Annotated in this window: 121 protein-coding genes, 3 tRNA genes and 1 riboswitch (2 of these 125 running past the window's edge); of the genes, 86 read left to right on the top strand and 38 right to left on the bottom strand. The window is 35.7% G+C overall.

The genetic code is table 11. The annotated features are described in order from the left end of the window. The 15 genes from G9C87_RS20560 to G9C87_RS20490 form a co-directional block, all read left to right on the top strand. Positions 1-132, top strand: partial view of a cation diffusion facilitator family transporter gene (locus G9C87_RS20560; protein ID WP_172284674.1) — the final stretch only. 765 nt of this gene lie to the left of the window's left edge; only the last 132 of its 897 coding nucleotides appear in the window; the start codon falls outside the window, past its left edge; it ends in the stop codon at positions 130-132. Positions 133-148: 16 nt separating this feature from the next. Continuing rightward, complete coding sequence (locus G9C87_RS20555; RefSeq protein ID WP_172284650.1) at positions 149-568, top strand: Fur family transcriptional regulator; 420 nt, start codon at positions 149-151, stop codon at positions 566-568. A gap of 44 nt (positions 569-612) precedes the next feature. Next, positions 613-2,571, top strand: coding sequence for a heavy metal translocating P-type ATPase (locus G9C87_RS20550; protein WP_172284649.1), 1,959 nt, complete (start codon positions 613-615; stop codon positions 2,569-2,571). 142 nt (positions 2,572-2,713) lie between these two features. Continuing rightward, entirely contained in the window at positions 2,714-3,073 is a 360-nt protein-coding gene (locus G9C87_RS20545; protein WP_172284647.1) for a hypothetical protein, read from the top strand. Between the two features lie 116 nt (positions 3,074-3,189). Next, a complete protein-coding gene (locus G9C87_RS20540; protein ID WP_172284645.1) occupies positions 3,190-3,465 on the top strand; it encodes a YHS domain-containing protein in 276 nt (91 codons plus the stop codon). Further along, complete coding sequence (locus tag G9C87_RS20535; protein ID WP_172284643.1) at positions 3,452-4,135, top strand: SCO family protein; 684 nt, start codon at positions 3,452-3,454, stop codon at positions 4,133-4,135. The genes G9C87_RS20540 and G9C87_RS20535 overlap by 14 nt, the downstream gene beginning before the upstream one ends. 109 nt (positions 4,136-4,244) lie before the next feature. Then, positions 4,245-4,919, top strand: coding sequence for a superoxide dismutase (locus G9C87_RS20530; protein WP_172284641.1), 675 nt, complete (start codon positions 4,245-4,247; stop codon positions 4,917-4,919). Between the two features lie 3 nt (positions 4,920-4,922). After that, complete coding sequence (locus G9C87_RS20525) at positions 4,923-5,291, top strand: hypothetical protein (RefSeq protein WP_172284639.1); 369 nt, start codon at positions 4,923-4,925, stop codon at positions 5,289-5,291. Between the two features lie 213 nt (positions 5,292-5,504). Then, positions 5,505-6,341 carry an MbnP family protein gene (locus G9C87_RS20520; protein ID WP_172284637.1) on the top strand — a complete coding sequence of 279 codons (837 nt, stop codon included), beginning with the start codon at positions 5,505-5,507 and terminating at the stop codon, positions 6,339-6,341. Continuing rightward, a complete protein-coding gene (locus tag G9C87_RS20515; RefSeq protein ID WP_410499611.1) occupies positions 6,331-7,380 on the top strand; it encodes a cytochrome-c peroxidase in 1,050 nt (349 codons plus the stop codon). The genes G9C87_RS20520 and G9C87_RS20515 overlap by 11 nt, the downstream gene beginning before the upstream one ends. Positions 7,381-7,393: 13 nt before the next feature. Beyond that, positions 7,394-8,347, top strand: a complete 954-nt coding sequence (locus tag G9C87_RS20510) for a transporter (RefSeq protein WP_172284633.1) — start codon at positions 7,394-7,396, stop codon at positions 8,345-8,347. 100 nt (positions 8,348-8,447) lie between these two features. After that, positions 8,448-8,632, top strand: a riboswitch (cobalamin riboswitch). A 111-nt stretch (positions 8,633-8,743) separates the two neighbouring features. Beyond that, positions 8,744-10,771: a TonB-dependent receptor plug domain-containing protein gene (locus tag G9C87_RS20505; protein WP_172284631.1), complete on the top strand. Its 2,028-nt coding sequence runs from the start codon at positions 8,744-8,746 to the stop codon at positions 10,769-10,771. After that, positions 10,768-11,904 (top strand): YncE family protein, encoded by a 1,137-nt coding sequence (locus G9C87_RS20500; protein WP_172284629.1) that lies wholly within the window; start codon positions 10,768-10,770, stop codon positions 11,902-11,904. The genes G9C87_RS20505 and G9C87_RS20500 overlap by 4 nt, the downstream gene beginning before the upstream one ends. 13 nt (positions 11,905-11,917) lie before the next feature. Beyond that, positions 11,918-13,111, top strand: coding sequence for a cell surface protein (locus G9C87_RS20495; protein WP_172284627.1), 1,194 nt, complete (start codon positions 11,918-11,920; stop codon positions 13,109-13,111). A gap of 25 nt (positions 13,112-13,136) precedes the next feature. Continuing rightward, positions 13,137-15,410, top strand: a complete 2,274-nt coding sequence (locus G9C87_RS20490) for a DUF5074 domain-containing protein (protein ID WP_172284625.1) — start codon at positions 13,137-13,139, stop codon at positions 15,408-15,410. A gap of 254 nt (positions 15,411-15,664) precedes the next feature. Here the strand turns inward: G9C87_RS20490 and G9C87_RS20485 are convergent, their stop codons facing one another. The 9 genes from G9C87_RS20485 to G9C87_RS20445 form a co-directional block, all read right to left on the bottom strand. Further along, positions 15,665-16,456 carry a T9SS type A sorting domain-containing protein gene (locus G9C87_RS20485; protein ID WP_172284623.1) on the bottom strand — a complete coding sequence of 264 codons (792 nt, stop codon included), beginning with the start codon at positions 16,454-16,456 and terminating at the stop codon, positions 15,665-15,667. 316 nt (positions 16,457-16,772) lie between these two features. After that, positions 16,773-17,981, bottom strand: a complete 1,209-nt coding sequence (locus G9C87_RS20480; RefSeq protein WP_172284621.1) for an MFS transporter — start codon at positions 17,979-17,981, stop codon at positions 16,773-16,775. A 65-nt stretch (positions 17,982-18,046) separates the two neighbouring features. After that, positions 18,047-18,706, bottom strand: a complete 660-nt coding sequence (locus G9C87_RS20475) for a FadR/GntR family transcriptional regulator (protein WP_172284619.1) — start codon at positions 18,704-18,706, stop codon at positions 18,047-18,049. A 145-nt stretch (positions 18,707-18,851) separates the two neighbouring features. Further along, a tRNA-Glu gene (locus G9C87_RS20470) sits at positions 18,852-18,923 on the bottom strand. 70 nt (positions 18,924-18,993) lie between these two features. After that, positions 18,994-19,065: transfer RNA gene (locus G9C87_RS20465), tRNA-Glu, on the bottom strand. An 11-nt stretch (positions 19,066-19,076) separates the two neighbouring features. Then, positions 19,077-19,331: a 30S ribosomal protein S20 gene (gene rpsT, locus G9C87_RS20460; protein WP_172284617.1), complete on the bottom strand. Its 255-nt coding sequence runs from the start codon at positions 19,329-19,331 to the stop codon at positions 19,077-19,079. Positions 19,332-19,398: 67 nt separating this feature from the next. Continuing rightward, on the bottom strand, positions 19,399-19,719 hold the full coding sequence (locus tag G9C87_RS20455; RefSeq protein WP_172284615.1) for a hypothetical protein: 321 nt from the start codon (positions 19,717-19,719) through the stop codon (positions 19,399-19,401). A gap of 11 nt (positions 19,720-19,730) precedes the next feature. After that, positions 19,731-19,805: transfer RNA gene (locus G9C87_RS20450), tRNA-Glu, on the bottom strand. A 58-nt stretch (positions 19,806-19,863) separates the two neighbouring features. Then, positions 19,864-21,156: an N-acetylmuramoyl-L-alanine amidase gene (locus G9C87_RS20445; protein ID WP_172284613.1), complete on the bottom strand. Its 1,293-nt coding sequence runs from the start codon at positions 21,154-21,156 to the stop codon at positions 19,864-19,866. A gap of 53 nt (positions 21,157-21,209) precedes the next feature. Between G9C87_RS20445 and G9C87_RS20440 the strand changes: the two genes are divergently transcribed. The 3 genes from G9C87_RS20440 to G9C87_RS20430 all read left to right on the top strand — a co-directional run bounded on the left by G9C87_RS20440 (position 21,210) and on the right by G9C87_RS20430 (position 24,774). Beyond that, on the top strand, positions 21,210-23,810 hold the full coding sequence (locus tag G9C87_RS20440) for a putative LPS assembly protein LptD (protein WP_172284611.1): 2,601 nt from the start codon (positions 21,210-21,212) through the stop codon (positions 23,808-23,810). 128 nt (positions 23,811-23,938) lie between these two features. After that, positions 23,939-24,319, top strand: a complete 381-nt coding sequence (locus G9C87_RS20435) for a RidA family protein (protein WP_045491236.1) — start codon at positions 23,939-23,941, stop codon at positions 24,317-24,319. Next, positions 24,319-24,774, top strand: a complete 456-nt coding sequence (locus G9C87_RS20430; RefSeq protein ID WP_172284609.1) for a hypothetical protein — start codon at positions 24,319-24,321, stop codon at positions 24,772-24,774. The genes G9C87_RS20435 and G9C87_RS20430 overlap by 1 nt, the downstream gene beginning before the upstream one ends. Positions 24,775-24,823: 49 nt before the next feature. On the opposite strand, the gene G9C87_RS20425 is transcribed toward G9C87_RS20430, so the two are convergent. After that, a complete protein-coding gene (locus G9C87_RS20425; RefSeq protein WP_172284607.1) occupies positions 24,824-26,353 on the bottom strand; it encodes a trypsin-like peptidase domain-containing protein in 1,530 nt (509 codons plus the stop codon). Positions 26,354-26,729: 376 nt separating this feature from the next. Between G9C87_RS20425 and G9C87_RS20420 the strand changes: the two genes are divergently transcribed. Both G9C87_RS20420 and G9C87_RS20415 read left to right on the top strand, forming a co-directional pair. Beyond that, complete coding sequence (locus G9C87_RS20420) at positions 26,730-28,100, top strand: rhodanese-related sulfurtransferase (RefSeq protein ID WP_172284605.1); 1,371 nt, start codon at positions 26,730-26,732, stop codon at positions 28,098-28,100. A 47-nt stretch (positions 28,101-28,147) separates the two neighbouring features. Further along, on the top strand, positions 28,148-28,693 hold the full coding sequence (locus tag G9C87_RS20415) for a 5-formyltetrahydrofolate cyclo-ligase (protein ID WP_262888852.1): 546 nt from the start codon (positions 28,148-28,150) through the stop codon (positions 28,691-28,693). Here the strand turns inward: G9C87_RS20415 and G9C87_RS20410 are convergent. Both G9C87_RS20410 and G9C87_RS20405 read right to left on the bottom strand, forming a co-directional pair. Beyond that, positions 28,642-29,226 (bottom strand): hypothetical protein, encoded by a 585-nt coding sequence (locus G9C87_RS20410; RefSeq protein ID WP_172284601.1) that lies wholly within the window; start codon positions 29,224-29,226, stop codon positions 28,642-28,644. The two genes, G9C87_RS20415 and G9C87_RS20410, sit on opposite strands and share 52 nt — an antisense overlap. Beyond that, the gene (locus G9C87_RS20405; RefSeq protein ID WP_172284599.1) at positions 29,210-30,391 is read right to left on the bottom strand and encodes a hypothetical protein; all 1,182 of its coding nucleotides are present in this window, start codon (positions 30,389-30,391) and stop codon (positions 29,210-29,212) included. Before G9C87_RS20405 ends, G9C87_RS20410 begins: the two co-directional genes overlap by 17 nt. Positions 30,392-30,574: 183 nt before the next feature. Between G9C87_RS20405 and G9C87_RS20400 the strand changes: the two genes are divergently transcribed. Next, positions 30,575-30,916, top strand: coding sequence for a hypothetical protein (locus tag G9C87_RS20400; RefSeq protein WP_172284597.1), 342 nt, complete (start codon positions 30,575-30,577; stop codon positions 30,914-30,916). 73 nt (positions 30,917-30,989) lie between these two features. On the opposite strand, the gene G9C87_RS20395 is transcribed toward G9C87_RS20400, so the two are convergent. The 3 genes from G9C87_RS20395 to rmuC all read right to left on the bottom strand — a co-directional run bounded on the left by G9C87_RS20395 (position 30,990) and on the right by rmuC (position 33,780). Further along, on the bottom strand, positions 30,990-31,757 hold the full coding sequence (locus G9C87_RS20395) for a TrmH family RNA methyltransferase (RefSeq protein ID WP_172284594.1): 768 nt from the start codon (positions 31,755-31,757) through the stop codon (positions 30,990-30,992). 93 nt (positions 31,758-31,850) lie between these two features. Further along, complete coding sequence (locus G9C87_RS20390; protein ID WP_172284592.1) at positions 31,851-32,270, bottom strand: hypothetical protein; 420 nt, start codon at positions 32,268-32,270, stop codon at positions 31,851-31,853. A gap of 7 nt (positions 32,271-32,277) precedes the next feature. Continuing rightward, positions 32,278-33,780, bottom strand: a complete 1,503-nt coding sequence (gene rmuC / locus G9C87_RS20385) for a DNA recombination protein RmuC (protein ID WP_410499603.1) — start codon at positions 33,778-33,780, stop codon at positions 32,278-32,280. A 201-nt stretch (positions 33,781-33,981) separates the two neighbouring features. Between rmuC and G9C87_RS20380 the strand changes: the two genes are divergently transcribed. From G9C87_RS20380 to G9C87_RS20360, 5 genes are all read left to right on the top strand, one after another. Further along, the gene (locus G9C87_RS20380) at positions 33,982-34,656 is read left to right on the top strand and encodes a response regulator transcription factor (RefSeq protein ID WP_172284590.1); all 675 of its coding nucleotides are present in this window, start codon (positions 33,982-33,984) and stop codon (positions 34,654-34,656) included. A 2-nt stretch (positions 34,657-34,658) separates the two neighbouring features. Then, entirely contained in the window at positions 34,659-36,023 is a 1,365-nt protein-coding gene (locus tag G9C87_RS20375) for a sensor histidine kinase (protein ID WP_172284588.1), read from the top strand. A 101-nt stretch (positions 36,024-36,124) separates the two neighbouring features. Continuing rightward, the gene (locus G9C87_RS20370; RefSeq protein WP_172284586.1) at positions 36,125-37,399 is read left to right on the top strand and encodes a TolC family protein; all 1,275 of its coding nucleotides are present in this window, start codon (positions 36,125-36,127) and stop codon (positions 37,397-37,399) included. Positions 37,400-37,407: 8 nt separating this feature from the next. Further along, positions 37,408-38,520, top strand: a complete 1,113-nt coding sequence (locus G9C87_RS20365) for an efflux RND transporter periplasmic adaptor subunit (protein ID WP_228457065.1) — start codon at positions 37,408-37,410, stop codon at positions 38,518-38,520. Further along, the gene (locus G9C87_RS20360) at positions 38,520-41,618 is read left to right on the top strand and encodes an efflux RND transporter permease subunit (protein ID WP_172284582.1); all 3,099 of its coding nucleotides are present in this window, start codon (positions 38,520-38,522) and stop codon (positions 41,616-41,618) included. The genes G9C87_RS20365 and G9C87_RS20360 overlap by 1 nt, the downstream gene beginning before the upstream one ends. Before the next feature lie 122 nt (positions 41,619-41,740). Here G9C87_RS20360 and G9C87_RS20355 read toward each other — a convergent pair whose 3' ends face one another. From G9C87_RS20355 to G9C87_RS20335, 5 genes are all read right to left on the bottom strand, one after another. Beyond that, entirely contained in the window at positions 41,741-41,977 is a 237-nt protein-coding gene (locus G9C87_RS20355) for a hypothetical protein (RefSeq protein WP_172284580.1), read from the bottom strand. A 129-nt stretch (positions 41,978-42,106) separates the two neighbouring features. Beyond that, positions 42,107-43,081 carry a DUF6624 domain-containing protein gene (locus tag G9C87_RS20350; protein ID WP_172284578.1) on the bottom strand — a complete coding sequence of 325 codons (975 nt, stop codon included), beginning with the start codon at positions 43,079-43,081 and terminating at the stop codon, positions 42,107-42,109. Positions 43,082-43,251: 170 nt separating this feature from the next. Continuing rightward, entirely contained in the window at positions 43,252-43,722 is a 471-nt protein-coding gene (locus tag G9C87_RS20345) for a YciI family protein (protein WP_172284576.1), read from the bottom strand. 51 nt (positions 43,723-43,773) lie between these two features. Continuing rightward, entirely contained in the window at positions 43,774-44,952 is a 1,179-nt protein-coding gene (gene pncB, locus G9C87_RS20340) for a nicotinate phosphoribosyltransferase (protein WP_172284574.1), read from the bottom strand. A gap of 91 nt (positions 44,953-45,043) precedes the next feature. Continuing rightward, positions 45,044-45,520 carry a Dps family protein gene (locus G9C87_RS20335; protein ID WP_172284572.1) on the bottom strand — a complete coding sequence of 159 codons (477 nt, stop codon included), beginning with the start codon at positions 45,518-45,520 and terminating at the stop codon, positions 45,044-45,046. Positions 45,521-45,622: 102 nt separating this feature from the next. Between G9C87_RS20335 and G9C87_RS20330 the strand changes: the two genes are divergently transcribed. The 8 genes from G9C87_RS20330 to G9C87_RS20295 all read left to right on the top strand — a co-directional run bounded on the left by G9C87_RS20330 (position 45,623) and on the right by G9C87_RS20295 (position 54,633). Beyond that, positions 45,623-47,218, top strand: a complete 1,596-nt coding sequence (locus G9C87_RS20330) for a hypothetical protein (protein ID WP_172284570.1) — start codon at positions 45,623-45,625, stop codon at positions 47,216-47,218. Between the two features lie 145 nt (positions 47,219-47,363). Beyond that, positions 47,364-48,311, top strand: a complete 948-nt coding sequence (locus tag G9C87_RS20325) for a sulfatase-like hydrolase/transferase (RefSeq protein ID WP_172284568.1) — start codon at positions 47,364-47,366, stop codon at positions 48,309-48,311. Positions 48,312-48,403: 92 nt separating this feature from the next. Further along, positions 48,404-48,817, top strand: a complete 414-nt coding sequence (gene rpsL, locus G9C87_RS20320; RefSeq protein ID WP_002983146.1) for a 30S ribosomal protein S12 — start codon at positions 48,404-48,406, stop codon at positions 48,815-48,817. Between the two features lie 22 nt (positions 48,818-48,839). Beyond that, positions 48,840-49,316 carry a 30S ribosomal protein S7 gene (gene rpsG / locus G9C87_RS20315; protein WP_172284566.1) on the top strand — a complete coding sequence of 159 codons (477 nt, stop codon included), beginning with the start codon at positions 48,840-48,842 and terminating at the stop codon, positions 49,314-49,316. A 6-nt stretch (positions 49,317-49,322) separates the two neighbouring features. Continuing rightward, positions 49,323-51,440 carry an elongation factor G gene (gene fusA, locus G9C87_RS20310; RefSeq protein WP_172284564.1) on the top strand — a complete coding sequence of 706 codons (2,118 nt, stop codon included), beginning with the start codon at positions 49,323-49,325 and terminating at the stop codon, positions 51,438-51,440. Between the two features lie 16 nt (positions 51,441-51,456). Next, entirely contained in the window at positions 51,457-51,762 is a 306-nt protein-coding gene (rpsJ, locus tag G9C87_RS20305) for a 30S ribosomal protein S10 (RefSeq protein WP_002661363.1), read from the top strand. A 301-nt stretch (positions 51,763-52,063) separates the two neighbouring features. Continuing rightward, positions 52,064-54,070, top strand: coding sequence for a TonB-dependent receptor domain-containing protein (locus G9C87_RS20300; RefSeq protein ID WP_228457064.1), 2,007 nt, complete (start codon positions 52,064-52,066; stop codon positions 54,068-54,070). Positions 54,071-54,141: 71 nt separating this feature from the next. Continuing rightward, a complete protein-coding gene (locus G9C87_RS20295; RefSeq protein ID WP_172284560.1) occupies positions 54,142-54,633 on the top strand; it encodes a low affinity iron permease family protein in 492 nt (163 codons plus the stop codon). A 37-nt stretch (positions 54,634-54,670) separates the two neighbouring features. Here G9C87_RS20295 and G9C87_RS20290 read toward each other — a convergent pair whose 3' ends face one another. The 7 genes from G9C87_RS20290 to G9C87_RS20260 form a co-directional block, all read right to left on the bottom strand. Next, positions 54,671-57,385: a hypothetical protein gene (locus tag G9C87_RS20290; protein WP_172284558.1), complete on the bottom strand. Its 2,715-nt coding sequence runs from the start codon at positions 57,383-57,385 to the stop codon at positions 54,671-54,673. Positions 57,386-57,431: 46 nt separating this feature from the next. After that, on the bottom strand, positions 57,432-58,433 hold the full coding sequence (locus G9C87_RS20285) for a hypothetical protein (protein WP_172284556.1): 1,002 nt from the start codon (positions 58,431-58,433) through the stop codon (positions 57,432-57,434). Beyond that, positions 58,433-58,846: a hypothetical protein gene (locus G9C87_RS20280; protein WP_172284554.1), complete on the bottom strand. Its 414-nt coding sequence runs from the start codon at positions 58,844-58,846 to the stop codon at positions 58,433-58,435. The genes G9C87_RS20285 and G9C87_RS20280 overlap by 1 nt, the downstream gene beginning before the upstream one ends. A gap of 144 nt (positions 58,847-58,990) precedes the next feature. Next, positions 58,991-59,791 carry a hypothetical protein gene (locus G9C87_RS20275; RefSeq protein ID WP_172284552.1) on the bottom strand — a complete coding sequence of 267 codons (801 nt, stop codon included), beginning with the start codon at positions 59,789-59,791 and terminating at the stop codon, positions 58,991-58,993. A gap of 18 nt (positions 59,792-59,809) precedes the next feature. Continuing rightward, positions 59,810-60,541, bottom strand: a complete 732-nt coding sequence (locus G9C87_RS20270) for an MIP/aquaporin family protein (RefSeq protein ID WP_172284550.1) — start codon at positions 60,539-60,541, stop codon at positions 59,810-59,812. Positions 60,542-60,564: 23 nt separating this feature from the next. After that, positions 60,565-62,061, bottom strand: a complete 1,497-nt coding sequence (glpK, locus tag G9C87_RS20265) for a glycerol kinase GlpK (protein ID WP_172284548.1) — start codon at positions 62,059-62,061, stop codon at positions 60,565-60,567. Between the two features lie 19 nt (positions 62,062-62,080). Continuing rightward, positions 62,081-63,670 (bottom strand): glycerol-3-phosphate dehydrogenase/oxidase, encoded by a 1,590-nt coding sequence (locus G9C87_RS20260; protein ID WP_172284546.1) that lies wholly within the window; start codon positions 63,668-63,670, stop codon positions 62,081-62,083. A gap of 114 nt (positions 63,671-63,784) precedes the next feature. Between G9C87_RS20260 and G9C87_RS20255 the strand changes: the two genes are divergently transcribed. The 29 genes from G9C87_RS20255 to rplQ all read left to right on the top strand — a co-directional run bounded on the left by G9C87_RS20255 (position 63,785) and on the right by rplQ (position 78,551). Continuing rightward, positions 63,785-64,549, top strand: a complete 765-nt coding sequence (locus tag G9C87_RS20255; protein WP_172284544.1) for a DeoR/GlpR family DNA-binding transcription regulator — start codon at positions 63,785-63,787, stop codon at positions 64,547-64,549. A 227-nt stretch (positions 64,550-64,776) separates the two neighbouring features. Then, positions 64,777-65,403 carry a 50S ribosomal protein L3 gene (gene rplC, locus G9C87_RS20250; protein ID WP_007839520.1) on the top strand — a complete coding sequence of 209 codons (627 nt, stop codon included), beginning with the start codon at positions 64,777-64,779 and terminating at the stop codon, positions 65,401-65,403. Next, positions 65,394-66,023 carry a 50S ribosomal protein L4 gene (rplD, locus tag G9C87_RS20245; RefSeq protein ID WP_172284542.1) on the top strand — a complete coding sequence of 210 codons (630 nt, stop codon included), beginning with the start codon at positions 65,394-65,396 and terminating at the stop codon, positions 66,021-66,023. The genes rplC and rplD overlap by 10 nt, the downstream gene beginning before the upstream one ends. A 3-nt stretch (positions 66,024-66,026) precedes the next feature. Next, a complete protein-coding gene (gene rplW / locus G9C87_RS20240) occupies positions 66,027-66,317 on the top strand; it encodes a 50S ribosomal protein L23 (protein ID WP_042720941.1) in 291 nt (96 codons plus the stop codon). Between the two features lie 22 nt (positions 66,318-66,339). Then, entirely contained in the window at positions 66,340-67,161 is an 822-nt protein-coding gene (gene rplB / locus G9C87_RS20235) for a 50S ribosomal protein L2 (RefSeq protein WP_172284540.1), read from the top strand. Between the two features lie 2 nt (positions 67,162-67,163). Continuing rightward, the gene (gene rpsS, locus G9C87_RS20230) at positions 67,164-67,442 is read left to right on the top strand and encodes a 30S ribosomal protein S19 (protein ID WP_002983209.1); all 279 of its coding nucleotides are present in this window, start codon (positions 67,164-67,166) and stop codon (positions 67,440-67,442) included. 2 nt (positions 67,443-67,444) lie between these two features. Continuing rightward, positions 67,445-67,843 carry a 50S ribosomal protein L22 gene (rplV, locus tag G9C87_RS20225; protein ID WP_172284538.1) on the top strand — a complete coding sequence of 133 codons (399 nt, stop codon included), beginning with the start codon at positions 67,445-67,447 and terminating at the stop codon, positions 67,841-67,843. Positions 67,844-67,850: 7 nt separating this feature from the next. Continuing rightward, positions 67,851-68,585 (top strand): 30S ribosomal protein S3, encoded by a 735-nt coding sequence (gene rpsC / locus G9C87_RS20220; RefSeq protein WP_172284536.1) that lies wholly within the window; start codon positions 67,851-67,853, stop codon positions 68,583-68,585. A 78-nt stretch (positions 68,586-68,663) separates the two neighbouring features. Continuing rightward, complete coding sequence (gene rplP / locus G9C87_RS20215) at positions 68,664-69,089, top strand: 50S ribosomal protein L16 (protein WP_172284535.1); 426 nt, start codon at positions 68,664-68,666, stop codon at positions 69,087-69,089. 12 nt (positions 69,090-69,101) lie between these two features. Beyond that, positions 69,102-69,290 carry a 50S ribosomal protein L29 gene (gene rpmC, locus G9C87_RS20210; RefSeq protein WP_172284533.1) on the top strand — a complete coding sequence of 63 codons (189 nt, stop codon included), beginning with the start codon at positions 69,102-69,104 and terminating at the stop codon, positions 69,288-69,290. A gap of 11 nt (positions 69,291-69,301) precedes the next feature. Beyond that, on the top strand, positions 69,302-69,559 hold the full coding sequence (gene rpsQ / locus G9C87_RS20205) for a 30S ribosomal protein S17 (RefSeq protein WP_052186088.1): 258 nt from the start codon (positions 69,302-69,304) through the stop codon (positions 69,557-69,559). Beyond that, on the top strand, positions 69,559-69,927 hold the full coding sequence (gene rplN / locus G9C87_RS20200) for a 50S ribosomal protein L14 (protein ID WP_007839504.1): 369 nt from the start codon (positions 69,559-69,561) through the stop codon (positions 69,925-69,927). The genes rpsQ and rplN overlap by 1 nt, the downstream gene beginning before the upstream one ends. Before the next feature lie 22 nt (positions 69,928-69,949). Beyond that, the gene (gene rplX / locus G9C87_RS20195; protein ID WP_172284531.1) at positions 69,950-70,276 is read left to right on the top strand and encodes a 50S ribosomal protein L24; all 327 of its coding nucleotides are present in this window, start codon (positions 69,950-69,952) and stop codon (positions 70,274-70,276) included. Between the two features lie 13 nt (positions 70,277-70,289). Beyond that, positions 70,290-70,841 (top strand): 50S ribosomal protein L5, encoded by a 552-nt coding sequence (gene rplE, locus G9C87_RS20190; RefSeq protein WP_039364081.1) that lies wholly within the window; start codon positions 70,290-70,292, stop codon positions 70,839-70,841. A gap of 3 nt (positions 70,842-70,844) precedes the next feature. Then, positions 70,845-71,114 (top strand): 30S ribosomal protein S14, encoded by a 270-nt coding sequence (gene rpsN, locus G9C87_RS20185; protein WP_007839501.1) that lies wholly within the window; start codon positions 70,845-70,847, stop codon positions 71,112-71,114. A 143-nt stretch (positions 71,115-71,257) separates the two neighbouring features. Beyond that, positions 71,258-71,656: a 30S ribosomal protein S8 gene (rpsH, locus tag G9C87_RS20180; RefSeq protein ID WP_172284529.1), complete on the top strand. Its 399-nt coding sequence runs from the start codon at positions 71,258-71,260 to the stop codon at positions 71,654-71,656. A gap of 17 nt (positions 71,657-71,673) precedes the next feature. Then, a complete protein-coding gene (gene rplF / locus G9C87_RS20175; RefSeq protein ID WP_172284527.1) occupies positions 71,674-72,219 on the top strand; it encodes a 50S ribosomal protein L6 in 546 nt (181 codons plus the stop codon). Between the two features lie 14 nt (positions 72,220-72,233). Next, entirely contained in the window at positions 72,234-72,587 is a 354-nt protein-coding gene (rplR, locus tag G9C87_RS20170; protein ID WP_172284525.1) for a 50S ribosomal protein L18, read from the top strand. 19 nt (positions 72,588-72,606) lie between these two features. After that, positions 72,607-73,128, top strand: coding sequence for a 30S ribosomal protein S5 (rpsE, locus tag G9C87_RS20165; protein ID WP_172284523.1), 522 nt, complete (start codon positions 72,607-72,609; stop codon positions 73,126-73,128). 10 nt (positions 73,129-73,138) lie between these two features. Beyond that, positions 73,139-73,315: a 50S ribosomal protein L30 gene (gene rpmD / locus G9C87_RS20160; protein ID WP_007839493.1), complete on the top strand. Its 177-nt coding sequence runs from the start codon at positions 73,139-73,141 to the stop codon at positions 73,313-73,315. Between the two features lie 18 nt (positions 73,316-73,333). Further along, positions 73,334-73,783: a 50S ribosomal protein L15 gene (gene rplO, locus G9C87_RS20155; protein ID WP_172284521.1), complete on the top strand. Its 450-nt coding sequence runs from the start codon at positions 73,334-73,336 to the stop codon at positions 73,781-73,783. A 9-nt stretch (positions 73,784-73,792) separates the two neighbouring features. Then, positions 73,793-75,172 (top strand): preprotein translocase subunit SecY, encoded by a 1,380-nt coding sequence (gene secY / locus G9C87_RS20150; protein WP_172284519.1) that lies wholly within the window; start codon positions 73,793-73,795, stop codon positions 75,170-75,172. A 3-nt stretch (positions 75,173-75,175) separates the two neighbouring features. Beyond that, positions 75,176-75,391, top strand: coding sequence for a translation initiation factor IF-1 (gene infA / locus G9C87_RS20145; RefSeq protein ID WP_034684855.1), 216 nt, complete (start codon positions 75,176-75,178; stop codon positions 75,389-75,391). A 63-nt stretch (positions 75,392-75,454) separates the two neighbouring features. Beyond that, positions 75,455-75,571 (top strand): 50S ribosomal protein L36, encoded by a 117-nt coding sequence (gene rpmJ, locus G9C87_RS20140; RefSeq protein ID WP_007839480.1) that lies wholly within the window; start codon positions 75,455-75,457, stop codon positions 75,569-75,571. Positions 75,572-75,580: 9 nt separating this feature from the next. Next, a complete protein-coding gene (gene rpsM, locus G9C87_RS20135) occupies positions 75,581-75,958 on the top strand; it encodes a 30S ribosomal protein S13 (protein ID WP_040993540.1) in 378 nt (125 codons plus the stop codon). A 12-nt stretch (positions 75,959-75,970) separates the two neighbouring features. Further along, positions 75,971-76,360, top strand: a complete 390-nt coding sequence (rpsK, locus tag G9C87_RS20130) for a 30S ribosomal protein S11 (RefSeq protein WP_089028777.1) — start codon at positions 75,971-75,973, stop codon at positions 76,358-76,360. A gap of 19 nt (positions 76,361-76,379) precedes the next feature. Continuing rightward, entirely contained in the window at positions 76,380-76,988 is a 609-nt protein-coding gene (rpsD, locus tag G9C87_RS20125; RefSeq protein ID WP_172284517.1) for a 30S ribosomal protein S4, read from the top strand. Between the two features lie 33 nt (positions 76,989-77,021). Further along, entirely contained in the window at positions 77,022-78,017 is a 996-nt protein-coding gene (locus tag G9C87_RS20120) for a DNA-directed RNA polymerase subunit alpha (protein WP_172284507.1), read from the top strand. 6 nt (positions 78,018-78,023) lie between these two features. Next, the gene (gene rplQ, locus G9C87_RS20115) at positions 78,024-78,551 is read left to right on the top strand and encodes a 50S ribosomal protein L17 (RefSeq protein WP_172284505.1); all 528 of its coding nucleotides are present in this window, start codon (positions 78,024-78,026) and stop codon (positions 78,549-78,551) included. A 55-nt stretch (positions 78,552-78,606) separates the two neighbouring features. On the opposite strand, the gene G9C87_RS20110 is transcribed toward rplQ, so the two are convergent. Then, positions 78,607-79,041, bottom strand: a complete 435-nt coding sequence (locus tag G9C87_RS20110) for a hypothetical protein (RefSeq protein WP_172284503.1) — start codon at positions 79,039-79,041, stop codon at positions 78,607-78,609. A gap of 68 nt (positions 79,042-79,109) precedes the next feature. On the opposite strand from G9C87_RS20110, the gene G9C87_RS20105 reads away from it, so the two are divergent. From G9C87_RS20105 to G9C87_RS20055, 11 genes are all read left to right on the top strand, one after another. Beyond that, the gene (locus G9C87_RS20105; RefSeq protein WP_172284501.1) at positions 79,110-80,975 is read left to right on the top strand and encodes a glycoside hydrolase family 35 protein; all 1,866 of its coding nucleotides are present in this window, start codon (positions 79,110-79,112) and stop codon (positions 80,973-80,975) included. 175 nt (positions 80,976-81,150) lie between these two features. Then, positions 81,151-81,783, top strand: a complete 633-nt coding sequence (locus tag G9C87_RS20100) for a response regulator (RefSeq protein ID WP_172284499.1) — start codon at positions 81,151-81,153, stop codon at positions 81,781-81,783. Positions 81,784-81,789: 6 nt separating this feature from the next. After that, positions 81,790-82,545, top strand: coding sequence for a hypothetical protein (locus tag G9C87_RS20095; RefSeq protein WP_172284497.1), 756 nt, complete (start codon positions 81,790-81,792; stop codon positions 82,543-82,545). Positions 82,546-83,184: 639 nt separating this feature from the next. Further along, positions 83,185-83,970: a sensor histidine kinase gene (locus G9C87_RS20090; RefSeq protein WP_172284495.1), complete on the top strand. Its 786-nt coding sequence runs from the start codon at positions 83,185-83,187 to the stop codon at positions 83,968-83,970. Between the two features lie 87 nt (positions 83,971-84,057). Continuing rightward, positions 84,058-84,384, top strand: a complete 327-nt coding sequence (locus tag G9C87_RS20085) for a hypothetical protein (RefSeq protein WP_172284493.1) — start codon at positions 84,058-84,060, stop codon at positions 84,382-84,384. 16 nt (positions 84,385-84,400) lie between these two features. Next, positions 84,401-84,604 (top strand): hypothetical protein, encoded by a 204-nt coding sequence (locus G9C87_RS20080; RefSeq protein WP_172284491.1) that lies wholly within the window; start codon positions 84,401-84,403, stop codon positions 84,602-84,604. Further along, on the top strand, positions 84,604-85,185 hold the full coding sequence (locus tag G9C87_RS20075; protein ID WP_172284490.1) for a hypothetical protein: 582 nt from the start codon (positions 84,604-84,606) through the stop codon (positions 85,183-85,185). The genes G9C87_RS20080 and G9C87_RS20075 overlap by 1 nt, the downstream gene beginning before the upstream one ends. A gap of 209 nt (positions 85,186-85,394) precedes the next feature. After that, complete coding sequence (gene eno, locus G9C87_RS20070) at positions 85,395-86,687, top strand: phosphopyruvate hydratase (protein WP_172284488.1); 1,293 nt, start codon at positions 85,395-85,397, stop codon at positions 86,685-86,687. An 83-nt stretch (positions 86,688-86,770) separates the two neighbouring features. Then, a complete protein-coding gene (locus tag G9C87_RS20065; RefSeq protein WP_172284486.1) occupies positions 86,771-88,057 on the top strand; it encodes a citrate synthase in 1,287 nt (428 codons plus the stop codon). A 169-nt stretch (positions 88,058-88,226) separates the two neighbouring features. Then, on the top strand, positions 88,227-89,288 hold the full coding sequence (locus G9C87_RS20060) for a helix-turn-helix domain-containing protein (RefSeq protein ID WP_172284476.1): 1,062 nt from the start codon (positions 88,227-88,229) through the stop codon (positions 89,286-89,288). Between the two features lie 80 nt (positions 89,289-89,368). After that, positions 89,369-91,732: a TonB-dependent receptor domain-containing protein gene (locus G9C87_RS20055; RefSeq protein ID WP_228457063.1), complete on the top strand. Its 2,364-nt coding sequence runs from the start codon at positions 89,369-89,371 to the stop codon at positions 91,730-91,732. Between the two features lie 37 nt (positions 91,733-91,769). On the opposite strand, the gene G9C87_RS20050 is transcribed toward G9C87_RS20055, so the two are convergent. Further along, positions 91,770-91,934: a hypothetical protein gene (locus G9C87_RS20050; RefSeq protein WP_172284474.1), complete on the bottom strand. Its 165-nt coding sequence runs from the start codon at positions 91,932-91,934 to the stop codon at positions 91,770-91,772. 271 nt (positions 91,935-92,205) lie between these two features. Here G9C87_RS20050 and G9C87_RS20045 point away from each other — a divergent pair, with 271 nt between their 5' ends. The 4 genes from G9C87_RS20045 to G9C87_RS20030 all read left to right on the top strand — a co-directional run bounded on the left by G9C87_RS20045 (position 92,206) and on the right by G9C87_RS20030 (position 96,506). Next, positions 92,206-93,120 (top strand): dimethylarginine dimethylaminohydrolase family protein, encoded by a 915-nt coding sequence (locus G9C87_RS20045; RefSeq protein WP_172284472.1) that lies wholly within the window; start codon positions 92,206-92,208, stop codon positions 93,118-93,120. A 75-nt stretch (positions 93,121-93,195) separates the two neighbouring features. Continuing rightward, a complete protein-coding gene (locus tag G9C87_RS20040; protein WP_172284470.1) occupies positions 93,196-93,603 on the top strand; it encodes a four helix bundle protein in 408 nt (135 codons plus the stop codon). 60 nt (positions 93,604-93,663) lie between these two features. Continuing rightward, positions 93,664-94,593, top strand: a complete 930-nt coding sequence (gene ctlX / locus G9C87_RS20035; RefSeq protein WP_172284468.1) for a citrulline utilization hydrolase CtlX — start codon at positions 93,664-93,666, stop codon at positions 94,591-94,593. A 158-nt stretch (positions 94,594-94,751) separates the two neighbouring features. Next, positions 94,752-96,506: a discoidin domain-containing protein gene (locus tag G9C87_RS20030; protein WP_172284466.1), complete on the top strand. Its 1,755-nt coding sequence runs from the start codon at positions 94,752-94,754 to the stop codon at positions 96,504-96,506. 30 nt (positions 96,507-96,536) lie between these two features. Here the strand turns inward: G9C87_RS20030 and G9C87_RS20025 are convergent, their stop codons facing one another. The 6 genes from G9C87_RS20025 to recJ form a co-directional block, all read right to left on the bottom strand. Continuing rightward, on the bottom strand, positions 96,537-97,247 hold the full coding sequence (locus tag G9C87_RS20025; protein WP_228457062.1) for an alpha/beta hydrolase: 711 nt from the start codon (positions 97,245-97,247) through the stop codon (positions 96,537-96,539). A gap of 215 nt (positions 97,248-97,462) precedes the next feature. Further along, positions 97,463-99,766 (bottom strand): TonB-dependent receptor domain-containing protein, encoded by a 2,304-nt coding sequence (locus G9C87_RS20020; protein WP_172284462.1) that lies wholly within the window; start codon positions 99,764-99,766, stop codon positions 97,463-97,465. Positions 99,767-99,834: 68 nt separating this feature from the next. Then, entirely contained in the window at positions 99,835-102,090 is a 2,256-nt protein-coding gene (locus G9C87_RS20015; protein ID WP_172284460.1) for an outer membrane beta-barrel family protein, read from the bottom strand. Positions 102,091-102,496: 406 nt separating this feature from the next. Then, positions 102,497-102,838 carry a DUF3817 domain-containing protein gene (locus tag G9C87_RS20010; protein ID WP_172284458.1) on the bottom strand — a complete coding sequence of 114 codons (342 nt, stop codon included), beginning with the start codon at positions 102,836-102,838 and terminating at the stop codon, positions 102,497-102,499. 88 nt (positions 102,839-102,926) lie between these two features. Further along, positions 102,927-103,511 (bottom strand): nicotinate (nicotinamide) nucleotide adenylyltransferase, encoded by a 585-nt coding sequence (gene nadD / locus G9C87_RS20005; protein ID WP_172284669.1) that lies wholly within the window; start codon positions 103,509-103,511, stop codon positions 102,927-102,929. A 57-nt stretch (positions 103,512-103,568) separates the two neighbouring features. Then, positions 103,569-105,281, bottom strand: coding sequence for a single-stranded-DNA-specific exonuclease RecJ (gene recJ / locus G9C87_RS20000; RefSeq protein WP_172284456.1), 1,713 nt, complete (start codon positions 105,279-105,281; stop codon positions 103,569-103,571). A gap of 261 nt (positions 105,282-105,542) precedes the next feature. On the opposite strand from recJ, the gene G9C87_RS19995 reads away from it, so the two are divergent. The 3 genes from G9C87_RS19995 to G9C87_RS19985 all read left to right on the top strand — a co-directional run bounded on the left by G9C87_RS19995 (position 105,543) and on the right by G9C87_RS19985 (position 108,020). Continuing rightward, entirely contained in the window at positions 105,543-106,253 is a 711-nt protein-coding gene (locus G9C87_RS19995; protein WP_172284454.1) for a ferritin-like domain-containing protein, read from the top strand. 27 nt (positions 106,254-106,280) lie between these two features. Further along, a complete protein-coding gene (locus G9C87_RS19990) occupies positions 106,281-107,099 on the top strand; it encodes a ferritin-like domain-containing protein (protein WP_172284452.1) in 819 nt (272 codons plus the stop codon). Between the two features lie 108 nt (positions 107,100-107,207). Further along, positions 107,208-108,020, top strand: coding sequence for a M48 family metallopeptidase (locus G9C87_RS19985; RefSeq protein WP_172284450.1), 813 nt, complete (start codon positions 107,208-107,210; stop codon positions 108,018-108,020). A 76-nt stretch (positions 108,021-108,096) separates the two neighbouring features. On the opposite strand, the gene G9C87_RS19980 is transcribed toward G9C87_RS19985, so the two are convergent. Then, on the bottom strand, positions 108,097-109,719 hold the full coding sequence (locus G9C87_RS19980; protein WP_172284448.1) for an ABC-F family ATP-binding cassette domain-containing protein: 1,623 nt from the start codon (positions 109,717-109,719) through the stop codon (positions 108,097-108,099). 119 nt (positions 109,720-109,838) lie between these two features. Between G9C87_RS19980 and smpB the strand changes: the two genes are divergently transcribed. The 5 genes from smpB to G9C87_RS19955 all read left to right on the top strand — a co-directional run bounded on the left by smpB (position 109,839) and on the right by G9C87_RS19955 (position 114,573). Continuing rightward, the gene (gene smpB, locus G9C87_RS19975; RefSeq protein ID WP_172284446.1) at positions 109,839-110,297 is read left to right on the top strand and encodes an SsrA-binding protein SmpB; all 459 of its coding nucleotides are present in this window, start codon (positions 109,839-109,841) and stop codon (positions 110,295-110,297) included. Positions 110,298-110,374: 77 nt separating this feature from the next. Continuing rightward, positions 110,375-111,883 (top strand): OmpA family protein, encoded by a 1,509-nt coding sequence (locus G9C87_RS19970; protein WP_172284436.1) that lies wholly within the window; start codon positions 110,375-110,377, stop codon positions 111,881-111,883. 95 nt (positions 111,884-111,978) lie between these two features. Continuing rightward, the gene (locus tag G9C87_RS19965; protein WP_172284435.1) at positions 111,979-112,719 is read left to right on the top strand and encodes a YebC/PmpR family DNA-binding transcriptional regulator; all 741 of its coding nucleotides are present in this window, start codon (positions 111,979-111,981) and stop codon (positions 112,717-112,719) included. A 58-nt stretch (positions 112,720-112,777) separates the two neighbouring features. Continuing rightward, positions 112,778-113,605, top strand: a complete 828-nt coding sequence (locus G9C87_RS19960; RefSeq protein ID WP_172284434.1) for a UDP-2,3-diacylglucosamine diphosphatase — start codon at positions 112,778-112,780, stop codon at positions 113,603-113,605. Further along, on the top strand, positions 113,602-114,573 hold the full coding sequence (locus G9C87_RS19955) for a glycosyltransferase family protein (protein WP_172284433.1): 972 nt from the start codon (positions 113,602-113,604) through the stop codon (positions 114,571-114,573). Before G9C87_RS19960 ends, G9C87_RS19955 begins: the two co-directional genes overlap by 4 nt. Here G9C87_RS19955 and G9C87_RS19950 read toward each other — a convergent pair. Together G9C87_RS19950 and G9C87_RS19945 are read right to left on the bottom strand one after the other, a co-directional pair. After that, positions 114,562-114,852, bottom strand: coding sequence for a GNAT family N-acetyltransferase (locus tag G9C87_RS19950; RefSeq protein ID WP_172284432.1), 291 nt, complete (start codon positions 114,850-114,852; stop codon positions 114,562-114,564). The genes G9C87_RS19955 and G9C87_RS19950 overlap by 12 nt on opposite strands. A gap of 92 nt (positions 114,853-114,944) precedes the next feature. Further along, positions 114,945-115,343: the 3' portion of an RDD family protein gene (locus tag G9C87_RS19945; protein ID WP_172284431.1), read on the bottom strand. Its footprint extends 351 nt past the window's final position; 399 of the gene's 750 nt are visible here — the last part of the coding sequence; its start codon lies beyond the right edge, outside the window; its stop codon occupies positions 114,945-114,947.

The raw sequence follows: 115,343 nt of genomic DNA, 5'->3' as shown, positions 1-115,343 counted from the left end.
AAAGATGATACAATTACTCAAAATCAGCTGCTGGAAAAACTGACCGAAGAAACAACATCCAGATTTACCATCAGCCATACTACTTTTCAGATTGAGGAAGAAAGTTATCAGGAAGATGTTACCCATTATTAATTAAAAAATATCAGAAATGAAAAAAGATATAGAAGATAAGCTTATAGACAAAAATACCAAACCAACAAGTATGCGTATCCTGGTATATGATTTTTTGAGCTCTCAGGAAGCTGCTTTGTCATTGTCTGAAATTGAAAGTCATTTTGATAATGCAGACCGAACAACTATATACAGGACCTTAAAAACTTTTGAAGAGAAAGGAATTGTTCACGGGATACAGGAAAATACAACTACCAAGTATAAGCTTTGCGATGATGATTGTGACGAGAAAACACATAAAGACTGGCATCTTCATTTTTACTGTAAAATTTGTAAGCAAACGACCTGTAAAGAAGATATTTCATTTCCAGATAACATCCAAACTAATTTCCGGATTGATGAAATAAGGCTTTTTGCTAAAGGGATTTGCGAAGATTGTCTGGAAAGTTTGCAATAGTATTGCACTTGTTTTAAAATTAATTTTGTTGAAAATTATAAGTTATGGAAGAATGCTGTAATACAAAACCTCAAAAAAAAGAGCACAATCATTTTGAAGGAGATGGCCATGATCACGGTCACTCTCATGATACTTCAGATAAAACGACTTTCCAGTTGTTTTTACCTGCAGTGATCTCTTTTGTTTTATTAATGATCGGTGTCGCTTTAGACAATTATATAAAAACAGAATGGTTTACCGGTTGGGTTCGGATCGTTTGGTACTCAGCGGCCTATATTCCTGTTGGACTTCCAGTATTAAGAGAGGCTTATGAAAGCATCATTAAAGGAGATGTGTTTTCAGAATTCTTCTTAATGGGGATTGCAACAATTGGGGCATTTGTTATTGCCCAATATCCTGAAGGAGTCGCAGTAATGCTTTTTTATGCCGTTGGAGAAGTATTTCAAACTTTGGCCGTTACAAGGGCGAAAAGCAATATCAAATCATTATTAGATCAGCGTCCGGATGAGGTAACTGTTTTAAAAGGTGGGCAACCACAAACCGTGAAAGCAGAGACTGTAGGCATAGGAGAGATTATTCAACTGAAATCCGGAGAGAAATTAGGGCTGGATGGAGAATTGCTTTCAGAAACTGCTTCATTTAATACAGCTGCACTAACAGGAGAAAGTAAGCCGGATACCAAAACCAAAGGTGATGCAGTGCTTGCGGGAATGATCAATTTAAATACTGTTAGCCAGGTTAAAGTTACCACTGCATATCAGGATAGTAAACTGAGTAAGATCCTGGAGCTGGTTCAAAATGCTACAGCGCAAAAAGCTCCAACCGAATTATTCATTAGAAAATTTGCGAAAGTTTATACTCCGATTGTGGTATTGCTTGCTATAGCAATTGCATTATTACCTTATTTCTTTGTAGCGGACTATCAATTTAAAGATTGGCTGTACAGAGCTTTAGTATTCCTTGTGATTTCTTGTCCATGTGCATTGGTGATCTCAATTCCTTTGGGATATTTCGGAGGGATTGGAGCGGGAAGCAGAAATGGAATTCTGTTCAAAGGAAGTAACTTCTTAGATGCACTTGCTAAAATCCAGAATGTTGTAATGGATAAGACCGGAACAATGACAGAAGGTGTTTTCAAAGTTCAGGAAGTGGACTTCAAGCCTGAGTTTGATAAAAATGAAATATTGAAGCTAGTTAACCTTTTAGAAAGCCAGAGTACGCACCCTGTAGCAACAGCTATTCATGAGTATGTAGGAGAAATAGATCATTCCATTCCTATGGAAAACGTAGAGGAAATTGCAGGGCACGGGCTGAAAGCAACAATTAATGGAAAAGATTTATTGGTTGGGAATTTCAAAATGATGGATCGATTCAATATTCAGTATGATATCAACCCGGATAATATTGTGTATACATTAATTGCGGTCGCTTATGATAATAAGTTTGTAGGATATCTTACTATTGCAGATACCATTAAAAACGATGCGCAATTAACGATCAATAAATTAAAAGCATTAAATATAAAATCAACCATGCTGAGTGGCGATAAAAGCTCAGTTGTAAAATATGTAGCGGATACTTTGGGAATTCAAAATGCTTATGGGGATTTACTTCCAGAGGATAAGGTGAATAAAGTAAAAGCTATCAAAGCTAAAAATGAGACGGTTGCTTTTGTTGGTGATGGAGTGAATGATGCTCCGGTTGTCGCTTTGAGTGATGTAGGAATTGCAATGGGTGGACTGGGAAGTGATGCAACGATTGAAACAGCTGACGTTGTAATACAGGATGACATGCCAAGTAAAATTCCTATGGCCATTAATATAGGTAGGAAGACCAAACAGATTGTATGGCAAAACATTACCCTGGCATTTGTGGTAAAAGGAATTGTTTTGATCCTTGGTGCAGGAGGTTTGGCAACGATGTGGGAAGCGGTTTTTGCAGATGTCGGAGTTTCACTGATTGCAATACTTAATGCCGTAAGGATCCAAAGGATGAAATTTTAATCATAAACCATAATTAAACTTAATTATAAGAAGCCTTGCTGAATTTCGGTAAGGCTTCTGTCTGAAAAAATATCGATGACTTTCATCATAAATTATACTTAAGAAGAATTTGAGTAGTATATTTGTGGAATAGAATTGATCATTGAAACTTTTCATATCCATATTCATTATTTTTATCATAGCAATACGTCCTGTATTGCCATTAGTGAACTATGCGATTAACTATGATTATATTGTAAAAAATCTCTGTGAAAATAGAGATAAACCGCAATCTACATGTAAGGGTAAATGTTATGTAGAAAAAGAACTCGCTAAAACAGAAAAGCAATCGGGGCCACAAACGATAAAAATTTCTGTTATTGATGTATTTCTTTCCAATGATATTCTTTCATTTGCTGATGCCAAAAGATTTGAACTCTTGCAAAAAGTTGCTAATCCAGGCTATATAAAATCCCATTCTTCAGATTATTTTTCCAGGATATTCCATCCTCCTTTAGGATAATTTATAATAACTAATTTACTAGTCGAATACCTAATCTTTATTAGCTATTTATTATGTGATTAGTTTTAATCACATCTCTGAATTAATCCATTATTATAAATTTTCATTTCAATCCAATGAAACATATATTCATTTTGACAGCTTTGCTGCTGTCAGTATCATTTATTTCCTGTGCCCAGGAAACACCTAAAGTAAAGCATAGCAAAAGTATGATGACTCCAAAAGAGAACCTTAAGGTAAAAGTAGTCAACGCTGAAGATCCTGTATGTCATATGAAAACGGCAGATTATTTAAAATTTACAGCAACATATAAGAACAAGGTGTACGGTTTTTGCAGTGCTTCCTGTAAGGACGAATTCAACAAAAATCCTGAAAAATATGTCCAAAAATAAAAAAACAACCCAAAGCTCAAAAAGCAGGATCGTTATTCCCATTGCAATTATTGCAGTTATTTTCCTGGGAGTAGGTTTTGGTATGAGCTATTTTAAAAAAAACCTTTATACTGTAATGAAGGTTCCTGATTTTGAGCTTACCGATCAGAATAATAAAAAGATTACCAATAGAGATATGCTGGGTAAAGTATATCTGGTGGAATTCTTCTTTAGTAAATGTCCCACCATCTGTCCTGTAATGAACAGCAATATGAAAGTGATCGAAGAGGAGATTAACAATCCTGAGTTTGGGATTATTTCCATAAGCATAGATCCGTTGAACGATACTCCGGAAACGTTGAAACAACATGCCAATAGAATCGGAGCAAAATCTCCCAACTGGCATTTTTTAACCGGAGACCGTACCTACATTGGAAACCTTGCGGATCAGTTCAATATTTATGTTGGGGATAAAGAAGATGAGGGAGAGAGTCTTAATCACAGTGGGATGATTGCGCTTGTTGATCAGGAAGGAAATATCCGTTGCAGATATAATAAAGACAATATGCCAATCCTTTACTATTCAGGATTAAACTATAAGGATCCTGAAGGAAAAGAAACCCAGCTTACCGGCAAATATCATCCGGACAGGGAAAGGCTGATTGAAGATATTAAGAAGTTAGTAAATTAAAAGTTGGATATCAGGAAGTGTATTGATTATAAATAAAGGTCTTTGACCCTTGTCTTCCATCATCAAACTTACTCTTTAAAAAAATGTTAAACCATAAATACAAAACATTATGAAGATTATGAAAATAGCTGCCTTAGGTGCAGTTTTGGCGGCGCAATTTGCTTTTGCGCAATTCAAGCAAACTCCTTTATCATATGCTTACAATGCGTTGGAAGGTTCAATAGATGCACAAACGATGGAAATCCATTATACAAAGCATGCTGCGGGGTATGTAAGTAATTTGAATAAGGCAATTGCTGGAACACCTCAGGAAAAAGAGACTTTATTCCAGATCCTTTCTAAAGTTTCAACTCTTAGTCCAACGATCAGAAACAACGCCGGAGGACATTTTAACCACGAACTTTTCTGGACCATGTTAACGCCTGAGAAAAATACCCAGCCTTCTGCGAAATTACTAAAAGCAATTACAGAAACTTTTGGAAGTCTTGATGCCTTTAAAGAAAAAATGAGCAAGGCAGGAGCTGATCGTTTTGGTTCCGGCTGGGCATGGCTTTCCGTGGATAAGAACGGGAAGTTGTTTGTTTCTTCAACTCCTAATCAGGATAATCCTTTAATGGATGTTGTAGAAGAAAAAGGAACTCCAATTCTTGGAATTGATGTTTGGGAGCATGCTTATTATTTAAAATATCAGAATAAGAGAGCTGACTATCTTACCGCGATCTGGAATGTATTAAACTGGAAAGAGGTAAGTAAGAGATATGAAAACGCACTGAGCAAAAAATAGATCATGAATTATATTTGCAGCATATTCCTTACCTTCTATATCGTGGTCAGACCTCTGATCCCCATCATGGAATATGCTGTAAATTATGATTATATTGCTGAGGTTCTTTGTGTTAACAAAAACAAACCAGAGCTGAATTGTAATGGTAAATGTTATTTGAGTAAAGAACTCGCTAAAACCAATGATACAGAAACAGCCCCTTTGAGTAAGGGAAAAACTTCCGGACAAAAAATTCTTGATATCTACATCCTTCCGGAAATTACAGAAATAAAAAACACAGGTCTAACATACGATCACAATTTTACTTTTATTTATCAAAAGAATTACTCTTTTCTTTTCCTGAAACATATTTTCAGGCCGCCGGTTTTTTAAAGTTGTTTATACATTTTATCTCCAATTGTTAAAGTTCACGTACTGCGAAAATTACAGATTTTCCACACTCATGTGTTCATCATAATTGTTTCATGATTCACTTTATAATTCTAAAGTGCTAAAACTTTTATGTCTATTGGGATTGAAAAAATGAATGTTTTCAACATTCGATATTTATTTCTATTCAAACAAATACAACTTAAAAAATCAACAATGAAAATTTATAAATTTTTATCTCTATTGTTTATTGGCCTTATATTACTTAGTGCTTCATCATGTCAAAATAATGACGATAGGGATAATTCACAGGATACTACACCGGGAAACCTACAGATAAAGTTTGAAAACGGATTCAATAACCTTGGCAGTATTGTTTTGAATCAGACAACCCAAACTTCTTCAAGCGGACAAAAACACCAGTTTTCTACTTTAAAATATATTGTAAGTAATATCAGCCTGATTGATGAATCCGGGAAAGAATTTAAATACAATGAAAATAATCCTGATAAAGGAGCCTTTATCATAGACCAGGCAGATGCCGTAGCAGGAATCGTTTATGTAAACCTTACCGGAATTCCTAAAAACAATTATAAAAAAGTGAAGTTCGGTCTGGGAATCAGCCAGAATGCTTATCTCCTGGGAATGGACGGGCAGGCAGAGTTTTGGAATAAAGCTAAAACAAAAGGAATGTCCTGGTCCTGGGCTGCGGGCTATGTTTTTGTAAAGCTGGAAGGGAAATATGGAAGTACTGCTGTAGAGAAGGAGTTTATGAATCATACGGGAAATATGGGAAATGTAGCGGCTAATAATACTCCTGATTTATACCGGGAAATTACTTTAGACCTACCAACAACGGCTAGAGTGACCGGAAAAATAAGACCGTCGATTCATATTCTGGCCGATCTTAATCAGTATCTGAGTGGTGACACAAAACTTACCCTGAATACATCTAACGATATGATGATGGGATCGAGTCCGCATTTGGTAAGTGTAACCAACAACCTTACTAAAATGTTTACTGTAAACCACGTTCATAATGATGAAGATTAAAAATATTCTGAAGGCAGGATTGATTATTGTTACATTTTTTAATATCATATCGTGCTCAGATGAGGTTATTGAGCCATTGGAAAAGGATGAGGCTTATAACTTACAGTTTCCAGCTTATTTTCCTGAAATGACGTTTGATAAAACTGGGAATCCGATCACCAAAAATGGAGTAGAGCTGGGAAGGAAATTATTCTACGAAGGAAGGCTTTCCCGAAATAATACCATTTCGTGCGGCTTCTGCCATATACAGGAAAATGCTTTTACGCACCATGGGCATAATGTGAGCCATGGGGTGGATGACAGGATCGGAATACGCAATGCCCCTCCTATCCAGAATATGGCATTCTTAAAGCGATATATGTGGGATGGGGTAATTCATAACCTTAATGAGCAACCCATTATTCCTATTACTGACGCAAACGAAATGGATAGTTCAATGCCTGAAGTGATTGCTAAATTAAATGCCGACAGTAAGTATAGAAATCTTTTCAAAGCCGCTTATGGTGATGAATATATTACAGGGGAAAGGGTTTTGAAGGCTTTGTCACAGTTCATGGTAACGATGATTTCTGGTAATTCTAAGTATGACCAGTATAAGCAGGGAAAAGCAACTTTTACTACAACGGAAATGAAGGGAATGGCACTATTCCAGCAGAAATGTTCCTCATGCCATAGCGGAGAATTGTTTACGGATGAAAGTTTCCGCAATACAGGGATGTATTACAATAGTCAGTTTAAGGATGCCGGGCGTTATAGGGTAACATTGGATCAGGTAGATTGGATGAAATTCCGGGTACCCAGCTTAAGGAATGTGGAATATACAGCACCTTATATGCATGACGGGAGATTCTATACCCTGGATGCTGTTCTTAATTTTTACTCGGATAATGTAGAGGACAATCCTAACCTTGATCCGCTGCTTAAACAAAACGGACATATCGGACTCACGATGAACAATGCGGAGAAGCAGTCCATTATTGCTTTCCTGAAAACTCTATCTGATAAAGACTTTGTTACCAACCCAAAATTCTCAGAATAAATTTTAATCAAACATGAAAAACATTTTTTTAATAGTATTGGGTTTATTTTTATGCCAAATAGCCTATGCAGAACCCATAAGAGACAGTTTGTATATTCCTGAAAATAGTTTTAACCCCAGCAAATTTTTTGATGATGATTGTGATGCTTGTGGCTGTGCTGCAGGAAATGGATCATCAGGATTTGAGTCTTTGCTTAATCCTCAATTTATAGGAATAAAATATTTTGCACAGCATTATAAAGCCAAAGAAAACCTTTTTGTGAATGATCTCACCCAGGATCAGTACTTCAATACCATCCAGTTATGGGGAAAAGTTCCCATTACGAAAAAGCTGAGTGTTTACGGGAGTCTCCCTTTTCAGTTTCATGAAAAAAAAACAATGCAGGGAGACATCAGAATTAATGGAATAGGGGATCTGAATATAATGGGTATTTATCAGCTGATCAATTCTAAAGATGCATCTCACCAATTAAATGGAGGATTAGGAATAAAAGTTCCGTTAGGAAGATTTGATGAAAAAGGAATTACGGGAGTGAATCCGAGTTTCCAATTGGGAACAGGAAGCTGGGATTATCAGATGGTTGTGAACTATAAATACCAAAAGAACAAAGTTGCGGTAATTGTTAATACGGATTATACTGTTAAAGGTGAAAATAAGAAGTATTATCAGTTTGGAAACCAATGGAACTATGCAGCTACCGGATTTTATCAGTTTCATGCAGACAAAAAAATGATCTTTTCCGGGAAAGCCGGATTACAGGGAGAAGTATATGATAGGAATAAGCAATTTGATGAAGCCTTACCGGATACTGCCGGAAGTGCTTTATATGGAAAATTAGGTTTTGAACTTTCTTATAGTAAATGGAGCCTGGGTAGTGAACTGATGCTTCCGGCCTATTCAAATCTGGCCGGTGGAAACATTGAAGCTAAATCCAGATTCAGTGTGTTTATTAACTTTGGGATATAAAAATCAAATGAACATTCCGTTACTCATGTAACGGAATGTTTGTTTTTATTCTGTTGAAAATCATTTTATTAAGTATAATATTGTTTCTAAGAAGAATTTTCTATCTTTGCCGGAATCTGGTGAGCTGTAAAAGGCTTTTAAAAGGGAATCCGGTGTAAATCCGGAACAGACCCGCTGCTGTAAACTCTAAACCAAAATTTTTGATGTATATATCCACTGTTTTTAATGGGAAGGATTTCAAAAATGGAGTAAGTCAGAAGACCTGCCAGAAGATTAAAGTTTGATGCTTTCGTGGAATAAAGCTAAGGACAACAATGCTTCTGTGCAGCTATGGCTGTACAATGTTATTGCTGCTTTCTTATATCCATTAGTGTCAAGATTATTTTCAATGAGCTAATGGAACCGAAATTTACTTTTACAACTAAAAAAATAATTATCACAATCCTTGTGCTAATTAACCAGCTTTATTTTTCTCAGTCAAGAGATAGTATAAAGGAAAAAGGGATCCTTCCGGTTACCATTTATAAAAAAGATTTTAAAGAAATTCTTCCCGCTCAAACTCTTTCAGGAGAACAGCTGGAAAGGTTGAACAGCCAGTCCGTAGCCGATGCATTACGCTATTTTTCGGGAGTACAGATCAAGGATTATGGTGGAATTGGCGGATTGAAAACGGTTAATATCCGAAGCATGGGTAGCCAGCATGTCGGTGTTTTCTATGATGGAATTCAATTGGGAAATGCACAAAACGGGGTTATCGATCTGGGAAAGTTTTCGCTGGATGATATCGGAGAAATTTCATTATACAACGGACAGAAAAGTGAGATCTTTCAGCCTGCAAAAGATTTTGGATCTTCCGGCTCAATTTATCTCCAACCCAAGACTCCTTATTTTTCCGGAAATAAAAAAACGAATCTTGTACTTAGAATAAAAAACAGCTCAATCGATCTTTTCAACCCGTCATTTCGATTGGAGCAAAAGCTTTCAGATAAAATTTCCGCAAGTTTCAGCTCCGAATTTATACAGAGTGACGGACAATATAAATACAAATACCAGAAAAAACGCCCCGATGGTACTATAGCCAATGATACAATTGCAACAAGATATGATTCTTATATTACTGCCAAAAGATTTGAGACCAGCCTGCAGGGAAATCTGAATAATGGAGACTGGAATGTCCGGGGCTACGGATATATTTCAGATCGTGGGATTCCCTCAGCAATTGTGAATAATGGTTTTAATCCGAAAGGACAAAAATTACTTGATAGAAATTATTTTGTTCAGGCTCACCTGAGGAAAAAAATATTTCCAAAATTTGAGACTCAGCTCAAAGCTAAATTTGCCTACGACTATACCCGGTATATGGATACGGTAAATGTAGCTGAAACAGCTTTAAAAACAGATAATACATATATCCAGAGAGAATTATATTTATCATCTTCCAATATTTACTCAATTACACCAAACTGGGATGTTAGTGCTAATGTTGATTTCCAGTATAATAATCTGGATTCCGATCTTAAGCTTTTCTCATTTCCCACGCGTTATACCTCATTGGTTGCTTTTGCAACCACTTACCAATGGAACCGGTTTAAATTTCTTGGAAGTGTTTTAGGCACTTTTATTCGGGAGAATGTTGAACGTAATTCCAAGTCGCCGGATAAGAGTGAATGGACACCCTCTGCATTTTTGAGTTACCAGCCACTGGCCTTTAAGAATTTAACTGTGAGAGCATTTTATAAAAGGATTTTTAGAATGCCGACTTTCAATGACCTGTACTATACCATGATCGGGAATGTTTTTCTTAAACCTGAATTTACCAATCAATATGACGTAGGTTTTACTTATCAGAAGACTTATAACCATCAGGTTCTGAAAAGTATTTACTTCAAGGCAGACGGGTATTATAACAAAGTGGAAAATAAGATCATTGCAGTGCCCACAACCAATCTTTTCAGATGGATGATGACGAATCTTGGAGATGTTCAGATCATAGGATCAGATGTGAATATACAGGCTGAGCTGGACCTTGGGAAAGTAATATTGAAACCATTGTTGAGCTATACCTACCAAAGTGCACGCGATTTTACTGAAAAAGGAGAGTCATATTATGGAGATCAGATTCCTTATGTGCCGTGGCATTCAGGAACTTTTACTTTGATGGCTGATTATAAGGAGTGGAGCTTTAATTATAGCTTTATGTATACGGGGAAACGTTATGATGCACAACAAAACAATATTGAATATAATCTCATCAAACCCTGGTATACGCACGATTTATCGATTCAGAAAAGGTTTAACTGGTATTCTCACCAGTTCAAGGTAAGCTTTGAGGTCAATAATACTTTGAATCAGCACTATGATGTGGTAAGGAACTATCCAATGCCAGGAAGAAATTTTAAACTTATTGTAAGCTATACATTATGAAAAAAATAAGCTATTACGTGTTCTTATTCATTGCGTTTTCACTACTGTCATGCAGAACAGATGAATACACTCCGAAAGAAGAAGTTGAGACGGGTCTTACACAACCGGAAAATACTGCAATCAAAGGTTTTTATGTTTTGAATGAAGGAAATATGGGGAGCAATAAATGCACACTTGATTTTTTTGATTATACAACAGGAAACTACAGAAGGAATATTTATGCAGAAATTAATCCCAATGTTGTCAAAGAATTAGGCGATGTGGGAAATGATATTCAGATTTACGGAGGTAAATTGTATGTTGTGGTGAATGTATCCAATAAAATCGAAGTGCTGGATGCAAAAACAGCAAAGCGAATCAAAACAATCCAGTTACAAAACTGCAGGTACATTAAATTCAAAGATGGAAAAGCCTATGCCAGCAGTTACGCTGGGCCTGTTGATATCAATCCTAATTCTCCTAAAGGAAAAGTTGTGGAGATTGATACGACTTCCCTTGCCATTCAAAGACAAGTTACCGTAGGATATCAGCCTGAAGAAATTGAGATTGTGGGAAACCAGCTTTTTGTAGCTAATTCAGGAGGGTATATGGTTCCAAATTATGATAAAACTGTTTCTGTGATCGATCTCAATACATTTACAGAAAGTAAAAAAATAAATGTTGCAATCAACCTTCACCGCCTTAAAAAGGATAATTACGGGGATTTGTATGTAAGCTCAAGAGGAGATTATTACAATGTACCATCAAGTTTATTCCTCGTTGATGCAGCAACCGGAACTGTGAAAAAAGATTTTCATCTCGCAGTGAGTGAAATGACCATTGTGAATGATAAGCTTTATTACTATGGAAATGAATTCAATTATAATACCCATTCTTACACTAAAACTTTTGGAATTATTGATGTAAAGACCGAACAGGTGATTTCTGATAAAATTATCGATCAGGAATATGCAGATGCAATCAAGGCTCCTTATGGAATTGCTGTAAATCCCATTACTGAGGATATTTATATTACCGATGCGAGGAATTATGTATCCACGGGATTTGTTTATTGCTTTAATAAAAGTGGTCATTTTAAATGGAAAACGGAAGGAGGGAATATTCCGGCTCACTTTACCTTTTTATATAAATAACTGAATCTTAGATATGGACAGAAAAATTTTAAAAATAATACCTGCTGTACTGGTTATATTTCTTTTAACCGGAATATCAGGATGTAAAAGTGACAGAGATGAAGAGTTTTCATTTAAGGGATTGGAAGAGTCTTATACGATCAATCGTTTTAAGGTACTGAATATTCCCGCAAATGTTCCTGGCAAACTCACCTGGAGTATTAAAGATTCCATTATTTCTGAAGGATCCGAACTCGATTTTATCAGCCCTTACGCGAAGACATATCCACTGACACTGAAAATAGAACAAAATGGAAATGTGAAAACATATCAATCTACCATTATTGTAAATAAGGAGCCGGGTTCCTACAGTAAATATATTGCCAGTGTACTGGATTTCCGACCTGCAATAGGACAGTTTACCAATGAAATTCCTGAATATCTTGCTGGAAATACTGCCAATACTATGTTGCAAAAAGCCAGGGAATCTTTAATCGGCTCAAATTCCACAATGATCAGTTTAGGAGGATTCGGGGGCTATGTTGTTTTTGGGTTTGATCATACGATTCCAAATATGAACGGCCGGGATTTTAAGATTCTTGGAAATGCTTTCTGGGGAAATAATGCTAACGATCCACGTTCGGGTTCTTGTGAGCCGGGAATTATTATGGTGGCTTATGACAGAAATAAAAACGGGAAACCTGATGATAATGAGTGGTACGAAATTGCTGGAAGTGAATATTTTAAAAATACAACCGTAAAGAATTACAGCATCACTTATTTCAAACCCAATGAAACTAAACTTCCTGTTCCCGGAAGTGAGCCATGGCAAACTGATATCGAATATATTAAATGGCAGGATAATCAGGGAAATACCGGATTTAAAACCAAGAACGGGTTCCATGATCACAGCTACTTCCCTTTATGGATTTCTGATGCTTCTTACAGCTTGTCAGGAACTAGATTACAAAACAATTTTTACGATCAGAGTGGAAATGGGTCTTATTGGATTGGTAAATCATATGACTTTGGATACGCGGATAACGCTCCGAATAATGATGAGGCATCCAATATTGATATTTCCTGGGCCGTAGATAAGAGCGGGAAATATGTAAAGCTTCCGGGGATCGATTTTGTAAAAGTGCACACGGGAATCAATCAGGAAGCAGGCTGGCTGGGAGAAGTGTCTACGGAAGTAGCAGGAGCATACGATTTATACATAAAATAAAATTCAACAATAAATTTATTTAAAAATGAAAAAGATCTATCTTTTAACTTTACTGTTATTCTTTGCATTTTTCACGAATGCACAGGTCACAGTTCAGGGCGTGCCCCGAAATGACATCAAACAAAATTCAGTACATAAAAATGGGCTGAAAACAACAACTACCGTAACCAGTTTTTCTGATATTCAGTACTGGGTGGGGACGGGTTCTAAAAAGGCGGCTTTTGTTGTCCAATGGAATGATGGAAAAAATCCTGATGCTTTAGTTTGGGGATTTAAGTGGGATGGAAATGCTACAGGAGAGGATATGCTAAAGGCCATTGCTAAAGCGGACCACCGTTTTTATTCTTTGCTGTATCAGGGAACTACTTTCGGAACAGCGATCGGAGGACTTGGTTTTGATCTGAACGGACAAGGGACCAATGGATTATACAAGAATAACAATGTAACATATCCATTGTATCCTTTAAATGGTATCATCAATACGACAGCATATGATTTCGATGATTATACAGCGATAGATGCGGCTAATGATCACTGGAAGTCTGGCTGGACTACCGGATACTGGTCTTATTGGGTGAAGAATCCTACAGATGCCGATTTCGGATATTCTAGTTTAGGTGCCAGCAGCCGTACTTTAGAAAACGGAGCATGGGATCTTTGGAATTTTTATCCGGGAATGGTTGATCAGCCGATTTCTACAACATTAACACCAGTATCGGCTTATGCTTCACCGGCAACTTTTACAGATGGTTATTTTATGGTGAATGAAGATTGGTACGGACATACCAATGGCTCTGTTAATTTTGTAAATAATAATGGACAGATCAACTATAGGATATATAGTGACAAAAATAATAATGAAGCATTCGGAGCTACTACACAGTATGGAACGATCTATGGTGATAAGTTTTACTTTATTTCGAAACAGGCTGCTGATGGGGGTGATACACAATATACACCTGGAGGGAGACTTGTTGTAGCGAATGCCACTACCATGCAAAAGATCGCTGGATTTAATACTATTGGAGGAGGAGACGGAAGGTTTTTCCTGGGTGTCAATGAACATAAGGGATATATTGGGACCACTACCGGAATCTTTTTATTTGATATTGATAATTTGCAGGTTGGAACTTTAGTGCCCGAAACTAATGGTAAAGGCCAGATTGGGAATATGATTCGTACATCACAATATGTATTTGCTGTGACACAAAACGGGGGAATTCTTGTGATCAACCCGAATACCAACGCTGTTGTTCAGACTATTGCAGGTGCATTTTATTCAATTGTACAGGCTAAAGATGGAAGTGTTTGGGCGATTCAGCAACAGAAATTGGTGAATATCCATCCTACTACTTTTGTAACAACAGATTATGCTATTCCTACCACTAAATACATTGGAGACTGGGGAGCATGGTATGCCGGAAGATTGACATATAGTACCAAACAAAATGCGTTGTACTGGATCAACTCAATCAATGCATTCTCTTCAGGTAGCCAGATTGTGAAATTTGATGTTACCAATAAAACATTTAACGAAAGCTTTGCAGCGATTCCAGGACAAACGGGAACTTACAAGCAGATTCCTTATGGAGCTGCTTTGCGTGTAAATCCTGTTACGGATGATTTGATTTTGAATACAACAGAAAGTGGTTATGGAGCACACTATCAGAAAAACTGGGTACATACATTCAGTAGTACAGGAGCTCTTACCAATACTAAAATATTAAATGATTATTATTGGTTTCCTGCGGTTACCGTATTCCCGGATACTATTGCTCCAGTTGTACAAAGTACATTCCCATCACAAACTACAGTGAACAGTACGACTACCATCGACCTTAAAACAGTGGTTTCTGATGCTGATAACCTTTCGTTAGCTATTGTAAAAACTGTAAAGTCCAATAGTAATTCAGGAGTTGTAAATGCTGTGATTAATACAAATGATGAGTTAGTATTAACACCACAAAGTACGGGAACTTCTACAGTTGTTATAAGCTTTAATTCAAATGGAAAGCTTGTGGAAAAATCACTTGTAGTAAATGCTAATTTGTCTACATTAGGAACAGCAGACGTTAGAAAGCTTGAATTGGGAATTTATCCTAATCCTGCGACAGATGTTCTTAATATTAAAACTCAGGATAAAGTATTGAATACGGTGGTATATGATGCTTCCGGAAAAATTATTCCTACTCAGTTCAGTAATGGACAAATCAATGTAAGCACTCTTACTAAGGGGATCTATATTCTAAAGGTGGTTACTGATAAGGCAGTTTATCAACAAAAATTTATTAAGAATTAAATTCTTAAAGAATAGTTTATAAATTAAACCCTCTATCACATGATAGAGGGTTTTTATATAGATTAAGGGCTTTTGTAAGATATCATGAAACAGATTATATATATCTGTTTTTAACTGATTACCCGAATGCTTACTCTCGTAGAGTTGAAAATATTCAGTGGCACAATGATCGTCATTATTCTAAATTGATTACAAATAAATACGGCAGGCTAAAAGCCTGCCGTATTTTTCACATGTTGTTATTACATGTTTTTTTATTTAATCATGATTTTACGAGAGTATATTTTTCCTTCTTTTGTTGTAAGGGTCATAATATAAACTCCTTCCGGTAGTGTAGATTCAAACGTTTTTGATTTTAGTTTTGAACGATACACTTCTTTTCCTGATGTATTGATTAAAGCAACGTCAGATCCTTCGAAAGGTACATTTCCATCAAGGGTAACCTGACCATTCTTGCTGTATGCCATTAAGCTGATGTGTGGATCTTTGTACTGATAAGCGTAATAAATACGGAAACCTCCATTAAGGTTAAGCAATCCTGAGTTAAGGCTTATTTTCACTCGGTCGAAGGGTTTGTTCATAGTAAGTTCAAGAGCTCCTCTACTAGCATCTGTACCACCCAACTTAAGCACATCATCAAAGATGTTCATATAATCATTATTGGAAACATCGCCAAGAAATGTCTCTACAGATAATCCACCTATTAATTGTGCAGTAAGAATAGATTGATCTGTACCAACACCAATGACAAGTTTATTCGTATCAGCAAGGATATTGGACGTAGGGAAAATCAGAGTCTGTTCTGTTCTTCCCAATAATCCAATAGGAACAAGTAGGGTAGAGTAGTCGTTTTCATTACTGCCTACTGCGTTTTCTGGATTTTGTACAAAACAGGCAACACAGATACCATATGCCCGGTTTGTTTGACTGCTTGCGTACACTTTGTTAAGTTGTGCAAAAGACATTGTGTTCATTAGGAACAATAGTAAGGAAGCCAAGACTACTTTTTTCGTCATGCTTTGGCCTGCGAATAGATTTGTTTTCATATGTTAGAAATTAGTTTTTAGAATTTTAAAATTACAAAAAAAAAGGTTACGATAATGCATTTATTTCATATTTATGTGATTTAATAATGATTTTTAATTTTTTCTTAACCTAAGCAAGTCGTTGAAAATGAAGTAATCCCTTATCTATAAAGGGATGTCAAATATTGTATTATGTATTTTAATTCTACCTATAGTGGAAAAAATTCATTAAGAATTAACGATGGCTTAATGTATAATCTATTGAAAATGAGATTAAAAATAATTCCCCTTTACCATGTATAAAGGGGGATTACATTTGCCAAATTTATAATTATAATCAGTGTTTTTTTGTTCCTTTTATATTAGGCAAAAATGCGGTAATGATACCCATAAGAGGTAAGAAAGCGCATATTTTAAATACATATTCTATACTGGTGTCATCTGCTACTGCTCCCAAAACAGCAGATCCTATACCTCCCATTCCAAACATGAATCCGAAAAACAACCCGGCTACCAATCCGATTTTATCCGGCATAAGATCGGTAGCATATACCAGAATAGCAGAGAAAGCGGATGCAATGATCAATCCGATAAGAATTGCAAAAATAACTGTCCACATCAAAGAAAGATAAGGAAGACAAAGAGTGAAAGGAGCAGCACCCAAGATAGAAATCCAGATTATTTTCTTTCTGCCGTATTTATCACCCAGTTTGCCACCAAGGATCGTTCCTACTGCAACTGCTGCAAGGAACATGAACAAATACAGCTGGGAGTCCTTTACTGAAATATGAAACTTATCAATAAGGAAAAATGTGAAGTAATTGGTCATTGATGCCAGATAAATATATTTGGAAAATACCAGAGCCAAAAGGATAGTAATCGAAAATATTACTTTTTTTCTTGAAAGATTTATGTGTACGACCATATCTGAATGTTTTACCGTCTTTCTTATGGATAACCTTTCAGCATACCAGTTTCCTATTCTCCATAAAACGATAATACCAATGAAAGCAGCTATAGCAAATAGTCCCACATAACCCTGCCCTAAGGGAAGGACTATAAGTGCAACTAATAAGGGACCAATTGCACTTCCCGAGTTTCCTCCCACCTGAAATATAGATTGTGCCAGCCCTTTCTGGCCACCGGAAGCCAATTGGGCAACCCGTGAAGCCTCAGGGTGAAAAACGGAAGATCCCATTCCGATGAGTGCAACTGAAATGAGAATAACATAGTACTCATGTGCTGCCGCAAGGAGTAATAATCCTGCCATGGAAAGCGCCATACCTATAGCCAGTGACCTTGGATTAGGTTTTTTGTCTGTGTATATACCAACAAAGGGCTGTAGAATAGATGCGGTAAGCTGGAACACCAGGGTAATAATGCCAATCTGGGAAAATGACAGCTTAAACTCTCCCTTTAGAATGGGATATAAGGAAGGAATTGTAGATTGGATCAGGTCATTTAAAAAATGAGAAAAGCTGATCATAAAGAGAATGGGATAAACAATCTTATGGGTGTCAATTGTTTTTGTCTGTACAGTGTTCATAAAGTAATAGTTTTAATTCATCTTGTCATCTGATGAATTTTGAGTTGTTAATAGAAAATCTTTTTTTATAATAGTTTGTGAATTATTTTTTCAGCAACAAGAGCCGCATTAGCCGCATCTCTGTTCTTAATATATTCATAGAGTTCCGCATGCAATTTCTGTGAGATCCTGAATGCTTCAGTATTGTTTTTATGGCTGCTTTCAAAGACTCTGAGGACTTGTCTGCTCGCTATTTTATAAATTTCTTTCAGGAGTTTATTTCCACACGCTTCCGCTATGGATAAATGGAAATTGATATCAGCCTGGTAACATTCGAGTGCCATATTTTCTTCCGCAAACTTATTTCTCAGATCCAGATATTCTTTTATGGTTTTCAGTTGGGCTTCTGTATGATTGAGAGCTGCTTTTGCGGCAACTTTTGACTCCAGCAGGGATCGTACTTCTTCTACTTCTTCAATTTCTGCATTGCTCATCTGGATTTCCAGAGATTCCTGGACATTTTTTGAAACCACAAATGTACCTACACCTTGCTGTACACTTAATACACCTTTAATGGATAGTATTTTAATAGCCTCGCGAATACTCGAGCGTCCGACACCATATACTTTCATCAGTTCCGGCTCCGTAGGTAGCTGATCACCGATTGAATAAGTCTCATTGAGTATTCCTTCTGTGAGTCTTTCTGCAACTTCCTGAGCTAATGTCTTTTTTTGGATCTGTGTCATATACATCTTATCATCTGATGATTGCAAAGATAGAACTTATAGTATATAAGGCAAAGAGATATATAAATAAATTTTTAAAAATCCCGTCTTTATGAATGAGAGGGACTATAAAACAAAAAGCTGCAAACAATGTTTGCAGCTTTTGTAGCCCGTAGGGGAATCGAACCCCTCTTACCAGAATGAAAATCTGAGGTCCTAACCGATAGACGAACGGGCCATCTACCATTACACTAAGATGTCTTAATGTGTTAGATTTTTTGTTTTTATAAGTTTACAACTCTTATTAGTAGCCCGTAGGGGAATCGAACCCCTCTTACCAGAATGAAAATCTGAGGTCCTAACCGATAGACGAACGGGCCAACTATCCGTATTACGCTAATTTATTAACGTGCTTAGTTAATTTACTTTTCAAGTTAGCAGCCTTGTTTTTGTGGATAATATTTTTCTTAGCTAATTTATCCAACAAAGAGATAACCTTTGGCAATTGCTCTACAGCAGCAGCTTTGTCTTCTTCATTTCTCAAAACCTTCATTGCTGTTCTAGCAGTTTTGTGGTAGTATCTGTTACGAACTTTTCTAACTTCGTTTTGTCTAATTCTCTTTAATGCTGATTTATGATTTGCCATATCGTTCAAATGTGAGTGCAAAAGTAAAAACTTTTTTTTTATCTGCCAAATTTATTTTTAAATAATTTCAATTTTCTTCAGATAAATATTTTCTCAGTTTGTCTATTGCTTGTTCTATTTTAAAATTTTCTTGTTCCTTATCTATTTTCTTGATAATATTTCCCAACATTATCATTGCGTTGTTCCATTCTCCAGTAGTATTGGTGAAAGTTAGTCCATCTATAGTTACTTCAAAGGCTACCCTCTCTCCATACCTGTAAAGTCTGAAACTTATCTTGTCATCTCTGCCTATTATCCCATCTTCATTAACTTTCAAGTCGTAACTTTTTGGGTTAGAGTGGATCTTCTTAAAAAGCAATGTTGCTTCTTGAATTTTTAAATCCGGCATGATATCAAATTTGGTAGCCTATAGGGGAATCGAACCCCTGTTGCAAGAATGAAAATCTTGAGTCCTAACCACTAGACGAATAGGCCAAATTTTGAGGTTGCAAAAGTAATAATTAACTTCTTAACTTCAAAATTATTTTTTACACTATCTGTAAACTTTTTGTATGATAGTATTCTTAATGCCCTTTGTCTCAAGCTCTTTCTGGATTTTCACAGCATCTTCCAATGTGTATACTTTTCCATAAGTGTAGTAGAAAACTCCACTTTCTTTATTCCTTTCCACGTCTTTCAGGGTCTGGAGAATAAATGAGTTACCGTTTAATTTATCTCCTACATATACCTCTATCGTATAGTATCCGGTACTTAGTTTTTGGTTAGGCATAAATCCTACGGCAAATGCATTTTTGAAGCCGGCATCTTTGGCTGTTCTAAGGTTAATATCTTTTACGGAAGCCATATTCGTTACTCCATAATAATATTTGTACAGTCCGTTTTCTTTGATAGGAAGAATGTAATTCAATCCTTTAAGAGCAGGATCTCCATCATTGTATTTAGTAGGGGAGCTCATTAGCAGGATCCTGAAATCATTTTTCAATGCAACTTCTACAGGTTTTTCTGGTTCAGGCTTTTTGGTTGCGATCATAGAAGGACCTCCTGACTTTCTGTCAATTGCTTTTTTATAATCGATAATCGCCTGATAGATACTTTCCGCAATCTCTTCCTGTCCTCTGTCCGAGGCTAAATAGTGACTTTCTTCTGCATGATTGATAAATCCGGTCTCAATAAGTACTGAAGGCATTGCATTCATACGAAGAACGTGCAGGTTTTTTTGGAAAACACCTCTTGAAAATCTTTTGTCTTTATTTACAAAGTTATCTTCTACCAATCCACCGAATAATAAGCTAGATTCCAGGTATTTGCTTTGCTGAAGCTTTAATGCAATCAGAGATTCCGGAGAGCTGGCATCATAGGAACCAAAGGTCTGTCTGTCTTTTTCATCAAGAAAGATCACATCATTTTCCCTTTTGGCAACTTCCAGGTTGGTGTCATTTTGGTCGGGTCCCTGTACATACGTTTCCGTTCCGTAAGCTGAAGATCTTTGTGCCGAGTTACAGTGTACCGAGATAAAAAGGTCGGCTTTGCTTCTGTTCGCGAGATTGGTTCTGTCGGAAAGAGAAGGATATTCGTCAAATTTGCGGGTATAGATTACTTTAAAGTCTTTATTTTTTTCAAGCATCCTTCCTAATTTTAGGACAACTGAAAGGGTTACATCTTTTTCAGCAAGAAGTCCAATATCACTATAAGTCCTCTTCGCCCCTGAATCACTGCCTCCATGTCCTGCATCTAAAACGATCGTAAATTTTTTTTGTGAAAAAATAAATTGGCTCAAAAGAATGAGGATAAATGATAAAATTATTTTAAATTTTTGTTTGTACATCTTACAGTTTTAAAAATTATATTAATTTTGAGCCTTAATTACATACAATAAAATTGGCCAAAACCGTCCTCAAAAATATATTACAAATTTTAATTATCCTAATTTTTAACAATTTTTTAGCACAGAAAACCCCTGAAAAATTGCCTAAAAATACGGTAATTAATGATACTATTTCCAAAAAGGATACCATTGTTGCAAAGAAGGAATCATTAGATGATGTTCTTATGACAAAAGCGGATAATATCCGGAGAGATTTCCCTAAAAAAATGATATACCTGAACCAAAAAGCTCAGGTAAAATATCAGGATATGCAGATTGATGCGGATTATATTTCTATTGATGAGCAGAAAAATCTGATCTATGCCCGTGGAAAGCAGGATTCTTTAGGAAAGAAGATTATAGAACCTGTACTTACTACCCAGGCCGGGAAAAAGTATGAGACGGATCAGTTCAATTATAATTATAAGACAAGACAGGCGATTGCCTATAATGCACGAACGGAAGAAAGCGAAGGGGTAATCATTGCCAATAAAACGAAAAAGTATAATGATTCTGTTTTTGCAATGAGACACGCATTATATACTACAGATGAGTATTTCCTGAAGAAAAAAGATACAGCTGCAGATTACCATTTGCTCGCTTCCAATATCAAACTGGTAAAAACTAAAGAAAAATCCCAGATTATTACAGGACCGATACAAATGTATATAGAGCAGGTGCCTACACCTCTAATTATGCCGTTTGCTATTTTACCGTTTTCCAGTAAAAGGTCTGCCGGTATCCTGATCCCCAGTTTCGGGGAAAGACAGGATGTAGGGTTTTTCCTGAATGGCATCGGATATTATCAGCCCATTGGAGACCATTTTGACATGAAAGTCCTTGCTGACATTTATACGAAAGGAAGCTGGAACGTGAGACCGGAAATGAACTATGTAAAGAAATACAGGTATTCGGGGAATTTCACCGCTGATATAGGAACGACCATCAGAGGAATTAAAGGATTGGATGATTATTCAAGAAGCAGTACATACAGGATTGCCTGGAGGCATACGCAGGATACAAAAGCAAATCCGTTTCTTACATTTTCTGCATCGGTAGATATCGTAAGTAATAAATTCTATAATAATACCATCAACAATAACTATATATTCAATCAGAACGTATTGAATACCCAGCAGAACTCGACGGTTACTGTGACTAAAAGGTTCTTAAAACTTCCTGCTACTGTTACGGCAACGGCATCGTATTCACAGAACTTTGCTACCGGATTGGCAGATCTTCGTTTGCCGCAAATGAACGTTGCAATCAATCAGTTTTATTTATTTAAATCAAAAACCGGAGTAAGACAAGGTCTTCTGGAAAATATTACGGTAAATACCGGATTAAATTTAACAAACTTTGTGACAACAAACGAAGGGGAGCTATTTACTAAGGCTATGTGGGATAAGCTTCAAACTGGTCTTACGAATAATATTACTTTAGGGACGAATACCACCGTTGCTAAATATTTTACCTTCAGTTTAGGAACTACAATTAATAATGCCCTGACAACAAAGACCCTTACCAGATATTATGATCCTTTAAGCAACAATTCCAATAAAGTGGTAGACCAGGTGAATAAGCAGATTGCAGGATATTCTTATTTTTCAAGTACGGCGAGTTTACAGACTACATTATACGGAATGCTTAATTTCAAAAAAGGATCTGCAATAGAAGCCATCAGGCATATGATGACCCCAAGTATCGGATTCACTTATTCTCCTGACTTCGGAAAACCTGGATTCGGGTACTATAAGAATTATTATGATGCCAACGGGGCTTTAACTCCTTATTCTATTTTTGACGGTGGGATTGTAGGATCGCCTACAAGTGGTATGCAAGGATCATTAGGTTTTAATATAGGGAATAACATTGAAATGAAGGTAAAATCTAAGAAAGACTCTACAGGAGTGAAGAAAATAAAAATCTTCGAATCATTAAATCTTTCCGGAAGTTATAATTTTGCTGCTAAAGATCATCCATGGTCAATTTTCTCAATTAACGGACAATCTTCATTTTTTGAGAATAAATTAAGTGTTAATACCAGCCTGTCATTAGATCCATATAAAATTCTTTTTGTTCCGGGATCAGATACTGGTATCAGGACTGAACGTTTTGGGGGATTTAGTGTACAGGGGTTCAATATTCAGGTGTCATATCCTTTAAGCAGTGAGATCTTTGGAGCTAAAACAGATTATGCTAAAAAATACCAGTCTAAAGGAGAAATAAGAAATGAAAATTATTATTTCGATGATGATCATTATGCTCATTTTGATCAGGCATGGACTTTGAATGTTAATGCAAACTACGCTTATTCCAAAAACTTATCCAGATTTGGGACGAAAATTGCTTCAGTAGGATTGGATGGAAGTATTAAGCTTACTCCTTATTGGAACATTAACGGGAGTACACACTATGATATGATCACCAAACAGCTGGCATATACAAGGATAGGGTTCTCCAGGGATCAGCGAAGTTTTACGATTAATTTTAACTGGGTTCCTTTCGGACAATATAAGGTATATGACTTTTTTATAGGGATAAAAGCTAATATTCTGAGTGATGCACTTAAATATAAGGATAGAAGTTTTACCCAACCGAATGCACCTTTCTAATATAAGGTGGAGTTTTGAGAATAAATTTTATATTTGCACCCAAAATAAATTTTGCTGAATCCATTAAAGTCCCGGAAGAGGGATAAAGCAAATGGTGATAGTATAGATAAAAAAATAAATATCCACATATGAAACAAATAATCAACACAGTTAATGCTCCTGCAGCAATCGGACCTTACTCACAAGCAAATATGGCTAACGGAGTTTTATATATTTCAGGTCAGATTCCTGTAGATCCTGCAACAGGTAAATTGGTAGAAGGAATTGAGAAAGAAACTCATCAGGTAATGAAAAACCTTGAGGCAATTCTTACTGAAGCTGGGATGACTTTTAAAAACGTTGTAAAAGCGACAATATTTCTTAAGAGTATGGATGATTTTGCTGTGATGAATGATATTTATGCATCTTATCTGGATGCAGAAAGCTATCCGGCTCGTGAAACGGTACAGGTTTCTTGCCTGCCTAAGAATGTTGATATTGAAATTTCGATGATTGCACATCAGGATTAATGAGCTTTATAAGAAATACATTTGCGGTGTTGGTAGGTCTTGGTATTGCAGGGCTTATTATTACTCTTGGTATAAGAGCTTTTCCGCAGTGGATTACTTTTGATGCTTTTGCTCCTTTTGAACACTGGCAGAGATTTCTGTACAGCATGAGAAATGACGGGGCCTTTTTTGGATTTCTGTTGTTTATTTCCGGTTTAGGAACAACAATCGGAGGTGTGGCAACCGCGATTATTGTAAAATATGCTAAAGTAGCCTATGCCATTCTTATTGGCTTTATCATGCTGTTCATAGCAATGCTGGATGTTATTATATTTCCTTACCATCCTACATTTTATAAAATTTCCATATTTCTTACCTTTTTCCCTTTCTCCTGGATCGGAGGTAAGATTGTAGAAGTTATTTATGAAAGGAATAAGAAAAAGAGGATTGCTGATAAAATGAATAAAACAAAATAAAAAAAACGCTGCAAATGCAGCGTTTTTTTATTTATGGTTTCTTTATTGATTAAGGCATTTTGAAACCTTTTGTATAGATTCTTCCATATTCATCCACAAACTTCACCTGAACATTTCCCTGATACTTGTCAAGGATCTTTTCAACATCTTTTTGTGAGTTTACCGGCTTACCATTGATCTCTATAATGATATAGTTATCTACAACTCCTATTTTAGCCATTTCGCTTCCTTCTGATACGTTCTTAGCGATAACACCACTGTTTAGTCCGTAGCTGGTTTTAAAGGAGTCACTTAATGGTTCAAATTCAGATCCTATTTTTTCTGTAACGCTAAGGTCAGCCTTAGTTCTCGTAGAAGTTCCTCCTTTCTGGTCTTTTAAAGTAACCGTAGTCACATTTTCTTTACCGTTTCTCAGATAAGTAACCTGAACTTTATCACCAGGACGTTTGCTTCCTACCGCCATAGAAAGATCTGCAAAGTCTGTAATTAATGTTCCGTCTATTTTAGTGATGATATCTCCGTTTTTGATTCCTGCATTTTCAGCACCACTGTTGTCCGTAACTTCTGTAACATAAACTCCGGAACCTACTTTAACGTTGGCTTTTTTCTGCTTGTTGTACATAGCAACCTGCTGATCATCTGAAAGGTCTAAAGAAGCAACTCCTAAGAATCCTCTCTGTACAATTCCAAACTTTTTAATGTCCTCAACAATTTTTCTTGCCAGGTTAGAAGGGATTGCAAATCCATATCCCTGATAATAACCTGTGGTAGATTGAATGGCCGAATTGATCCCGATCAGGTCGCCATTGGCATTTACAAGGGCTCCTCCTGAATTTCCAGGGTTAATGGCAGCATCTGTCTGGATAAAACTTTCAATCGGATTACTTGCTTTTCCTTGTGATCCAAGAATACCGATTCCTCTTCCTTTTGCGGAAATAATACCTGCAGTTACCGTAGAGTTCAACCCAAGCGGGTTACCTACAGCAAGAACCCATTGCCCTACTTCAATGTTGTCTGAATTAGCAAAATTCAAATAGGGTAGTCCCTTTTCTTCTATCTTTAATAAGGAAATATCCGTATTAGGATCGGTTCCTACTAATGTAGCGATATATGACTTTTTATTGCTTAAAACAACTTCCAGTTTATTGGCACCTGCTACAACATGGTTGTTTGAAATGATATACCCGTCCGGAGAAATGATAACTCCTGAACCCATCCCTGAAGGCATGTTGTCCGGAATCTGTTGTTGTTTCTGTCTTTGTTGTCCGCCTCTTCCTCCAAAAGGATCTCCGAAGAAGAAATCAAATAAATCCTGCTCCGACGCTCTGCTTGAAGTCCTGGTCTGGTAATTTTTAATGGTAACTACAGCAGGAACTGTTGTTTTTGCAGCTTTTACAAAATCATCTCCTGTAGCTGCCGTATTCATTCCAGCGAAAGAAGTATTGGCAGATTTAGTAAAATAAGATTGGTCTCCGTTGTTGGCATTGTGACCGAAATATTGTATCGTGCCAACGGTAGTAGCTCCTGAGATAACTCCTACTACAGCAAATGGTAATAGTTTTTTTAAAGTACTCTTCATTGTATATCTTCTTTTATTTTTTATTAATTAATTCTGGTTTTACAGTAAACAAATTTAATGCTAAATAGGTGTGCAATTAGTGCAATGTGTTTCAACTTTAACTAAAATTTAACAGGAATACGGTATTTTTATGGTATTACTGATAATTGATGAAATCTCAATTAACGAAACTTAAAAATTTATTAAAGACAATATGACATATAGATGGTTGTATTGTCACAAAGGTTAAATTGTCTGTATTTTCATACAACAAATTACCATATTTATTAATCTTTTTCTTCAGCACCATTAAAGATAGTGTTTTAAACCGAGAATAGGGCTAATAGAAAAAATGATTATCTTTGCAAAAATTTTTCTCACTTAAAACGTTTATAGCATGCAACTGTACAACACCTTAAGCGCAGAAGAAAGAGCTCAACTTATTGATGAAGCCGGTAAGGAACGTCTTACATTGTCTTTCTATGCGTATGCCAAAATTGAAGATCCCAAAAAATTTCGCGACGAATTATTTATAGCCTGGAATGCACTTGATGCTTTAGGGCGTATCTATGTTGCTCACGAAGGAATCAATGCTCAGATGAGCGTTCCTGCAGATCAGTTTGAGGCTTTCCGCGATACACTGGAGGTGTATGAATTTATGAAAGGAATTCGTTTGAACGTAGCTGTTGAGCAAGACAATCATTCTTTTTTAAAATTAACAATAAAGGTCAGACATAAAATCGTTGCCGATGGATTAAATGATGATACTTTTGACGTAACCAATAAAGGGGTTCACTTAAAAGCTCAGGAATTTAATAATATGCTTGAGGATCCTAACACCATTGTGGTTGATTTTAGGAACCATTATGAAAGTGAAGTCGGTCATTTTGAAGGGGCTATTACACCTGATGTGGAAAACTTCAGAGAAAGCTTACCGATTATCAACGAGCAATTACAGGATTTTAAAGAAGACAAAAATCTGTTGATGTATTGTACCGGCGGGATCCGTTGTGAAAAAGCCAGTGCTTATTTTAAACATCAGGGCTTTAAAAACGTGTTCCAGCTAGAAGGTGGAATTATTGAATATACCCGCCAGATAAAAGAGGAAGGAATACAAAGTAAATTCATAGGTAAGAACTTTGTATTTGACCACCGTTTAGGGGAAAGAATTACAGATGATATCATTTCACAGTGTCATCAATGTGGAAAGCCTTGTGACAATCATACCAATTGTTCCAATGATGCGTGTCATCTACTCTTTATCCAATGTGATGAATGTAAAGCGGCAATGGAAAACTGCTGCTCTACAGAGTGTTTGGATATCATACATTTGCCAATGGAAGAACAGGTGAAATTAAGGAAAGGATTACAGGTAGGAAACAAGGTTTTCAGAAAAGGCAAATCCGATGCTTTGAAATTTAAGAATTCCGGTGATTTACCTGCTAAACCTTTAGCAAAAGCCGAAACCAAAGATATCCGCAAAAAAATAGCGGTTAAAAAAGTATTGATTGGGAAAGCAGAACATTATTATTCTAAATCAAAGATCGGACAATTCCTGATTGAAAATAAAGAACTTACCGTGGGTGACAAAGTATTGATTTCAGGACCTACAACAGGTGAAAAGGAATTGACGATTACTGAGATTTATGTGAATGGAAGCTCAAGTGAAACGGCAAAAAAAGGAGATCAGATTACTTTTGAAATTCCTTTTAGAATTCGTTTGTCAGACAAATTATATAAGATCGGACAACCTTCGGAAGGAGTATAACAAGAATAGAAGTACAAATGCTGAAGTCCGAACTTAGAAAAGAATATATGCAAAAAAGAAAAACCTTGTCATCTGATGAGGTTTTCTTGTTATCTGAAGCAATTTTCAAAAATTTTGTTAATTTTTTTAAGCCATTCCCAGGTCAGAAGGTGCATATTTTTCTTCCTATTGCAAAGTTTAATGAGATCAATACTCAGATTTTTGTTGAGTATTTCTTAAACAGTGGCATTCGTGTTTTCGTCCCGAAAGTTGTTGATCAGAAGCTTATTTCAATTGAAATATTTAGAGACTCCCTGTTTGAAACCAGTTCCTGGGGGATTTCAGAGCCTTTTTCCAATCAGGATTCCGGCATAAAGGAATTTGACCTTGTGATAACCCCTGTTCTCTACTGCGATGGTTTAGGAAATAGGGTAGGATATGGAAAAGGTTTTTATGATAGCTTTTTTCAGGAACTTTACGGAAAACCAAAAAAAATCGGGGTGAATTACTTCAATCCCGATGAGATTATAGATGATATCTGGGAAAATGATATCCCTTTAGATTATTTGGTTACTCCTACTGAGGTACTGTCTTTCTTTACAGGAGAGGAATAGAATTTTAAAAAGTAAAATTTGAATTCTTTTTTGAATTTTATTGGTTTTGACATAAGGGTGTATTGAGCGTTTTTCTCAAAAGTTCCAAGTGATCTGTTCTTATCGTCGAAATACTCTACATTGAATTTTGCATAATCCAAAGTATCTTTTTTATAAAAGTCCTTATGTACCTCCAGGTTATTTACTTTCACGGATTTCACCTTTAAGCTGTCTAGTTCCCTGAAAAGATTTTTGAAGGTAAGGCTGTCCGGTTTGTGAAAATAGCTTTCCATCTGGGAGTAAATTACCGTATCAATTTCCGTATTTCTTTTTCCTGACAGGTATAATGTAGATAAGTCTAAAAGCTCCTGCACTTTCTGCTTGGTAATAGAATTAATAGCTTGCATACTGTCCATCTGAACTGCCGGATAGGTTTTTGTATTATTGCTGTTCCTCAATTTATCCAGATCACTTACCTCGCTTTTTTTATTATTACAGGAAATAAAAGCTGTTATCAGTAATAAGGCAATTAAAAATTTATTTATTCTTTTCATCAGTATTTGCAATTTTAAATTTAATAGATATTATTTTACCCTTATCATCCTTTTTCATCTCAATCACCTTTAAATTTTTCAGGGATGTTGTAGGAGTCGTCACAAGGGTAATATATTTTTGTTTGTCTAAAGTTTCTATACCATACGTATCGTTGTCATATACCTGATAAATTACGGCACTGTTGCTGATTAAATTTTCTAACTGTTTTCTTTTTTGTTTGATCAGGGCAAATTGTTCTTCCGGATTTCCTCCCTTTACATCTTTGATAGAGAAGTAATAAGCCGCCATTTTATAATCATCCGGCTTCATTTCGATCATTTCCTCCTCAGGGGCGTTCTCCAGGCTTCTGTTAACAGTTAGAGGTTCGTAGAAGGGTGCCGTGATCTGCATTTTCAGAATTTTATCCTTCGTAGAGTACCTGAAACATTCTCCCGGGTTAATTTTAAACAGGATTGGGGATTCGTTTTCTTTAAATACTTTTATTTCTAAGGTATTGATTACTGCAACCCCTCTGTCTGCATCTGTGAAACAGTATTTATACTCTTTAGAGAAAATTTCATCCTTAAAACCTAAAACTCCTGTAATGATAATTAAAATGGAGGTTATCATGGCCCAGGCATTCCTTTTCATGAACTTTTTTTCCGGTTCAGGGGAAACTGTATCGGATAAAGTGTTGAAATTTTGATTTTGGTTAACTGTTTGATTTTCAGTATTTGATTTTTGTAAATCAACATTTTCTTGCCCTTTTATAGGTGTTTTTTGTGGTTGATCATCATTTTTTGGCGTTGAAGGTAGCTGATTGATCGTTTCTTCCAATTCCTGCAGTTCTTCATCGCTGAGATCTTTCTCATCCTGTAATAATTCTCCTGCAAAAAGATGTTGCTTTTTAAACTCGTACCATGAGTCGTATCCCGCATAAATACTCAATAAATTGAGCATGTCTATCCTAGGCAATTTTGTTACCGGTGAGTTCTTGAAATAAGTATAAAATGATTTTTCGCTGATGTTTCCCTTCGCCTTTTTCCGAAGATCCTCCTGAAAATAGATAATATCAATCCCCTTCCATTTAGAAATATCATCATAGGAAGGAGTGTATTCTTCTAAATATTGAGCCTGTACATCCCTTTTCAGCTGCTCAAAGTGTAATAGATCTAAATCTGTCAAGTTTATATAAAGTGATTAAGTTATTGATTATCAGTTGTACTTATTTGTAAAATTGTTTTACAAAGGTATTACAATTATTTTTCATAGACAAACTTTCTATCTGCTCTACCTTTGTCTTGTTCAAATAACAGAACGAAAGAAAATTTTATAAAACAATATTAACAAAATTAAATTTAATTTATTATGAAAAAGTCGTTATTCGTAGCTGCTATCGCTGCAATCTCTCTAGTTGCTTGTAAAAAAACTGAAGCTACTTCTACTGAAGGTGCTGCTGATTCTGCTGCTGTTGCTGCTACTGATTCTGCTGCTGTTGTAGCTGATTCTGCTGCTCAAGTTGTTGATTCTGCTGCTACTGCTACTGTAGACGCTGCTAAAGGTGCTGCTGCTGCAACTACTGCTGCTGCTGCTGACGCTGCTAAAGGTGCTGCTGCTGGAGCTGCTGATGCTGCTAAAGGTGCTGCTGATGCTGCTAAAGATGCAACTAAAGAAGCTGCTAAAGAAGTTAAAGACGCTGCTAAGAAATAATTCTAGTACGTTACTAAATAAAAGAACCGTTTCGCTCAGCGAAGCGGTTTTTTTATTATATATATTATCTTCCTTATTCCTTTTTCTGTCTCAGGGATTCGTAACACGTAATGGCTACGGCATTACTAAGGTTTAAAGAATCTATACTTCCTGCCATAGGAATTAATGTATTTTCCCCTTTGCCAATCCAGAAATCACTTAAACCCGAATGCTCGGTTCCGAATAAGATTGCAGACTTTTTGGTCAGATCCCTTTTGTAGAGATCTTCAGAGTCTTTGTCCATAATGGTTGTATAAATACCGAACTGATTCTTTTTCAGAAAATCAAGGGTTTCTTCATTTCCGGCCTGGAATACTTCCATTCCGAAAAGACATCCGACACTTGATCGGATCACATTAGGATTATAGAAATCAGCTTTTGCATCTGTAATAATCAGTGCATCTATTCCAAAGGCCTCGCAACTTCTTAAAATAGCACCAAGGTTTCCTGGTTTTTCAATTCCTTCAACAATAATTACAGTTGCATCCTTTTTAGGTTTAAAAGAGGAAAGGTCAGCTTCTTTGGCTTTATAAATTCCAATGATCCCTTCCGAAGTGCCTCTGTATGCAATTTTTTCATATACTTTTTCACTGACATAAAATACCTTCCCAAGAGGAGTTTCTCCTTTGAAAATTTTTTCGCAGATATAAAATTCGACCGGTTCAAAATCAAACTTCTGAGCCCTTTCATTTTCCTGTTGGCCTTCTACTATAAAGATTTTAGATTTTTTACGAAATCTGTTATCTGTAAGAAGCTTAGTAATATTCTTGATTTTATCGTTTTGAAAACTTTCTATTAACATGCTGCAAAATTATGGAAATTTATTGATCGGTTTTTGTTTCCTAAGAACTGAAAAAGGATGAGGAAGAGAAATATTAAAATTCAGTAGCTGTATTTAGAAAAGCTTACTATGTTTTTCTTTATTAGATGAGTTTAAAAGAATACTGCTTCCAACTACCATACACAAACAGCTGGTAACCCACAGGTAATATCCTGCACCAAAAGAAATGATGGCAGACTCGTTACCTGCTTCATCAATAATTATCGTTTTTGATGAAAAATAAAATAATGACAGACAGAAAGCGATCAGACTGGAAATAACAGATACTTTAACCTGTTTTAAAAGTAGGGCAAGCCATGAAATAAACAATAAAGGATTGGCTAACCAGGCTATATTATTTTCTAGCTCAAGCCATCCTAAAAGAAAGCAGTTAGAAGCATCGGTTTCACGCCCTTGCGTGTAAACAGCTACTTGTGTTAAAGAAATCAAGAATATAACAAGGCTTATTGCAAAAATAATTTGTGTTTTTTTCATTTGATCATTATTCTATGCTGGTTATATTTTCACTATTATCAATAAGGCTTTGAGGAAGCTCTTTTTTATTTTTTATTCCCAGGGATTTAAGTTTTTGTGTTTGGATAATCAGGTTGTCATTTCCGGTAGATAACTGTTTATAAGCATCATTAAAAACATTTTTGGCCTGATCTAGGTTTTTACCTACTTTTTCAAGGTTTTCTACAAAACCTACAAACTTATCATATAATCTGGCCCCCCGGTCTGCAATCTCCATAGAATTTCTGTTCTGATATTCTCGTTTCCAGAGATCTGCAATGAGTTTTAAGGAAGTAATCAGGTTGCTTGGATTTAAAAGCAGGATCCTTTTGTCATAAGCAAAATTCCATAAATTCTGATCGGCCTGCATTGCTGCAATATAAGCCGGTTCACTCGGAATGAACATCATCACAAAATCTAAAGATTTGCCATAATCATCATAAGCCTTCTGACTTAATTGAGAGATATGATTTTTTACGGACGATAGATGCTGATTTAATTTAATGGCGTAGATTTCAGGATCGGTTTCGTCTACTAATTCTGTAAAGGCAGTGAGGGAAACCTTGGAGTCCACAATAACATTTCTTTCATCAGGATACTTTACTACCGCATCCGGGCGCATTTTTTTTCCTGAAAACTCTGAAAATAACGCCTTATTATCCTCATCACGCAGCTCATGTTCTAGAAAATATTCCCTTCCTTTAACCAGTCCTGATTTTTCGAGAATGCTTTCAAGAATCATTTCTCCCCAGTTTCCCTGTGTTTTACTTTCTCCTTTTAAGGCCCGGGTCAGTTTTTTTGCATCTTCGGAAATCTGCTGATTGAGCTCTGCCAGTTCTTTTACTTTTTCAGCCAGCGAAAAACGCTCCTTGTTTTCTTTTTCATAAGCTTCATTTACCCTGTTTTTCAAATCAGTGATCTTTTGCTGAAAAGGCTCAAGAATAGTTTTAAGGTTATTTTGATTCAGAGTGGTAAATTTTTCAGCTTTTTCCTCGAGGATTTTATTGGCTAAATTTTCAAACTGAACCTTTGAATCTTCCTGTATCTTAATAATTTCTTCTTTCTGGGTTTGAAGTGATTTCTGTAAATTTTCATTCACTGCCGAAAGTTCAGAGTTACGCGCATATAAATGCTGCTTTTCCGTAAGAAGGCTTTCAAGCTGCGAGGCTTGTTTGGAAATAATTTGTTTCTGTTCCTGAAACTGACTATTTAAAGATGAATATTCCGCGGAAATTTTTGCATATTCATTTTTAAGATCATTGAGAAGATCTGATTGTTGCTGATTCTGATCTTTTTCATGATTGATATCCTGATATAATTCCTGGATTTTTTGATTGATATTTTCCACATCAGAATTCTTTCTTATATATAAATTGTTTATCTCGTCATAAGAAGCCCTTGAAACCATTGAAGATTTCAGCATAAAATATAAAATAACGGCACCTAATAAGGCACCGGTTATAAAACCTACGATTAAATATGTCATCTCCATTCTTCAAAATTATGAAAAAAGGCTGGAAGCTGGAAGTGAGATCAGGAACCTGCCGTTTTCCGTTAAATAGTTTAAGTTTTTTAAATAGATAAAAATAAAATACTTATTGACTTTTTGTGAGATTTCAATTGCTCCCAGCTTTCTTTCCACAACCTCCTTTCTGAATAAGAATACTTATATTTATAGGAAATTTAAGTGTTTATGAACATTTTGTTAGTAGAGGATGATGAGCGAATCAGTAAATTTCTTGTCAAAGGCTTGGGCGAGGCCGGATATCAAATGGTTCTCGCAGATTCCGGAGAGAAAGCCCGTGATCTAATCAGTACCTATGACTTTGATATTATTCTCATGGATATTATGTTGCCAGGGCTGGATGGAATGCAGCTGACGCAGATCATCCGCTTTAAAAAAAATTATACCCCGATTTTGGTTCTTAGCGCTCTGAATAGTCCTGATGATAAAATAAAAATGCTTGATCTAGGAGCCGATGATTATTTATCAAAGCCATTCCATTTTGAAGAATTGATTTCGAGAATCAAAGCATTGACCAGAAGAAATAAATTAAGCTATCAGGAAGGATCGCAGCTTTTACGTTGTGGTAACCTTACAATTGATACAGATCTCCACAAAGTGGTTCAGGATAATAAAGAAATTGAACTTTCCCCTACAGAATATAAACTTTTGACTTTCCTTTTAGAAAATAAAAACAAAGTTCTGAGCAGGACTCAGATCTTACATAATGTATGGGGAATTGATTTTGACAGTACAACGAATGTTGTTGATGTGTACATTTCTTATGTGCGGAATAAAATTGATGAAACGGATCAAAAGATTATCCACACAATTAAAGGAACAGGATATCTGATTAAAGATTAAAGATGACGTTAAGAAACAGGTTTACCATAATTTCGAGTCTTTCATTCGGTATTGTTACCATCATCGCTTTTGCGGTGGTGTTTTTTGCTTATTATGACAGTACCAGAATCTCTTATTTTGAAAGATTAAGAAATACGGCCCTTATTTCTGCCATTTATTATCTGGAAAAAGATGAATTGCCAAAAAGCAGGCATGCCCAGATAAAAACGGAATACAATCATTTGATAGAGAATAAAAAAGTAGCCGTTTACAATAAATACAATGAAGTCACTTTTGGGCAGAACCTGAATGATAAGAATATCAAAGCACTTCATCTGAAGTCTGCAAGAAATAATAAGATGGTACAGTTTATGGCCGGGAATAATTTTTATTACGGCATATTCTATCCAGATAATCAGGGTGATTTTGTCGTTTTTGTCAAAGCCCCGAATGATTCTTTTAAATCACAAATGGTAAGGCTTTCCATAATTATGCTGGCAGTACTGATTTTAGGATTACTTGCTATTTATTTCCTGAGCAGGTATCTTTCCAAAATCGTGTATAAACCTCTATCCAATGTTGTGGATAGGATCAATAATGTAGATTATACCAATATTTCCAGCGCAATTACATCTACTCATACTCATGATGAAATAGATGACCTGATCAAGTCCTATAACAAATTATTTGGACGAATTTCTGAAAGTATTTTGCTTCAGCAGAATTTTATCAACTATGTGTCTCATGAATTTAAAACACCATTAGCCGCTATCTCGGGCAATCTTGAGGTTTTTGCTCAAAAGGACCGGACGCCTGAAGAATATCGAAAAGTGGTCAAAGAATCATTGGATAACGTATATGAAATTGAAAGTATCCTTAATAACCTGCTGCTGATGTCAGGTCTTACCAAGCTTGAAAGTTCTCACCAGCAGGTAAGAATTGATGAGCTGATCTGGAAGATATATGAAAAGCTGAATCCTAAAGCCCAGGAAAATAATTCTTCTATTAAAATCAATCTTCAGGTAAACACTCCGGATTTACTGGAATTTCCGGGTAATGAAACTTTGCTTTATCTGGCATTGTACAATATTGTTGAAAATGCTATTAAATATTCCGGGCATCATTCTGTAGAGATTGTGTTGTCTGAAGAAAAGGATAGGCATTTATTGATTGAAGTTAAGGACCAGGGCAGAGGTATTTCGGAGGATGATCTTCAAAAGATCACGGAAACTTTTTATCGCGGAAAAAATGTGGATAATATAAAAGGAAGTGGCATTGGCCTATCCTTATCTAAAAGTATATTCGATCATCATCATATTCAGATGAAAATTAATTCTGTTGTGGGCTCAGGAACACAGGTCTCGCTCATATTTCCGGTTACAAAATAGTTTTCTAATCGAATTCTAATTTTGGACTAACCGAATCTTAATGGTATTTGGAATTGGCTTTAATGTTTACAAAATAGCTTTGTGGTCTTAAACAGAAGACCTTGAAGAAAACCATTTTTACACTATTCTATATTCATTTTTTCGGGTTCTTTTCGGCACAAATTGCGGACACGTTGCAGATTGGAAGAAAAGAAGCGGAAACATTATTTCTTGCGAATAACCTGGATATTATTGCGCAAAAACTGGAAATTTCCCAGGCGGAAGCCCGTGTCGTTCAGGCGAAATTCTGGCCTAATCCTAAGCTGACTGTCAATGAAGTTAATCTTTGGCGTACTTACGATATCGAACAGCAGCCAGCTTTAATAGGGAATTGGGGAAAGAATACCCAATTCTCTGCTGAGATAGAGCAGGTAATCCAGACTGCAAGAAAAAGGAGGAAAAATATAGAACTACAGAAAATTGAAGTAGATGGAGAAAAGTATGAATTGCAGGAAGTATTGCGTGAGCTGAAAAAGTTATTGCGAAATACTCTGACAGAGGTTATCTACAATCAGGAACAGCAGAAACTGTATCGCGGTCAGATTTCCTCTATAGAAAAACTAACAAAATCCTATCAGAATCAGTTAAACCTTGGAAACATAAGCAAATCCGAATATGTGAGGCTGAAGGCCCAGGAAATTGAATTCAAAAAGAAATTAATTTCATTACAACAGGAAATTGCGGAACAACAGGTCGAGTTGAAAGCTTTACTCATTCTTCCGGCTACATCTTATCTTGTTATTACAGATCATTTGTCAATTCCTGAAAAGGAGCTTTCTGAGTTGGAATTATCCAACTGGCTGAATATTGCCAAAGAAAATCGTCCGGACATCCAGATTACAAAAAATAAAGAGAAATACGCACAAAAAAATCTTGAATTACAACGAGCTCTCAGAACTCCTGACATAGCGCTCTCCGTGGGATATGACCGTGGTGGAAATATCATGAAGGATTTTGTAGGGTTGGGTATTTCATTTGATCTTCCGGTTTTCGACAGAAATAAAGGAAATATCCAGGAGGCTAAACTGGAAGTTACCAAATCCAATTTTGAGACCCGCAAAAACATCCTTAAATCGGAAAATGAAATCGTTTCCGTATTTCAGAATTATACCCGAACGCAAAAGATTTCTGAGGAACTCGATGGATCGTATGAAAGTACTTTGGATGGTTTATTGGCCAGTCATGAGAAAAACTTCAGACTGAGAAATATCAGCATGCTGGAATATATGGATTTCCTGGAAACCTACATCGGAAATAAAATGATCATACTCGATACGAAAAAAGAACTTAATCAATATTATGAAAACCTGCAGTACGTTGTAGGGCAAGACTTATAAATATGAAAATGAATAGCACAAAATATATGGCAGCTGGCTATTTTTTAGCACTTGTTGTCCTGACCGGTTGCACAGAGAAAAAGCTCAATGAAAATACCGGATCCGAAAACTACTGCATTAGCAAAGAGCTAAAAAAAGATCTTAAGCTGGCAAAAGTAGAAATGCGCTCTGTGGAAGAAAGTATTACTCTTACCGGAGAAGTTGAAAGCAATTCTGATAAAACAGTTCCTTTTGTAAGTTTAGTGGATGGAGTGGTTACAGATACTTATTTTTCCCTGGGTGATTATGTAAAAAAAGGACAAGTCCTTGCCAGTATAAAAAGTGTATCCCTAAACGAAATGCAGGATGATACCCAAACTTTACAGGCTCAGTTGGCTGTTGCTAAAAGAAAGCTCTCTTCTGTGGAGGCAATGTATAAAGATGATATTGCCTCACAAAAAGATTTGCAGGAAGCAAGGTCTGAAGTTCAGATCATACAGTCCAATATTTCCAAAACCAAAAAGAATATGCAGCTGTATTCTGCAGGCAGTACAAATATGCAGGTTAAAGCTCCTGCAGATGGTTACGTAATTGCTAAAAATATTTCTACCGGTATGCCTGTAACTGCCGGAGGTGAACAGCTTTTTACCATTTCTAATCTTGATAAGGTGTGGGTAATGGCTAATGTGTATGCTACCAATATGAGACATGTGTACGTGAATCAGCCTGTAGTAGTAAAAACGCTTGCCTATCCGGATGATAGTTTTTCCGGAAAGATTAATGTCATCTCCCAGGTTTTTAATGAAAATGAAAGAGTGTTGAAAGCTAAAATTATTATGGACAATAATAATATGAAACTTAGACCGGGAATGTCTGCAGATATTGTTTTACCTATTAATGCACAAAACAGAACAGCATTGGCAATTCCTGCCAAAGCTCTGATCTTTGATAATAACCAAAGTTATGTTGTCGTCTATAAAAAAGATTGTGCCATAGAAATGAGAGCTGTTACCGAAGTGGCATCCAACAGTCAGTACATTTATGTAGAAGGAGACCTTAAAGAAGGGGAGATGGTTATTGCTTCCAATGGATTGCTTATCTACGAAAACATGAAAAATCAATCCAATAATTCTACGAAGTAATGCGAAAATTTGTACAAAGTATAGTTTCTTTCTCGTTAAAAAATTCTTTGATTGTACTTCTGGGTACTCTGCTTTTGCTTGCTGGTGGAATTTATTCTTACATGCATACTCCAATAGAAGCGTTTCCGGATGTTACCAACACCAGGGTGAGGGTAATTACACAATGGCCGGGACGAAGTGCTGAAGAGATAGAAAAATTTGTCACGCTTCCAATTTCAAAAGAAATGAGCACAATACCGAATAAAACCTCAGTACGGTCTATTTCTTTATTTGGTTTATCTGTGGTTACGGTTATTTTTGATGATCATGTGGATGATTTTTATGCCCAGCAATATGCTTCGAACCGATTGGGGAATGTTGAACTTCCTAATGGAGCAAATTACAGTATAGAACCACCTTCAGGTGCTACCGGAGAAATTTACAGATACATCATTAAAAGTAAATTGCCTATTAAAGAGGTTACCTCTATTCAGGATTGGGTGATTGAAAGAGAGCTTCGTGCGGTCCCGGGGGTTGCGGATGTTGTAAGTTTCGGGGGAGAAGAAAAGATTTATGAAATAAAGATCAATCCAACTGAATTACATAATTATGATCTTTCGCCATTGGATGTTTATGAAGCTGTTTCCAAAAGTAATATTAATGTAGGGGGAGATGTGGTTTCAAAAGGAGATCAGGCATATGTGGTTCGTGGTATAGGGCTTCTGGAAAGTAAAGAAGATATTGAAAACATACAAATTGAGGTTAAAGGATCCACCCCGATTCTGGTGAAGCATGTGGCCGAAGTAAAAGTTTCTGCCAAGCCAAGGTTAGGGCAGGTGGGGTACAATAAAGAAAATGATGTTGTAGAAGGAATTGTGATCATGCTTCGTGGGGAGAATCCGAGTGAGGTGATTGGACGTCTTAAAGAAAGAATAGGTGAATTGAACGGAGGAGAATTGCCAGGCGATGTAAAGATCGTTCCTATCATCGATCGTACAGAACTTGTAAATACCACTGTGCATACCGTATCCAAAAATTTGGTGGAAGGTGTAATTCTGGTATCTATTATTGTATTTATATTTTTATACAATTGGCGAACAACATTTATTGTGGCGTCAGTTATTCCTTTAGCATTTTTATTTGCGATCATTATGCTGAGGATCCAGGGATTGCCGGCTAATCTTATTTCAATGGGAGCCCTTGACTTTGGACTGCTTCTTGAGGGTACACTCGTTATTGTAGAGCATGTTTTTGTAGCTCTCGAACAAAAGGCCAAAAAGGTAGGCTTACGGCGATTCAATAAAATGTCGAAACTGGGTATTATCAAGAAAAGTGCGGGAAGTGTTGCAGGGTATATTTTCTTTGCCCTTTTAATTCTTATTGTAGCGTTAATGCCTATTTTCTCCTTCCAGAAAGTAGAAGGTAAAATGTTTTCTCCGTTGGCGTTTACCCTTGGTTATGCTTTACTGGGTTCTTTAATTCTGAGTTTAACCTATGTTCCTGCGATGTGTAAACTTTTGCTCACGAAAAATATAGAGGAAAAGGAGAACTTTATTTCGAAATTTTTCAGGGTAAACATTTATAAACTTTACGAGTTAAGCGCACGCTACAAAAAAGCTTTTATTATAGGATTTGGGGTGCTTTTGGTTATTTGTGGATGGAGGTTTTCCAACTATGGATCAGAGTTTCTACCAAAGCTTAATGAAGGGGCAATTTACGTTCGTGCCACCCTTCCCAATAGTGTAAATCTCGATGAATCCGTGAGGCTTACTAAAGAAATGAAACAAATACTTTCCAGATATGATGAAGTGGAATTTGTAATGACGCAAACCGGTCGTCCGAATGACGGAACAGACCCGACGGGGTTTTTTAATATTGAATTTAATATTCAGTTGAAACCTGAAAATGAATGGAAGAAAAAGATTTCCAAAGAAGAACTTCTGGAGGAAATGAGGGTTTCGCTGGAAAAATATCCGGGCATTAATTTTGGGTTCAGCCAGCCTATTCAGGATAATGTGGAAGAATATGTGGCAGGCGTAAAGGCTCCTCTAGTGATCAAGATTTTTGGTAATGACCTTTTCCAGCTTGAAAACTATGCCAATCAGGTTGCGAATTCCATTAGAACCGTACCCGGAATTTCCGATGTGAATGTTTTTAAAAATATAGGCTTACCGGAATTAAGGATCCAGCTTCATGATTCCAAAATGGCAAAATACGGTGTCTCAACTGCTGATGCACAGGCGGTGATTGAAATGACTATCGGAGGACAGGCAGCAACAAAATTCTATGAAGATGAAAGGATGTTTGACGTGATGCTAAGATTTGAAAAACAATATCGTGATAATCCGGAGAAAATAGGAAATATTCTGATTCCGACACAGGATAATAAGAAGGTGCCGTTGAAGGAAATTGCAACGATTGACTACCATACCGGGCCATCCTTTATTTATCGCGAAGGTAATAGCCGATATATTGGTGTCGGATTTAATATTGAGGGACGAGATCTTGGAAGTACGATTAAAGATGCAAAAGCAAAAGTAGCAAAAGATGTACATATTCCTAAAAACCATAAAATGACCTGGGCAGGGGAATTCGAAAGTAAAGAGAGGGCTGCCAAACAGTTGGCAATGGTTGTTCCGATTTCGCTCTTGCTTATCCTGATGTTGCTTTATTTTAACTTCGGTAATATTAAAGATACACTGATTTCATCTGTAACATTGGCTTTTGCATTTATTGGTGGGTTTTTATCGCTTTGGTTTACCGGAACTATTTTTGGAATTTCAGCGGGAATAGGGTTTATTATCCTGTTTGGTGTTGCAACGATTGACGGAATTGTATTAATAGGGGTTATGAAAGAAAATCTTCAGAATAAAATGTCCCTGAAAGAAGCAATCAGCCAGGGAGTTCAAAGCAGAATCAGACCGGTGATAATGATTGCCTTGATGGGATCAATGGGACTTTTTCCCGCAGCAATGTCCAATGGAATGGGGTCTGAGATTCAAAAGCCTTTAGCCATTATGATCGTGGGAGGATTGATTATATGCATGATATTGTCTTTTACCGTATTGCCTGTTATTTTCTATTATGCATATCAGAAAAAATACAAAGCAACATTATAATTCTTTCAATTTTATTACATGTTAGTTTTGTTTGCCGGAATGTGAGGATTCCGGCATTTTTTTGATTTATGAATAAAAAAAGTGAGCCGGAAAGCTCACTTTGTATATTGTCTTTGGTCAGATTATGGCGTGATGATAATCGGATCCGGGAACGGCTCAAGAACCAATGGCTTGCACATTGCAGCCGGTTCGCATCTTCCACCCATACATATAAAATTAGTCATCGTGGTAGAACCGTCAGGACATCTGATCAAGGCCTCACCAGGGCATCCTCCCGGGCATTGTGCCGGATACAATGTTCCTCCCATTACATCTTTTAATTCTGTTCTTGAAAGTTTTTTTGAATTAGATTTTTTCATGGTTTAATTTTTTTTGTTTAGTGATTATCTTTTATTACTTTTTTATAATTACGTAAATAAGAATGAGTTATATACACTAAAGTAGTAAATTATTCCATGAGAATAGAACTATCTGAAAATAATTTTATTCTATTTGCGTTTTTCTTTGGCTTCGAGATTCGGTAGATCTTTTTTGTATTGTTCCGGGTCCCACTTCATATTCCAATGGGTTACATATTCTGCTAATGGAGGAAGTCCAACTTCTGCCCGTCTTTTATCTACATGGTCAGGATCTTCTAAAGGTGATACATAAAATGCATGAGTTTCAGGATCTTGCCCAATCTGGCTTCCATAAATTTGCTTTTTACCTTGTCTTAAAGCGATTCTATCTTCTAAAAGAGCTAAGCTACCGCTTTGGGCTTTGCCATTTTTTACAGCTTCCCTCATCATAGGCAAATATTTTACCTGCGTCTCCAAATCAGCATGTTGGATAACAAGAAATAAGGTGGTATTTCCCTGGTTACCTACTACATCAGGGCCTAACCAACCATATTTATCAAGAATAGCTTTTACTTCTATTAAATTTAAAGAATCCTTTTTAATTATAGTTCTCCAATGCTCTTGCATTTCCTTTGAATCCCGGCCGTATTTTTTTTCAATTTCTCCAATCTCGCGTCTACCGTTTTGATCTTCATTATAAATGCTTCCAAGCTTTTCAACCAGAGGTTTATTCAATTTGGCATCTGCTTTCTCCTTGTTGAGTTTAATTTTTTCAAGCAATGGCTTCCATCGAACATCTGCATGCAAAGAGTTCAGATCCGTATCTCCTGTTATATGGTTATAATTACTAAATTGAGAAGCAATTTTTTCCAGCTGAGAAAATGCGCTATCCGTTACGGATGCCATTGCCCATGAGCATGCTGCATTATATCTGTCATTAAGAGAGGCTTTCCACCCATTAGACCTAAATGCTTCGGAATAATTATTAGCAGAGTTTTTAAAATCCTTGGCTTTATAAAATGCTTCGGCCTTTTTTACTTTCTCCGTATATTCTTTTGGAGTATTTTGCCCGAAGAGTAGTTTTGCTGATATTAAAAATATCAATACAAATAGTCTTATTTTCATTGTCGTTATTTTGTTATGGGTGAAGATATAATTATTATTTTTAATTGGAAATAAATAATATAAAACAAAAGCAATTAAGGACAGTTGTAACAAATACAGTCAGATTATCTCTTGTTTTTCAGGTAATTCATCCTGTTTAATTAAATATATAAAGAGGATAAAAGCCCATTTTATGGATTTTCCTTTGTGATCTCTTGGTGATGCTTTACATACAGAGGCAAGGCAGCTGATCCATACCAGGGAAGAAGTTCATAGCTGAAAACTCCGGCCTTTACTGCAGGGTCTGTTTTTACCCATTGTTCGGCTTCTTCTTTAGATTTGGTATTGAAAATAAACATTCCACGATAATTTTCCTTATTCTTTTCTAAAAAAGGTCCGGCTACTATAATCTTCCCCTCGTCAGCTAATTTTCCAATATTAGTCATATGTCCTTTCATTATCTCACTCATTTTAGCTTTGTCTTCAATCTTTGCGGATCCTGTTGTAAGCATAACAATAGTATAAGCCTTCATTCCATATTGATCTGCTCCCAGCGAAGTAGCCAGTTCCTGGTTGAATTTCGGTTTTACCGCTTTTTTCTCTTGAGCGAAAGATAAAGCTACTATCAAGAGACTAAGAGAAAAATAAATTTTAAATTTCATGATATAGTAGTTATTTAGTTATAAGTCTGACATCTGACATCTAGCATGTACTTAATCTTTTATTCTAAGAAATTCTTTTGCCAATTCGATCATTTTTGGATCACCTGTATATTTTCCATGTTCATCAGATAATTTTACAGTCGGGATCCATTCTTTATTTGGAGCCTGTACCCCAATTAATTTCATAACTATATTCATCGGTTTCAAACCGACATCATTGGTAAGATTGGTTCCGATTCCAAATGAAACACCGATTTTACCTTTACAGTATTTAGTGATTTCTTCTACTTTTTCAAGATTTAATGCATCAGAGAAAATGATGTATTTAAAGAGTGGATTGATTCCATTGTTCTTGTAATGGGCGATCGTCTTATCAGCAAATTCCAGTGCATCACCACTATCATGGCGTACTCCGTCAAACAACTTTGCAAACTTTTTATCAAACTGCTGGAAAAACACATCAGTGGTATATGTGTCTGAAAGAGCAACCCCAAGGTCACCTCTGTACACATCTACCCAATGTTCCAAGGCCAGTTCGTTGGCCATTTTGAAGCCATATTCGGCCGCATGAAACATGAACCATTCATGTGCATGGGTTCCGATAGGCTTTACCCCATATTTCATGGCGAAATGAACATTTGAACTTCCTATGAAAGTGGAGTCTTTTTTTTGGGTCAAGGCTTCCATCACCAGGTTCTGAACTTTATAAGAATGTCTTCTTCTGGTTCCGAATTCTGCGAAAGTAACACCAAGCCTTCCTAATGAATCTGCTTTTTCTATGGTTCTATGCATAACGATTTCATTGGAATCCCTTTCCATATGGTTCATTTCGTAATGCAGCTCGCTGATCAATGCTAATAAAGGAACTTCCCACAAGATAGTTCTGTACCAAAGCCCCTCAACAGTTACCGAAAGATCGCCGCCATCCTGATGGATCTTTACTTCGGAAGGATCATAATGATACCCTTCCAAAAAATCAAGGTAGGGAAGGTCGATGTAAGGGCAGGTTCTCGCCATAAACTTTTTCTCATCTTTGGTGAGCTTAAGTTCGGCCATTTTGTTTACAGCTTCTCTTAGGGCAATATCAAAACCTTCCGGAAACTGATGTTTTCCTCTGTTGATAAATTCATATTTAACGATGGAGCTTGGAAATAATTTGACCACGGCATTCTGCATGGTTATTTTATAGAAATCATTATCTAGAATGGAATTCAATCGTACGTCGTGCATATTGTGTAATTTTAACGCAAATTTAATAATTAAAAATAAAAATCGTCTAAATGTAAGACGATTTTTTTTATATATCGATGATCTTTGTGGGTTATTTACCCAGATAAGAGTTATACATCCATACTTCTTTTTCCTGCTCCGTAATATAGTCGCTCATTTGTGAATTTGTTCCCTCATCTCCTGCTTTCTCGGTAATATCAAGAAGCTCTCTCTGAAGATCCAAAACTACTTTGAAAGAATTTAAAATGATTTCTACGCTTTTCGTTCCGTCACTTACTTCCTTACTTTCTTTAATTGTAGATATTTTTAAATAGTCTGAATAATTATGTCCGGGAGTTGCTCCTAAGGTCAGGATTCTTTCGGCAATTTCGTCGATCTTTAATACAAGGCTATTATATAATTCTTCAAATTTCGGGTGTAGTGTGAAAAACTGGTCACCTTTGATGTTCCAGTGAGAACCTCTTGTGTTTTGATAAAATACTGAATAATTGGCTAATAGTACATTAAGCTTTTCCGAAATGTTTTTACAATCGGTTTCTTTAAGACCGATAATACTGGCATTTTTCATACGTTTATTTTTTTATGCTATATATGCAGTAAATATTGTGCCGAAATAGTAGGTTCCTGATTGATGATACTTATCTTTGGTATTCTTATAATTTATCATAAAATGTCGTCATCGCGAAATATAGGTTTGCAGAGTTTCTTTTTATCTCTTTTTGTATTTTTTGGTATCTGTATATTTTATTATATACTTAGTATTTCAAAAACAGATGGACAATATGTATATCCTCTTGACGACGCTTATATTCATCTCGCTATCGCTAAGAATTTTGCTTTACATGATGTATGGGGAATTACAAGGTATGGGTTTTCGTCTACTTCTTCCTCTCCCTTGTTTACTTTTATGATCAGTTTTTTAATCCAGGTATTCGGTAATCATGATCAGATCCCTCTGTATTTTAATATAACCTTCGCGTTAGGAATTCTTTATTTCCTTTCCATGTATTATGGAGAAACTTTCAGGAATGTAAGAAATACTGTTTTAGCAACGTTGGTTACTTTGTTTTTTGCTGTTTTGCATTTGCAGGTACTCTCCGGTATGGAACATGTTTTTCAGGTATTTCTTTTTATCGTCAATATATATTCCTTCAGCAATTGGAATAAGAGCAGGATGGCAGTTCCGGCATTTTATCTTTCCCTTATATTGATGGGGCTGGTCCGCTTCGAAAGTATGTTTTATTTTGTGATCCTCGCTGGTGTTCTTATTACGGTTAAAAAATGGAAAAATGCCTTAGGTGTTTTAATTGCAGGTTTTGTCCCTGTATTATTATTCTGTTATTTCAATTATCAGCAGGATGGTTATTTTTTTCCCAATTCAGTTGTGGTAAAAGGAACTCAATTGACTTTAGGACCTGAAATGTTTGTGCGGCTTAAAACGATCTTTCTTGATCATTTATTCCTTAATAAAAGCTTTTATAAAATAGGTATTTTTCCAATTTTAATAAGTACTGTTTTCATATGCAGAGATACTATCAGGAATAAGTCTTTAAAAGAAGTTATTATAAAGAACTTTTTCCTAATTGTTTTTTCCCTCTTAATGATTTGTCATGCCATGTTTGCTGATCTTAAAGGGATGTTCAGGTATGAAGCCTATATATTGACAGGGTTTTGTATGGCAATTATTCCCAGAATATCTGCTCTGTTTTCTGACTATAAAAGTTACATCAAAGGAGAAAAACTTATTACTATCCTGGTAATTATGAATATCCTGCTTCTTTTTTATAAAAGTTGGTTCGCAGATCGTATTCTTGAGAATGGCGGAAAAAATATTTATGAACAACAAATACAATCCGCAAGATTTTTACATACCTATTATAATACGTCTAAAGTGGTAGCGAATGATATTGGTGCTATAAGTTACTATACAGATATCCATTTGCTGGATATTGTGGGGCTTGGATCTGTAGAAATGATTCCTTTTACCGCTGATAAAAGAAATTTAGATGAGGAATTTGAGAATTTTCTAATTCAATATACTACTAATAACAAATATGAAATCGCAGTAATATATGATGAATGGTTTCAGGGGCATATTCCACGAAATTGGAAAAAAATTGCCGTTTTGAAGATTAAAAATATGATTGCTGTATCAAAAGATGAGGTTTCCATTTATGCGCTTGAGCAAACTAATCCAGAGACATTAAGAAGAAATATCCGGGATTTTAAGTGGAATAAGAACGTTGAAGTTCGTATTGTGGACTAGTAGATGAAGAAAGCTTTTTATTAATTTCAGTTTCGTGATTTCTATTGCATACTGTTGTTATGATTAATTTTAAAAATGTATAACAATTAATTAATGTTACTCGATGATGTATTTTCCTAATTTTAGAACCAAAATTCTACAAATTATGAAAAAGACTATTTTACTTTTAGCATTCCTTCTTTTTATTTTTTCATGTTCAGATAGAGATAAAGACGGACAGGCGCCTACTGAAAAAAAATATGAAACCAAGAATGTTGTTTTATTGGTTGTAGATGGTCCCCGTATTTCTGAGACCTGGGAAGAATCAACAAAAAAGAATATTCCTAATAGAGTGAGCCTTTTGAGTCAAGGAGTATTTATCAGTAATTTTAAAAACAATGGAACTACGAGCACCAACCCCGGGCATAGCGCCATGTGTTCCGGAGTATATGAAAATATTAAGAATAATGGTACGGAGTTACCAGGTTATCCTTCGGTAATGCAACAATGGTTGAAATATACCGGAGCAGCTAAAACAAAAGCTTGGATTGTATCTTCTAAAGATAAACTGGAAGTTTTAAATAACTGCAAGCAGGTAGACTGGAAAGATAAATTCCAACCAAGTGCGGATTGCGGGGTAAGTGGAAATGGCTCAGGCTACAGAGCTGACGATGTAACAATTTCCAGGGTGAAAAATATAATGGGACAATATGCACCAAATATTATTATCATCAATTTAAAAGATGTTGATTCTTATGGACATGCTAACAATTGGAACGCCTATATCAATGCAATAAAAACGACGGATGCTTCCATTAAAGAAGTGTGGGATCATATTCAGTCTCTTCCTGCCTATAAAGATAAAACTACTCTTATTGTTTCTAATGATCACGGGAGACATTTGGATGCCAATGGTGGGTTTGCCGAGCACGGGGACAGTTGTAACGGATGTAGGCATATTGAATTTTTTGCTCTTGGGCCGGATTTTAAAAAGAACACTACGATTAGTACCGGAAATTATGAGCAGATTGATATAGCAAGTACTATAGCCGAACTTTTGGGAGTTCCTTTACAGTACGCTAAAGGAAAAGTAATCAAAGAAGTATTCAAATAAATATTTTAGTTTCAAGTATATAAAAAATACATAACTACTTGTCAATTAAAAAAATATTACTATTTTTGCAGCTTAAAATAAAAAGCAATTAAATGCCTACTATTCAACAATTAGTAAGAAAAGGAAGAGCCACGCTTGCCAAGAAGAGCAAATCGGCTGCCCTTGATTCTTGTCCACAAAGACGAGGTGTATGTACGAGAGTATATACTACCACTCCTAAGAAACCTAACTCTGCACTTAGAAAAGTAGCAAGGGTAAGACTTTCAAACGGTAAAGAAGTCAACGCCTACATCCCGGGCGAAGGACATAATCTTCAAGAGCACTCGATAGTATTGGTAAGAGGCGGAAGGGTGAAAGACCTACCGGGAGTACGTTACCACATCGTAAGAGGTGCATTAGACACTGCAGGTGTAAATGGAAGAACACAGAGAAGATCTAAGTACGGAGCTAAGAGACCTAAACCAGGTCAGGCAGCTGCTGCACCAGCTAAAGGAAAGAAAAAATAATCATTAAATAAGGTACAAAACAATGAGAAAGACAAAAGCGAAAAAAAGACCGTTGTTACCAGATCCAAAATTTAATGATCAATTGGTAACTAGATTTGTAAATAACCTAATGCTAGACGGTAAAAAGTCTATCGCATTCAAAATTTTCTATGATGCATTAGACGTTGTAGAAACTAAAAAAGGAGAAACTGAAAAGACTTCTCTTGAAATCTGGAAAGATGCCCTTACTAACGTAATGCCTCACGTAGAAGTACGTTCAAGAAGAGTAGGTGGTGCTAACTTCCAAATCCCAATGCCAATCAGAGCTGATAGAAAAATTTCTATGGCGATGAAATGGTTAATTAAATATTCTAAAGCTAGAAATGATAAGTCTATGGCTTTGAAATTAGCTAACGAAATTGTTGCTGCTTCTAGAGAAGAAGGTGCTGCTTATAAAAAGAAAAGTGACACTCATAAAATGGCGGAAGCTAACAAAGCTTTCTCACACTTTAAATTCTAATCTGAAATGGGAAGAGATCTTAAATTTACAAGAAATATTGGTATCGCTGCTCACATTGATGCAGGTAAGACTACCACTACAGAAAGGATTTTATTCTATACTGGTGTAAACCACAAAATTGGAGAGGTTCACGATGGTGCTTCTACAATGGACTGGATGGAGCAGGAAGCAGAAAGAGGTATTACCATTACTTCTGCTGCAACTACTTGTTCTTGGAACTTTCCAACAGATCAAGGAAAACCTGTAGCCGACACTAAACCTTACCACTTCAACATCATCGATACACCGGGACACGTTGACTTCACAGTAGAAGTAAACAGATCTTTGAGAGTATTGGATGGTTTGGTATTCTTATTCTCTGCAGTAGATGGAGTAGAGCCTCAGTCTGAAACAAACTGGAGACTTGCTGACAACTACAAAGTTGCTAGAATGGGATTCGTAAACAAAATGGACAGACAAGGTGCTGACTTCCTTAACGTTGTAAAACAAGTTAAAGAAATGTTAGGATCTAATGCAGTTCCAATCGTTTTACCAATCGGTGCTGAAGAAGACTTTAAAGGTGTTGTAGACTTAATTAAAAACAGAGCTATCATCTGGGATGAAGCAGGACAAGGAGCTACTTTTGAAGTAGTGCCAATTCCTGAAGACATGAAAGCTGAGGTTCACGAATATAGAGAGAAATTAGTTGAAGCTGTAGCTGACTATGATGAGACTTTGATGGAGAAATTCTTCGAAGATCCGGATTCAATCTCTGAAGAAGAAATCAACGAAGCTCTTAGAAAAGCTACTATTGATTTATCTATTATCCCAATGACTTGTGGTTCTTCATTCAAAAATAAAGGAGTACAGTTTATGTTGGATGCAGTATGTAAATACTTGCCTTCTCCATTGGATAAAGATGATATCAAAGGTACTGATCCAAGAACAGACGCTGAAATTACAAGAAAACCAGACGTAAATGAGCCTTTCGCGGCTTTAGCATTTAAGATTGCTACTGACCCATTCGTGGGAAGATTAGCATTCTTCAGAGCATACTCTGGAAGATTAGATGCAGGTTCTTATATCCTGAACACTCGTTCTGGAGATAAAGAAAGAATCTCAAGAATCTATCAGATGCACGCTAACAAGCAAAATCCTGTAGAATATATTGAAGCAGGAGATATTGGTGCAGCAGTAGGATTCAAATCTATCAAAACTGGTGATACGATGTGTGATGAGAAAAACCCAATCGTTCTTGAATCGATGGTTTTCCCTGATCCGGTAATCGGTATCGCTGTTGAGCCTAAAACTAAAGCGGACCAGGATAAAATGGGTAACGCATTAGCAAAATTGGCTGAAGAAGATCCAACGTTTACTGTTAGAACTGACGAAGCTTCTGGACAAACGATTATCTCTGGTATGGGTGAGCTTCACTTGGATATCATTGTAGATCGTATGAAGAGAGAGTTCAAAGTTGAAGTAAACCAAGGACAACCTCAGGTAGAGTACAAAGAAAACTTAACAAAAGTTGCCAGCCATAGAGAAGTTTACAAAAAACAATCAGGTGGTAAAGGTAAATTTGCTGATATTGTATTTGAACTAGGACCTGCTGACGAAGGTAAAGTTGGTTTAGAATTCATCAATGAGATCAAAGGTGGTAACGTTCCAAGAGAATTCGTTCCTGCAATTGAAAAAGGATTTAAAGCTGCAATGAAGAACGGTCCATTGGCTGGTTTCGAAGTTGAAGGTATTAAAGTTACTCTTAAAGATGGATCTTTCCACGCGGTGGATTCTGATGCTCTTTCTTTCGAATTAGCTGCTAAATTAGGATTTAAGGAAGCTGGTAAAGCTGCTAAGCCGGTAATTATGGAGCCTATTATGAAACTGGAAGTTGTAACTCCGGAAGAATATATGGGTAACATTATTGGTGACCTTAACAAGAGAAGAGGTACGATCAGTGGTCAGGAAGAAAAGAACGGTGCTGTAGTTATCAAAGGTTCTGTTCCACTTTCTGAAATGTTTGGATATGTAACAACTCTAAGAACACTTTCATCAGGAAGAGCTACATCTTCTATGGAATTAGAGAAATACGCTCAGACTCCACAAAACGTTGCTGAAGAAATCATTGCTAAAGCAAAAGGTTAATTTTTAAATTAAAGAAATGTCACAAAGAATCAGAATAAAACTAAAATCTTACGATTACAACTTGGTAGACAAGTCTGCTGAGAAGATCGTAAAAACGGTAAAGGCTACCGGGGCTGTTGTAAACGGACCTATTCCATTACCAACTAACAAGAGAATCTTCACGGTGTTGAGATCTCCACACGTTAACAAAAAAGCAAGAGAGCAGTTCCAATTATCAGCTCACAAGAGATTGATGGATATCTACTCTTCTTCTTCTAAAACTGTTGATGCTCTAATGAAATTAGAGTTACCAAGCGGTGTTGACGTAGAAATTAAAGTGTGATAATTGCATACTTTGCAATGATTATAGAATCCGTCCCTGTAAAAGGGGCGGATTTTTTTATGTATCAATAAGAAAGATTTCAATGATATTTGGACGAGGAACCGTAAGAAGTAGAGGAGTCTGTAGAGAACGATTGACCTTTTTTTTATTTGGTAAATATTGAACTTTATGTTTGTAGATTTTTTTGCGAATTAAACTGAGTGGTAATAAAATTACAAAGAGTAATTCTTTGCAATGACATATATCACCATTATTAATTTATTTAGAATTAATAAAAATAATATTTTTGCAAAAAATGATTATGAAGAGAACAGTATCTATTTATTTAGCATTGCTAGGGATTGGTTTAGCAAATGGTCAGAAGGTAAAAGATTCTTTAAAAAACGGAAATATTGATGAAGTGGTTATAACCGGATCAGGATATGCACAAAAAATTAAAGATACTCCAGCTACTATTTCTGTGATTACACAGGCAGATCTAAAAAAGAGGGCATATCGGGATATAACAGATGCTTTACAGGATGTTCCCGGAGTTTTTATTACGGGAGGGGGAAGTACCAGTGATTTCTCAATAAGAGGGGCTGAATCCGGGCAGACATTAGTCTTAATTGATGGGAAGAGAATTAATACAAGGGAGACAAGACCAAATTCTGATGGTCCCGGAATTGAACAAGGATGGATGCCTCCATTGGAGACTATTGAAAGAATTGAAGTAGTAAAAGGACCGATGTCCTCACTATATGGTTCTGATGCAATGGGAGGAGTGATCAATATCATTACTAAGAAGCTTACAGATAGCTGGAAAGGGTCAATAGCGACCAGTTTGATACAGCAAGTTCATAAAGAATCTGGTAATACTTATCAAATAGATGGATATACTGCTGGATCTTTAATCAAAAACCTTCTTCAATTAAAAATTACAGGAAGTTATTCGGATAGAAATGAAGATAAATTTGTTGGAGGATTTACGGAACGTATTATTAAAGCTTTTGGAACAGAACTTAGTCTTACTCCTGACACGAAGAACACGTTTAAGCTAAATTATGATTTTAATCGTCAGGAAAGAAATCAGAATGCAGGGTATTCATTAGCTGCTAATGCAAAAAGTTCCAGTAATAATTATGAAAGAAATGTATTGTCATTAAGCCATAAGGGTGACTATTCTAATTTTCATACGAATTCCTATCTGCAATATGACAATACCAATAACCCTAACAGGGATATGAGGTATGAGACTTTTGTAGCTTATAGCCTTAACAATTTCAATATAAAGGAACATGTCATCAGTTTTGGTGCTGAATATAGATATGAAAGATTGAATGATTTTGGAAATAAACTTAAATCAGAAAATGATGTAGTGGATCAATTAACCCGTTGGAACTGGTCTGCTTTTGCTGAAGGAAACTGGAAATTGATTCAAAGGCTTCATTTAGTTACGGGAGCACGTTTGGATAATGATCAGAATTATGGATCCAATTTTACTCCGAGAGGCTACCTGGTATGGAGTATCAATAAAAACTTCACTGCCAAGGGTGGGGCTTCTTGGGGGTACAAGGCACCAGGTTTGCGAGCTGTAAATCCAGCTTGGGGACAAGTAACCGGTGGAGGATCGCAGGATGGGGTAATTATCGGAAATAAAGACTTACAACCAGAGAAAAGTTTTAATCAGGAAGCAACTATAATGTTTGAAGATAACAAGAAAGTTATTAGTCTGAGTGTAACAGGTTTTAATACTGATTTCAAAAATAAATTGGTAGAAGTAAGAAAGTGTAATAATACTGAGGAATGTGCACAATTTGAAAGTCTATACAATCATGTTTATGATTTTATTTCAACAAGGGAAAATCTGGGTAAAGCTAAAAGTATAGGAATGGAAGCTAATCTTGGAATCAACTTGACAAAAGATCTTACCTTAAAAACCAACTATACCTATACAGACACCAAAATTAAATCCAATGAAGTTCCTTCGCTTTACAATAAAGCATATGCAAGAATACCAAAGCATATGGTAAATGCAAACTTAGCCTGGAAAGCAAATTATAGCTTCGAGTTTTGGTCAAGAATGAACTACAGAAGTGAAAGTCAGCCGGGAGTATCCAGAGGAAGAGCACAGGAATTTCCAATACCATCTTATTTTTTACTGGATTTAGGAGCGGTGTATCGACTCAATAAAAATGTTCGCTTTACTTTTGGTGTTTATAATCTATTGGATAAAAATATCCGCAATGATAACTCTGATCCGGCTAATAACTTTGGCTTCAGGATCGACGGAATCAGATATCAATTTGGAGCAAATTACTTTTTCTAAAATGCTTTGTAGTTATTTTGTTTAAAGAACAATATTATTTAATACTTTTATTCTTTAAAATAATAGCCACTATGAGTCATAAGGATAATAATTTTTTTGAAAAGTTTTCAGATTGGGCAACCAAATTTACAGGAAGTTCCCATGCTTTTATTGGAGCTACTGCTATTGTTGTAATCTGGGCTCTTTCCGGACCTGTATTTCATTATTCTGAAACCTGGCAGCTGGTGATCAATACAGGAACAACGATTATTACTTTTTTGATGGTATTTCTTATTCAGAAATCCCAGAATAAAGATTCTAAAGCTATACAGATTAAACTAAATGAGCTGATCGCAGCCCATGAAAAAGCGAGTAACCGGATTGTAGATATAGAAGACTTATCCGAAAAAGAATTGGATCAGCTGCATACCTATTATGAGAAATTAGCTGATTTTGCTCAAGATGATGTGGATATCCATACTTCTCATTCTATTGATGCGGCTAAAAGAAATCAAAGCTACAAGCATGATCTGTTTAAAAAGAAACATGAGGAATGGTTGGAAAAACAAAAAAAGGAATCATAGTGATTCCTTTTTTTATTTCAGACCGAAAGCGATTGTTCTATTTCATGAAGTAACTAAAATAAGAACAGCTTCCCATTAGATTTTTGGTAGTTTCCGTATCAGAATACTGGGTTTTTAATAAAGCAAAATACGTTCGGAACTTTTCATTCTTTATATTGTCCAGTTGCTTTTGATAGGCATCGCTTTTCTCAGAATATTGAGGATCGGAATAACTTATCTTTGATGGATTTTTTGCTTCGTATTGATAGTATTTTCCTTGCTCTGCACTAGCCATCTGGAATAAGATTCTCGCTTTTTCTTCCTTATTCCCTGAAAGGGTCAGGGCTTTTTTATAATAATTGATAGCCAGATCAAAATTATCCGGTTCAATGTAAGATCTGTCAAGGAAATTTTTATAATAATATTGATATGGTGTTTTCTTATCTGTATTCCAGAAATCATATTTGCCACCATTACTATTATTTACATCCATTACGAATAGCTGTCGGTAATAACCAAGAATGGAAGTATTATACAATAAATTACCAATAAGCTGGCTCGCTTTAGCAGCTTTTTCATCTTTTCCGTTACCAATTTTCTTAAGCTCTATAGCAGCATCTGCTAATTCAAGCTTATTCATCATGGTCTTTATGAAAGGAAATTGAGTGTAGTCTTCGTTTTCCATGCTGGTGGCTGCATCACTTTCGAAGCTTTCCCATACATTATGGCCAAAAACATAATCCGGGATATTTCTGAAACCATTGTATTCGTCTTTAGCATATTGATGAGGAACTTTTGGTTGTTCACTGGAAACCCAGTCATAATTGATCCTAGGAATTCCTACAAAGTCCTGCGCTTTCTGATAATATGATTTTGCTTTTTCAAAATCGGCAACTCTCATCGCCCGGTCGCCATAAATTACACTGAAGAATGCCTCAATATTTCCTACATCGTCCATATTTTTGGCAATGATCTGCTGTTCGAATTGATTTTTATTAGGCTTCCTGTAAAAGTCCTCTACACTTTTAACCAAACTTGAATTAGGATTATATTGGAGATCAGAAAGCTTATTGCTCATTAGGAATGATTTCCCATCCTCTCCCTGAAGGAAATATCGGTTAGCTAAAACGTCCTTAAGGAATGAGGCAGTAGATGGAACAGGACCGTAATAATTGTCATAATCGGAATTTGTACTGTCTGACTTCACTTCTTTTTCGATGAAATATTCCGGATAATCTTTCATTAGATGATCTTCGTAATCGGAAGTAATCTTCGGTTGGGAAACAATATCATTTAAGACCTTCATCCTTTTGATCTCTTCAAGATATTCAGGATTGGTTGTTTTAATATCTTCCAGAATTTCAGTACTTGCTTTGTAGTCTTTTTTTAAGAATTTAAGGTATGCATCTGCAATCTGCCAATATTCATCCTTAGATTTCTCTTTGGTTTTTGAGGTAAATTTTTCAAGATCATTAAGATAATCTATCTGCTTGCTATCTCCATACCAAAAACTTTGATTTTTTGTGTGGAAAGGAATTCGATTAGGATTATCTAATAGCTCATCATCACTTTGATCTGCTTTTCCGTCAGCTGTCTTATCCGATTTAGACCCTCCGAACAGGTTTTTAAAGAACCGGATAATCTTCTGCCAGAATGAAAGTTTTTTTTCTTTTACTTCCGGAGATTCTTTTTTCTGAGAATCAGCAGATGTACTTGAGTTTTCTTTTTGAACGGTTGCGTTATCTGTGTCGTCAGAATAATAATAAGTAGGAAGATAAGCTCTTTCCAGTTCATTGATACTTCTTACCGCCATTACTTTCAGAATTTCCGAATTAGGATCAATATCGTACATCTTCTCCATTATAGGAATAGGATTGGTGAAATCTTCATATCCCAAAAGAAAATAAGCCATATTCTTTTCATTCGGAGTACCTGCTCTTTTTAAAATGTTATTAAAAGATGCGGTATCAGAAAGTTTCATAGAAACAAAAGCAGACTCTTTACGGCTATCACTATTCATGAAAACCTGAAAGAAGTTCCAGTTGGCATCACTGTTCATCTTCATACCTCTTTGTGCGCCGGCTAACTGGTCAAGGGCCATAAAGTAAGGAACTCCTTTTAACTTGATCGGCTCAATATAGGTTCTGAAAGCCTGAAGTGCAGCGTCATAATTTCTGGTATAATGATTGAAACGGACCAGTTGGTAACCGTATCGCTGTTTTATCTCAGGATTTTTTGCAGCATTATATAAAGAGGTTAATGCTGAAATAGTTTTGTTATAGTCAAGGTTGGTTGCATTTTTATCACTTTGAGGCCCGTTGTAAAAATAAGAGTCAGGATTTTCAATAAAATTGATCCTCATATAGGGCTCAAGATATTTGGCTTCAATTAAGTAATCAATTCCTTCGCGATATTTCTGATAGAAACCTGTTCCCAGTTTTTTCAATAGTTGATTACCCGGATTTCCTTTTTTGAGCTCATTAAGCTCATTAAGGCTTATATTATTTACCAGATAATTGGTTTCCTGATAGCTCAGCTGATTGCCAAAGAATTTCCTCCATGCCCCAATATTTTCATCCGGAATCTGACCAGGTTTAAAGTCAGTATAAAATCTTGTTGAATAACTGTGCAGAAATGGCAGATATGATTTATCCTTGATAATACTTTGGGTAAAAAGATTAAAATACTCATAGTCCGGATCTGACCAGGCGCAAGCTTCTGATTTTGTATAAAAAAGTGAAAAGACTGCAATTGTGAGAATATACTTTTTCATGGGTATGTAGTATTTTTTGCGTTGTGTTTTATTGTATTCTATGATGTTAAAAATCACTCTGGAATTTAGACATCAGTTTGAAATTTTGGTTCACAACAAATTTAGTATCTAATTGATAATAAACGATATTAAACAACGGTATTTTTTTATCTAAAAAAGCAATGACATCTCTGAGCTGGTCGTTTGTAATTTTCTCAACTTTTATGGTAAATCCTTTATTCAGGTAATTTCCAAAGTAAAATCCATCTTTTTGAATTTCAATTTCATGATCTGAAATCTTTTTAAAATTAGGATTTTTCAGGTCATTTTGTGATAAAGCATTGATGAGCTTGTGTCTTCCTAAATGATTGGTAACAATTCCCCACGAGTAAATAGGTAAAGCCACTTCAATTTCCTTGATTGGATAATCTTCCAATTTTGAAAGATAGCTCTTAAGGATATTAACATCCAGAATTGAATTCTTATCAGATGTTTCCAAAGGAGAAGAGGTGGAGTAGCACATCAGGAATACTTTTTTTACAGGAGGGATTCCCATTATTGCTTTATCTTTTACCTGATGAAGCCGAAGCGTACAGTCAATGTCTTTGCCGGAAATTTTGTGAAGTTCTTTTAAAAACGCGAAATAATCGTCACGTGTTCCGGCTGTCCAGTCACAATCAATCTGAATTTCATGATTGGTCTTCAGCTTATATTCTTTACTCTTTTTGTCAATTAAATGATGTATGCTTTCTGCAAGGAAGTGTATTTCCTCCCCTGAAATATTAACAAAAGTCTGGTTGGTGATAAATACGGTAGGGACAATTTGTTTGTCTGTCTCGAAACTTTCGTCTTTGGTGATGACGGCTAAAGGCTGAAATCTGCCGTTTACTTTATTGATGTCAAAGAACCTTGTGTAAAGAATAGGGACGGTTGTTTTATCTAATGCTTTTTTCTCTTCATTGTCTAAAGACAATTTTGTTTTCCAGTAATAAAACGTGTACGGATGTTTCTCTCTTTCGCTGCATGAAACAAGCAAAATAAGAATGACTAAAAACTTAATTATTTTCATTATTGGTAAAAAGCGCTTTCACAGGTACAACTTTCTTTATCATTTTCCATCGCAGAACAGCAATCCTCAGATTTCTGAATATTTCCCTTTTCATCAGTAAGGTATATTTTTTCTTTATCAAACTTTACATAGAAAGTTTCATTGTACTTTTTGAACTGGACCTTCATGACCTGAGGTGTGTATTTCCCAGCATTTATTTCTTCACTGGTTTCTTCTCCGCTAGCCTGATTTACCTGTACATAGCCAAAATAAACATCGCCGTTCTTTTTTACATCAAGATAATAGGCTGGTGTGCCGGTTCCGCTGTATCCTTCTATTATATTGAAAGATCTTTTTCCAGTAAACGGAACTTTAGATTGTGAAAAGGAAAGGGTTGCGATGCAGAGGATAAGCACGCAGAATATCTTTTTCATTTTTTTGATCAAATGTAAAAAGATTTATGCAAGAATTACACCGTAAAAACACGGTATTTACTTTGTCTTAAGGATATCAATGATATATGTAAAAAAGCCCATTCCGGTTGTGACCGGAATGGACCTCTTATAATGTTGATTTTTTTAAAATACGGTTGCTGCCAGCTGAATCCTTGCATATTTATTTGATGGATTCCACATGGCCATCATTGATACGGGAAGGGTATAATGTTCCGTTATCTTTAAAGCTTTACTGGCTTTGATACCTACATTTACGATATCAAAACTGTTTTTTCCATTACCATATAAAAATGTGCTGTCATTGAAGGCGAAGCCTCCACCAACAAATGCATCCAGATTTACTTTTTGATGGGCAATAACAGGATAGCTTACCTGAACATACGTGGAATATTTATTCTTTTTATAGCTCCCGTCCGGTTTCAAAACAACTTCTCCCGCGTTAGCACCTCCATAAAGCATGATGTCTGCTTCAATGTTTAAAGGGAACGAAGGACCGAAGGTGTAATTTGTTCTCAGATCAATAATATGGGCGGTTCTTCTGTTTGAATAATTAAAGATATCATCCGAAGCTACTGTAGTATTGATGTTTCTGGAGTTAAATAAGTCCCATAACCCAATATAAAGCCGTCCGTCAGAATACTGAACATAATAATTGATCTCTTTATAATGGGTGCCATCCTTGTCATCGGTTAAAGCGGAAGCTCCCCATATTCCCACTTTCCATTTTTTTTCTTTATCCAAAGCGTAAGAAAGGTTTCCCATTACCACGGGCTTATCTGTAATGATCAAGCCTCTCCACAAGTGGTTATTCTGGATATTAGCAGTGAAATCCAGGCGGCCGTCATCCTTGATTTCTGTGTCCTCCTGGGCAAAGAGACTCCCTGTACCTAAAATAATCAGGCATATAAAAAGTAGTTTTTTCATACTGTAAACTTTCTTTGATTAATTTAAAGCGAGATGCAATAAAGCCGCAAGGGTTGCTCCTAGCACTGGTCCTGCAATAGGAATCCATGCATATCCCCAATCACTGCTTCCTTTTACCGGAAGAATAGCGTGCATAATCCTTGGTCCAAGGTCACGGGCAGGATTAATGGCGTAACCTGTAGTTCCTCCTAATGATAAGCCAATAGCCCAAACAAGTAAGGTAACAGGTAGAGCACCAACAGTCCCCAGTCCGATCTTAGCGGTCGGATCATTACCCAAAGTGAGGCTTGGATCGGCAAAATGGAAGATCACAAAAACAAGCACAAACGTTCCTATAATTTCACTGATAAGATTCGAAACCGGCTTTCTTATTGCCGGACCTGTGCTGAAACATGCTAATTTTGCGCCTTCATCTTCGGTAATGGCAAAGTGATCCTTATTAAATAGCCAGACAAGAAAAGCACCTAACATGGCGCCAATCATTTCTCCGGCGATATATGTGGGAACCAGATCCCATGAAAATTTTCCCGCGATAGCCAGGCCTAACGTTACGGCAGGGTTCAGATGAGCGCCACTCACTGGCCCTGCAACTGTTACCCCAACGAAAACTGCAAGTGCCCAGGCTGTGGTAATTACAATCCAACCGGAATTGTTTCCTTTTGTATCCTTTAAAACAACGTTGGCCACTACACCGTTTCCGAGTAGGATCATAAGCATTGTTCCGATGATTTCTGCTATAAATGGAGTCATAGTTTATTTTTATTTAGTGGAAATTAATCTTCAATCCAATCTTGAGAACGCTTTACTGCTTTGTGCCAGAAGTGGATCATCTTGTCGGCTTTTTCTTTCTCAAGCTGAGGGTGGAAGTCTTTATCCACGATCCATTGAGATTGAATTTCGTCAATATTTTTCCAATAACCTACAGCAAGTCCGGCAAGATAGGCAGCACCCAGGGCTGTTGTTTCTAAAGTTCTTGGGCGTGTAATCTTGAAACCGAATAGATCAGACTGTATTTGCATTAGTAAGTCACTATTGGAAGCACCACCATCAACTCTTAGTTCTAAACTACCAGTTCCGGAATCTGCCTCCATCGCTTTTACAATATCATATACCTGGAATGCTATACCTTCTAGAGTAGCTCTGGCAATATGTCCGTTAGTGGTTCCTCTTGTCACTCCAACAATAGTTCCCCTTGCATACTGATCCCAATATGGAGCTCCCAGACCCGTAAGTGCCGGTACAAAATAAACACCTCCATTATCTTCGACGGTTTTGGCCAGACTGTTAATTTCGTCAGCAGAGTTAATTAATTTGAGCCCGTCTCTTACCCATTGAATTGCAGCCCCTCCCACAAAAACACTGCCTTCCAGCGCATAATTAACTTCTCCGTTTATCTTCCATGCAACGGTTGTCAGCAAGTTGTTCTTAGAGTGAACAGCCTCTTTCCCTGTGTTCATCAAAAGAAAGCATCCTGTACCGTATGTGTTTTTTACCATTCCCGGTGTTGTACACATTTGTCCGAACAAAGCTGCCTGCTGGTCTCCGGCAATACCTGCAATTGGAATTTTTGTTGAGAATAAAGTGGTAGCGGTCTCTCCATAAACTTCACTGCTTTGTTTCACTTCAGGAAGGATCGCTTTTGGAATATTAAATAACTTTAAAAGATCTTCATCCCATTCCAAAGATTGGATGTTTAGGAGCATTGTTCTGCTTGCGTTCGAAACATCTGTGATAAACATTTTTCCACGCGTTAGTTTCCATACCAGCCATGTATCAACAGTTCCAAAACACAATTTTCCTGCTTCTGCCTGCTCTCTTGCTCCATCTACATTATCAAGGATCCACTTTACTTTGGTTGCTGAAAAATAAGCATCAAGAACCAAACCTGTTTTTTCTTTGATCATGTCTGTATACCCTTGTTCTTTTAGCGAGTCACAGTATTTTGATGTTCTCCTGTCCTGCCATACGATGGCATTATAAACGGGTTCACCTGTTTCTCTGTCCCAAACGATCGTTGTTTCGCGCTGGTTTGTAATCCCTATCGCTGCAACCTCAAGCCCTGAGATACCTGCTTTAGCGATAACTTCTGCTGCTACCGATACCTGGGAAGACCAGATTTCATTAGGGTCATGCTCTACCCAACCCGGGGTAGGAAATATCTGTTCAAAACTTTTCTGAGAAACAAATTCTATTTCTCCGCTGTGATTGAATAAAATGGCTCTTGACGAAGTTGTGCCTTGGTCCAGAGCGAGAATTAACTTTTCACTCATGTTGTGACGTTGATTTAGGTTAAATGGATCTTGGCGAATAAGGAGTTAACAGGTATCCCTTTGCCAATTCGATAAATTCTCTTTCCTGCTCATTAGCCCATTCCTCTGAATGCCCGTTTTCTTTTGCGATAATAGAAGCAATCTTATGTGCACTGTCGATTGCTGCTCTTGCATCTAAAAATAAAAGACGGACTCTTCGGGCCAGGATGTCCTCAATGGTTTCTGCCATTTCCTGACGGATTGCCCAAATTGCTTCAGCAACTGTGAATGGATGATCAGGATGTATTTTTTTTGAAAATTCAGGATTGCTCTGCTGTAGTTTTTTGATTTCCGGAATGTCTGATCCGTAAACATACAAATGGTTGCTTCTGTCTACCGTTTCAGGTTTTACATTTCCATGAATCGAAAGATGTTCTGTTTTGGATGTAGTTGTTCCCAGATGGTGAACTTTCATCGCTTCATCGATAGTATCTTCTGCCATTTTTCGATAGGTAGTCCATTTTCCTCCGATGATGGAAACCAATCCTGTATCGGATGTTACTACTTTATGGCTTCTCGAAACTTCTTTTGTGCTTTTGCTTCCATCCTTTGGTGCGGCAAGCGGCCTAAGTCCTGCAAAAACAGATTTTACATCTTCCCGAGTAGGTTTTTTTGCTAAATATTGTCTTGCTGTATTTAAAACAAACTTAATTTCTTCTTCCAATGCTCGTGGCTCAAAACTTTCACTTTCCAATAATGTATCGGTTGTTCCTACAAGCGCTCTGTCGTGCCATGGAACGACAAACAAGACTCTTCCGTCAGAAGTTTTCGGAATCATAATGGCGTCATCACTTTTCAAGAAGGACTTATCCAGTACCAAATGAATACCCTGGCTTGGAACAACGAATTTTCCATGTTTCGGGTTGTTCATATTCAGAATATCATTCGTGAAAACTCCTGTCGCATTGATGACTACTTTTGCGTGGATTTCAAATTGCTGCTTGGTAAACTGATCTTCAGCGATTACACCGATTACTTTATTGGAGCTGTTTTTTATCAGGTTAATTACTTTAACATAATTAACCGCTGTGCCTCCTTTTTCAATAATGGTCTGGGTTAAATTAACAGCCAATCTCGCGTCATCAAACTGTCCGTCCTGATATACAACCCCGCTTGCCAGATTTTTCTGTTCAATCGTCGGAAGTTTTTCAACTGTTTTTGATTTGCTGATATATTTTGTTTTACCTAAGCTTAATTTCCCTGCCAGAAAATCGTAAATCGAAAGTCCTATTTTGTAATAAATTCCTCCCCACCATGTATAATTAGGAATAATAAATGATTGGTTCTTTACCACATGGGCTGCATTTTTTGCCAATAATCCCCTTTCCTTCAATGCCTCTTTTACCAAACCGATATCTCCCTGTGCCAAATATCTTACACCGCCGTGTACCAGCTTTGTACTTCTGCTGGAAGTAGCTTTCGCGAAATCGTGAGATTCCAGCAGTAATGTTTTAAACCCTCTGCTTACTGCGTCCAATGCCGAACCTAAACCGCTTGCTCCTCCACCAATGACTAAAAAGTCCCATTCTTTTACGGTGGTTAATTTGCTGAGTTCTTCATTTCGTTTCATAATGTTTCGTTAAGTTTCGAATTCAAAGCTAGTAATTAAAAATGAAAGTAAAAAGAAAATAAGTGAAATTTTATGTTCTTGAAAAAAAACAATAACTTTGGGGAAAGAAAAAGAATGGAAAAATTAATACCAAGGCATACTGAGATACTGCAGGAGCTGGAAAAGAAAGATTATGTTCTCGTGCAGGAATTATGCGAAAAGTATAATGTTTCTTCCGTTACCATTCGAAAGGATCTGAACTATTTAGAAAGCTTGGGTCTTCTTTTTCGAAATCATGGAGGTGCAAGCAAGCATGTGAGGTATGCGTATGAAAAGAACGTAGATGAAAAGGAGAATATTAATGTAGAGGCTAAGCAGAATATTGCCAAGGCGGCAGTGAAACTTATAGAAGAAAACGATTGTATTATTCTGGCTTCAGGAACTACAATGCATTATCTGGCAAGGATGCTGGTGAATTTCGGCCGTCTTACTGTGCTTACGTCATCGCTGAGAGTGGCACTCGAGTTATGCAATAATCCTAATATAAATATTATACAATTGGGGGGTGAGGTTCGTAAAAGTTCTACATCGATCGTGGGTTCTATATCCGAAACAATTCTTGCTCAGTTTTCATGCAATAAATTATTCCTGGGAGTAGACGGCATTGATATGGATTTTGGAATCAGTACTTCCAATGCAGCTGAAGCACACCTCAATCAATTAATGATAGAATGTTCCGATAAAGTGATGATATTGGCGGACTCATCCAAACTAAACAAAAAAGGCTTCGGTAAGATTTCTTCTTTAGATAAAATAGATTATCTGATTACCGATGATGGCATACTGGAAGAGGATAAAAAGAGGCTCGAAGAAATAGGTCTGAGTGTTATCACGAAGTAGCCATGCTATGTTCTATGCTCTGGTTAGATTCGGGCTTGAAAAGTAATTTATTTTGTAAACGACTAAAAATCAAAATATTTTGCTGTAAAAATTTGTCAATCTAAAAATTATCCATAAATTTGCACACTCATTTTAGGGGAAAAGTATGCCCATCTCAAACGTGGAAATTACTTTAGCTTGCTGAAAATGAGGATAAATAAAGGATAAATTTTATTATAACATAAACAATGTCAGGTATTATTGGTAAAAAAATCGGTATGACGTCTTTGTTTAACGAAGAAGGAAAAAACATTCCTTGTACAGTTATTCAAGCTGGTCCGTGCTCGGTTTTACAGGTCAGAACCATTGAAAAGGACGGATACAAGTCAGTTCAATTAGGTTTCGATGACAAGAGTGAAAAGAACGTTGGTAAAGCGTTAGCTGGCCATTTTAAAAAGGCTGGTTCTGCTCCTAAAGCTAAATTGGTAGAATTCTACAGAGAATTCGTTGATGAAGTAAAAGTAGGAGAAGAAGTAAAAGTTGATTTATTCGCTGAAGGTGAATATGTTGACGTAACAGGTACTTCTAAAGGTAAAGGTTTCCAAGGTGTTGTTAAAAGACACGGATTTGGAGGTGTAATGCAAGCTACTCATGGTCAGCACAACAGACTTAGAGCTCCAGGTTCTATCGGTGCTGGATCGGATCCTTCGAGAGTATTCAAAGGAATGAGAATGGCGGGTAGAATGGGAGGTAAGCAGGTAACTGTTCAAAACCTTCAAGTATTAAAAGTGGATCAAGAACAAAATCTTTTAGTAGTAAAAGGTGCTGTTCCGGGAGCTAAAAATTCTTATGTAATTATCAGAAAATGGAACTAGTAGTATTAAATACATCAGGAAAAGAGACCGGAAGAAAAGTAACTCTAGACGAAACAGTATTCGGAATTGAGCCAAATCAGCACGCGGTTTACTTAGAAGTTAAGCAATATCTTGCCGCTCAGAGACAAGGTACTCATAAATCAAAAGAAAGAAGCGAAATTACTGCTTCTACTAAAAAACTTAAGAAGCAAAAAGGATCTGGATCTGCTAGATATGGTGATATTAAATCTCCAACATTCAGAGGTGGAGGTAGAGTATTCGGACCTAAGCCAAGAGACTACAGATTCAAATTGAATAAAGCTCTTAAGAGATTAGCAAAAAAATCTGTTTTATCTCAGAAATTGAGAGATAACAGTATTAAAGTATTAGAGGCTTTCAATTTCGAAACTCCTAAAACTAAAGAGTTTATCAACATCAATAACGCTTTAGGATTCGAAGGTAAAAAATCTCTTTACATCTTAGATGAAGCAAACAAAAATGTTTATTTATCTTCAAGAAACCTACCTAAGACTAAAGTTCTTGCTTATAACGAAATTAGTTCTTATGACCTAATCAATGCAGGTGAGATCGTATTCTTAGAAGGTGCTATCGAGAAATTCCAAGAAAATTTAAAGAAATAAGTCATGTCTATTATTATTAAACCAGTTATTTCAGAAAAGGCTAATTACCTTACAGATTTAAGAGGTTCTTATTCTTTCTTAGTGGATACTAAGGCGAATAAAATCCAGATCAAAAAAGCTGTTGAAGCAGCTTACGGTGTAAAAGTAGCAGACGTTAACACAATGATTTATGCTCCGAAGGTTTCTTCGAAATACACTAAAAAAGGTCTTCAAGTAGGAAAGACAAACAAATTGAAAAAAGCGGTAATCAAACTTGCTGAAGGTGAGGTTATCGATATTTTTGCTGTAAATTAATTATTAATTATAAATAATAGTAATGTCTGTTAGAAAATTAAAACCTATCACCCCGGGACAGAGATTCAGAATTGTAAATAATTTTGAGGAAATTACTACCAACAAACCAGAGAAATCTCTAACAGTTGGTATTAAAAAGTCAGGTGGACGTAACCAAACAGGTAAAATGACCATGCGTTACACCGGAGGTGGACACAAAAAGAAATACAGAATTATCGACTTCAAAAGAAACAAACATGATGTTGAAGCAACGGTAAAATCTGTAGAATACGATCCAAACAGAACTGCATTTATCGCTTTATTAGAGTACGCAGATGGAGAGAAGAGATATATCATCGCTCCAAACGGTATTAAAGTTGATCAAAAGGTGATTGCAGGAGAAAGCGTAGAGCCAAATATCGGTAACGCAATGAAATTGAAAAATATTCCATTAGGTACTGTTATTTCTTGTGTTGAAATGAAGCCTGGACAAGGTGCTATTTTAGCAAGAAGTGCTGGTTCTTCAGCTCAATTAACTTCAAGAGATGGAAAATATGCAATCATCAAATTGCCTTCAGGAGAATCTAGAATGATCCTTACTGAATGTTATGCAATGATTGGATCTGTTTCTAACTCTGATCACCAATTAACAGTATCAGGAAAAGCTGGTAGAAGCAGATGGTTAGGTAGAAGACCAAGAACAAGAGCGGTTGTAATGAACCCAGTAGATCACCCAATGGGTGGTGGTGAAGGACGTTCTTCAGGAGGTCACCCAAGATCTAGAAACGGTAAACCGGCTAAAGGTTACAAAACTAGAAAGAAAAACAAAGTGTCTAACCGTTACATCGTATCTAAAAGAAAATAATTATGGCAAGATCACTTAAAAAAGGACCGTTCATTCATCATACTTTAGATAAGAAGGTTCAGGCAAATATAGAGTCTGGTAAGAAGACAGTTATCAAAACTTGGTCTAGAGCATCGATGATCTCTCCGGACTTCGTAGGACAAACTATTGCTGTACATAACGGGAAATCTTTTATCCCTGTATATGTTACAGAAAACATGGTTGGTCACAAGTTAGGCGAATTTTCTCCAACAAGATCTTTCAGAGGTCATGGTGGTAACAAAAACAAAGGAAGCAGATAATCATGGGATCAAGAAAACAAGATAGTTCAATCGCAAGAAAAGAAGCTAACAAAGACGTTGTAAAGGCTTCATTAAACAATTGCCCGTCTTCTCCAAGAAAAATGAGATTAGTTGCTGATATCATCAGAGGAGAGCAGGTAGATAAAGCTCTTTATATCCTTAAATATTCTAAAAAAGAAGCATCTAACAAGTTAGAGAAATTACTTCTTTCTGCTATGGCAAACTGGCAGACGAAAAACGAAGGTTCGGATATAGAAGAAGCTAACCTTATCATTAAAGAAATATTCGTGGATAGTGCAAGACAATTGAAGAGACTAAGACCAGCTCCACAAGGTAGAGGTCATAGAATCAGAAAAAGATCTAACCACGTTACACTAATCTTAGGTAATAAAGAAAATTAATCAAGGTATGGGACAGAAGACAAATCCAATTGGTAACAGATTAGGTATCATCAGAGGATGGGATTCTAACTGGTTTGGTGGAAACGATTATGGAGACAGAATCGCTGAAGACTACAAAATCAGAAGATACCTTGAAGCTAGATTATCTAAAGGTGGAATTTCAAAAATCTTTATTGAAAGAACATTAAAATTAGTTACAGTTACTATTACTACTGCTAGACCGGGACTTATCATCGGGAAAGGAGGTCAGGAAGTTGATAAATTGAAAGAAGAGTTGAAGAAATTGACTGGTAAGGATATTCAGATCAACATTTTCGAAATCAAAAGACCTGAGCTTGATGCAGTATTAGTTGCTGATAGCATTGCTAAGCAAATTGAAAACAGAATTTCTTACAGAAGAGCTGTTAAAATGGCTATTGCAAGCACAATGAGAATGGGTGCAGAAGGTATCAAAGTTCAGATCTCTGGTAGATTGAACGGAGCTGAAATGGCAAGAAGCGAATCTTTCAAAGACGGAAGAATTCCTTTATCTACTTTCAGAGCTGATATCGATTACCACATTGCAGAGGCTCATACTACTTATGGTAGACTTGGGGTTAAAGTTTGGATTATGAAAGGTGAAGTTTATGGTAAAAGAGAACTTTCTCCTTTAGTAGGACAACAGAAAAAAGGACCTTCAGGAGGAGGAAACAGAGGAGACAGAGATAACAGAAGACCTTCAAGAGATAAAAAAAATAATTAATAAAATTTTAGAGGATAGTTTTTAAATGACCGTTACTTTTTTAAAATCTAAATTCTAAAATCTAAAATTTAAGAAATTATGTTACAACCAAAAAGAACCAAATTCCGTAGAGTTCATAAGATGAAGATGAAGGGGATTGCTCAGAGAGGTAATCAACTTGCTTACGGAACTTTCGGAATCAAAGCTACAGAAGGAGCTTGGATCACTGCAAGACAGATTGAAGCTGCGCGTATCGCTGCGACAAGATATATGAAGAGAGAAGGTCAACTATGGATCAAAATTTTCCCGGATAAGCCAATTACTAAAAAACCAGCTGAAGTAAGGATGGGTAAAGGTAAAGGTGCTGTGGAATATTGGGTAGCTGTAGTAAAGCCAGGTAAAATTATGTTTGAAGTGGGTGGTGTACCTTACGAAATCGCTAAGGAAGCTTTAAGACTTGCTGCTCAGAAATTACCGGTAGTGACCAAATTTGTAGTTGCGAACGATTTTGTTAAACCTCTATAATCTTTGAATACAATGAAAAAAGCTGAAATTAAAAATCTAAGCGCAGAAGATATTCAAGCTAAATTGACTGAAGCTAAAGCTGAGTTCTCTAAAATGAAATTAGCTCACAAAATCAGTCCTCTTGAAAATCCAATTCAAATCAGAGATTTGAGAAAGACAATCGCAAGACTAAATACAGAGTTAACCACTAAACAACAATAAGATTTTCATACATTATGGAAAGAAACTTAAGAAAAGAAAGAATCGGAATAGTTTCCAGCAATAAAATGGAAAAGACCATTGTTGTAAGTGAGACTACTAGAGTGAAACACCCGATGTACGGTAAATTCGTATTAAAAACGAAAAAATATACTGCACACGACGAAAACAACGAATGCACAGAAGGAGATACAGTTCTTATCCAAGAAACTAGACCAATGAGCAAGAGTAAAAGATGGAGATTAGTAAGAATCATTGAAAAAGCTAAGTAATGTTACAAACAGAATCAAGATTAAAAGTTGCTGATAACACAGGTGCTAAAGAAGTATTGGTTATCAGAGTTCTGGGAGGAACCAGAAGAAGATATGCTTCAGTTGGTGATAAAATCGTAGTTACGATCAAAGATTCTACACCATCAGGAAATGCTAAAAAAGGTCAGGTATCTAAAGCTGTAGTAGTAAGAACTAAAAAAGCAGTTAGAAGAAAAGATGGATCATACATCAAATTCGAAGATAACGCTTGTGTATTACTAAACGCAGCAGGAGAAATGAGAGGAACACGTGTTTTCGGACCTGTGGCTCGTGAGTTGAGAGACAAAGAATATATGAAAATCATTTCATTAGCTCCTGAAGTACTTTAATTTTAAAAATTTTTAAAAGAAAATGTCAAAGTTAAAAATAAAAAGAGGAGATAACGTAATCATTACTACTGGTAAGAAAGATATCAAAGGTAAGACTGGTGAAGTTATTGAAGTGATCAAAAAAGAAGGTAGAGACCCTAGAGTAATTGTTGCAGGACTTAACATCATTAAGAAACACGTTAAGCCTTCAGCTTCAAATCCTCAAGGAGGAATCGTTGAAAGAGAAGCTTCTATTCATATCTCAAATGTAGCTTTAGTTGGTAAAGACGGTAAAGCTGTAAAAGTAGGTTACAAAACTGAAGGAGATAAGAAGGTAAGAATCAACAAAAAAACGGGTGAAACTTTATAATTTTAAATAACACATGGAATATATAGCAAGACCCAAGAAAGCATATAAAGAAACAATTGTTCCTGCAATGATGGAAGAATTTGGGTACAAATCTGTAATGCAGGTGCCTAAATTGGAAAAAATCATCTTATCTCAAGGATTAGGTGATGCTACTGCAGACAAAAAGATCATTGATTATGCTGTAGAAGAACTTACAAACATTACTGGTCAAAAGGCCGTAGGTACTATCTCTAAGAAAGACGAAGCTGCTTTCAAATTGAGAAAAGGAATGCCTGTAGGAGCTAAAGTTACTTTAAGAGCGAATAAAATGTATGAGTTCTTAGACAGACTTACTTCTTCTGCTTTACCACGTATTAGAGATTTTTCTGGTATCAAAGCTGATGGTTTCGATGGTAGAGGTAATTATAACTTAGGTATTACTGAGCAAATTATCTTCCCTGAGATCGTAATCGACAAAGTGAAAAAAATCCAAGGGATGGACATCACTTTCGTTACAACTGCGAAAACAGATAAAGAAGCGAAAGCATTATTAACTCACTTCGGTTTACCATTTAAAAAGAACTAAGAAATGGCTAAAGAATCAATGAAAGCGCGTGAGCGCAAAAGAGAAGCACTAGTTGCTAAATACGCTGACAAAAGAAAAGCTTTAAAAGAAGCTGGTGATTATGAAGCACTTCAGAAATTACCTAAAAATGCTTCTCCTGTAAGATTACACAACAGATGTAAACTAACAGGTAGACCAAGAGGATACATGAGAACGTTCGGAATTTCCAGAGTAACTTTCAGAGAAATGGCAAACAACGGTCTTATCCCAGGAGTTAAAAAGGCTAGTTGGTAATCATTAATCAATAATCGGGACAATTAAGTTGTCTGGATACTAAAGAAAAAAATATCAGACCTAAGATTTCTGAAGTCTGATATTTTACTCTTCAAGTCCTTTCAATACTGATTGTTCTTCAACCAATAATTTAAAATAGAAAAATGGTAACAGATCCAATTTCAGATTTCCTAACCAGAGTAAGGAACGCACAAAGCGCAGGCCACAAAGTGGTGGAAATTCCTGCATCGAAAATCAAAAAGGAGATTACGAAAATCTTATTTGATCAAGGGTATATCTTAAACTTCAAGTTTGAAGATAACGCTGTTCAAGGGACTATCAAAATCGCTTTAAAGTATGACAAGCAAACTAACAAACCAGCTATTAAATCTATCCAGAGAGCTTCAAGACCAGGTTTGAGACAGTACAAAGGTTCTGCTGAACTTCCAAGAGTATTGAATGGTTTGGGTGTAGCTATTATCTCTACTTCAAGAGGAGTAATGACAGATAAGAAAGCTAGAGAAGAGAAAGTAGGCGGTGAAGTAATCTGCTATGTTTATTAATTTTTAATCAAAGGAAAATGTCAAGAATTGGTAAAGCAATTATAACAATTCCTGCTGGAGTTACCATCACTGAAAATAACAGTGTAGTAACTGTAAAAGGTCCTAAAGGAGAACTTACTCAGGAACTTACAGAAGGAATTACTTTAGAACAAAAAGATGGAGAACTGAATGTAAACAGACCATCTGATTCTAAACAACACAGAGCGCTTCACGGTTTATACAGAGCGTTAATCAACAACATGATTGTTGGTGTATCTGCAGGTTTCGAAAAGAAACTAGAACTTGTAGGGGTAGGATATAGAGCATCTCACTCAGGTCAAAAACTTGAGTTGGCTTTAGGATTCTCTCACGGTATTACATTAGAGCTTCCTAGCGAAGTTAAAATTGATACATTGACTGAAAAAGGTAAAAACCCAATTATTACTTTAACGTCTTTCGACAAGCAACTTCTTGGAATGGTGGCTGCGAAGATCCGTTCATTCAGAAAACCTGAACCATACAAAGGAAAAGGTGTAAGATTCGTAGGTGAAAATGTTAGACGTAAAGCTGGTAAATCTGCTTAATAAATTATAAGAAAATGGCATTAAGTAAATTAGAAAAAAGAATAAGAATCAAAAGAAGAGTAAGAGGAAAAATCTCTGGATCTTCTGAATTGCCAAGATTATCGGTATATAAGAGTAATAAGGAAATTTACGCTCAGTTAATCGACGATAAAGATGGTAAAACTTTAGTAGCTGCTTCTTCAAGAGAGAAAGGAGTAGACGCTAATGGAACTAAAATTGAAGTTTCTGCTGCTGTTGGTAAAGCTATCGCTGCTAAAGCTATCGCTGCAGGAATTGAAAATATTGTGTTTGATAGAAACGGTTTCGTATACCATGGAAGAGTGAAAGCTCTAGCTGATGGTGCGAGAGAAGGTGGACTTAAATTCTAATCATTAAATTTCGGAAAATATGTTAGGACTAGATAATATAGAAAGAGTAAAACCGGGAGGATTAGAATTAAAAGATCGTCTCGTAGCTGTAAACAGAGTAACAAAAGTAACTAAAGGAGGTAGAGCTTTCGGCTTTTCTGCTATTGTTGTTGTTGGAAATGAAGATGGAATTATTGGTTACGGTTTAGGAAAGTCTAAGGAAGTTGCTTCTGCAATTGCTAAAGCAGTTGAAGATGCTAAGAAAAACCTTGTGAAAGTTCCTGTAATGAACCACACTATTCCTCACCAAACTACTGCTAGATACGGTGGTGCAGATATCTTCTTAAGACCTGCTTCTCACGGTACAGGACTTATCGCCGGTGGTGCGGTAAGAGCGGTATTGGAATCTGCTGGTATTCACGATATCCTTTCAAAATCTAAAGGATCTTCTAACCCTCACAACGTGGTGAAAGCTACTTTCAAAGCATTGTTAGACATCAGAAGACCTGAGGAAATTGCAAGAATGAGAGGAGTTTCTTTAACTAAAGTGTTTAACGGTTAATATAAAAACAATGGCAACAATTAAAGTAAAACAAGTAAGAAGCGCTATTGGAAGAACAAAAACCCAAAAGAGAACGCTTGAAGCATTAGGATTTAAGAAACTTCACCAAGTTGTAGAGCACGAAGCTACGCCTTCTATTTTAGGAATGATAGCTGCAGTTAGTCATTTACTTGAAGTTCAAAAATAATTTTAAAAAGAAATTAAAATGAATTTAAACAACATAAAACCTGCTGCAGGTTCTACTTTTAATTCAAAAAGAATTGGTAGAGGACAAGGTAGTGGAAAAGGAGGTACTTCTACAAAAGGACACAAAGGTCAGAAATCTAGAGCTGGTTATTCTCAGAAGATCGGTTTCGAAGGTGGACAGATGCCTTTACAAAGAAGATTACCGAAATTTGGTTTCAAAAATGTAAACAGAAAAGAATATAGAGCTATTAACCTGGACTCTATCCAAACTTTAATAGAAAATAAATCTATCACTGGAGATATTACTAAAGAAGTTTTGGTAGCAAACGGTTTAGCTACTAAAAACGAAATAGTGAAAATTATGGGTAGAGGAGAATTGAAATCTGCGGTTTCAATCTCTGCTGACAAATTCACTAAATCTGCTGAAGAGCTTATTGCTAAGGCAGGTGGAAAAGCAATTACATTATAATAGTAACTAATGAAAGAATTTATACAAACCCTCAAAAATATTTGGAGCCTAAAGGAATTAAGAGATAAAATTCTTTTTACGTTAGGTATTATCCTTGTGTATAGATTCGCATCTTATATCTCTCTACCTGCAATTAACCTTGCACAAGTAGGAGATCTCTTAGAGCATTATAAAAGTCAAGGCGGTAACAAGCAAGGAGCAGGTCTCCTTGGCTTGCTTTCGTCGTTTACAGGGGGGGCTTTCAGCCACGCTTCTGTTATGGCACTTGGTATAATGCCTTATATTTCAGCTTCTATTATTGTTCAGTTGATGGGGATGGCTATTCCTTATCTTCAGAAACTTCAGAAAGATGGAGAGTCAGGTAGAAATACATTGAATCAAATTACAAGATGGTTAACAATCGGTGTGTGTTTAGTACAAGCACCTTCTTATTTAACTTCTATTACTCAATTATTTTTACCATATGCTCAGTTCCAGTCTGCATACTATGTAGAGCCAAATTCTATCATGTTCTGGTTACCAAGTATTGTTATTTTGGTTGCCGGTTCAGTATTTGCAATGTGGCTAGGTGAGAAAATTACCGATAAAGGAATAGGAAATGGTATTTCTATCCTTATTATGGTAGGTATCTTATCTAGACTTCCAGAAGCATTTGTTCAGGAAATGGCCGTGCAGAACGGAAAAGGAGGGATGGGATCTATTATGATCCTTATTGAGGTGATATTCTGGATGTTGGTTGTTCTTTTAGCAGTAGTGTTATCTGTTGCTGTGAGAAAGATTCCAATTCAATATGTAAGCAGAGCACAAGCAAGAGGAGGTGTAAATAAAAATCTTATGCAGGGAGCAAGACAGTGGATCCCATTGAAAGTTAACGCTGCCGGAGTTATGCCAATTATCTTTGCTCAGGCATTGATGTTTGTTCCAGGTTTATTAACTAAATTTGATGAATCCAATACTTTTCTTGCAGGTTTCAAGAATGTTTTTAGCTGGCAGTACAATGTATTGTTTGCATTACTGATTATAATCTTTTCATTTTTCTATACTGCAATTACAATTCCGGTGAACCAAATGGCCGATGATTTAAAGAGAAACGGAGGTTTGGTACCGAAAGTAAGACCAGGAAAAGAGACGGCTGATTATTTAGATGATATTTTATCTAAAATTACCTTGCCAGGTGCAATATTTTTATCTATCTTTGCAATCCTTCCGGCAATTGTACACGGAAGCTTAGTTCAGACAGATGCGTTCGCCCTATTTTTCGGGGGAACGTCACTATTGATTATGGTTGGAGTTATTTTAGATACTGTTCAACAGATTAATACATATCTGCTGAACCATCATTATGATGGCTTAATGCAGTCTAAATTATCAAGAACGACTGGATATTAATTTATGGCGAAACAAAAACATATTGAACAAGACGGCGTAATAACGGAAGCACTTTCGAACGCTCAGTTCCGTGTAGAGCTAGAAAATGGGCATATACTTATAGCTCATATTTCTGGTAAAATGAGAATGCATTATATTAAACTTTTACCTGGAGATAAGGTAAAACTAGAAATGTCTCCCTATGATTTGACAAAAGGGAGAATTACTTTTAGATATTAAACAAACGCCAAATGGAGTCTTCGGGTTTCCATTTGGCTATTGTTAAAAAATAAATACTATCAAATGAAAGTTAGAGCATCAATTAAGAAAAGAAGCGCTGATTGCAAAATTGTACGCAGAAAAGGTGTACTTTTTGTGATCAACAAGAAGAACCCAAAATTTAAACAAAGACAAGGCTAATATTAAATTATGGCGAGAATTGCAGGTATTGATTTACCAAAAAACAAAAGAGGCGTTATCGGTTTAACTTATATTTATGGGGTGGGAAGAAGTACTTCTTCTGAAATCCTTAAAGCTGCCGGTATCAGCGAAGACAAGAAAGTCAACGAATGGAATGACGATGAATTGGCTGCAATTAGAACTTATATCTCTGAAAACATTAAAGTAGAAGGAGAATTACGTTCTGAAGTGCAATTGAACATCAAGAGATTGATGGACATAGGATGCCAACGAGGAATACGTCACAGACTAGGACTACCTTTAAGAGGCCAGAGAACGAAAAACAACTCTAGAACCCGTAAAGGAAAGAGAAAAACTGTTGCTAACAAGAAAAAAGCTAGTAAATAATCGTTAGGAATTATGGCAAAACAAACTAAAGTAGTTAAGAAAAGAAAAGTAAAAGTTGAAGCTATTGGTGAAGCGCATATTCAGGCTTCTTTCAATAACATCATCATTTCTTTAACAAATAAAAGCGGAGAAGTTATCTCTTGGGCATCTGCCGGTAAAATGGGATTCAGAGGTTCTAAAAAGAATACTCCATTTGCTGCTCAAATGGCAGCAGAAAATTGCTCTAATGTTGCTCATGAAGCTGGATTAAGAAGAGTAAAGGTGTTTGTGAAAGGTCCTGGGGCAGGTAGAGAATCTGCAATCAGAACTATTCACAATTCAGGAATTGAAGTTAGCGAAATCATTGATGTGACTCCAATGCCGCACAATGGATGTAGACCACCAAAAAGAAGAAGAGTTTAATTTTTAGAATTTACCCATTATGGCAAGATATATTGGACCTAAAACTAAGATTGCTAGAAAGTTTGGTGCTGCAATCTACGGAGATGATAAAAACTTCGAGAAAAGAAAAAACCAACCGCCAGGACAACACGGTCCTAACAAAAGAAGAGGTGCTAAGAAATCAGAATATGCAGTTCAGTTAGCTGAAAAACAAAAAGCTAAATATACTTATGGTATTTTAGAAAGACAGTTCGCAAACTTATTCGATAAAGCACACAGAAGTAAAGGTGTAACAGGTGAAGTTCTATTACAACTTTGCGAATCTAGATTGGATAACGTAGTATACAGATTAGGTTTTGCTAAAACCAGAGCTGGTGCTAGACAATTGGTTTCTCACAGACACATCACTGTGAATGGAGAACTGGTAAATATTCCATCTTATTTGCTTAAAGCTGGTGATGTAATTGCAGTAAGAGAAAAGTCTAAGTCTCTTGAAGTAGTTACTGATGCATTAGCTTATAAAGCAAACTATGAGTGGTTACAATTCAACGATGAGAAGAAAGAAGGTACTTTCGTATCTGCGCCTGAAAGAATCCAGATTCCGGAGGAGATCAAGGAACAGCTTATCGTCGAACTTTACTCTAAATAATTTTTTAATCAAATTTTTGCTCAACCCAATAATATGGCAATTTTACAATTCATAAAACCCGATAAAGTAATTTTACTTAACTCTGATGAATTTAAAGGTCAATTTGAATTCAGACCTTTAGAACCAGGTTTCGGGCTTACAATAGGTAATGCTTTGAGAAGAGTGTTGCTTTCTTCTCTGGAAGGATATGCTATTTCATCTATCAAAATAGAAGGTGTAGAGCACGAATTTTCAACTATTCCAGGAGTAATCGAAGATGTTACCGAAATTATTCTTAACCTTAAGCAGGTAAGATTAAAATCTATAGCGGAAAACCAGTCCAACGAGCAGGTTGTTGCTAAGGTTTCTGGTCAAACGATTATTACTGCTGGAGATTTAGGTAAATCAATCAACGGATTTGAGATCTTGAATCCTGAGTTGGTGATTTGCAACCTGAACAGTGATGTAACTTTCGAAATTACTTTCAATATAGAAAAGGGTAGAGGGTATGTTCCTTCTGAACAAAATAAGTCAAACAATGCACCTGTAGGTACTATTGCTATCGACTCTATTTTCACTCCAATTAAGAAAGTGCAGTACAGTATTGAAAATTATCGTGTAGAGCAAAAAACAGACTACGAAAAACTTGTATTAGATATAGAAACTGATGGTTCCATCAGTCCTCAAAATGCTTTGACAGAAGCTTCTAAGATATTAATTTATCACTTCATGTTGTTCTCTGATGAGAGAATCACGCTTGAAACAGAAGCTGTAAAAGCATCTATCCAATATGACGAAGAAACTCTTCACACAAGACAACTTCTTAAATCTAAACTAGCAGATATGGATCTTTCAGTAAGAGCTCTGAACTGTTTGAAGGCTGCAGAAGTTGAAACGTTAGGAGAATTAGTTTCTTACAGTAAGTCTGATTTGATGAAATTCAGAAATTTTGGTAAAAAATCTTTGACAGAACTAGAAGAATTAGTGCATTCAAAAGGTCTTAACTTCGGTTTCGACGTTGCAAAATATAAGTTAGACGCTGATAAATAATTAATAATGAGACACGGTAAAAAATTCAATCACTTAGGAAGGACAGCTTCTCACAGAAGTGCGTTACTTTCTAATATGGCTTGTTCTCTAATTGAGCATAAAAGAATCAACACTACTGTTGCTAAAGCTAAAGCTTTAAGAGTATATGTTGAGCCCCTATTAACAAAAGCAAAAGAAGATACTACACATAATAGAAGAACTGTATTTTCATATCTTCAAAATAAAGAAGCTGTTACTGAATTGTTCAGAACTGTAGCACCTAAAATCGCTGAAAGAAATGGCGGTTATACAAGAATCATCAAGACTGGTTTCAGACAAGGTGATGCTGCTGATATGGCTCTTATCGAGTTAGTAGACTTCAATGAGCTTTACAATCCTAATGCTGAAGAGAAAAAAGCTACAAGAAGAAGCAGAAGATCTACAACTGCTAAAAAAGCAGAAACTGTAGTTGCTGATGCTCCTGTAGTAGAAGAAAAAGTTGAAGAGCCTAAGGCTGAAGCAGCTGATTCTACAGAGGAAAAGACTGAAGAATAATATTCATTCAGATATAAATAAAAACCGTTCAGTACTCTGAACGGTTTTTTTATTTTTATATTTTGGTTCTTACTAATTCGATCACATTGTTTCCTTGCTCAAGGTGCAGGCTATCTCCTTTTACCCTTGCAGTCATGTCATCTTTTTTATAGACTGTTTCCCCATCTTTAGTTTCTTCTTTAGGAAGGGTAAACGTCTTTTTGTTACTGGTTATTGCGACAGTACTCTCTTTTGGATCATTTTTGAAAACTACTTTTACCAAGGATCCATCGGTTGCCTTATATACAAAATCTGTTTTTTCAATTCTTTTACCGTTTACGTCTATAATGGATGAACTTGCCGAAGCTGAATCTATCTTTCCATTTTGATCAGATACTGCTGATACTGAACTATCAGTTTTAATGATGTTTTTATTGCCATCGGTTGATTTTTTACAGCCTATTACTGCTAAAAGAAATATAGTGTTGAGTAAAATGATCGTTTTTTTCATGATTGATAAAGTTTAATATGAAGTCTTTAATTTTATTCTTTATTTTTACAAAAATCATGCCTTGCCCTATGAAATCTCACTATAAATATTTTCTTCTGATCATTCTGATTATGTCCTTTAATTCAGTGTTTTCTCAAATAAAAAGAGATCAATTTGAAATTAAAGACAGTCATTTTTTATTGAATGAAAAAGAGTTTATTATCCATTCGGGTGAACTTCATTATCCTAGAGTGCCATCAGAGTACTGGAAACACCGTCTTCAGATGATGAAAGCAATGGGGCTAAACACGGTTACTACCTATGTATTTTGGAATTATCATGAAGAAGCTCCTGGAAAGTGGAATTTCTCCGGAGAAAAGGATCTGAAAAAATTTATAAAAACAGCACAGGAAGTTGGATTGTATGTGATTATACGTCCTGGACCTTACGTGTGTGCAGAATGGGAATTTGGAGGATATCCATGGTGGTTGCAAAAGGATAAAAATTTAGAAATAAGGACCTATAACCAGCCCTTTTTGAAAGAGTGCGAAAAATATATTAATCAGCTGGCAAAGCAGATCATTCCTTTGCAGATCAATAATGGCGGACCTGTTATAATGGTTCAGGCAGAAAATGAGTTTGGCTCCTATGTTGCCCAAAGAAAAGACATACCATTGGAGCAGCACCGAAGATACAGCCATGAAATTAAAAATATGTTGGTTAAATCGGGCATTTCTGTCCCATTCTTTACCTCGGACGGAAGCTCCCTTTTTGAGGGCGGAGCGATAGAAGGTGCATTACCGACGGCCAACGGGGAAGATAATATTGAGACCCTTAAAGAGAAAGTGAATGCATATAACGGAAATAAAGGACCGTATATGGTAGCTGAATATTATCCGGGATGGCTTGACCACTGGGCCGAACCTTTTGTGAAAGTTCCTGTAGAAGATGTAGTAAAGCAAACTGAGTTATACATCAAGAATGGGGTGTCATTTAATTATTATATGATTCATGGAGGAACCAATTTCGGATTTACGAGTGGTGCTAATTATGATAAGAACCACGACATTCAACCGGATATTACAAGCTATGATTATGACGCTCCGATAAGCGAAGCAGGATGGGAAACTCCAAAATATACAGCACTACGTACTATATTTCAAAAACTGAATCCAAAAAAGCTTCCTGAAGTGCCTGCCCGGGAAAAGGTTATTACATTCTCACATGCAAAATTTTCTAAAACTCTTTCTATTTTTGATTTAATAGAGGGACAGAAATTTGTATCAGCAGAAAGACCCTATACATTTGAAGAACTGAATCAAGGTAACGGCTACGTTCTTTACCGGATAAAATTTGATAAAGATCATAAAGGGAAACTTGAAATAAAAGGGTTGAGAGATTATGCAAATATTTATATTGATAAGGTTTGGAAAGGTGAATTGAACAGATACTATAAAAAATATGATCTTGATATCTCAATCAAAGCCGGGGAGACTTTGGATATCCTTGTTGAAAATATGGGACGGATCAATTACGGAGCTGAAATTGTACATAACCTTAAGGGAATTATAAGTCCTGTTGAAATCAATGGAGATCCTGTTAAAGGTCTATGGAAAATGTATTCGCTTCCTTTTGATAAGATACCTGAACTAAAAAATAAGTCGAAAGATATTCCTGAAAGGAGCCCTGTAATAAAAGAAGCAAAATTTCAACTCAAAGAAAAAGGAGATACTTTTCTTGATATGAGAAATTTCGGAAAAGGAATTGTGTTTGTGAATGGAAAAAATGTAGGGAGATACTGGAGCAAGGTAGGTCCCCAGCTTACATTGTATGTTCCTGGTGTATGGTTGAAAAAAGGAGAAAACACTATTCAGGTTTTTGAGCAGATTAATGATAAAAACATATCAGAAATTAACAGTGTAAGTACACCAATTCTAGATGAATTGATTAAATAATCAAAAAAATATTATTTTAAATTAAGTGATATGATATCAGTCGTTAACTGAAAGAAATTGATTAACTTTAAAAGAAGAAAAACTAAATAAACCAACTCAAATTTAAAGATTACACAAAAGTGTAATTGATTCTGCTTTGTTTTCTGTAGATATTTGTCTCAAATAAGTAAAGGACATGAGCATTTCAATAGTCATAGTAGAAGATGAAAAAAACTACAACAATGCGTTGAAGAAGGTCATCAATTATCAGGCTGATATGAAAGTCATTGCCCAGTTCTTTGACGGCAACGATGCACTGCATAATTTACCTCTTATTTCTCCGGACGTTGTGATGATGGATATCCAGCTTAAGGATATGCTTGGAATTGAAATCATTGAAAAAGTACGGAAAGATATGCCCGATACCCAGTTTATCATGTGTACAAGCTTCGAAGATGATGAAAAGATCTTTAATTCTCTAAAAGCAGGAGCAATGGGATATCTCATCAAAGGAGAAAGCATGGACAAAATTCTCGCCTCTATTCGTGATGTATACAATGGAGGTGCACCGATGAGCTTTTCTATAGCACGAAGGGTGCTAAATCATTTTGAAAAAAAGACAACAGATGTAAAAGAATTTGATGAATTGACGCATCGGGAAAAAGAAATTCTTGAACTACTTTCACAAGGCTTGTTGTATAAAGAAATTGCAGATCAAAAATGCATAAGCATGGATACGGTAAAAAAGCATGTTGGAAATATCTATCGAAAATTGCATGTAAGCAATAAAGTAGAAGCTATCAATAAATTTAACCACTTTAAAAACTAAAAAACCATGAGAAACTTAGAGAATGAAAGCACAGATTGTGCTGAAAAAAAATTGGACTTAATAAGGGATATTTTACAATTAGATTGCGAGGTAATCAATGATTATTCTACACTGAGTCCACTTGTGAACTTGAAACTTTCAGCAGAACAAACCGGATGTATGAACGAGGGAGCAAATAGAATACTGAAGGAAACTCTTGAAGACTTTAAAATTGAAACCGGATCTTTCAAAAACCTTCCCATAAAATATAAATATATACACTTTATTTTTGTGGATAAAACCTCTTTGATGAGATTCCCTACTATTCAACCGGGAAGTCATAAGCATAATTTATACTATATAATTGTTGTGTGTGATCATGAAGATCTGAATGTTTTTGATTTCATCACTTATGATGCTTATTTAGTAGATAGTGCCGGAATGGCTAAAGCAATAGAACTGCCAAAGGAAATTTATGCTGAAATGAGAAAAGAGTTTTTGGGAGGAGTAGGAAAGGCTATTAGAGAAAACTCTACTTACAATGCAATTACAGAATATATATCTTTTTCTAATGTTATGTTTGAAACCTTTAGAAATGATTTGTCCGGAAACTTTAAAGAGGTGAATGTGAGGTTAATTGCAATACATAAAAATTGTGATATTAACAGTCAAAATGTTGCAGTATCAAGAGTTTTAAATGATAATAAAAAACAAAGCAGATTATCATTAGCATTTCAAAAGGAAGATCAAGGATTCTATGATATAGGTAATATGCAACCGTAATGTACTCTGATTTCCAATTAGCATATTTGATTATTCTTTTTCTTGTTGCTTCTTTTTCGTTGATCCTATGTATAAGGAATGGAAAGAAGCAACAGGAATTTTTGTGTCTCTACCTCGGATTGACTTTTATTCTTGAATTTTTAATGTACATTGTCCAGATATATTTTAAGACCACCGCGAACTTTGGTTTCTTATACAATGCTTATATTCTATTTTGTACATTATTTTTCCTCATTTATTTTAATCGGGGACAGGATGTCGTCCTGGTTAAAATCAATAATGTAATTTTCTTTCTTTTTCTCATTATCTATCTTGGTTTCATTTTAAAAAATTATAAAGAAGTCAATCAGACAATAGGTATAGCTTTTTCGTTAGTATACATACTCTACAGTCTGATTTGGTTCTATGGAAAATTAAAGCGTCCAAATACCAGGAGCATCATGCAGGATCCAAAGTTCTGGATTTCGTGTGGATTATTATTTTGGGGAGTATTTTTTGTTTTAAGAATTATACCGCGGTATGTTTTTGATAAAATTGATGATAAAGTATTAATTGCGTCACAGTCATTTTTTTTCATTGTTAATATCATTTTTTATTCCCTTTTTTTTATTTCTTTATCCAAATACACAAAAAAACATAATGACTTCTCTTAATGAACTGAAATTAACCTATGCAATCATTACAGTTGTTATGCTGTTCTTTGTGGTATTTATCATCTTTGTAGTATTAATGTACAATAGGAAGCAGCTTTTGTTTGTAAAAGAAAAACAACTTAAAGAAGCAGAATACCAAAATCAACTGTTACAAAAAGAGCTCGAAAAACAAAAACTGATTGAGCTGGAGCGGGAACGGATCTCACATGATATGCACGATGATCTGGGAGCGGGAATTTCAGCTCTTAAGCTTCAGGCAGAATTTTTAAAACAAAAAGCAGAGAATAGTGATCTAACAAATGATATTGATGAGCTATTGAAAACATCTGAGGAAATGAATATTTCCATGAGAGAAATGCTTTGGAATTTGAATTCAGGAAACGATACGATTGGAAGCTTTACAAGTTACTCAAAAATGTATACTGAAAGCTTCCTGAAAAAAACATCCATCAATTTTATTGTAACAGATGGGGGTATCATTCAGAATATGCCGGTTTCCGCTGAAATAAGAAGAAATATGTTTTTGTGCTTAAAAGAATCATTGAATAATGCCTATAAACATAGCAAGGCAAATAAAATATCAATTTCGTTTTCACAAAGGGATCGTGAATTTAGTATGGAGATTTCGGATGATGGAATAGGGATGATTAAAGGAAAAAATGAAGGGAATGGTCTTCGAAATATGAAACGCAGGATGAAGGAATTAAATGGGGAATTAGAAATTGTTTCCAAAGAATATGGAACAGCTTTGATTTTTAAAATAGAGATCTAACCATCATGCGAATTACATAATCACCCTTTTGTGTAATTGACTTTAATCTCTTTTAGTGAGAAATTTGATAGAGTAAAATTCACCATCATGAAAACTACAATTAACAACAGTTTTGAAGATTTCAAACAGACACTAAGTAACAACAATAAACTACAGCAGGAATTTAGGGATAATCCTATTCAGGCTGTCAACAGTATTGAAGTAAAAACCCCCAAAGAAACCGATACCTGGATATATAGAATTATCGTCCTGATGTTTGGGCTTGCAATTATTGGTATCATAACCGGATTGATTATATTATCCTTGCACAAGGAAATTACTTTAAACGAGCAGTTAATTACCATTTTTACTGCTATTTCATCAGGAGCGATTGGTGCCCTGGCAGGACTTTTAGCTCCTTCACCTAACAAATAACCTAAAAACTATAATCATGACTAAAATTATCACAAACTACCTCTTAGATTGGAACATTAAATCCAGAAGCGGAAAGATCATCTTAAAGTTTAAAGATGCAGGATCTGAAGAAATCATGGAGGATTTAGATTACGAAACTTTCAGTGCATTAGCACATGTACTTGGAAAAGGCAAAGCCAAATATGACCCAACTGATAACTCAATTTATAATGTAATGTGATGAAAAATATATTTTTAACATTGGGAACAGTTCTTTTGTTCACTTCTTGCAGTAACCTGCATAAGGCAACATTGGAAGAACTGAAAAGTACAACCTCAAACTATCAGATGTCCTATGATGCCATGCGAAGAGGAGCCATAGTAAGCATCAGACCAGATGGAAAAATCAACAAAATATTATCGGAGGTGCAACCAGATGCTGCCATTGCCAGAACCACAGATATAACAAGTACGCTCATGGGTAAGCTGAAGTCGGGGGATAGTGTTTCTGCTGAACAAATGACTAAAATTACAGAAAGCCTTTCCAGGCTTGGTGAAAGGACTGCTCCGGTTAATATGCTTAGAGATGCATTATACAGATTGGAAGAACATTGTATTAATTTTGAAGAGCAATGCAAAGGAGAGCTCTATTGGACTAGTTTTAATAATATTGTTAATAATATCACTGAACTTCAGGGCAAAATTTCAGAAACGGCAAAAGAGGAAGCCAATAAAGCAAAAGCCCAGGCTGAAGAAGAAAAAGCTAAAACTTTAAGAACATTAACGCCTGAAGAACGAAAAAAATATGATTTGACACCGTGAAATAACCAACAAAAATCAGTTGCTATGTCATGCATTTTTAAATTCTCCAAATTACCCTGAAAATTTTGGAGAATTTTATGTTTTTATTACCAAATATTAAAGTCCAGTTTTTTCATACCACTGTTTTTTTCATTAAATTTGTAACTCAAGTATATTAATTAATAATAAACAACTGGAAGCATTTTGCAGATAGTATAAACAGAAAAATTATGAGTTACATTTCTTACATTGAAGCGAGACAAATTTTGGATTCAAGAGGGAATCCTACAATAGAAGTTGATGTATTCACGGAGAATGGTGCAATGGGGCGTGCTGCGGTACCTTCAGGAGCTTCTACGGGAGAGCATGAAGCCGTTGAATTACGTGACGGAGGTTCAGAATATTTGGGGAAAGGTGTCCTTAAAGCCGTTGAGAATGTAAGAGAAGTTATTGCTCCTGAATTAGTAGGGCTTCCGGTTTATGACCAAAACCTTTTAGATCAGATTATGATCGACCTTGATGGGACTAAGAATAAAGGAAATCTTGGAGCAAATGCTATTCTTGGAGTTTCATTAGCAGCAGCAAAAGCAGCAGCAACAGAGTTAAGAATGCCATTATATAAATATGTAGGAGGAGTAAATGCAAATACACTTCCTGTACCTATGATGAACGTAATCAATGGAGGATCACACTCAGATGCGCCAATTGCTTTCCAGGAATTTATGATCATGCCTGTAAAAGCAGATTCATTTTCCCATGCATTGAGAAAAGGGACTGAAATTTTCCACAGCTTAAAATCTATTCTTCATTCAAGAGGTTTATCTACAGCGGTGGGTGACGAAGGAGGTTTTGCTCCAACGTTTACAGGAACGGAAGATGCTTTGGATACATTACTTCAGGCTATTGAGAAAGCAGGTTACAAACCTGGGGATGATATTATGCTTGCGCTGGACTGTGCTGCATCAGAATTCTATAAAGATGGAATTTACGATTACAGAAAATTCCAGACGGCTGACGCTGCTCAGTTCACAAGCAGTGAGCAGGTTTCTTATCTTGCTGAATTAGCAGCTAAATACCCTATTATCTCTATCGAGGATGGTATGCAGGAAAATGACTGGGAAGGTTGGAAAATGTTAACGGATAAAATCGGAGACAGAGTTCAGCTTGTAGGTGATGACTTATTCGTAACCAATGTTGAGAGACTTGCAAGAGGTGTTAAAGAAGGTATTGCCAATTCAATACTTGTAAAAGTAAACCAGATAGGTTCTCTATCTGAAACGATGGCTGCTGTACAAATGGCTCAGCACAACAAATTTACTTCAGTAATGTCTCACAGATCAGGAGAAACAGAAGATTCTACTATTGCTGATTTAGCAGTAGCTATGAACTGCGGGCAGATCAAAACAGGATCAGCTTCAAGATCAGACAGAATGGCTAAATACAACCAGTTATTGAGAATAGAAGAAGCTCTTGGAGAAACAGCTATTTTCCCAGGATTGGAAGCATTTAAAATTAAAAGATAATTGAAAATATAAATAACGGCGAACGATAATTTGTTTGCTGTTTTTTTATGGAATTTTAGTAAATTTAAAAAAAATAATAAATAATGTCAGACAACAAAGTTATATTGAATTACGACGGTAATTCATATGAATATCCTATCGTGGATAGTACTATCGGAGACAGAGGGATAGATATTTCAAAACTAAGAGACCAGACGGGTCTTATTACCCTGGATTTAGGGTATAAAAACACCGGAGCTACCATTAGTGATATTACTTACTTAGACGGAGATAAAGGAGAATTATTCTACAGAGGTTATCCAATCGAACAGATTGCTGAAAAATCTAACTTTACGGAAGTAATGTATCTTTTATTACACGGTGAATTACCTACTCAGGATCAGTACAGTTCTTTCGAAAACAATATCAAAAAATATAACTTCATCGCAGACGAAATGAAAAAGATCATTGATGTTTTTCCTCGTTCTGCTCACCCTATGGGAGTATTATCTTCCCTGACTTCTGCATTAACCGCTTTTAATCCAAAAGCTGTTAACGTAAATTCTAAAGAAGAAATGGACCATGCTGCTGAATTGATGATTGCTAAATTCTCTCATCTTTGTGCATGGACTTACAGAAAAACTCAAGGTTTACCATTAAACCATGGAGATAACAATCTTAACTATGTTGAGAATTTCTATAAAATGGCTTTCAGATTACCAAATGCTGATTTCGAAATCGATCCGGTAGTTGTAGGTGCATTGGATAAGTTATTAATTCTTCACGCTGACCACGAGCAAAACTGTTCTACATCTACTGTAAGAATGGTAGGTTCTGCTCATACAGGTCTTTTTGCTTCTATCTCTGCTGGGGTATCTGCACTTTGGGGGCCTCTTCACGGTGGCGCTAACCAGGCAGTAATTGAAATGCTTGAATTAATTGAAAAAGATGGAGGAGATGTTTCTAAATATGTTGCAAAAGCAAAAGATAAGAACGATAACTTCCGTTTGATGGGATTCGGACACAGAGTTTACAAAAACTTCGACCCAAGAGCTAAAATCATTAAGAAAGCTGCTGATGATATTCTTAGTGCATTAGGAATCCAGGATAAAGCTCTAGATATTGCAATGCAATTAGAAAGAGTAGCTCTTGAGGATGAATACTTCATTGAAAGAAAATTATATCCAAACGTAGATTTCTATTCAGGAATTATTTACAGAGCGTTAGGAATTCCTACAGAAATGTTCACTGTAATGTTTGCATTAGGAAGACTTCCGGGATGGATTTCTCAGTGGAAAGAAATGAGATTAAAAGGAGATCCTATCGGAAGACCAAGACAGGTATATCAAGGAGCTCAGCAAAGAGACTATATCGATATGGTAAACAGATAATATCTGCTTCAACAATAAAAAAATCCCAAAGTGAGCTTTGGGATTTTTTGTTTCTTATCATATTCTTTGTAGGGTGTAGGAGGAAGAATTATAATAAAAAAATGATGGGATTTTAAAAATCGGATGTTGAAATTTCTTATTTTTACTTGGTGTAAAAAACTAATATACAATGACTTTCGGGCAACAATTGTTATTCTTCTTTAGTGCTGTAGGAGCTTTTAACGGGCTTTTGCTTGGGATTTACCTTTTGTTTGTTAAAAAGCTGAAGTACCTTCCTGATTTCTTTCTAGGCCTGATTTTATTAACTTTAAGCATAAGAGTCGGCATATCTGTATGCATCTATTTTTATCCGGACTTACCCAGGATTATTCCTCATCTTGGATTGTCTGCATTGTTTTTTACCGGACCTGCGATATATTATTATATCCGATCATCTTTTTTAAAAGAACAGTTTATCCTTAAAAATTGCAGAAAGTCATTTGGTATCTTGACATTAATTTTGGGTACTGTAGGTCTTTTATACCTTTTTTTTCCGGTAACGTGGGATAGTTATTTCGGTACTTTTATTTATTCAGTATGGACAATATTTGTATTCATGTCGGTGTATGAGTATTATAACAGGACTATAAAACAATCACAAAAGCCGGATAAATTCATACTACCGGTTCTTATTAGTAATCTGATTATATTCTTAACATATCAGCTTATTTCTACAGGCTGGGTTCAGATCTATTGTGCAGGTGGGAGTTTAGTGTTTTCATTTGTTCTGTATGCGAATTTTCTCATTTTGTTTAATAAAAAGTACCATACTACCGAAATAAAGGAGCCTGGTAGGTATTCTAATAAGAAAATATCGAACGAGCAGGTAGACAGCTTTGTTTCAAAACTCGAGAAATTAATGGAAGTCGAAGAACTGCACAAAAATCCTAATTTGAAATTAAATGATCTGGCAATAAAAATGGGGATATCCTCTCACCAGCTTTCTCAGTTGCTTAATGATAATCTGGGAAAAAGTTTTTCAACTTACATTAATGAGTACAGGATTCACGAAGCCTGTGTGATCATTGAAAACGGTTCATTTCTAAAAATTGAAGAAATCGGATACGAAGTAGGATTTAATTCTAAATCGACATTCTTTTCGACATTCAAGAAAATAAAAAATACTACACCTCTTTTATACAGACATTCGCAAACGCCATCTGTAAGCGAACTTCAGAGTTCAAATTTATAATTTCGTACTTCGGAATTTAAACTTTAAAACCTCCTTTGTATTTCCGAATCCTACTTTTGGTTTCATAAAATATAAAATTTATGAACCTAAGATTGTGGACGCTGATCATGGTATTGTTTCTGTCATATTTTGCTAAAGCCCAAAAGAATATTCAAGGGAAAATTGTGGATTCTGAGACAAAGGCTAACCTTTCGTACGTTAATCTTTCATTTTTCAATGGACTCACTTCCCAACTTATTGAGAAAAAAGCGACAGATTCTCTAGGCCGTTTTAGTTTTAAAGGTTTCCCGGAAGGACTTTATGTAATAGTAGAAAAAAGAGGATATGAAACAAAACGGTTGGATACATTCAGGGAAATTTCTGTCATTGAAATGATCCCATCCGGAAAAACTATTGAAGAAATAGTCTTACAATCACCATCCCGTAATATAAAATTGAATGATGGAAATACGGTAATGAATATAGCCGGGAATAAGGATTTTAAAACGGCAACTCACATGCTGGATGTACTGAGGAAAACACCCGGAGTGACGGTGGATCAGGAAGACGGGATATTTATCGGTGGAAGAATAGCTCCTGCAATTTTCATTGATGGAAAGCCTGTAGTGATGAGTATTCAGGAAACTCGAGCTTATCTGCGGTCCTTATCTCCTGAAATGGTTGAATCTATTGAAATAAATACCAATCCGTCATCTAAGTATGATGCTGAGTTCAAAGGTATCATTGACATCAGACTTAAAAGAAATGCGAATCTGGGCTGGAAAGGAAATTATAATGGAAATATTTCAGTTAATAAGTTCAATTACCGAGAAAACTCTTTGACGTTATCCTATAACACTGAAAAGATAGCATATCAAATGCAGATGGGTTATAATGAGGGAGTTTCAACTTATCGTTACAATGCGATGCAACGACTTGCTAACACAAATGTTATGAGAACTGAAACCTATCAAAAAGATGCGGGGAAGGTAACCTCTGTTCTTACTGGCATTGATTATCGGCTAAATAGTAAGAATCGACTAAGGTTTACACTGAGAGGGAATTTCAGAAATAATAACAGGGCACGAACAGGATCATTGTATACTACCAATGAAGATGAAACGCAGTTAATTTTTAATACTGAAAGCAATAATCCCACAGAATACAGTCAGGAGAATTATGGAATATCGACAGATTATTCATGGAGGAGCAAAAATTTTGAAGTGAATTTCTTAGGAAATTATCTACTGGTTAACAACAAGCAAAAAGATGATTTTATTAATAAGAAGCGATCTGATTATGCGTTATTATCATATTGGAAATCCGATTTATCAAATAGGATAAAAATTTATACTGCTCAACTTGATGTTCGTCAAAAAGTGAAAAATACTAATTTTGAAGCCGGAATAAAATATGGCAATACAGAAACCAGCAACAACATCAGGTATGATACATTGGCGTTAAATAATCAGTTTGTTCCGGATCCTACGCGTAGTAATATGTTTTCATACAAGGAAGAGGTATTTGCAGGATACGTAGCTTTCAGCCGGAAACTTAACAAACTTCAAATCAATGGGGGAATAAGATTTGAAAACACAAAAAGTATTTCCGATGCAATCAGTTCCGATTCTGTGGTAGCAAGAAATTATGTTGAGTGGTTGCCATCCTTTGGAATAAATTACGCCTTTAACAAATCTAATGAGATTTCTGTTTCATACAGCAGGAAAATTACACGACCGGTTTTTTCACAGCTCAATCCTTTTAGGTTTTACTTCAGCCCATTGAACTATTGGATTGGAAATCCTTATTTGCAACCTTCATTTACCAGTCAGATCAAGGCAACTTATCGTTATAAAAATTGGGTGACAGATTTAACGATAGGAAAAGAAACGGATGTTATGGTCCGATATCCGAGATATGATCCCAAAACAAATGTTTTAGAATATTTAGGGACGAACTTACCTTATCGGAATTTTGCTATTCTGGAAATGAGCTTTCCTATAAAAATTACAAAGTGGTGGAATATCAATACGCAGATTACAGGATATTATAATTACGAATTCCGGCCTTATTTTAATGAGGTGTTTGCTTTTTCAATTTACAATTATGAGCTGAGATTTAATCAGGTATTTTCACTACCTAAGGGCTACACTGTAAATCTTTTTACAAACTATGAATCTAAAACGGGAAATAGCCTGTATATCATTAAGCCCAGGTATACGGTCGATCTTTCAATACAAAAAACATGGTTTGACAATAAGCTGAATACAAAGATCAGTTATAATAATATGTTTGACTCATATGATCAACGTCTGGTATTCAGGCATAAGCAAATCATAGATAATCAATTTACCCATTGGTGGGACAGCCGGAGATTTCTGGTTGCGGTAAGTTACAATTTCGGAAGCTCAAAATATCAGGGAAAGGAAATACAGAAAACTGACGAGGAGAATAGAACAAGATAAAATAAAACCTGCTAAAATAGCAGGTTTTTGTTTTTAATTATGGACATACACAATTACCACATGTCCAGATTCTGCAGCTTCCGTCATCATTCCATTCACAGCAGTATCTTGGCTTCGTTGGGCCTGCTCCTCCAATAATTGATTTTTGTTGATCTCTTCCTAATTTTTGTGCATTTTTTAGCACTGAAATGTTCTTGTTCATGATTTTGATTTTTTGATGTTGATGATTTAGTTTTAATTTTACATAAAATTATATCACTAATATAGGAGTTTTATTTGTAATATTTACTATTATTTTTCAACAAATGTAGATGATAAACAGTTGTTTATAGATTTTTTTAAAGTTTAACGGGTCTCAGAAATGAATGAGTAGCATTATTCTATTGTAACCAAGAATAAATTCTTCGAGAAACTAATTCAAAAGTTTTCCAGCTAGGGACCTTTACTTATATTTGTACATTGCATAAATCTTTATGAAACTAAATATTAAAAACGAAACGGGGAGGTTAAAATCAGTTGTTCTGGGCCAACCTAATTCTCTGGGACCGGTTCCCACCCTTGAGGAAAGTTATGATGCCAAGTCATACTACTCAATCGAACACAACATATATCCTAAAGAATCGGATATTATTGATGAAATGAATGCTTTTGAAGCAGTACTGAAAAAATACGATGTGGAAGTTTTGCGTCCGAGCATTATCAAAGATTACAATCAGGTTTTTGCAAGAGATGTTGCTTTTGTAATTGATGATAAGATGATTATTTCCAATGTAATTGCTGACAGGGCAGATGAGCAGGAAGCTTACAAAAAAGTTTTTGAGAAAGTGGCCTGGAGAAAAATTATTAATCTCCCGGAAACGGCTCATATTGAAGGTGGAGATGTTATTGTCTGGGATGATTTCCTGTTCATAGGAACTTGCTTTAGCGAAGATTACAGAAATTACAAAACAGCAAGAACCAACGAATACGCCATAGAGATCCTAAAAGAGTACTTTCCTAAAAAGAGGATCATAGACCTCGAGTTAAAAAAGAATGATAAAATTCCTTTCGAGGGTATCCTTCACTTAGATTGTACATTCAATCCTGTTGGAAAGGATAAATGCCTTATCTATAAGAATGGTTTTGTGGACGAAAGCGATTATCGTTTGATTGTTGATATTTTCGGGGAGGAAAATTGTTTCCATTTGACAGATGAAGAGATGTTCGAAATGTTTCCAAATATCTTTTCTATATCTCCTGAAATAGTGGTTTCAGATCAAACATTTACAAGAATGAACAACCATCTGAGAAATGAATGGGGAATGACCGTAGAAGAGATTCCATACCGTGAAATTTCCAAAATGGGCGGACTTTTACGCTGCTCTACAATGCCATTAGTGAGAGAATAATAAAGTAAGAGTGTGAAAGAGTTTGAGAGTAGGAGGTTTTGAGGGTGTCATTTTCTTATGAATAAAATTTAAATTATGTCAATAGTTAAGTTTCATCAGGATTTAAGAGTTTTTCAAAAGTCTTTTGAAATGGCCATGGCGGTTTATGAACTTTCAAAATCTTTTCCGAAAGAAGAACTTTATTCTCTTACAGATCAAATCAGAAGGTCGTCCAGATCGGTCTCAGCTAATATTAGTGAGGCATGGGGAAAAAGGAAATATGAAAAGTCTTTTATCGCAAAACTTACAGACTCAGAAGGTGAAGCAAGAGAGACTCAGACTTGGTTACAATTTTCCTTAGCGTGTAAATATATTAATGAAGAGCAATTCAATAATTTAAATAATCAGTATAATCAAATAATTGGGATGTTGGTTAGTATGATAAATCAATCTGAAAAATGGTGTTCATTTTCATCTTTTAATCATGAAGATGGTAATTTCTAATTTTAAACAGATTAAGACTCTCATACTCTCAAACCCTAATATTCTCAAACATAAAAATAAATGCAAACTACAGATACAGTATTAATGATTGAACCGATTGCTTTCGGTTATAATGCGGAGACCGCAGAAAATAATTACTTTCAAGTTGAACAGAAAGATTCGGATGTTCAGGCTAAAGCTTTAAGCGAATTCAATGTTTTTGTTGAAAAGTTAAGAAATAAAGGGATCAATGTGATTACAATTAAAGATACCCCAGACCCTCATACTCCGGATTCTATTTTTCCGAATAACTGGGTAAGCTTCCATAATGATGGTAAAGTAGTTTTATACCCTATGTTTGCTTCAAACAGAAGAGTTGAAAGAAGAGAAGATATCCTGGAAACAATAAAAGGTAAAGGTTTTGAAATAACGGAAGTAGATGATTGGTCACTTCCTGAAATCCAGGGACACTTTTTAGAGGGAACCGGAAGCATGATCTTTGACCATGACAATAAAATCGCTTATGGTTCTGTTTCTTTAAGATTGGATGAAAAATTATTCAGAGATTTTTGCGAAAAATATGGTTTCGAGCCTATTGTTTTTCATTCTTTTCAGACCGTAGGCTCAGAGAGACTTCCTATCTACCATACCAATGTTATGATGTGTGTAGCTGACAAATTTGTTGTCATTTGCCTGGACTGTATAGATAGCGAGCTTGAAAGAAGTAAAGTTATTGAAACCATCAAAAATTCAGGAAAAGAAATTATTGAGATTTCAGAAGAACAGATGCAGCAATTTGCGGGGAATATGCTTCAGGTCCAGAATAAGGAGGGTCAGAAATTTCTAGTAATGAGCCAGACTGCATATGAATCTTTAACATCAGATCAAGTATCAGCCATTGAAAAATATTGTGAAATTATCTATTCAGATCTAAATACAATAGAAGTAAATGGTGGTGGAAGTGCACGTTGTATGCTGGCGGAAGTTTTTTTACCCAAAAAAACAATATAAAATAAACCAAAAAAATATTACATATTATCTTCCGGCCTGATTTCTATGCCGGAAGATTTTATTTAAAAATGAGTAGACTTGAAGATATTGATACTTTTAATTTATAAGTAAACCGAAAAAAGTTAAGTAAATTTGGATCTTACATAAAAATTATGAAGATGCAGAAGTACTTTTTTATGATGCTTGTTTTGTTGGGAGGAAGTCTGAAAGCCCAGCAAAAAACATTTTGTAATCCCATTAATATCGACTACGGATATACGCCTTTTGAATCTTTTTCCCAACAGGGAAAACACCGGGCGACTGCTGATCCGGTTATCGTGAACTTTAAAAACAAACTTTTTTTGTTTTCCACAAACCAGGAAGGTTATTGGTATAGTGATGATATGCTTGACTGGAAATTTGTACAAAGAAAATTTTTACGGGATAAGAAATACATTCATGATCTAAACGCACCTGCAGTTTGGGCCATGAAAGATACTTTATATGTTTTCGGCTCGACCTGGGAGCAGGACTTTCCGATATGGAAAAGTACAAATCCCACGAAAGATGATTGGAAAATTGCTGTAGATACTTTAAAAGTCGGAGCCTGGGATCCTGCCTTTCATTATGATGAAGACAAAAATAAACTCTACCTGTATTGGGGTTCAAGTAATGAATGGCCCTTGCTTGGAACAGAAGTAAAAGTAAAGACATTACAATCTGAAGGGTTTGTAAAACCTATATTGAGACTAAAGCCGGAGGATCATGGCTGGGAACGTTTTGGAGAATATAATGATAACGTATTTTTACAGCCTTTTGTTGAGGGTGCATGGATGACGAAACATAATAACAAATATTATATGCAGTACGGAGCTCCCGCTACTGAATTCAGTGGATATTCTGATGGAGTGTATGTGAGTAAAAACCCTTTAGAAGGTTTCGAATATCAACAGCATAATCCCTTTTCATACAAACCAGGTGGTTTTGCAAGAGGTGCCGGACATGGAGCAACCTTCGAAGACAATTATAAAAACTGGTGGCATGTTTCAACAATTTTTATTTCCACAAAAAATAATTTTGAGAGAAGACTGGGGATCTGGCCTGCAGGTTTCGATAAAGATGATGTAATGTATTGTAATACATCCTATGGAGATTACCCTACTTATCTTCCACAATATGCTCAGGGAAAAGATTTCTCCAAAGGTCTTTTTGCAGGATGGATGCTGTTAAATTATAATAAGCCTGTCCAGGTTTCTTCGACCTTAGGAGGATATCATTCAAACTACGCTGTTGATGAAGATATAAAGACCTATTGGAGTGCTAAAACAGGTAATTCTGGTGAGTGGTTTCAGACGGATCTTGGCGAAGTTTCCACGATCAATGCAATTCAGATCAATTATGCTGATCAGGACGTGGAATTCTTAGGGAAGACTTTAGGGAAAATGCATCAATACAAAATCTATGGATCCAATGATGGGAAAAAATGGACTGTTATTGTGGATAAAAGTAAAAACACAAAGGATGTTCCTCACGATTATGTGGAGCTGGAAAAACCGGCAAAAGCAAGATTCCTTAAAATGGAAAACCTTAAAATGCCTACCGGAAAATTTGCATTGAGTGGTTTCAGGGTATTTGGAAAAGGAGCGGGACAAAAACCTCCAAAAGTTCAGAACTTTGTTCCTTTGCGTGCTGATGCAAAGAAATATGGAGAAAGAAGAAGTATCTGGATGAAATGGCAGCAAAACCAGGATGCCGATGGGTATGTAATATATTGGGGTAAGTCGCCGGATAAATTATACGGAAGCATCATGGTATATGGAAAGAATGAGTATTTCTTTACTGGAGCAGACAGAACGGATGCGTATTATTTTCAGATAGAAGCTTTCAACGCTAATGGAATCTCGGAAAGAACAGAAGTAATGAAATCAGAATAAAAAATAAGCGCTTTGGATTTTTCAAAGCGCTTATTTTTTATCAGCTTGCTTTAAAAATTGATCAATCTTTGTAATAAGAAAAGTACTGTTATATTCTTTATCCCAATCAAGGTGTCCGCCATTAAATTCAAAAGATTCGTGAAAAATATTATTCTTATTTAAAACAGAATCAAGAATTTTTTTTTGAGATACGGGGATAACCTGATCATTCTTTCCGTAATAAGATAAAGTAGGAGCTGAGGTTCTTGTAATCCAGCTAACGGGGCTCGCAAACTGTACTGTTGAGATACCAGAAGGGATCACTTTTGTATCAATCAGATGCTTTTCAACAAATGAGTAATCAAAATACCCTTTAAAACCTGCATCTGCCAGGTCTGTAGGGCCTACAATGTTAATAACTGCTTTTATCCTCTTGTTTTTATTAAATTTATAAGCATATATCATTGATAAATGAGCTCCTGCACTATTTCCAAGAAGAATAAAACGTGGTTTGTATTTAAGTGTTTTTTCCAAATGGGATAAAACACTATCAATATCATTGGTTTGATTCGGAATTCCAAACTGTGAAACTGAAGCTAATCTGTAGTTCATATTAACGAAAATGGAATTCGGGAACTTTTGCATCAGGGATAGAGTAAAGAATGTTAATTGAGATTTATTTCCACTACGCCAGCCTCCACCATGTATAATTAAAAAGACATCAGTTTTTGAATTGTAATGAGGTGGGAAATATAAATCCATTTTTTGGTCCGGACTCTCACCGTAGGAAATATTTTCCTCACTTTTAAAACATATCTTATTACCAAGACTGACTGTCTTCTTTTTGCAACTTATGCTACACAGGATTAATAATAAACTACAAAAGGATATCAGATTTTTCATATGCTCTAAGATAAAAAACTCACTGAGAAATCAGTGAGTTTGGCAAAAATAATTGATATGAAGAATGAATGTTTTTATCGGGTTCTGTTTTTAATATCATCTGAGGCGCTTTCAATATCCCTTACCTTTTTTATTTTTTGATTTCCGAAATTGTAAGTGATGCTTAAAGTCATTCCTCTTCTGTACTGATCGTTTCTGATGTAATTGTAATTTCCGTTTGGCTGATAATCTTCTATTTCTACGATATTGGTTCTTAGAACATCATTCACATTAAGAGCAAAGGTCCAGTCGTTCCAGTTTTTCTTTATACTTAAATCAAGACTCATCAGGTTTTTCAGCATTCCAAGCTCTATTTGTTGTTTGTCAATAAAGAAATAATTAACTCCTAAAAACCAGGTTTTTTTCTTATCTAGACGAATGGTGTTATTACTCGTGATTACAATGCTTGTCGATTTTACAGTATTAGTATAAACCAATGGCTTTCCGTCCTTATCAACAAAAGTGTCTCCTGTAGTTGGATCTTCAGCCAAAGAACCATTGTTGATATTGTGCTGAACACCGGCATTAAAATTCAGGGTCAAGTATTGTTTAAAGAAATTTTTCTGAATTCCTACCATGGCAGACATTTCCTGCTTGTCTCCAAAATTTGTTCTGATGTAACGCAGTACATTTTGAGTGCCTATTTTTCCATCCGCAGATTTTATAAAGCCTTGTAATGGAACCTGTGTGATCTGATCTTTAAAATAAGAGTGGTTTAAAATCAGGAAATAAGAGTTTTTATACATGTAGGTCAATTCCTGATTGTATGTTGATGAAGCTTTTACAAAGGGATTGTTTTGTGTGTAGTTAAACTCTGTAATGTAATTTCTTATCGGGTTTAATTCCCAGAAGCTTGGTCTTCTCATTCTGCTTGAAAATGAATAGGAAATATTATTCTTATCATTGATAGCATAATTGAAGCTGAGGTACGGCAGGAAATTATTATAATTTCTCTCAATTCTCTGATGTTTTTGGCTTTCAATTATATTGGTAGGACTATCCGCTGTTCCCAGGCTGTTTGTAATTTCATATCGGGCACCCACCTTTCCTGAAAATTTATCTGAAAACTTTTTTTCAAGAGTGAGATACACTCCATAGATATTTTCATCATATATAAAATGGTTGAAATCCGGTGCTGGCTGTGGATTATTGTTATAATTACCATCCTTATCTATAAACTGATATGTAAAGTTCTTTGTATCATTATCAGTTTTGGTTTTATTGAAATTTCCACCTAAAGAGAGGGTAAAGTCGTTCTTAAATTTCTGAATATAATCTACTGTACCTGAAAAATTCTTAATGACCTGCGGAGTATTTTGTGTGATTGTTTTTCCTGGTCTGGAATAACCGTTACCATTTTCATCCGGAATCATGGTGTTATTTTTTGAAAACTGAAACCTTTTGTAAATAAGATATGCAGCATTTGCATTAAATTTACTTCCAAGGGAGTCCAGTTTTAGCTCATAGTTTAAATTCACAGAGTTATTGTAGTTTCTGGAATCTTCTCTGTTTTTAGTCCATGTATGCGTTGTTTCTACCACACCCAACGAGTTTGGCTGCGTTAAGGTATTAAATAAATCGATCGTGGAGTTGTAACTTCTGTTAGCCCAGGAATTCCATGATAATGCCAGATTACTTTTTTCGGTCAGTTGATAATCAATATTCAGATAGCCACCAATATTTTTATTTGGATCATCAATATCTCCTACCGATTCATTTTTTAGCTGATCTGTACCATTTCGCAGAATATAAGATTGAGGTTGAATATTTTCTCCCCCGTTGAGATTAGCACTGATTCCTAATTTATCTTTTCTGTAATTAGCAGAAAAACTGGCCGAACTTGCATTGTATTTATTTTGGCTATTGGACATTCTCATATTCCCATTCAATCCGTCGCTCATTTTTTTCTTTAAAACGATATTGATGATTCCATCAGAGGATTCCACCTGGTATTCACTTCCGGGAACTGTAATGACTTCAATTTTCTGGATATTTTCTGCAGGAGTATTTTTAAGGAACTGCACTAGAGACTCAGAGTCCATATTGGTTTTTCGTCCGTTGATATAGATCAGTACATTATTCTTTCCTGCTATTTTTAATGTTTTATCATCTGTAGTTGATAGCAGTGGTGTTTGCTTCAAAAGATCAAATGTTGTATTTCCTTTAGCAACTGGTGAAGCAGCTACATCATATACAAAGCGGTCGCTCTGCTTTTTAAAAATCTGTTTTGTTAGAGTAACTCCTTCGATATTTTTGGTTTTTACCGAATCTGATTTTTTTTCCTGGGCGAGTGCTAATCCGCTGAAAAATAAGGCTGCGATGAGTAGTGGCGTTTTCATGAAATTTATTTTTTTGTGGAGCTTTGGACTCTTATGTATTTGATCTAAAGCTGTAATAGGTTAGTTAATTAAGTTCTTGATTTTACAGCATCATTTGCTGATTTTATTTCCCTTGCTTTTTGCAGTTTCTGGTTTCCGAAGTTATAAGTGACCCCGATATTCAATATTCTTGGATAACCAAAATTGGTCACATTATTATAGCTGCCATTAGGCTGGACACCATTGATTTTATTGAAGTTTTGGTTAAACACATCATATAATTCTGCTACAAAAGTCCAGTTACCCATGATCTTTTTGACACTCAGGTCGAGACTTTGTCTGATACCCATTTCTCCGATTTCCATTTTACTTTTGCTTGCAAAGAAATAATTGATTCCCAGGAACCAGTCTTTTTTGGCAGATAAGCGGATGGTATTATTAAACTGTGCTGAAAAATTGAAATTTTTCACATCAACGATATACGGGGCAAGAACTTCTGTTTGTCCTGGTATTTGAACAGATGTTGGATCTTCACTTACTGTCCCTGAATACATTACATAAGCTAAATTGACAGAGTAATTGGTTGTCCAGATTTCTTTGATCCATGATTTATTCATTCCCAGAGTGAGACCCAGCTGTTTGTTATTTCCATAATTCGTTCTGATATATCTTAGGAATTTAGTCGTAACCATTTTAGGATTTCCATTTTCATCCAGAATGATCTGACCATTTTTGTCCTTTTCCGGTTTGGTGACTGTTCCTTGTAATGGCACCTGATTCGAAGCATCCTCTACATAGTTAAAGCTTAAATTTGCGTAAAATGCATTCTTAAACATATAGTTAATTTCCTGATTGTAATGTTTAGAAGCTAATACAAAAGGATTATTCTGAGTATAATTATCCGGTGTAAAGTAAGTTCTTGATGGATTCAGTTCCCAGAATCTTGGTCTTCTGATCCGGCTTGAGAAAGTGTAGCTTATGTTATTATCTGCATTAATTGCATAGTTGATATTAACATACGGCAACAGGTTGTTATAATTTCTGTCGAAGCTGGTTTTTCCCAGAATCTCTCCGCTGCTTTTAGTCATTTCATAACGGGTTCCTATTTTACTGGACAATTTTTCGTTTAATTTCCTTTCATAAGTGATATATGCTCCTAAGATGTTTTCCTTGTAAATAAAATAATTTGTTTGATCGTAGTCATTTACAAAACCATTAGCAGTATAGATATCCTGTCTTGTATCATTATCTGTTTTCGTATTGTTATAGCTTACTCCCATCAACCATGAATCTCCAGATTTTGTTTTTTTAAGGTAGTCGATATTAGCAGCATAATTATTGATGATTTGGGGAACCCATTGTTTAAACGCTCCATATTTGTTATCCTTGTCAGTTACAAATGGGAAGGTTTCGTTAATACTGTATTTATCCCTGTTAAACCACAAATATGAAATATTGGAAGTCAGTTTACTACCTAATGTATCCGTTTTTATTTCATAATTTAAATTGAAAGAATGGTTTCTTCTTTGTGCGTCTTCATCATTTACGGTTCTGTTTTTTAAAACTCCGTTCTGAATATTTGTGATATCTAAGATTGAGTTAAAGCTCTTGTTGTACCTCATATTATAAGTGAAGCTGAGGTTCTGTTTTTTATCGATTTCATAATCAATATTTACGCTTCCGCCAAAATTTTTATTTGGATCATCATTAAAACCAAAAGATTCATTTTTAAATGTAGAATCTCCGTTAGATAATCTGTATTTTTCTCTTTCTGTCCAGCTTCCTGTATTGAAATTGGAGTTTACAGCAAATTTATTCTGTCTGAAATTAAAAGAAACTCCGGCTGAAGGATTGTTATAATAACTTTGTTCATTTTGCATTTTCAAAGTTCCATTATAACCATTATTCCTCTTCTTTTTCATCACAATATTGATAACTCCCTCGTTGGATTCAACCTGAAATTCACTGCCAGGGACTGTAATTACCTCAATTTTCTGAATATCCTCTGAAGGCGTATTTTTTAGCATTTCAATTAATGATTCAGAATCCATGTTGGTCTTTTTATTATTGATGTAGATAACAACTTCTGACTTTCCCATAATTTTTAATGATTTTCCGTCAATGCTGGAAACCATAGGAGTTTGTTTTAGCAGATTGAAAGAGTTGGTTCCTTTCGCAATAGGGGATGATGCAACATCATAAATAAAACGGTCGCTTTGTTTTCTAAAGACCTGTTTCTTTAAAGTTATACCCTCTATATTTTTAGTTTTTAAAGTATCAGATTTTTGTTGGGCAAAAATAAATCCGCTGAAAAATAAAGCTGAAATGAGAAGTGGCGTTTTCATGATTTTATTTTTAGTTTGTTAATAGCTTGTATTTGTTATTATTTAACATTACAAAGATATATAATAAATTTAGTATTATGCAATACAAAGTACTTAAAATGTTTTTGACTTATTATTAACTTGTTGATTTTCAGGATATAAATTTTAAATTAAAAATTTTACAGATTAAGATTGTTTCAATTATTTAGACAACTTAAGTTCTAAAGTTGTTACATCATAATCGGCAATTAGGAAAAATTAACATAAAAGAGACTAAAAAAAGTTTCTGTCTCAGTTATATTTCGATGTTGATTATTGCTCAATTAAAAGTGATGTGATAGATATGTACAGGAATGCAATGTAGATAAATAAAAAAAGGACTGATAAGTCCTTTTTTAATATATTGTATATTCAGTGGAGAACCGATTTATTCTCTGTCGAAACGGGCTAATTTTTTGTCCACCCATATTGTGGCAAATGGGAAAAATGCCGAGAGGAGAGCAAAAACAAAATCTTCGTCATCCCATTTGAATATTTTTCTCACCGGAAGACAAAGTAAAAGATATATAGTAAAAAAAAGACCATGAATGTTTCCGATGACAATAATAAAAATTGTGGGAAGCAATCCTTCGTCATCATATCTCTTCCAGATCATGGCAACCCCATAAAGTAAAAAACAGGAAACTGCTTCAGCTACACAGATTTGCTTGAACCATTTAATGATTTTTTCCTGGGGATATTTTGAGAAAAATTTTTCGATGAAATTCATTTATTTACTTATAAATTGAGAATTAAAAGTTAAGAGTTCCTCTTTACCTTCTAGATAGTTTTCAGTATCTGATTTCTACTCCGCAAAATTACTTATAAAAACTACTACCATCCAAATATTCAAAAACCTCAGGAGGGAGCATAGGACGCACATTTTTACCTTCCTTGATCATATGGCGAATTTCTGTTGCAGAAATTTCAATGATAGGGGCTTTGATAAAAGAAATATTTTCGTGTTGTACATACTCAGAATCTTTTTTCTCGCCTTCAAAAATTCGTGGATAAACAATAATATGGTGATTCTTTAATAAAGTTTCGGAATTTTTCCATTTATGGAGGCCCTCCAAATTGTCCTCTCCCATAATCAAGCTGAATGAATGATCAGGGTATTTTTCATTGAGATACGTCAGAGTGTCAATAGTATAACTTGGCCTGGGTAAAGAAAACTCCACATTGGAAGCCCTCATGTTCGGGTAATTTTTAATAGCTGCCTGCACCATATCCAGTCGATTATGATCTTTAAGCAATGATTTTTTATCCTTAAAAGGATTTTGAGGACTTACAACAAACCATAATTCTTCCATATTTGAATTTTCCAGAATATAATTCGCAAGAATAAGATGTCCAATATGTATAGGATTGAAAGATCCGAAGAATAAACCGATTTTTTTCATTTTCATTTGCAGGTGTATATGAGATGCAAAGTATAGTGTTAAAGTTGTATTTTATCCTTAGTCCCTAAACTTCACATCCTTTATATTCAGGTAGTGTGTTACATTTCCTTTCCAGTGATTTTCTTCCAGAGTAAATGCGAGATCGAAATGCTTATTTCTGAAGTCTTCAGAAAATTGCCCCAATTTAAAACCAACGCATTCTATATTTCTACCGGTGGATTCCTGTTTAATATAAAATTTCACGTGGTTATTATCTTTCCCCATTGTTTTTATATAACCGGATAATTTCTGGTTCCTTAAAGTGAGGATGGGTTTCATATTATGTGGACCAAAGGGTGCCAGTTTTCTATGGAAATTTATAAACTCGCGGTTGATATCATCAATTTCTATTTCAGAATCTATAATGATCGATGATTCTTTCTGGTGTTCCTGAATCTTTTCAGCGACCACCTTTTCGAATTTTTCCTTAAAGGCCTCGAATTTTGATTTTTCCATTGAAAGTCCAGCCGCAGCATGATGTCCTCCAAATTTCAAAAAGTACTCTGAGCACATATCCAACGCCTCATGAACATCGAAATCAGAAACTGATCTTGCGGAAGCAACCATTTCTCCGTTGTTACCATCTGTAAAAACCAAAGTGGGTTTATAATAAGTCTCAATGAGTCTGGATGCCACGATTCCGATAACACCTTTATTCCACTCAGGATGGTAAACAATCGTTGTCAGGTTGGTTTCCTGTTGCGATTCAATGATTTGATTAAGTGCCGAAAGCGTCGAATTCATATCGAGTTCCCGTCTTTCATCATTAAGTCCCATAATGTCACTTACAATCTGATGCGCATGTTTCAGATTATCTGAAACCATAAGTTCTACAGCTGCTTTTCCATGAGAAATTCTACCGGCAGCATTGATCTTTGGAGCAATTTCAAAAACAATGTTTGAAATTTCAAAATGGGAAAGTTTATCTTCGGGAATTAAGAGTCTTAATCCTAAATTTCTTGTTTTTCGAAGGGTTTTTAAACCCATTTTGGCCAGAACCCTGTTTTCTCCGGTCATTGAGACAATATCTGCAGCAATAGAAATTGCAAGCAAATCGGTTAATTCAAACAGCTCCGAATCCGGTATTTTATAAATTGTATTTAAACCCTGGCATAATTTAAAGCCAACTCCGCACCCTGAAAGCTCTTTGAAAGGATATCTGCAATCACTTCTTTTAGGATCTAATACGGCAACTGCATTAGGAATTTCTTCTCCTGGTAAGTGGTGGTCACAAATAATAAAATCAACGCCTAAATTCTGCGCATAATTAATCATATCAATTGCTTTGATCCCACAGTCCAGAGCTATAATCAAAGAAAATCCATTCTCCTTTGCAAAATCTATCCCTTCTGTTGAAATACCGTATCCCTCAGAGTTTCTGTCCGGAATATAATAATCAAGATATTTTTTCTGAACTATTTTGCTGAGGTATAAATACATCAGCGCAACAGCAGTTGTTCCATCTACATCATAATCTCCATAAACCAATATTTTTTCACCATTCTCAATAGCTGTTGCAATACGCTCTACAGCCTTTTGCATATCAGCCATTAAAAACGGACTATGTATATCAGTGAGATTGGGCTTAAAAAATTCTCTTGCCTTTTGATAATTGTCAATTCCTCTAAGAACGAGAAGTTTAGATTCAAAAGTTCCGAAACCAAGTGACGAACTTAATCTGTCTACAACTTCCTCATCGGGTTCAGGTCTGTAAATCCATTTTTGACTCATTTCACAAAAATAGGGAAAATATATTTTAAAAAGGAATGATGAACTGTTAATATAATAATATAAAACAAAGATTTTAAGTGACGTTAAAGACCTTTCAATTCTGATTTGTTATTAATATTTATCGAGTCGCTTTTTAGATGTTCGATAGGTTATTTGGAAAAGTTTTAGAGAAAAGTTAACATTTTTTTGATTTTGTAAATCCAAAGATAATTGATTGTCGTAAATGATATTAAATAACTAAACACTTTAAAAATTAATATTATGAAAAAGACGATTAATGTTTCTAGCCAGGGTGCCACACTGGATACCGGTAGAAGAAATTTCTTAAAACTCGGCGGCATTGGACTTGCCATGGCAGGTCTTGCATTAGTAGGCTGTGATGATAATGATGATTTTCAAATGACAGACGACCAGGTATTCGACCTTGGTAAAGGCGATGTCGGGGTATTGAATTATGCTTATGCTCTTGAGCAGCTCGAAGCAGATTTCTATACTAAAGTTGTTAACAGTTTTTATTCAGGTATTTCAACCATTGAAAAAGAATTATTTACTGACCTCTATCATCACGAATTAATCCATCGGGATTTCTTTAAAGCTGCAATATCAGGAGTTACTGCTAATGTACTGCCAAAGCTTGAATTTCAATATCCGGGTGTGAATTTTAATAACAGAAGTTCAGTATTAGCTACTGCTAAGGCTTTGGAAGATACAGGTGTTGCTGCGTATAATGCAGCAGGAAAGTATATTACGGATCCTAACTATTTAGTAATTGCAGGGAAAATAGTTTCTGTGGAAGCAAGACATGCTTCTGCGATCAGAAATCTTATCAATCCCGGATCTGCTGATTTTTCAGGGGATGATGTAATTGATGCCAATGGATTGGATGTGGCAAAAGAGCCAAAAGATGTTGTAATGGCTGCAGGAGGATTTATAAAGACACCTTTTACCTGGAAAGAAAGAGGCATTAACTAAATTATTTACTTTTAAAAACGTACTATTATGAACATTCTTAAATTACTAGATAGATTTTCTGATGATAAATTCTTTACAACAGAAGCATCAAGATTAGAGACCATTACAAATCTTTCAGCATTTGGAAAAAAAGCAGCTATTGCTTCGGTTCCTCTGGGCTTAGGAGTCGCAATGTCAACTCCGGCGAAAGCTGAAAACCGAAATACAACACCAGTTACAGGAAGCTTTTTAAAAAGTGCTTTAACCGATGCGTTACAACTGGCCCTGACGCTGGAATACTTAGAAAATGAATATTACAGTATTGGACTATCTACAGCAAGTTTAATTCCTAATGCTGACCGTACCGTTTTTATGCAAATTTCTAAACATGAGTCTGCACATGTTGGTTTCTTGAAAAGTACATTGACCTCTTTGGGAGTTACACCCGCATCGAAACCTACTTTTGACTTTACGGCGGGAGGTAATTTTACTCCGTTTACAGATTATAATCAGTTTCTTGTTCTGGCGCAAGCCTTTGAAGATACGGGTGTTAGAGCCTATAAGGGACAGGCAGGAAATGTAATGTCTAATAAAGTAGTATTACAGGCTGCTTTACAAATTCACTCTGTAGAAGCCAGACATGCTTCGCAAGTAAGAAGAATGAGAGGAAATAAAGGATGGATTGAACTGGCCAACGGAGGAAATATGCCGTCTGCAACAAACCCTGTGTACGCGGGTGAGGATAATACAAATCAAGCCGGATACAATACTTCAACTGCATTTGGAGCTGCAGCAGGTTCTGCTGCTTACGATGAAATTTTAAGTGGTAGTGATGCAACAGCAATTGCATCTTTATTTATTGTGTAGGTGATTTCTTAATATTAGGTGTGGATCCTTTTCTGAAATTTTTCAGAAAAGGATTTTTTTTGTTGAAAAAATCCTATATTCGCGGGCCAAAAGGAAAATAAAATTAATATGAAAAGAATTGTTTTAAGCATATGCTTACTGGGAGCTGTTCACGCATTTCAGGGACAAAAAATTAGCTTAGGAAAAATTACAGATGTTGCTTCTAAAGGAGCGAAGGTACTCACTTTTACAAATGAGGATGCTGTAAAGTTATCTAAAGAATCTGTGGAATGGATGGATAAAAATAACCCTGTGGCCGGCCCTAAAGACCCATACACCATCAGACTGAATAAACTTTTCGGTAAACATAAATCACAAGATGGACTTAATCTTAATTACAAAGTGTATAAAGTAAAAGATATTAATGCTTTTGCCTGTGCAGACGGAAGCGTTCGCGTGTTTTCCTCATTAATGGATATAATGACAGATGATGAACTGCTGGCAGTAATCGGACATGAAATCGGTCATGTTAAAAATCAGGATACTAAAGACGCTATTAAATCTGCTTATTTAAAGGCTGCGGCATTAGATGCTGCATCTTCAGCATCCTCTGCGGTAGCCACATTAAATGACAGTCAGATAGGTAAGATGGCTAATGCATTTATGGATGCTTCACACAGTAAAAAACAGGAATCTGAAGCAGATGTATACTCATACGATTTTATGAAAACGAATAAGTATAATGTCGTAGCAGAATATACAGCATTTAAAAAGTTGGCTTTGCTTTCCGAAGGAAGTACACAATCCGGTTTTCAAAAAATGTTTAATTCCCATCCCGATAGTGAAAAGCGCGCTCAGAATATTAAGAAAAGAGCAGAAAAGGATGGTCTATGGAAAGATCCTGGAACTGTCACGTTACCAACAACAAAACTTACTAAATAGTAAATACTTGAAAATAAATAAAAAATCCTCAAATAAATTGAGGATTTTTTATTTATTTTCAAGTTGTCTTGATCAATTAAGAATACATTTTTTCTCTTAATTCTTTTACTTTTTTATCCGCAAGATAATCATCATAACTCATCTCTCTATCGATAATTCCGTTAGGAGTTAACTCAATGATTCTGTTACAGACTGTTTGAAGCATTTCGTGGTCATGAGACGCCAGTAAAAGATTTCCTTTGAAATTAGATAAAGAGTTGTTTAGTGTTGTGATACTTTCCAGATCTAAGTGGTTGGTAGGTTCATCTAACAATAGAATATTGGCTTTCTGAAGCATCATTCTACTGAACATACATCTCATTTTCTCACCTCCTGAAAGCACTTTACAAGATTTCAAAGCTTCGTCACCGGAGAATAGCATTCTTCCAAGGAATCCTCTTACAAATTCTTCATGGCGTTCCTCATCATTTTTAGTGAACTGTCTTAACCAGTCAACTAAGTTGATGTCTTCCTGGAAAAAGTCAGTATTATCGAGAGGCATATAAGATTGAGAAGTAGTAATTCCCCAATTGAATGTTCCTTTGTCTGGTTGTGATTCCCCAGCCAATACCTGGAAAAACTCAGTTATAGCCAATGAATTTTTTGAAAGAACTGCAACTTTATCACCTTTTTTAAGGTTTAAGTTAATATCAGAAAAAAGAAGTTCCCCATCTTTAGATTTTTCAAGTCCTTTTACTTCAAGAATCTGATCTCCGGCTTCTCGTTCCATTTCAAAAATAATTGCAGGATATCTTCTGGAAGAAGGTTTGATATCATCAATATTCAGTTTGTCGATCATTTTCTTTCTTGCTGTAGCTTGTTTTGCTTTTGCTACGTTTGAACTGAATCTTGCGATGAAATCCTGAAGCTCCTTCTTCTTTTCCTCTGCTTTTTTATTTGCCTGAGCTCTCTGTCTTGTTGCCAACTGAGACGCCTGATACCAGAAAGAATAGTTACCGGTATAAAGATTAAGTTTTGCATAGTCTAAATCTCCGATGTGCGTACATACGGTGTCTAAGAAGTGACGGTCGTGAGAAACAACAATAACGGTGTTTTCATAATCAGCCAGGAAATTTTCAAGCCATGCGATAGTGTCGATGTCAAGGTCATTGGTAGGCTCATCGAGAATTAAAACATCAGGATTTCCAAATAATGCCTGAGCTAAAAGAACTTTTACTTTGTCTTTGTTTTCTAGTTCACTCATCATCTGCCAATGCATATCATCCTTGATTCCTACGTTAGAAAGCATTGTTTGCGCATCAGATTCTGAATTCCATCCTCCCATTTCATCATAGATAACACCAAGCTCTCCAGCTTTAATACCATCTTCATCAGAGAAATCTTCTTTTGCGTATAACGCATCCATTTCCGCTTTTATCTCGAATAACTTTTTGTTACCTCTTAATACTGTTTCAAGGACATTATATTGGTCGTATGCAAAGTGATCCTGCTCTAAAACAGACATTCTTTTTCCAGGCTCTAATGATACACTTCCTGTGGTTGGGTCTTGTTTTCCGGTTAATATTTTAAGGAATGTTGATTTTCCTGCACCATTAGCTCCGATAATCCCATAACAATTTCCTTTAGTAAACATAATGTTTACCTCGTCAAAAAGAACTCTTTTCCCGAATTGTAAAGATAAGTTAGATACTGTTAACATATAGTTTTGTAAATTTGGCGCAAAAATACGAAAAGAATTTGGGTAATTTATAATAATGTAATAGTCAAGTTTTTAAATGAAAGGTATTTTTGTATATTTCATAAAGAAATTTTAATATAATGAAGATCGAGAAAACAGTTAACATATTAAACAGAAGAGCCCGTTTTGAATACGAAATCATTGAAGAAATTGAAGCTGGAATGGTTTTAACAGGCACAGAGATAAAATCTTTACGTTCTTCAAAAGCATCTATCGCAGAATCCTTCTGTCAGTTTATTGATGGGGAATTGTACATCATTAACATGATGATTGATGAGTACAAATTAGGCACTTTTTACAATCATAAAACAAAAAGGGAACGGAAATTGCTCTTGCACAAAAAAGAATTACAAAAATTCGAGAAAAAGTTAAAAGATGCAGGGAACACAATTATACCTTTGAAGTTGTATATTACGGATAAGGGAAAAGCTAAGGTCTTAATAGCCCTTGCAAGAGGGAAAAAGCTTTTTGATAAAAGGGAAGCGATAAAAGATAGAGAAAATAAACGAACCCTGGATAGAATATTAAAGAAAAGTTAAAAATCATTCAAAAAACTTTGTATATAAAGAAAAATTATATTTATTTTGCAATATCAATTATTTAATCATTTAATTCTATGAAAAATCTAAAATTAGGAATTTCAGCATTGGCACTTACTGTTGCTTCTACTGTATTCGCACAGACTACCAACAATCCGTGGATGATCGGAGTTGGTGCTCATGCGGAAAATCATACAGCTCAGAGAAACAACTTCAGTAATACTTTTGCTGCAAGAAATTTAACAAAGACTTTGTTCAATATGAACAACTTCTCTATTACGCCTCCATTATCTAAACTTACTGTAGCAAGAAATATCGGTAAAGGTTTAGTAATCGACTGGCAGACTTCAGTAGGGAACGTTGACAATAAGAGATTCAACAGCGGGAAAGAATTTTTCCTAATGACTGGTCTTGGTTTCCAAGCTAAGGCAGCGGGTCTTTTATGGAACGAGGAGTCTTGGTTTGATCCATACTTAAGAGTAGGTGCGAACTATTTAAGACATGATTATACTGCATTAACTTTCCCAAGAACTGACGCTAACGGTTATGTTATCAGTAACGGGGATAACGGTAATGAAAACGGTAAAGCTAACTTCTTTACAGTTTCTACTGGTGCTGGTATCAACTTCTGGGTAACTAAAAACTTCGGTTTAGGTGTTCAAGGAGATTATGTTTCAACTCCAGGTGATAAATCTACAGTTGCAAACTTCTGGCAAGCTTCTGCATCTTTGAACTTTAGATTTGGTAACAGAGATAGAGATAAAGATGGTATCTTAGATAAAGACGATCTTTGTCCTGATACTCCAGGTTTACCAGAATTCCAAGGATGTCCTGATACTGACGGTGATGGAGTTCCAGATAAAGACGATCAATGTCCAGATGTAGCAGGACCAGTTGAAAACAACGGTTGTCCTTGGCCAGATACAGATGGTGACGGTGTTATCGACAAAGATGATGCTTGTCCTACAGTAGCAGGTCCAGCTGAAAACAACGGTTGTCCTTGGCCAGATACAGATGGTGACGGTATCCTTGATAAAGATGATGCTTGTCCTACAGTTCCTGGATTACCAGAATACAACGGATGTCCTAAGCCTAAAAAACAAACTGCAACTGAAGTAGAAAACGAATTCAGAAATGTTTATTTCGATTTCAACAAGTCTTCAATCAAAGCTGAGTCTAAGCCAGCGTTAGATAGAGCAGCTGATATCATTAAGAAAGATGGAGGTCACTATCTATTAGAAGGAAGAACAGATGCTAAAGGTTCTGAAGTTTACAACTTGAAATTATCTAGAGAAAGAGCTGCTTCTGTAGTTGCTGCTTTAGATGCAAGAGGAGTAGATGCTAACGCACTTAAATCTGTAGGTGTTGGTAAAGCTAAAGCTACAGTTCCTGCAACAGCTTCTGATGCTGAAAGACAAGCTGATAGAAAAGTAGTTGTAACTGCTATCGAAGATGATGCTCAATGGAATTCAATCGCTAAGAAAGATTACGCTGATGCACCTGCTAAGAAAGCAGTAGCTAAGAAAAAATCTACAGCTAAGAAAAAAGCTCCAGCTAAAAAAGCTGCTGCTAAAAAGAAAAAATAATTAATTTTTCTAAATAATTAATACCTCCAAATTTTTTGGAGGTATTTTTTTTTCGTTGACTTTTAAGTAATTTTGTTCAAAATTTAAAAATAAAAATGGGAAGAGCGTTTGAATATAGAAAAGCTTCGAAAATGGCGCGTTGGGATAAAATGGCCAAGACTTTCTCTAAAATTGGTAAAGATATAGCGTTAGCAGTAAAAGCAGGTGGAGCAGACCCGGAATCAAATCCGGCGTTAAGAAGATGCATCCAGAATGCCAAAGGTGCAAATATGCCGAAAGATAACGTGGAAAGAGCAATCAAAAAAGCAAGTGGAGCTGATGCTGAAAACTATGAAGAGGTAACATACGAAGGGTATGGACAAGGAGGAGTTGCTTTCTTTGTAGAATGTACTACAAATAATACGACAAGAACGGTAGCGAATGTAAGAGCTGTCTTTAATAAATTTGATGGTAACCTGGGGAAAAACGGGGAACTTGCCTTTATCTTCGATAGAAAAGGGATCTTTTACATCGATCCAAGCCAGGTAAAAATGGATTGGGATGAATTTGAAATGGAGATGATTGATGGTGGCGCAGAAGATATTGATAAAGATGATGAAGAAATAATGATCACTACTGCATTTGAAGATTTCGGTTCTTTATCTCATAAATTAGATGAACTAAAAATTGAAGTTAAAAGCGCAGAGCTTCAAAGAATTCCAAACAATACAAAAGAAGTTACTGAAGAGCAGTTTAAAGCCAATATGAAAATGCTTGATCGCTTTGAGGAAGATGATGATGTACAAAATGTTTATCATAACATGGAAATTACAGAGGAGCTCATGAACTCTTTGTAAAAAAATAATATAACATTCATATACAGTTAACTTTCAATTAGTTTCTTTGCATAAAACTATGAAAAGAAACGTTGAATTAGTTGTTATTTCGGATGTGCATTTGGGAACTTATGGATGTAAGGCTAAAGAATTGTTAAGATATCTGAATTCTATTCAACCGAAAATTCTGGTTTTGAATGGTGATATCATTGACATCTGGCAATTCAAAAAGTCTTACTTCCCTAAACCTCATTTGAAGGTAATTAAAAAGATTCTCTCATTTGCAACAAAAAATACCAAGGTATATTACATTACCGGAAATCATGACGAGATGTTCCGAAAGTTTACCGATTTCGAATTAGGTAAACTTAAAGTCTGCAACAAAATCTGTCTTGATATTGATAAAAAGAAAACATGGATCTTTCATGGTGATGTATTTGATGCATCTGTTCAACATTCTAAATGGATCGCAAAACTAGGCGGAAAAGGATATGATTTGCTAATCATGATCAATAACGTCGTTAATTGGATCCTGGAAAAAATGGGTAGGGAAAAATACTCATTCTCCAAAAAAATCAAAAATAACGTAAAAAAGGCGGTAAAGTATATTGGTGACTTTGAACTTACGGCTTCTGAACTTGCAATAGATAATCATTACGACTATGTTATATGCGGTCACATCCATCAGCCTCAAATTCGTAAAGTTACCAATAAAAAAGGCGCTTGCACTTATCTTAATTCCGGAGACTGGATAGAGAACTTATCAGCTTTGGAGTACCATGATAAAGAATGGAAGATCTTTTACTATGATGAGCATAAACATCTGCTGCAGGATGATGAAACAGAGGAAATTCAGGATCTTGATACCAACGAACTTCTTAAAATTGTAACTAACTTTTCTGAATGAAAATCTTATATGCGTTTCAAGGCACAGGTAACGGACATGTTGCAAGGGCTCAGGAGATCATTCCTATATTAAAAAAATATGCTTCGGTTGATACTTTAATCAGTGGTCATCAATCGCAATTAAAGGCTGATTTTGACATTAACTTTCAATATAAAGGGATTTCCTTACTCTATAACAAAACAGGTGGTTTATCCTATCGAAAAACATTTACTGAAAATAAATTTATTGAGGCGGTAAAAACAATCAATGATCTGGAACTAAAGCAGTACGATCTCATCATTAATGACTATGAACCGTTAACGGGGTGGGCAAGCAAGCTAAAGAATCTTCCGATGATTGAGCTTAGTCATCAGGCTTCGATGAGTTTTGCTGAAACTCCAAAACCTAAAAAAAGAGATTTCCTGGGTGAACTTATCTTGAAGTATTATGTACCCAGTGAAAGAAGGATTGGTTTTCATTTTGAAAATTATCATCCACAAATAAAGAAGCCGGTCATAAGACATAAAATACGAAATCTTAATCCTGATAAAAAAGGATACTACCTGGTTTATTTACCAAGCTTTTCTGATGAAAATATTATTAAAGTATTAAAACAAATTCCTGTGCAGTGGAAGGTTTTTTCCAAGTACAGTAAAGTGAGGCTTAAAATAAAAAATGTTGAAATATTCCCCATCGATGAAAAGGAATACCTGACCTGTTTTGAAAATTGTGATGGTATCTTATGTAATGCAGGTTTTGAAGCTCCGGCTGAAGCTCTCTTTATGGATAAAAAGTTGTTTGTTATTCCAATTCATAATCAATATGAGCAGGAGTGCAATGCCTGTGCTCTGGATAAGATGGGAATTCCCAATTCTAAAGTATTAAAGCTTGGGGAAATAATGGAATGGGTAGCTTCAGATCATCACATTAAAGTAGATTACCCTGATGATATTGAACAAATACTGTTAAACGAGGTTTTAATTCTTTAAAAAAATATCATCTACATCATTCATTCTCATCATTACTGATCTGGCATAAGAACAATGAGGATACACTTTCCAATTGTTTTCCCTTGCGAATCTGATGGCCTCTTCTACGAGGTATTTTCCCATTCCTCTGCCCTCAAATTCAGGATGCACTAAAACAAAGGATATAATGAATTTGTTTTCTTCCGGGAAGATGGTGTAGGTCAGTCTGCCAATTTCTGTAAGTTCATTGTTTAGTGTAAGAACTCCTCCGTTTCCGGATTTATTGTTTTCAAATTTCATAATTAAAAGCTTAGTATTGTATCACGTGCAAAAACTGCACCGACTTGGATTCGAATGTAATCTATGGACAAAGATAATTCCAAACAGAAATTCTAATTATCTTTTCCTGTATAATAGTTATAATCTTTGATGATAATATTAATAAACTGTCTTTCCGTCATTTTTACAGGATCAACTTCCAGTTTCAAAATATTCTTGATCTTGTCGGAAAGCTTACTGATGATTTGCCGGTCATCTACTCTTAGGGCCTTTGTGTAATTATCTTTAATAATTCTCATATCATTATCACTTAACGCAATAACCTGAGGGAATGAAGGAACGTAATCCTCCTGTATGTTTTCCAGGATCGTATGAGAAATATTAATGCTATTTTTTAATGAAATAACAGCTGTGCCTGATGCGATATCCCCGAGGCGCTGATTATTTTTAGAAACAATCATGGAAATTAATCCGATAACACCCGCAAAAGATGTGTCTATTATCCTGAATAC

The sequence above is a fragment of the Chryseobacterium sp. LAM-KRS1 genome (genome assembly GCF_013184525.1).
GTDB classification, from domain to species: domain Bacteria; phylum Bacteroidota; class Bacteroidia; order Flavobacteriales; family Weeksellaceae; genus Chryseobacterium; species Chryseobacterium proteolyticum.
Note: the sequence above shows the minus strand (reverse complement) of the source record. Positions and strands in the feature narration are given on the sequence as shown.

Excerpts from the sequence above, each read along its gene's own strand:
- G9C87_RS20510 (WP_172284633.1), top strand. The coding sequence starts at position 7,394 with ATGAAAAACATTTTTTTAATAGTATTGGGTTTATTTTTATGCCAAATA.
- rplO (WP_172284521.1), top strand. The coding sequence starts at position 73,334 with ATGAATTTAAACAACATAAAACCTGCTGCAGGTTCTACTTTTAATTCA.
- G9C87_RS20255 (WP_172284544.1), top strand. The coding sequence starts at position 63,785 with ATGGAAAAATTAATACCAAGGCATACTGAGATACTGCAGGAGCTGGAA.
- G9C87_RS20550 (WP_172284649.1), top strand. The coding sequence starts at position 613 with ATGGAAGAATGCTGTAATACAAAACCTCAAAAAAAAGAGCACAATCAT.
- G9C87_RS20280 (WP_172284554.1), bottom strand. The coding sequence starts at position 58,846 with ATGAAAAAGATATTCTGCGTGCTTATCCTCTGCATCGCAACCCTTTCC.
- G9C87_RS20110 (WP_172284503.1), bottom strand. The coding sequence starts at position 79,041 with ATGAAAAAAACGATCATTTTACTCAACACTATATTTCTTTTAGCAGTA.
- G9C87_RS20375 (WP_172284588.1), top strand. The coding sequence starts at position 34,659 with ATGACGTTAAGAAACAGGTTTACCATAATTTCGAGTCTTTCATTCGGT.
- G9C87_RS20345 (WP_172284576.1), bottom strand. The coding sequence starts at position 43,722 with ATGAAATTTAAAATTTATTTTTCTCTTAGTCTCTTGATAGTAGCTTTA.
- G9C87_RS20435 (WP_045491236.1), top strand. The coding sequence starts at position 23,939 with ATGAAACAAATAATCAACACAGTTAATGCTCCTGCAGCAATCGGACCT.
- G9C87_RS20325 (WP_172284568.1), top strand. The coding sequence starts at position 47,364 with ATGAAAAAGACTATTTTACTTTTAGCATTCCTTCTTTTTATTTTTTCA.
- infA (WP_034684855.1), top strand. The coding sequence starts at position 75,176 with ATGGCGAAACAAAAACATATTGAACAAGACGGCGTAATAACGGAAGCA.
- G9C87_RS20335 (WP_172284572.1), bottom strand. The coding sequence starts at position 45,520 with ATGAAAAATGCCAGTATTATCGGTCTTAAAGAAACCGATTGTAAAAAC.
- G9C87_RS20400 (WP_172284597.1), top strand. The coding sequence starts at position 30,575 with ATGAAAAAGTCGTTATTCGTAGCTGCTATCGCTGCAATCTCTCTAGTT.
- G9C87_RS20395 (WP_172284594.1), bottom strand. The coding sequence starts at position 31,757 with ATGTTAATAGAAAGTTTTCAAAACGATAAAATCAAGAATATTACTAAG.
- G9C87_RS20540 (WP_172284645.1), top strand. The coding sequence starts at position 3,190 with ATGAAACATATATTCATTTTGACAGCTTTGCTGCTGTCAGTATCATTT.
- G9C87_RS20530 (WP_172284641.1), top strand. The coding sequence starts at position 4,245 with ATGAAGATTATGAAAATAGCTGCCTTAGGTGCAGTTTTGGCGGCGCAA.
- G9C87_RS20285 (WP_172284556.1), bottom strand. The coding sequence starts at position 58,433 with ATGAAAATAATTAAGTTTTTAGTCATTCTTATTTTGCTTGTTTCATGC.
- G9C87_RS20380 (WP_172284590.1), top strand. The coding sequence starts at position 33,982 with ATGAACATTTTGTTAGTAGAGGATGATGAGCGAATCAGTAAATTTCTT.
- G9C87_RS19965 (WP_172284435.1), top strand. The coding sequence starts at position 111,979 with ATGGGAAGAGCGTTTGAATATAGAAAAGCTTCGAAAATGGCGCGTTGG.
- G9C87_RS20425 (WP_172284607.1), bottom strand. The coding sequence starts at position 26,353 with ATGAAGAGTACTTTAAAAAAACTATTACCATTTGCTGTAGTAGGAGTT.
- G9C87_RS20535 (WP_172284643.1), top strand. The coding sequence starts at position 3,452 with ATGTCCAAAAATAAAAAAACAACCCAAAGCTCAAAAAGCAGGATCGTT.
- G9C87_RS19960 (WP_172284434.1), top strand. The coding sequence starts at position 112,778 with ATGAAAAGAAACGTTGAATTAGTTGTTATTTCGGATGTGCATTTGGGA.
- G9C87_RS20500 (WP_172284629.1), top strand. The coding sequence starts at position 10,768 with ATGAAAAAAATAAGCTATTACGTGTTCTTATTCATTGCGTTTTCACTA.
- G9C87_RS20030 (WP_172284466.1), top strand. The coding sequence starts at position 94,752 with ATGCAGAAGTACTTTTTTATGATGCTTGTTTTGTTGGGAGGAAGTCTG.
- G9C87_RS20080 (WP_172284491.1), top strand. The coding sequence starts at position 84,401 with ATGACTAAAATTATCACAAACTACCTCTTAGATTGGAACATTAAATCC.
- G9C87_RS20505 (WP_172284631.1), top strand. The coding sequence starts at position 8,744 with ATGGAACCGAAATTTACTTTTACAACTAAAAAAATAATTATCACAATC.
- rplE (WP_039364081.1), top strand. The coding sequence starts at position 70,290 with ATGGAATATATAGCAAGACCCAAGAAAGCATATAAAGAAACAATTGTT.
- rpsC (WP_172284536.1), top strand. The coding sequence starts at position 67,851 with ATGGGACAGAAGACAAATCCAATTGGTAACAGATTAGGTATCATCAGA.
- G9C87_RS20525 (WP_172284639.1), top strand. The coding sequence starts at position 4,923 with ATGAATTATATTTGCAGCATATTCCTTACCTTCTATATCGTGGTCAGA.
- G9C87_RS20100 (WP_172284499.1), top strand. The coding sequence starts at position 81,151 with ATGAGCATTTCAATAGTCATAGTAGAAGATGAAAAAAACTACAACAAT.
- rplD (WP_172284542.1), top strand. The coding sequence starts at position 65,394 with ATGGAACTAGTAGTATTAAATACATCAGGAAAAGAGACCGGAAGAAAA.
- rplV (WP_172284538.1), top strand. The coding sequence starts at position 67,445 with ATGGGATCAAGAAAACAAGATAGTTCAATCGCAAGAAAAGAAGCTAAC.
- rpsK (WP_089028777.1), top strand. The coding sequence starts at position 75,971 with ATGGCAAAACAAACTAAAGTAGTTAAGAAAAGAAAAGTAAAAGTTGAA.
- G9C87_RS20295 (WP_172284560.1), top strand. The coding sequence starts at position 54,142 with ATGAGTCATAAGGATAATAATTTTTTTGAAAAGTTTTCAGATTGGGCA.
- glpK (WP_172284548.1), bottom strand. The coding sequence starts at position 62,061 with ATGAGTGAAAAGTTAATTCTCGCTCTGGACCAAGGCACAACTTCGTCA.
- rplW (WP_042720941.1), top strand. The coding sequence starts at position 66,027 with ATGTCTATTATTATTAAACCAGTTATTTCAGAAAAGGCTAATTACCTT.
- rplB (WP_172284540.1), top strand. The coding sequence starts at position 66,340 with ATGTCTGTTAGAAAATTAAAACCTATCACCCCGGGACAGAGATTCAGA.
- G9C87_RS20095 (WP_172284497.1), top strand. The coding sequence starts at position 81,790 with ATGAGAAACTTAGAGAATGAAAGCACAGATTGTGCTGAAAAAAAATTG.
- G9C87_RS20390 (WP_172284592.1), bottom strand. The coding sequence starts at position 32,270 with ATGAAAAAAACACAAATTATTTTTGCAATAAGCCTTGTTATATTCTTG.
- G9C87_RS20090 (WP_172284495.1), top strand. The coding sequence starts at position 83,185 with ATGACTTCTCTTAATGAACTGAAATTAACCTATGCAATCATTACAGTT.
- G9C87_RS20350 (WP_172284578.1), bottom strand. The coding sequence starts at position 43,081 with ATGAAAATAAGACTATTTGTATTGATATTTTTAATATCAGCAAAACTA.
- G9C87_RS20455 (WP_172284615.1), bottom strand. The coding sequence starts at position 19,719 with ATGCCGGATTTAAAAATTCAAGAAGCAACATTGCTTTTTAAGAAGATC.
- rpsT (WP_172284617.1), bottom strand. The coding sequence starts at position 19,331 with ATGGCAAATCATAAATCAGCATTAAAGAGAATTAGACAAAACGAAGTT.
- G9C87_RS20060 (WP_172284476.1), top strand. The coding sequence starts at position 88,227 with ATGACTTTCGGGCAACAATTGTTATTCTTCTTTAGTGCTGTAGGAGCT.
- recJ (WP_172284456.1), bottom strand. The coding sequence starts at position 105,281 with ATGAGTCAAAAATGGATTTACAGACCTGAACCCGATGAGGAAGTTGTA.
- G9C87_RS20475 (WP_172284619.1), bottom strand. The coding sequence starts at position 18,706 with ATGACACAGATCCAAAAAAAGACATTAGCTCAGGAAGTTGCAGAAAGA.
- G9C87_RS20075 (WP_172284490.1), top strand. The coding sequence starts at position 84,604 with ATGAAAAATATATTTTTAACATTGGGAACAGTTCTTTTGTTCACTTCT.
- G9C87_RS19980 (WP_172284448.1), bottom strand. The coding sequence starts at position 109,719 with ATGTTAACAGTATCTAACTTATCTTTACAATTCGGGAAAAGAGTTCTT.
- G9C87_RS20515 (WP_410499611.1), top strand. The coding sequence starts at position 6,331 with ATGAAGATTAAAAATATTCTGAAGGCAGGATTGATTATTGTTACATTT.
- G9C87_RS20025 (WP_228457062.1), bottom strand. The coding sequence starts at position 97,247 with ATGGATTTATATTTCCCACCTCATTACAATTCAAAAACTGATGTCTTT.
- G9C87_RS20065 (WP_172284486.1), top strand. The coding sequence starts at position 86,771 with ATGTCAGACAACAAAGTTATATTGAATTACGACGGTAATTCATATGAA.
- G9C87_RS20415 (WP_262888852.1), top strand. The coding sequence starts at position 28,148 with ATGCAAAAAAGAAAAACCTTGTCATCTGATGAGGTTTTCTTGTTATCT.
- G9C87_RS20290 (WP_172284558.1), bottom strand. The coding sequence starts at position 57,385 with ATGAAAAAGTATATTCTCACAATTGCAGTCTTTTCACTTTTTTATACA.
- rmuC (WP_410499603.1), bottom strand. The coding sequence starts at position 33,780 with ATGGAGATGACATATTTAATCGTAGGTTTTATAACCGGTGCCTTATTA.
- rplN (WP_007839504.1), top strand. The coding sequence starts at position 69,559 with ATGTTACAAACAGAATCAAGATTAAAAGTTGCTGATAACACAGGTGCT.
- G9C87_RS20355 (WP_172284580.1), bottom strand. The coding sequence starts at position 41,977 with ATGAAAAAATCTAATTCAAAAAAACTTTCAAGAACAGAATTAAAAGAT.
- G9C87_RS19955 (WP_172284433.1), top strand. The coding sequence starts at position 113,602 with ATGAAAATCTTATATGCGTTTCAAGGCACAGGTAACGGACATGTTGCA.
- G9C87_RS20040 (WP_172284470.1), top strand. The coding sequence starts at position 93,196 with ATGTCAATAGTTAAGTTTCATCAGGATTTAAGAGTTTTTCAAAAGTCT.
- G9C87_RS20485 (WP_172284623.1), bottom strand. The coding sequence starts at position 16,456 with ATGAAAACAAATCTATTCGCAGGCCAAAGCATGACGAAAAAAGTAGTC.
- rpsE (WP_172284523.1), top strand. The coding sequence starts at position 72,607 with ATGTTAGGACTAGATAATATAGAAAGAGTAAAACCGGGAGGATTAGAA.
- G9C87_RS20420 (WP_172284605.1), top strand. The coding sequence starts at position 26,730 with ATGCAACTGTACAACACCTTAAGCGCAGAAGAAAGAGCTCAACTTATT.
- nadD (WP_172284669.1), bottom strand. The coding sequence starts at position 103,511 with ATGAAAAAAATCGGTTTATTCTTCGGATCTTTCAATCCTATACATATT.
- G9C87_RS20480 (WP_172284621.1), bottom strand. The coding sequence starts at position 17,981 with ATGAACACTGTACAGACAAAAACAATTGACACCCATAAGATTGTTTAT.
- rpmC (WP_172284533.1), top strand. The coding sequence starts at position 69,102 with ATGAAAAAAGCTGAAATTAAAAATCTAAGCGCAGAAGATATTCAAGCT.
- G9C87_RS20300 (WP_228457064.1), top strand. The coding sequence starts at position 52,064 with ATGAAGAGAACAGTATCTATTTATTTAGCATTGCTAGGGATTGGTTTA.
- rpsG (WP_172284566.1), top strand. The coding sequence starts at position 48,840 with ATGAGAAAGACAAAAGCGAAAAAAAGACCGTTGTTACCAGATCCAAAA.
- rplQ (WP_172284505.1), top strand. The coding sequence starts at position 78,024 with ATGAGACACGGTAAAAAATTCAATCACTTAGGAAGGACAGCTTCTCAC.
- rplR (WP_172284525.1), top strand. The coding sequence starts at position 72,234 with ATGGCATTAAGTAAATTAGAAAAAAGAATAAGAATCAAAAGAAGAGTA.
- G9C87_RS20410 (WP_172284601.1), bottom strand. The coding sequence starts at position 29,226 with ATGAAAAGAATAAATAAATTTTTAATTGCCTTATTACTGATAACAGCT.
- rplC (WP_007839520.1), top strand. The coding sequence starts at position 64,777 with ATGTCAGGTATTATTGGTAAAAAAATCGGTATGACGTCTTTGTTTAAC.
- fusA (WP_172284564.1), top strand. The coding sequence starts at position 49,323 with ATGGGAAGAGATCTTAAATTTACAAGAAATATTGGTATCGCTGCTCAC.
- rplP (WP_172284535.1), top strand. The coding sequence starts at position 68,664 with ATGTTACAACCAAAAAGAACCAAATTCCGTAGAGTTCATAAGATGAAG.
- secY (WP_172284519.1), top strand. The coding sequence starts at position 73,793 with ATGAAAGAATTTATACAAACCCTCAAAAATATTTGGAGCCTAAAGGAA.
- rpsS (WP_002983209.1), top strand. The coding sequence starts at position 67,164 with ATGGCAAGATCACTTAAAAAAGGACCGTTCATTCATCATACTTTAGAT.
- G9C87_RS19995 (WP_172284454.1), top strand. The coding sequence starts at position 105,543 with ATGAAAAAGACGATTAATGTTTCTAGCCAGGGTGCCACACTGGATACC.
- G9C87_RS20520 (WP_172284637.1), top strand. The coding sequence starts at position 5,505 with ATGAAAATTTATAAATTTTTATCTCTATTGTTTATTGGCCTTATATTA.
- G9C87_RS20010 (WP_172284458.1), bottom strand. The coding sequence starts at position 102,838 with ATGAATTTCATCGAAAAATTTTTCTCAAAATATCCCCAGGAAAAAATC.
- rpsN (WP_007839501.1), top strand. The coding sequence starts at position 70,845 with ATGGCTAAAGAATCAATGAAAGCGCGTGAGCGCAAAAGAGAAGCACTA.
- G9C87_RS20445 (WP_172284613.1), bottom strand. The coding sequence starts at position 21,156 with ATGTACAAACAAAAATTTAAAATAATTTTATCATTTATCCTCATTCTT.
- G9C87_RS20045 (WP_172284472.1), top strand. The coding sequence starts at position 92,206 with ATGAAACTAAATATTAAAAACGAAACGGGGAGGTTAAAATCAGTTGTT.
- rpsM (WP_040993540.1), top strand. The coding sequence starts at position 75,581 with ATGGCGAGAATTGCAGGTATTGATTTACCAAAAAACAAAAGAGGCGTT.
- G9C87_RS20495 (WP_172284627.1), top strand. The coding sequence starts at position 11,918 with ATGGACAGAAAAATTTTAAAAATAATACCTGCTGTACTGGTTATATTT.
- G9C87_RS20015 (WP_172284460.1), bottom strand. The coding sequence starts at position 102,090 with ATGAAAACGCCACTTCTCATTTCAGCTTTATTTTTCAGCGGATTTATT.
- rpsD (WP_172284517.1), top strand. The coding sequence starts at position 76,380 with ATGGCAAGATATATTGGACCTAAAACTAAGATTGCTAGAAAGTTTGGT.
- G9C87_RS20490 (WP_172284625.1), top strand. The coding sequence starts at position 13,137 with ATGAAAAAGATCTATCTTTTAACTTTACTGTTATTCTTTGCATTTTTC.
- G9C87_RS20365 (WP_228457065.1), top strand. The coding sequence starts at position 37,408 with ATGAATAGCACAAAATATATGGCAGCTGGCTATTTTTTAGCACTTGTT.
- G9C87_RS20050 (WP_172284474.1), bottom strand. The coding sequence starts at position 91,934 with ATGAACAAGAACATTTCAGTGCTAAAAAATGCACAAAAATTAGGAAGA.
- ctlX (WP_172284468.1), top strand. The coding sequence starts at position 93,664 with ATGCAAACTACAGATACAGTATTAATGATTGAACCGATTGCTTTCGGT.
- rpmD (WP_007839493.1), top strand. The coding sequence starts at position 73,139 with ATGGCAACAATTAAAGTAAAACAAGTAAGAAGCGCTATTGGAAGAACA.
- rplX (WP_172284531.1), top strand. The coding sequence starts at position 69,950 with ATGTCAAAGTTAAAAATAAAAAGAGGAGATAACGTAATCATTACTACT.
- G9C87_RS19950 (WP_172284432.1), bottom strand. The coding sequence starts at position 114,852 with ATGAAATTTGAAAACAATAAATCCGGAAACGGAGGAGTTCTTACACTA.
- G9C87_RS20555 (WP_172284650.1), top strand. The coding sequence starts at position 149 with ATGAAAAAAGATATAGAAGATAAGCTTATAGACAAAAATACCAAACCA.
- rpmJ (WP_007839480.1), top strand. The coding sequence starts at position 75,455 with ATGAAAGTTAGAGCATCAATTAAGAAAAGAAGCGCTGATTGCAAAATT.
- rpsJ (WP_002661363.1), top strand. The coding sequence starts at position 51,457 with ATGTCACAAAGAATCAGAATAAAACTAAAATCTTACGATTACAACTTG.
- G9C87_RS20260 (WP_172284546.1), bottom strand. The coding sequence starts at position 63,670 with ATGAAACGAAATGAAGAACTCAGCAAATTAACCACCGTAAAAGAATGG.
- rpsH (WP_172284529.1), top strand. The coding sequence starts at position 71,258 with ATGGTAACAGATCCAATTTCAGATTTCCTAACCAGAGTAAGGAACGCA.
- G9C87_RS19985 (WP_172284450.1), top strand. The coding sequence starts at position 107,208 with ATGAAAAGAATTGTTTTAAGCATATGCTTACTGGGAGCTGTTCACGCA.
- pncB (WP_172284574.1), bottom strand. The coding sequence starts at position 44,952 with ATGCACGACGTACGATTGAATTCCATTCTAGATAATGATTTCTATAAA.
- G9C87_RS20105 (WP_172284501.1), top strand. The coding sequence starts at position 79,110 with ATGAAATCTCACTATAAATATTTTCTTCTGATCATTCTGATTATGTCC.
- G9C87_RS20055 (WP_228457063.1), top strand. The coding sequence starts at position 89,369 with ATGAACCTAAGATTGTGGACGCTGATCATGGTATTGTTTCTGTCATAT.
- G9C87_RS19990 (WP_172284452.1), top strand. The coding sequence starts at position 106,281 with ATGAACATTCTTAAATTACTAGATAGATTTTCTGATGATAAATTCTTT.
- G9C87_RS19970 (WP_172284436.1), top strand. The coding sequence starts at position 110,375 with ATGAAAAATCTAAAATTAGGAATTTCAGCATTGGCACTTACTGTTGCT.
- G9C87_RS20275 (WP_172284552.1), bottom strand. The coding sequence starts at position 59,791 with ATGAAAAAACTACTTTTTATATGCCTGATTATTTTAGGTACAGGGAGT.
- G9C87_RS20120 (WP_172284507.1), top strand. The coding sequence starts at position 77,022 with ATGGCAATTTTACAATTCATAAAACCCGATAAAGTAATTTTACTTAAC.
- rplF (WP_172284527.1), top strand. The coding sequence starts at position 71,674 with ATGTCAAGAATTGGTAAAGCAATTATAACAATTCCTGCTGGAGTTACC.
- G9C87_RS20020 (WP_172284462.1), bottom strand. The coding sequence starts at position 99,766 with ATGAAAACGCCACTACTCATCGCAGCCTTATTTTTCAGCGGATTAGCA.
- G9C87_RS20430 (WP_172284609.1), top strand. The coding sequence starts at position 24,319 with ATGAGCTTTATAAGAAATACATTTGCGGTGTTGGTAGGTCTTGGTATT.
- G9C87_RS20360 (WP_172284582.1), top strand. The coding sequence starts at position 38,520 with ATGCGAAAATTTGTACAAAGTATAGTTTCTTTCTCGTTAAAAAATTCT.
- eno (WP_172284488.1), top strand. The coding sequence starts at position 85,395 with ATGAGTTACATTTCTTACATTGAAGCGAGACAAATTTTGGATTCAAGA.
- rpsL (WP_002983146.1), top strand. The coding sequence starts at position 48,404 with ATGCCTACTATTCAACAATTAGTAAGAAAAGGAAGAGCCACGCTTGCC.
- G9C87_RS20270 (WP_172284550.1), bottom strand. The coding sequence starts at position 60,541 with ATGACTCCATTTATAGCAGAAATCATCGGAACAATGCTTATGATCCTA.
- G9C87_RS20330 (WP_172284570.1), top strand. The coding sequence starts at position 45,623 with ATGTCGTCATCGCGAAATATAGGTTTGCAGAGTTTCTTTTTATCTCTT.
- smpB (WP_172284446.1), top strand. The coding sequence starts at position 109,839 with ATGAAGATCGAGAAAACAGTTAACATATTAAACAGAAGAGCCCGTTTT.
- G9C87_RS20085 (WP_172284493.1), top strand. The coding sequence starts at position 84,058 with ATGAAAACTACAATTAACAACAGTTTTGAAGATTTCAAACAGACACTA.